The 115,343-nt window shown below is 41.2% G+C and carries 108 protein-coding genes (2 of these 108 only partly in view); 41 read left to right on the forward strand and 67 right to left on the reverse strand.

Features of this window, described 5'->3' with window-relative positions:
• From MHB38_RS16800 to MHB38_RS16855, 12 genes are all read right to left on the reverse strand, one after another.
• Positions 1–93 carry the beginning of a DUF6470 family protein gene (locus tag MHB38_RS16800; RefSeq protein WP_035701576.1) on the reverse strand. Its footprint begins 486 nt before the window's first position, so 93 of the gene's 579 nt are visible here — the first part of the coding sequence; the start codon lies at positions 91–93; its stop codon lies off the left edge, out of view.
• A 46-nt stretch (positions 94–139) separates the two neighbouring features.
• The gene (flgL, locus tag MHB38_RS16805; RefSeq protein ID WP_017368141.1) at positions 140–1,051 is read right to left on the reverse strand and encodes a flagellar hook-associated protein FlgL; all 912 of its coding nucleotides are present in this window, start codon (positions 1,049–1,051) and stop codon (positions 140–142) included.
• 8 nt (positions 1,052–1,059) lie between these two features.
• The gene (gene flgK, locus MHB38_RS16810) at positions 1,060–2,580 is read right to left on the reverse strand and encodes a flagellar hook-associated protein FlgK (protein ID WP_341004025.1); all 1,521 of its coding nucleotides are present in this window, start codon (positions 2,578–2,580) and stop codon (positions 1,060–1,062) included.
• Positions 2,581–2,595: 15 nt separating this feature from the next.
• On the reverse strand, positions 2,596–3,078 hold the full coding sequence (locus tag MHB38_RS16815; RefSeq protein WP_007499977.1) for a flagellar protein FlgN: 483 nt from the start codon (positions 3,076–3,078) through the stop codon (positions 2,596–2,598).
• 18 nt (positions 3,079–3,096) lie between these two features.
• Positions 3,097–3,360 (reverse strand): flagellar biosynthesis anti-sigma factor FlgM, encoded by a 264-nt coding sequence (flgM, locus tag MHB38_RS16820; protein WP_003213252.1) that lies wholly within the window; start codon positions 3,358–3,360, stop codon positions 3,097–3,099.
• Between the two features lie 79 nt (positions 3,361–3,439).
• Positions 3,440–3,859 (reverse strand): TIGR03826 family flagellar region protein, encoded by a 420-nt coding sequence (locus MHB38_RS16825; protein WP_017357864.1) that lies wholly within the window; start codon positions 3,857–3,859, stop codon positions 3,440–3,442.
• A 56-nt stretch (positions 3,860–3,915) separates the two neighbouring features.
• Entirely contained in the window at positions 3,916–4,638 is a 723-nt protein-coding gene (locus MHB38_RS16830) for a ComF family protein (RefSeq protein ID WP_390308590.1), read from the reverse strand.
• Complete coding sequence (locus MHB38_RS16835) at positions 4,599–4,892, reverse strand: late competence development ComFB family protein (RefSeq protein WP_035701582.1); 294 nt, start codon at positions 4,890–4,892, stop codon at positions 4,599–4,601. Before MHB38_RS16835 ends, MHB38_RS16830 begins: the two co-directional genes overlap by 40 nt.
• Before the next feature lie 64 nt (positions 4,893–4,956).
• Positions 4,957–6,336, reverse strand: coding sequence for a DEAD/DEAH box helicase (locus MHB38_RS16840; protein ID WP_142759403.1), 1,380 nt, complete (start codon positions 6,334–6,336; stop codon positions 4,957–4,959).
• A 119-nt stretch (positions 6,337–6,455) separates the two neighbouring features.
• On the reverse strand, positions 6,456–7,298 hold the full coding sequence (locus tag MHB38_RS16845) for a DegV family protein (RefSeq protein WP_024719242.1): 843 nt from the start codon (positions 7,296–7,298) through the stop codon (positions 6,456–6,458).
• A 211-nt stretch (positions 7,299–7,509) separates the two neighbouring features.
• Positions 7,510–8,199: a two-component system response regulator DegU gene (gene degU / locus MHB38_RS16850; RefSeq protein ID WP_008348273.1), complete on the reverse strand. Its 690-nt coding sequence runs from the start codon at positions 8,197–8,199 to the stop codon at positions 7,510–7,512.
• Positions 8,200–8,263: 64 nt separating this feature from the next.
• Positions 8,264–9,439, reverse strand: coding sequence for a sensor histidine kinase (locus MHB38_RS16855; protein WP_035389673.1), 1,176 nt, complete (start codon positions 9,437–9,439; stop codon positions 8,264–8,266).
• 221 nt (positions 9,440–9,660) lie between these two features.
• Between MHB38_RS16855 and MHB38_RS16860 the strand changes: the two genes are divergently transcribed.
• Both MHB38_RS16860 and MHB38_RS16865 read left to right on the forward strand, forming a co-directional pair.
• Complete coding sequence (locus MHB38_RS16860) at positions 9,661–10,329, forward strand: YigZ family protein (protein WP_017357860.1); 669 nt, start codon at positions 9,661–9,663, stop codon at positions 10,327–10,329.
• The gene (locus MHB38_RS16865) at positions 10,314–11,405 is read left to right on the forward strand and encodes an LCP family protein (protein ID WP_025208065.1); all 1,092 of its coding nucleotides are present in this window, start codon (positions 10,314–10,316) and stop codon (positions 11,403–11,405) included. Before MHB38_RS16860 ends, MHB38_RS16865 begins: the two co-directional genes overlap by 16 nt.
• Before the next feature lie 36 nt (positions 11,406–11,441).
• Here the strand turns inward: MHB38_RS16865 and MHB38_RS16870 are convergent, their stop codons facing one another.
• From MHB38_RS16870 to MHB38_RS16940, 15 genes are all read right to left on the reverse strand, one after another.
• On the reverse strand, positions 11,442–12,509 hold the full coding sequence (locus MHB38_RS16870) for a glycosyltransferase family 4 protein (RefSeq protein WP_007499956.1): 1,068 nt from the start codon (positions 12,507–12,509) through the stop codon (positions 11,442–11,444).
• Between the two features lie 134 nt (positions 12,510–12,643).
• A complete protein-coding gene (tuaH, locus tag MHB38_RS16875; protein ID WP_017368143.1) occupies positions 12,644–13,891 on the reverse strand; it encodes a teichuronic acid biosynthesis protein TuaH in 1,248 nt (415 codons plus the stop codon).
• Positions 13,860–14,615 carry a teichuronic acid biosynthesis protein TuaG gene (gene tuaG, locus MHB38_RS16880; RefSeq protein WP_135226382.1) on the reverse strand — a complete coding sequence of 252 codons (756 nt, stop codon included), beginning with the start codon at positions 14,613–14,615 and terminating at the stop codon, positions 13,860–13,862. The genes tuaH and tuaG overlap by 32 nt, the downstream gene beginning before the upstream one ends.
• Before the next feature lie 24 nt (positions 14,616–14,639).
• On the reverse strand, positions 14,640–15,317 hold the full coding sequence (gene tuaF, locus MHB38_RS16885; protein WP_052320994.1) for a teichuronic acid biosynthesis protein TuaF: 678 nt from the start codon (positions 15,315–15,317) through the stop codon (positions 14,640–14,642).
• Between the two features lie 61 nt (positions 15,318–15,378).
• Positions 15,379–16,845, reverse strand: coding sequence for a teichuronic acid biosynthesis protein TuaE (tuaE, locus tag MHB38_RS16890; RefSeq protein WP_052320993.1), 1,467 nt, complete (start codon positions 16,843–16,845; stop codon positions 15,379–15,381).
• A gap of 39 nt (positions 16,846–16,884) precedes the next feature.
• Positions 16,885–17,814, reverse strand: coding sequence for an NAD-dependent epimerase/dehydratase family protein (locus MHB38_RS16895; RefSeq protein WP_052320992.1), 930 nt, complete (start codon positions 17,812–17,814; stop codon positions 16,885–16,887).
• A gap of 14 nt (positions 17,815–17,828) precedes the next feature.
• A complete protein-coding gene (gene tuaD / locus MHB38_RS16900; RefSeq protein ID WP_046344599.1) occupies positions 17,829–19,166 on the reverse strand; it encodes a UDP-glucose 6-dehydrogenase TuaD in 1,338 nt (445 codons plus the stop codon).
• Positions 19,167–19,241: 75 nt separating this feature from the next.
• Positions 19,242–20,426 (reverse strand): teichuronic acid biosynthesis protein TuaC, encoded by a 1,185-nt coding sequence (gene tuaC, locus MHB38_RS16905; protein WP_052320991.1) that lies wholly within the window; start codon positions 20,424–20,426, stop codon positions 19,242–19,244.
• The gene (gene tuaB, locus MHB38_RS16910; protein WP_167764437.1) at positions 20,423–21,874 is read right to left on the reverse strand and encodes a teichuronic acid biosynthesis protein TuaB; all 1,452 of its coding nucleotides are present in this window, start codon (positions 21,872–21,874) and stop codon (positions 20,423–20,425) included. Before tuaB ends, tuaC begins: the two co-directional genes overlap by 4 nt.
• Positions 21,875–21,892: 18 nt before the next feature.
• Positions 21,893–22,552, reverse strand: coding sequence for a sugar transferase (locus MHB38_RS16915; protein ID WP_008348294.1), 660 nt, complete (start codon positions 22,550–22,552; stop codon positions 21,893–21,895).
• A gap of 198 nt (positions 22,553–22,750) precedes the next feature.
• Entirely contained in the window at positions 22,751–23,323 is a 573-nt protein-coding gene (locus tag MHB38_RS16920; RefSeq protein WP_017357854.1) for a hypothetical protein, read from the reverse strand.
• A 144-nt stretch (positions 23,324–23,467) separates the two neighbouring features.
• Positions 23,468–24,958 carry an N-acetylmuramoyl-L-alanine amidase gene (locus MHB38_RS16925; protein WP_202734187.1) on the reverse strand — a complete coding sequence of 497 codons (1,491 nt, stop codon included), beginning with the start codon at positions 24,956–24,958 and terminating at the stop codon, positions 23,468–23,470.
• A gap of 132 nt (positions 24,959–25,090) precedes the next feature.
• A complete protein-coding gene (locus MHB38_RS16930; RefSeq protein ID WP_008348299.1) occupies positions 25,091–26,581 on the reverse strand; it encodes an N-acetylmuramoyl-L-alanine amidase in 1,491 nt (496 codons plus the stop codon).
• Between the two features lie 22 nt (positions 26,582–26,603).
• Positions 26,604–28,712 carry a SpoIID/LytB domain-containing protein gene (locus MHB38_RS16935; protein ID WP_008348301.1) on the reverse strand — a complete coding sequence of 703 codons (2,109 nt, stop codon included), beginning with the start codon at positions 28,710–28,712 and terminating at the stop codon, positions 26,604–26,606.
• A 25-nt stretch (positions 28,713–28,737) separates the two neighbouring features.
• Positions 28,738–29,061 carry a hypothetical protein gene (locus MHB38_RS16940; protein WP_035701604.1) on the reverse strand — a complete coding sequence of 108 codons (324 nt, stop codon included), beginning with the start codon at positions 29,059–29,061 and terminating at the stop codon, positions 28,738–28,740.
• A gap of 182 nt (positions 29,062–29,243) precedes the next feature.
• Here MHB38_RS16940 and tagU point away from each other — a divergent pair, with 182 nt between their 5' ends.
• Entirely contained in the window at positions 29,244–30,164 is a 921-nt protein-coding gene (gene tagU, locus MHB38_RS16945) for a polyisoprenyl-teichoic acid--peptidoglycan teichoic acid transferase TagU (protein ID WP_008348305.1), read from the forward strand.
• Positions 30,165–30,197: 33 nt separating this feature from the next.
• Here the strand turns inward: tagU and wecB are convergent, their stop codons facing one another.
• Entirely contained in the window at positions 30,198–31,337 is a 1,140-nt protein-coding gene (gene wecB / locus MHB38_RS16950; RefSeq protein ID WP_017368152.1) for a non-hydrolyzing UDP-N-acetylglucosamine 2-epimerase, read from the reverse strand.
• 263 nt (positions 31,338–31,600) lie between these two features.
• On the opposite strand from wecB, the gene galU reads away from it, so the two are divergent.
• Positions 31,601–32,482: a UTP--glucose-1-phosphate uridylyltransferase GalU gene (galU, locus tag MHB38_RS16955; RefSeq protein ID WP_008343198.1), complete on the forward strand. Its 882-nt coding sequence runs from the start codon at positions 31,601–31,603 to the stop codon at positions 32,480–32,482.
• Between the two features lie 26 nt (positions 32,483–32,508).
• On the opposite strand, the gene tagH is transcribed toward galU, so the two are convergent.
• Both tagH and MHB38_RS16965 read right to left on the reverse strand, forming a co-directional pair.
• Positions 32,509–34,113, reverse strand: coding sequence for a teichoic acids export ABC transporter ATP-binding subunit TagH (gene tagH, locus MHB38_RS16960; RefSeq protein WP_202734186.1), 1,605 nt, complete (start codon positions 34,111–34,113; stop codon positions 32,509–32,511).
• Between the two features lie 19 nt (positions 34,114–34,132).
• Entirely contained in the window at positions 34,133–34,960 is an 828-nt protein-coding gene (locus MHB38_RS16965) for an ABC transporter permease (protein WP_017368154.1), read from the reverse strand.
• Positions 34,961–35,251: 291 nt separating this feature from the next.
• Here MHB38_RS16965 and MHB38_RS16970 point away from each other — a divergent pair, with 291 nt between their 5' ends.
• Positions 35,252–37,789 (forward strand): glycosyltransferase, encoded by a 2,538-nt coding sequence (locus MHB38_RS16970; protein ID WP_017368155.1) that lies wholly within the window; start codon positions 35,252–35,254, stop codon positions 37,787–37,789.
• Positions 37,790–37,898: 109 nt separating this feature from the next.
• Here the strand turns inward: MHB38_RS16970 and MHB38_RS16975 are convergent, their stop codons facing one another.
• From MHB38_RS16975 to tagD, 3 genes are all read right to left on the reverse strand, one after another.
• The gene (locus MHB38_RS16975; protein ID WP_135226385.1) at positions 37,899–40,175 is read right to left on the reverse strand and encodes a CDP-glycerol glycerophosphotransferase family protein; all 2,277 of its coding nucleotides are present in this window, start codon (positions 40,173–40,175) and stop codon (positions 37,899–37,901) included.
• Positions 40,176–40,222: 47 nt separating this feature from the next.
• Positions 40,223–41,689 carry an alpha-glucosyltransferase N-terminal domain-containing protein gene (locus tag MHB38_RS16980; RefSeq protein WP_017368157.1) on the reverse strand — a complete coding sequence of 489 codons (1,467 nt, stop codon included), beginning with the start codon at positions 41,687–41,689 and terminating at the stop codon, positions 40,223–40,225.
• A 97-nt stretch (positions 41,690–41,786) separates the two neighbouring features.
• Complete coding sequence (tagD, locus tag MHB38_RS16985; RefSeq protein WP_008343212.1) at positions 41,787–42,176, reverse strand: glycerol-3-phosphate cytidylyltransferase; 390 nt, start codon at positions 42,174–42,176, stop codon at positions 41,787–41,789.
• A gap of 368 nt (positions 42,177–42,544) precedes the next feature.
• On the opposite strand from tagD, the gene MHB38_RS16990 reads away from it, so the two are divergent.
• A complete protein-coding gene (locus tag MHB38_RS16990) occupies positions 42,545–43,315 on the forward strand; it encodes a WecB/TagA/CpsF family glycosyltransferase (protein ID WP_007499915.1) in 771 nt (256 codons plus the stop codon).
• Between the two features lie 11 nt (positions 43,316–43,326).
• Complete coding sequence (locus MHB38_RS16995; protein WP_017368158.1) at positions 43,327–44,514, forward strand: CDP-glycerol glycerophosphotransferase family protein; 1,188 nt, start codon at positions 43,327–43,329, stop codon at positions 44,512–44,514.
• A 17-nt stretch (positions 44,515–44,531) separates the two neighbouring features.
• Here MHB38_RS16995 and MHB38_RS17000 read toward each other — a convergent pair whose 3' ends face one another.
• From MHB38_RS17000 to MHB38_RS17055, 12 genes are all read right to left on the reverse strand, one after another.
• Complete coding sequence (locus MHB38_RS17000) at positions 44,532–47,162, reverse strand: N-acetylglucosaminidase (RefSeq protein ID WP_017368159.1); 2,631 nt, start codon at positions 47,160–47,162, stop codon at positions 44,532–44,534.
• Positions 47,163–47,294: 132 nt separating this feature from the next.
• Entirely contained in the window at positions 47,295–48,245 is a 951-nt protein-coding gene (gene manA / locus MHB38_RS17005; RefSeq protein ID WP_007499909.1) for a mannose-6-phosphate isomerase, class I, read from the reverse strand.
• A 147-nt stretch (positions 48,246–48,392) separates the two neighbouring features.
• Positions 48,393–49,214 (reverse strand): carbohydrate ABC transporter permease, encoded by an 822-nt coding sequence (locus MHB38_RS17010; RefSeq protein WP_007499907.1) that lies wholly within the window; start codon positions 49,212–49,214, stop codon positions 48,393–48,395.
• On the reverse strand, positions 49,211–50,182 hold the full coding sequence (locus MHB38_RS17015; RefSeq protein WP_341004044.1) for a carbohydrate ABC transporter permease: 972 nt from the start codon (positions 50,180–50,182) through the stop codon (positions 49,211–49,213). Before MHB38_RS17015 ends, MHB38_RS17010 begins: the two co-directional genes overlap by 4 nt.
• Before the next feature lie 58 nt (positions 50,183–50,240).
• Positions 50,241–51,509 carry an ABC transporter substrate-binding protein gene (locus MHB38_RS17020; RefSeq protein WP_035389707.1) on the reverse strand — a complete coding sequence of 423 codons (1,269 nt, stop codon included), beginning with the start codon at positions 51,507–51,509 and terminating at the stop codon, positions 50,241–50,243.
• A gap of 99 nt (positions 51,510–51,608) precedes the next feature.
• Positions 51,609–53,030 carry a response regulator transcription factor gene (locus tag MHB38_RS17025; protein WP_165379168.1) on the reverse strand — a complete coding sequence of 474 codons (1,422 nt, stop codon included), beginning with the start codon at positions 53,028–53,030 and terminating at the stop codon, positions 51,609–51,611.
• Entirely contained in the window at positions 53,024–54,466 is a 1,443-nt protein-coding gene (locus tag MHB38_RS17030; protein WP_116306331.1) for a sensor histidine kinase, read from the reverse strand. The genes MHB38_RS17025 and MHB38_RS17030 overlap by 7 nt, the downstream gene beginning before the upstream one ends.
• Entirely contained in the window at positions 54,463–55,464 is a 1,002-nt protein-coding gene (locus tag MHB38_RS17035; RefSeq protein WP_135226388.1) for a sugar-binding protein, read from the reverse strand. The genes MHB38_RS17030 and MHB38_RS17035 overlap by 4 nt, the downstream gene beginning before the upstream one ends.
• A 70-nt stretch (positions 55,465–55,534) precedes the next feature.
• Positions 55,535–55,990, reverse strand: a complete 456-nt coding sequence (locus MHB38_RS17040) for a GNAT family N-acetyltransferase (protein ID WP_025208094.1) — start codon at positions 55,988–55,990, stop codon at positions 55,535–55,537.
• A 109-nt stretch (positions 55,991–56,099) separates the two neighbouring features.
• Entirely contained in the window at positions 56,100–56,708 is a 609-nt protein-coding gene (locus MHB38_RS17045; RefSeq protein WP_025208095.1) for a bifunctional 4-hydroxy-2-oxoglutarate aldolase/2-dehydro-3-deoxy-phosphogluconate aldolase, read from the reverse strand.
• Positions 56,680–57,696 (reverse strand): sugar kinase, encoded by a 1,017-nt coding sequence (locus MHB38_RS17050; RefSeq protein ID WP_080995750.1) that lies wholly within the window; start codon positions 57,694–57,696, stop codon positions 56,680–56,682. The genes MHB38_RS17045 and MHB38_RS17050 overlap by 29 nt, the downstream gene beginning before the upstream one ends.
• 86 nt (positions 57,697–57,782) lie before the next feature.
• Positions 57,783–58,793: a LacI family DNA-binding transcriptional regulator gene (locus MHB38_RS17055; RefSeq protein ID WP_039963657.1), complete on the reverse strand. Its 1,011-nt coding sequence runs from the start codon at positions 58,791–58,793 to the stop codon at positions 57,783–57,785.
• Positions 58,794–59,050: 257 nt separating this feature from the next.
• Between MHB38_RS17055 and kduI the strand changes: the two genes are divergently transcribed.
• From kduI to MHB38_RS17080, 5 genes are all read left to right on the forward strand, one after another.
• A complete protein-coding gene (gene kduI / locus MHB38_RS17060) occupies positions 59,051–59,878 on the forward strand; it encodes a 5-dehydro-4-deoxy-D-glucuronate isomerase (RefSeq protein WP_008343239.1) in 828 nt (275 codons plus the stop codon).
• Positions 59,879–59,882: 4 nt separating this feature from the next.
• Positions 59,883–60,656 carry a 2-dehydro-3-deoxy-D-gluconate 5-dehydrogenase KduD gene (kduD, locus tag MHB38_RS17065; RefSeq protein WP_341004049.1) on the forward strand — a complete coding sequence of 258 codons (774 nt, stop codon included), beginning with the start codon at positions 59,883–59,885 and terminating at the stop codon, positions 60,654–60,656.
• A gap of 104 nt (positions 60,657–60,760) precedes the next feature.
• The gene (locus MHB38_RS17070; RefSeq protein ID WP_007499884.1) at positions 60,761–62,227 is read left to right on the forward strand and encodes a spore germination protein; all 1,467 of its coding nucleotides are present in this window, start codon (positions 60,761–60,763) and stop codon (positions 62,225–62,227) included.
• A 3-nt stretch (positions 62,228–62,230) separates the two neighbouring features.
• Positions 62,231–63,331 (forward strand): GerAB/ArcD/ProY family transporter, encoded by a 1,101-nt coding sequence (locus MHB38_RS17075; RefSeq protein ID WP_108611039.1) that lies wholly within the window; start codon positions 62,231–62,233, stop codon positions 63,329–63,331.
• Complete coding sequence (locus tag MHB38_RS17080) at positions 63,328–64,473, forward strand: Ger(x)C family spore germination protein (RefSeq protein ID WP_341004052.1); 1,146 nt, start codon at positions 63,328–63,330, stop codon at positions 64,471–64,473. The genes MHB38_RS17075 and MHB38_RS17080 overlap by 4 nt, the downstream gene beginning before the upstream one ends.
• Positions 64,474–64,662: 189 nt before the next feature.
• Here MHB38_RS17080 and MHB38_RS17085 read toward each other — a convergent pair whose 3' ends face one another.
• Together MHB38_RS17085 and MHB38_RS17090 are read right to left on the reverse strand one after the other, a co-directional pair.
• Complete coding sequence (locus MHB38_RS17085; protein ID WP_202734180.1) at positions 64,663–66,060, reverse strand: bifunctional glycosyltransferase family 2 protein/class I SAM-dependent methyltransferase; 1,398 nt, start codon at positions 66,058–66,060, stop codon at positions 64,663–64,665.
• 136 nt (positions 66,061–66,196) lie between these two features.
• Positions 66,197–67,561, reverse strand: coding sequence for a sugar porter family MFS transporter (locus tag MHB38_RS17090; RefSeq protein ID WP_123766731.1), 1,365 nt, complete (start codon positions 67,559–67,561; stop codon positions 66,197–66,199).
• Between the two features lie 270 nt (positions 67,562–67,831).
• On the opposite strand from MHB38_RS17090, the gene MHB38_RS17095 reads away from it, so the two are divergent.
• Together MHB38_RS17095 and MHB38_RS17100 are read left to right on the forward strand one after the other, a co-directional pair.
• Positions 67,832–68,797: an LCP family protein gene (locus MHB38_RS17095; RefSeq protein ID WP_017360001.1), complete on the forward strand. Its 966-nt coding sequence runs from the start codon at positions 67,832–67,834 to the stop codon at positions 68,795–68,797.
• Positions 68,798–69,145: 348 nt separating this feature from the next.
• The gene (locus MHB38_RS17100) at positions 69,146–70,027 is read left to right on the forward strand and encodes a Cof-type HAD-IIB family hydrolase (RefSeq protein WP_025208100.1); all 882 of its coding nucleotides are present in this window, start codon (positions 69,146–69,148) and stop codon (positions 70,025–70,027) included.
• A 56-nt stretch (positions 70,028–70,083) separates the two neighbouring features.
• Here the strand turns inward: MHB38_RS17100 and MHB38_RS17105 are convergent, their stop codons facing one another.
• The 5 genes from MHB38_RS17105 to pgsB form a co-directional block, all read right to left on the reverse strand.
• A complete protein-coding gene (locus MHB38_RS17105; RefSeq protein WP_017360003.1) occupies positions 70,084–71,307 on the reverse strand; it encodes a C40 family peptidase in 1,224 nt (407 codons plus the stop codon).
• A 106-nt stretch (positions 71,308–71,413) separates the two neighbouring features.
• Complete coding sequence (locus tag MHB38_RS17110) at positions 71,414–71,584, reverse strand: hypothetical protein (protein WP_008343253.1); 171 nt, start codon at positions 71,582–71,584, stop codon at positions 71,414–71,416.
• Positions 71,581–72,747, reverse strand: coding sequence for a CapA family protein (locus tag MHB38_RS17115; protein ID WP_024718710.1), 1,167 nt, complete (start codon positions 72,745–72,747; stop codon positions 71,581–71,583). Before MHB38_RS17115 ends, MHB38_RS17110 begins: the two co-directional genes overlap by 4 nt.
• An 18-nt stretch (positions 72,748–72,765) precedes the next feature.
• The gene (pgsC, locus tag MHB38_RS17120) at positions 72,766–73,215 is read right to left on the reverse strand and encodes a poly-gamma-glutamate biosynthesis protein PgsC (protein WP_007497520.1); all 450 of its coding nucleotides are present in this window, start codon (positions 73,213–73,215) and stop codon (positions 72,766–72,768) included.
• A 15-nt stretch (positions 73,216–73,230) separates the two neighbouring features.
• A complete protein-coding gene (gene pgsB / locus MHB38_RS17125; RefSeq protein ID WP_007497522.1) occupies positions 73,231–74,412 on the reverse strand; it encodes a poly-gamma-glutamate synthase PgsB in 1,182 nt (393 codons plus the stop codon).
• 747 nt (positions 74,413–75,159) lie between these two features.
• Between pgsB and MHB38_RS17130 the strand changes: the two genes are divergently transcribed.
• The 9 genes from MHB38_RS17130 (at position 75,160) to rbsB (ending at position 84,611) form a co-directional block, all read left to right on the forward strand.
• Positions 75,160–76,641: a spore germination protein gene (locus tag MHB38_RS17130; RefSeq protein WP_017368177.1), complete on the forward strand. Its 1,482-nt coding sequence runs from the start codon at positions 75,160–75,162 to the stop codon at positions 76,639–76,641.
• Positions 76,631–77,728 carry a GerAB/ArcD/ProY family transporter gene (locus MHB38_RS17135; protein WP_341004057.1) on the forward strand — a complete coding sequence of 366 codons (1,098 nt, stop codon included), beginning with the start codon at positions 76,631–76,633 and terminating at the stop codon, positions 77,726–77,728. The genes MHB38_RS17130 and MHB38_RS17135 overlap by 11 nt, the downstream gene beginning before the upstream one ends.
• The gene (locus tag MHB38_RS17140; protein ID WP_341004059.1) at positions 77,718–78,860 is read left to right on the forward strand and encodes a Ger(x)C family spore germination protein; all 1,143 of its coding nucleotides are present in this window, start codon (positions 77,718–77,720) and stop codon (positions 78,858–78,860) included. The genes MHB38_RS17135 and MHB38_RS17140 overlap by 11 nt, the downstream gene beginning before the upstream one ends.
• 117 nt (positions 78,861–78,977) lie before the next feature.
• Complete coding sequence (locus MHB38_RS17145; RefSeq protein WP_052320908.1) at positions 78,978–79,964, forward strand: LacI family DNA-binding transcriptional regulator; 987 nt, start codon at positions 78,978–78,980, stop codon at positions 79,962–79,964.
• Positions 79,961–80,839 carry a ribokinase gene (gene rbsK / locus MHB38_RS17150; protein WP_052320907.1) on the forward strand — a complete coding sequence of 293 codons (879 nt, stop codon included), beginning with the start codon at positions 79,961–79,963 and terminating at the stop codon, positions 80,837–80,839. Before MHB38_RS17145 ends, rbsK begins: the two co-directional genes overlap by 4 nt.
• Positions 80,836–81,228 (forward strand): D-ribose pyranase, encoded by a 393-nt coding sequence (gene rbsD, locus MHB38_RS17155; RefSeq protein WP_052320906.1) that lies wholly within the window; start codon positions 80,836–80,838, stop codon positions 81,226–81,228. The genes rbsK and rbsD overlap by 4 nt, the downstream gene beginning before the upstream one ends.
• Positions 81,229–81,243: 15 nt before the next feature.
• Entirely contained in the window at positions 81,244–82,725 is a 1,482-nt protein-coding gene (locus MHB38_RS17160) for a sugar ABC transporter ATP-binding protein (RefSeq protein WP_052320905.1), read from the forward strand.
• Between the two features lies 1 nt (position 82,726).
• Entirely contained in the window at positions 82,727–83,680 is a 954-nt protein-coding gene (gene rbsC, locus MHB38_RS17165) for a ribose ABC transporter permease RbsC (protein ID WP_007497532.1), read from the forward strand.
• Between the two features lie 13 nt (positions 83,681–83,693).
• The gene (gene rbsB / locus MHB38_RS17170) at positions 83,694–84,611 is read left to right on the forward strand and encodes a ribose ABC transporter substrate-binding protein RbsB (protein WP_046526705.1); all 918 of its coding nucleotides are present in this window, start codon (positions 83,694–83,696) and stop codon (positions 84,609–84,611) included.
• A 233-nt stretch (positions 84,612–84,844) separates the two neighbouring features.
• Here the strand turns inward: rbsB and MHB38_RS17175 are convergent, their stop codons facing one another.
• Together MHB38_RS17175 and alsR are read right to left on the reverse strand one after the other, a co-directional pair.
• Positions 84,845–85,462 carry a flavin reductase family protein gene (locus tag MHB38_RS17175; protein ID WP_186317854.1) on the reverse strand — a complete coding sequence of 206 codons (618 nt, stop codon included), beginning with the start codon at positions 85,460–85,462 and terminating at the stop codon, positions 84,845–84,847.
• Between the two features lie 59 nt (positions 85,463–85,521).
• On the reverse strand, positions 85,522–86,409 hold the full coding sequence (gene alsR / locus MHB38_RS17180) for an acetoin biosynthesis transcriptional regulator AlsR (protein ID WP_039962952.1): 888 nt from the start codon (positions 86,407–86,409) through the stop codon (positions 85,522–85,524).
• Positions 86,410–86,559: 150 nt separating this feature from the next.
• On the opposite strand from alsR, the gene alsS reads away from it, so the two are divergent.
• From alsS to MHB38_RS17205, 5 genes are all read left to right on the forward strand, one after another.
• Positions 86,560–88,260: an acetolactate synthase AlsS gene (alsS, locus tag MHB38_RS17185; protein WP_052321103.1), complete on the forward strand. Its 1,701-nt coding sequence runs from the start codon at positions 86,560–86,562 to the stop codon at positions 88,258–88,260.
• A gap of 35 nt (positions 88,261–88,295) precedes the next feature.
• Complete coding sequence (budA, locus tag MHB38_RS17190; RefSeq protein ID WP_445661578.1) at positions 88,296–89,066, forward strand: acetolactate decarboxylase; 771 nt, start codon at positions 88,296–88,298, stop codon at positions 89,064–89,066.
• A gap of 153 nt (positions 89,067–89,219) precedes the next feature.
• Positions 89,220–89,696, forward strand: a complete 477-nt coding sequence (locus tag MHB38_RS17195; RefSeq protein WP_017360010.1) for an Lrp/AsnC family transcriptional regulator — start codon at positions 89,220–89,222, stop codon at positions 89,694–89,696.
• A 37-nt stretch (positions 89,697–89,733) separates the two neighbouring features.
• Complete coding sequence (locus MHB38_RS17200) at positions 89,734–90,294, forward strand: chromate transporter (protein ID WP_039963093.1); 561 nt, start codon at positions 89,734–89,736, stop codon at positions 90,292–90,294.
• Positions 90,294–90,827, forward strand: a complete 534-nt coding sequence (locus MHB38_RS17205; RefSeq protein ID WP_007497548.1) for a chromate transporter — start codon at positions 90,294–90,296, stop codon at positions 90,825–90,827. The genes MHB38_RS17200 and MHB38_RS17205 overlap by 1 nt, the downstream gene beginning before the upstream one ends.
• A gap of 40 nt (positions 90,828–90,867) precedes the next feature.
• On the opposite strand, the gene MHB38_RS17210 is transcribed toward MHB38_RS17205, so the two are convergent.
• Both MHB38_RS17210 and MHB38_RS17215 read right to left on the reverse strand, forming a co-directional pair.
• Positions 90,868–92,187, reverse strand: a complete 1,320-nt coding sequence (locus tag MHB38_RS17210; RefSeq protein WP_052321101.1) for a UDP-glucose dehydrogenase family protein — start codon at positions 92,185–92,187, stop codon at positions 90,868–90,870.
• Positions 92,188–92,301: 114 nt separating this feature from the next.
• Entirely contained in the window at positions 92,302–92,445 is a 144-nt protein-coding gene (locus tag MHB38_RS17215; RefSeq protein WP_003214884.1) for a hypothetical protein, read from the reverse strand.
• Positions 92,446–92,631: 186 nt separating this feature from the next.
• Between MHB38_RS17215 and MHB38_RS17220 the strand changes: the two genes are divergently transcribed.
• Together MHB38_RS17220 and MHB38_RS17225 are read left to right on the forward strand one after the other, a co-directional pair.
• Positions 92,632–94,239, forward strand: coding sequence for an SWIM zinc finger family protein (locus MHB38_RS17220; RefSeq protein WP_008343292.1), 1,608 nt, complete (start codon positions 92,632–92,634; stop codon positions 94,237–94,239).
• On the forward strand, positions 94,226–97,003 hold the full coding sequence (locus MHB38_RS17225; RefSeq protein ID WP_052321100.1) for a DEAD/DEAH box helicase: 2,778 nt from the start codon (positions 94,226–94,228) through the stop codon (positions 97,001–97,003). Before MHB38_RS17220 ends, MHB38_RS17225 begins: the two co-directional genes overlap by 14 nt.
• A 73-nt stretch (positions 97,004–97,076) precedes the next feature.
• On the opposite strand, the gene MHB38_RS17230 is transcribed toward MHB38_RS17225, so the two are convergent.
• The 3 genes from MHB38_RS17230 to MHB38_RS17240 form a co-directional block, all read right to left on the reverse strand.
• Complete coding sequence (locus tag MHB38_RS17230) at positions 97,077–97,865, reverse strand: STAS domain-containing protein (RefSeq protein ID WP_017360015.1); 789 nt, start codon at positions 97,863–97,865, stop codon at positions 97,077–97,079.
• A 153-nt stretch (positions 97,866–98,018) separates the two neighbouring features.
• The gene (locus tag MHB38_RS17235) at positions 98,019–98,879 is read right to left on the reverse strand and encodes a Cof-type HAD-IIB family hydrolase (protein ID WP_241215622.1); all 861 of its coding nucleotides are present in this window, start codon (positions 98,877–98,879) and stop codon (positions 98,019–98,021) included.
• 391 nt (positions 98,880–99,270) lie between these two features.
• Positions 99,271–99,627, reverse strand: a complete 357-nt coding sequence (locus MHB38_RS17240) for a hypothetical protein (RefSeq protein ID WP_008343305.1) — start codon at positions 99,625–99,627, stop codon at positions 99,271–99,273.
• Positions 99,628–99,744: 117 nt separating this feature from the next.
• Here MHB38_RS17240 and MHB38_RS17245 point away from each other — a divergent pair, with 117 nt between their 5' ends.
• Positions 99,745–100,155: a YwpF-like family protein gene (locus tag MHB38_RS17245; protein WP_003215215.1), complete on the forward strand. Its 411-nt coding sequence runs from the start codon at positions 99,745–99,747 to the stop codon at positions 100,153–100,155.
• A gap of 27 nt (positions 100,156–100,182) precedes the next feature.
• Here MHB38_RS17245 and mscL read toward each other — a convergent pair whose 3' ends face one another.
• Complete coding sequence (mscL, locus tag MHB38_RS17250) at positions 100,183–100,578, reverse strand: large conductance mechanosensitive channel protein MscL (RefSeq protein ID WP_007497563.1); 396 nt, start codon at positions 100,576–100,578, stop codon at positions 100,183–100,185.
• 126 nt (positions 100,579–100,704) lie between these two features.
• Positions 100,705–101,139, reverse strand: a complete 435-nt coding sequence (fabZ, locus tag MHB38_RS17255) for a 3-hydroxyacyl-ACP dehydratase FabZ (protein WP_024718731.1) — start codon at positions 101,137–101,139, stop codon at positions 100,705–100,707.
• A gap of 219 nt (positions 101,140–101,358) precedes the next feature.
• Here fabZ and MHB38_RS17260 point away from each other — a divergent pair, with 219 nt between their 5' ends.
• Positions 101,359–102,414: a tetratricopeptide repeat protein gene (locus tag MHB38_RS17260; protein WP_165379176.1), complete on the forward strand. Its 1,056-nt coding sequence runs from the start codon at positions 101,359–101,361 to the stop codon at positions 102,412–102,414.
• Between the two features lie 14 nt (positions 102,415–102,428).
• On the opposite strand, the gene MHB38_RS17265 is transcribed toward MHB38_RS17260, so the two are convergent.
• The 4 genes from MHB38_RS17265 to spoIIID form a co-directional block, all read right to left on the reverse strand.
• A complete protein-coding gene (locus MHB38_RS17265; RefSeq protein ID WP_007497568.1) occupies positions 102,429–103,247 on the reverse strand; it encodes a flagellar hook-basal body protein in 819 nt (272 codons plus the stop codon).
• 30 nt (positions 103,248–103,277) lie between these two features.
• Positions 103,278–104,117 (reverse strand): flagellar hook-basal body protein, encoded by an 840-nt coding sequence (locus tag MHB38_RS17270; RefSeq protein ID WP_017360018.1) that lies wholly within the window; start codon positions 104,115–104,117, stop codon positions 103,278–103,280.
• 134 nt (positions 104,118–104,251) lie between these two features.
• Positions 104,252–105,253, reverse strand: coding sequence for a cell shape-determining protein Mbl (mbl, locus tag MHB38_RS17275; RefSeq protein WP_007497573.1), 1,002 nt, complete (start codon positions 105,251–105,253; stop codon positions 104,252–104,254).
• A gap of 185 nt (positions 105,254–105,438) precedes the next feature.
• Complete coding sequence (gene spoIIID / locus MHB38_RS17280) at positions 105,439–105,717, reverse strand: sporulation transcriptional regulator SpoIIID (RefSeq protein ID WP_008343327.1); 279 nt, start codon at positions 105,715–105,717, stop codon at positions 105,439–105,441.
• Between the two features lie 347 nt (positions 105,718–106,064).
• Between spoIIID and MHB38_RS17285 the strand changes: the two genes are divergently transcribed.
• From MHB38_RS17285 to MHB38_RS17295, 3 genes are all read left to right on the forward strand, one after another.
• The gene (locus tag MHB38_RS17285; protein WP_008343328.1) at positions 106,065–106,478 is read left to right on the forward strand and encodes a MarR family winged helix-turn-helix transcriptional regulator; all 414 of its coding nucleotides are present in this window, start codon (positions 106,065–106,067) and stop codon (positions 106,476–106,478) included.
• 15 nt (positions 106,479–106,493) lie between these two features.
• Entirely contained in the window at positions 106,494–107,681 is a 1,188-nt protein-coding gene (locus MHB38_RS17290) for an MFS transporter (protein WP_024718734.1), read from the forward strand.
• A gap of 109 nt (positions 107,682–107,790) precedes the next feature.
• Positions 107,791–108,390 (forward strand): undecaprenyl-diphosphatase, encoded by a 600-nt coding sequence (locus MHB38_RS17295; RefSeq protein ID WP_008343330.1) that lies wholly within the window; start codon positions 107,791–107,793, stop codon positions 108,388–108,390.
• A 33-nt stretch (positions 108,391–108,423) separates the two neighbouring features.
• On the opposite strand, the gene MHB38_RS17300 is transcribed toward MHB38_RS17295, so the two are convergent.
• Positions 108,424–109,815 carry an MFS transporter gene (locus MHB38_RS17300; RefSeq protein ID WP_116306362.1) on the reverse strand — a complete coding sequence of 464 codons (1,392 nt, stop codon included), beginning with the start codon at positions 109,813–109,815 and terminating at the stop codon, positions 108,424–108,426.
• A gap of 179 nt (positions 109,816–109,994) precedes the next feature.
• On the opposite strand from MHB38_RS17300, the gene MHB38_RS17305 reads away from it, so the two are divergent.
• From MHB38_RS17305 to MHB38_RS17325, 5 genes are all read left to right on the forward strand, one after another.
• Positions 109,995–110,882, forward strand: a complete 888-nt coding sequence (locus MHB38_RS17305) for a transporter substrate-binding domain-containing protein (RefSeq protein WP_341004065.1) — start codon at positions 109,995–109,997, stop codon at positions 110,880–110,882.
• Between the two features lie 41 nt (positions 110,883–110,923).
• Complete coding sequence (locus tag MHB38_RS17310) at positions 110,924–111,601, forward strand: amino acid ABC transporter permease (RefSeq protein ID WP_080995764.1); 678 nt, start codon at positions 110,924–110,926, stop codon at positions 111,599–111,601.
• Positions 111,602–111,611: 10 nt separating this feature from the next.
• Positions 111,612–112,352 (forward strand): amino acid ABC transporter ATP-binding protein, encoded by a 741-nt coding sequence (locus tag MHB38_RS17315; protein ID WP_008343342.1) that lies wholly within the window; start codon positions 111,612–111,614, stop codon positions 112,350–112,352.
• Positions 112,353–112,545: 193 nt separating this feature from the next.
• The gene (locus tag MHB38_RS17320) at positions 112,546–113,754 is read left to right on the forward strand and encodes an ammonium transporter (protein ID WP_017368194.1); all 1,209 of its coding nucleotides are present in this window, start codon (positions 112,546–112,548) and stop codon (positions 113,752–113,754) included.
• An 18-nt stretch (positions 113,755–113,772) separates the two neighbouring features.
• Positions 113,773–114,120, forward strand: a complete 348-nt coding sequence (locus MHB38_RS17325; RefSeq protein ID WP_007497589.1) for a P-II family nitrogen regulator — start codon at positions 113,773–113,775, stop codon at positions 114,118–114,120.
• Between the two features lie 85 nt (positions 114,121–114,205).
• Here the strand turns inward: MHB38_RS17325 and MHB38_RS17330 are convergent, their stop codons facing one another.
• A complete protein-coding gene (locus MHB38_RS17330; protein ID WP_008343344.1) occupies positions 114,206–115,102 on the reverse strand; it encodes a M23 family metallopeptidase in 897 nt (298 codons plus the stop codon).
• A gap of 127 nt (positions 115,103–115,229) precedes the next feature.
• On the opposite strand from MHB38_RS17330, the gene MHB38_RS17335 reads away from it, so the two are divergent.
• Positions 115,230–115,343 carry the 5' end (the start) of a GNAT family N-acetyltransferase gene (locus MHB38_RS17335; protein WP_017360024.1) on the forward strand. Its footprint extends 384 nt past the window's final position, so 114 of the gene's 498 nt are visible here — the first part of the coding sequence; it begins with the start codon at positions 115,230–115,232; its stop codon lies beyond the right edge, outside the window.

Here is a 115,343-nt window from a genome sequence, read left to right on the forward strand (position 1 = left end):
AGCTCTTGGCTGCTCTACTTCTTGCCTGGAAGGGGTTGTCGACATTTGCAGCTTTGCATAAGTTTGCTCCATTAACAATCTAGGGATTTGCATAGGTTCACCTCCATGATGCAAAAAAGCACCCAACGGATGCTTTTTCTTATCTTAAGAAATCGACAAGGGATGGCTGAATCACTTTAGCTGTCGTCGCTAAAGCAGCTCTATTTACAGTCTCTTGTTGAAGAAGATCAAGAATGGCTTTCTCACTTTCTACATCTTCGGCATCTGATTTAGCCTTTTTCAGCACTTCAAATTGCGAAGTCAAACGGCTCCCGACTAAGTCGATACGATTGGATCTAGCCCCAAGATCTGAACGCTCAGCACTCATCACTTCTTTAAACTGATCGATATTTCCTAATGCATCATCAGAATTTGTAAACGTTCCATTTTTTAATGAGTTTTCTAAATCAGTCAGCATTTCAATGACATTTTGACCACTGGCAGATTGCCCACCAAAAGCTGAAAGAGGATTTGAATTCACATTTAATGTGATTCCATCAGAAATGTTCGATTGAACCACGTTTGCATCTGTATAGTTTTCAAAGTTAAATGTAAACGTACCATCTGCATTCTCTACAACTGGTTTAACATTTGTATTCGTCCCATTAAAAACAAACTTACCTAACATCTGCGTGTTCATTGCATCAATGATTTGATTCTTCATCTGACCAATTTCCACTCCGATAGCAGCTAAATCTTCTGGCTGTTTTGTTCCATTGGCCGCATCGAGTACTTTATCTCGTATATTTGACATGATATCAATTATTTCAGTGACACTTGTTTCAGATGTATCAATCCAGTTTCGTGCCTCATTTAAATTAGTTTGGTATTGCTCATTTCGAAACATGGCTGTACTATACTGAAGACTTTTCACTGCTGCCACAGGATCATCAGACGTTTTTGTGAAACGTTTTCCAGACTGTGCCTGCTCATTAATTTTAGAGAGTTTTTCATAACTTTTACTAATATTCCGAAGTGAATTTTGAGAAATCATACCTTGCGTGACTCGCATCAGTTACCCTACCTTCCTACGACACCCATGCCGTTTATTATTTTATCTAATACTTCGTCTTGTAACGTCATAATTCTTGCAGCTGCATTATACGCATGCTGAAATTGGATCATGTTCGTCATTTCTTCATCAATAGATACAGAACTAGTTGACATCCTGCGTTCATTGGCTGAATTCACAAGAGCTGCTGAACTGCTTTCAAGGGTCATGTTCTTTTTAGCTTGTATCCCCATTTCGGCAATGACATTCTGATAGTAATCCTGAATCGTTGTGGTAGTTCCGCCGATTGGCAGCTTTAAGTTTTGAATATTAGCTAATTTCGTAGCATTCGAACCATCACCTTGCGTTTGATTAAGAGATGCAGCAATGTTATCTGTCGATGCTAAAATCACGTCACTCACTTTGATACGTGCTGCCAAGCCTTTATTCAAATCATTGTTATTCTCAATATCGAAAAAGTCTTGTCCACTTGTGCCATTTAACGTGTACCCTTGCTTATGGACATCGTTAAAAGTATCCATAAATACTTTTGCTACTTCATCCAGCTCAGCAAGCATATCTGGGTACATGCCTTTTTCAGCTCCATTAGACATGTAGCCATACGCCTCAACAAGTGCTTTTACTTTACCATTCACTTGTAATTGATCAGCTGCGATGGTTGTCGTTCCAAATTGGAGTGAGTTAACAAGTCCTGTCGTATTATCATAGGAAAGTTGTAATTCAGATCTTTCATTGGTAATGCCATTTAAAATTGTACCAGCAGATTGTCCATTAGCACCGATAATGTCGATGTTAACGGTTCCTTCAGCAATTTCCAGAGCATTTCCTCCAGAAGGGTTGTAGCTCACTTTAATATCAACAAGTGAGGAAAGCTGATCTATAAGAGCGTCTCGCGTATCATAAAGATCATTGGGAAGATAACCATTTGGCTCAACTGTTGCAATCTGTTTATTCACTTCATCAATTTGAGTTAATAGGGTGTTCACATTTTTTGCCGTTGAATCGAGTTCAGTTTTTAAATTCTTTTGTATCGTTGTTAAAGAAGAATTTAGCAGGCGGAATTGATCTACTAAAGCCTGAGCACTTGTCTTAACAACTGTACGGGCTGAAGCAGTATCAGCATTTTTCGATTCTGATAAGACTTGTAATGATTTCCAGAGATTATCAAAGGCTCTATTCAAGCCTTCATCTGTTAAATCATTCATCACTCCTTCCATTTGTGAAAGAGCATCAGACTTCGTCGCATAATAAGACAAGTTATTGTTATGATCTCTATACTGAAGATCTAAAAAGCTGTCTCGAATTCTTTCAACAGTTCCAACTTGGACACCTGTCCCCATTTGGCCATATGTCTTGCCATCATAAACAGAAATCACTGGGTAAGGATTCTCTGCTTTAAAGGTAACTCTCTGTCTTGAATAGCCATCAGTATTTGCATTGGATACGTTGTTTGATGTGACATAAAGCCCTGCACGCTGGGCTGTGATTCCTCTTTTTGCCGTTTCTAGTCCCATGAATGTAGAACCCATAGATATCCTCCTTGTTTACGCCTTTGAATCAAACAAAGCCCTATGCTGTTTAGGCTTTGAACTCTCAAGACCATTTTGTCCGTAATTCATATTTTCTTTGTTAGGATTCACAAGATCGAATGTCAGTGAAATAAATTGAAGTGACTGCTGAATAAGCTGTTTGTTCAGTTCGTTTACATCTTTCAGTTCCACCATGATGTCATTCAGCTTCTCATATAACGAAATAAGCTCTTCTTGATCCGTTCCTGTAGCTTTTTCGATACATGCGGTGATTGTCGGCGATTGATCACTTTGTAAAAATTGAACTGCTGCTTCAATCCGCTTTTCTTCTAATTGTGAAATGGCCTGAATATATTTTTGCTCAAGGTTCAGAACCTCTGAAAGAGCATCGATCTCGTTATTTTTCAGCATTTCTGTTTTATTCTTAGACAGCTTTAGAAGCTGTTCATGTAATCCGTAGAGACGGTGCAGTTCTTCAATCATTATTTTTACTGACATTCACGCTACTCCCTTTTGTTATTGTTGTTTATAAAAATTCAGCATTTTATCTGCAATGCCTTTTGTATCTACTTGATATGTTCCGGCTTCAATGCTTTTTTTAATTTGGTCTATTTTATCTTGACGTTCTTTCATGATATTCGGCACCTTTTGCATTTCGATTGCCTTTTTAGAAATTTCGACTTTGTCAGTTGATTTTGCTTGATTCGATTGCAACGTTTGTTTCTCATATGTTTTCTTGTAAGGATTTACTGGTTGTGTTCCATATCGATTAATTTTCACGGGATTCCTCTCGCTTTCCGTTACAGTCTGTCTTGATTCTATCCATTTTATCGACCAAACTGCAACTTAGTTTAGGGAATCAGTCGTTTTTAGGATTAATGGCATAATAGGTGTCTTTTTTCCTAGATTCAATCTCCCTTTTACGCTCTTCTTCTTGGTCCATTTGGCTGATTTGCGTCTTTATATCCTTTTCACAATGGCTACACAGCTTGTTTTTCCTGATCGGTTGGCCGCATCTTTCACAAGGATAATTGATATTCGGGAATTGACTAATTTGAAGTCTTTTCAAACGGATAAATTTCAGGATTAATTCTTCATCAACTTCTGTTGCGTCTACTATTTCAGCAATGGTTGATTGTCTATTACTTTGCTTACGCAAGAATTTATAAACGATATCAAAAGAACGTTCTTCTTCTTCAAAGCATTTGTTACAAACCGTTTGGATGGTGGTTTTTAAAAATAACTGATTACATTGTGGACAGTTTGCCAATTGATTCATAACCAAAACCCCTTACGTTATTTTCTTTTCTTAATATCGGTTGATTGTCATGATTTTTAACTACGAATCAACGTAAAAGAGGAAACACTTTTGGCGCCTGCTTCTTTTAAAATTTTTGCTGCATGATAGACTGTCGCCCCAGTTGTATAAATGTCATCGATTAATACGACATCCTTTAGAACGATCGGGTTTGACTGCCTTAATTGGAACAAATTCTGTTGATGTAAACGTTCATTTTTTCTTTTCTTAGACTGCTTACTTTGATGTACTTTTATAAGTGGCTCCAATATAGGTCCGCCAATCATGGAAGCAAGCATCATTGACTGATTGAATCCTCTTTCCTTTAATCTCTCTTTACTCAAAGGAATTGGGACAAGGACCGGTTCTTTGATTGAAAAAGAACGTTTAAACGCTGACTGTACATCTTTTTTAAATAGATCAGCTAAAGCCGTATCACCTCGAAATTTAAATCGAGCTAGAATATCTTTCATAAAGTCGTTGTAAGCATAAACAGATCGATTCATCACAAGAATCTCAGCAAAATCACGTCGTTTATTCCACCTTGAACAATCCTGACACAATTGATCATTTGATTGGGCTCTTCCGCATTTAGGACAAGTAGGACCTTGAATCTTCATCAGGTGGTTCTTACATGCTACACATAAACGATCTTCATTTAATAGTAGGAATGATTTCCATGTAAAAGCAGCCACAAAATGGCTCTCACAAATTGGACAAATCAACGATTTTCTTTGTTCAACGGCAAATGATTTTCGCACCTTGGATATGTAGTGACCGTTGAAGCAGCTTCTGTCAGAATGACGAGCATCGCCGTATTTTTCTGTTTATCCACCATCTCGGATTTACTGTAGGATATTTTATCGATATCTGTTATATATTGCGGTTTCACTTGATTTAGAGAAATGGCTAATACATCTTCTATACATTTTTCACAATGACAAATCATGTTTAATTGGTTGAGATATTGATAGAGAATTTCTTTAAGTAGTATTTCTTTTGCGTTGAGTAGCATATTTTGTCTCTCCTGCCATTTGTGTTTTGTGAATATAATGTACCATGATTTAGTTGAACCCACACTATTTTTCAGAAAACTCTTTTTCAGCTGAATTATTCATTTTTACGATATGTTTCTTTGCTTGTTTCATACTTCTCGTTAAACCAAAATGAAAAAAGTACACGTCTCCGTTAAAAAAATCTGGATGTCTCCCTGTTCTACCAGAAATTTGGACAAGTGCACTTTCTGTAAAAATAGGAGATTCCGCACCTAATACGCCCACTTGAACATCTTGAATGGTAACGCCTCTTTCTAGAATAGTTGTTGTAACCAATACATCGTACCTATGATCTCTGAAATGCTGGACTTTTTGCTTCCTTTCTTGATCATCCGCAGAAACACCCTGTACATTTACATCCTGAACTTGAAGAATATGAGTTACCTTCTTCATAGTAGAAATAGAAGGAACAAAGAGTAACACTCTTTTTTTCTTTGTGATATGTTCATGCAGCCAGTTCATTGTAGATGCTGGAAGCCGATTTCTTTTTAATCTCTTTTTCCAATCTCCAACCCATTGAAATGTTGGGACAGGCAACGGTTTTTGGTGGAAGCGCAGAGGAATTTTGATCGCTTCTAATTGTCTACGAGCAACATCCTTTTGCATTTTTTTAGATGGTGTGGCACTTAAGTAAATTCTAACTCCTGTTTTTTTCATTGATTTTAAAACAGCAAACTGAAGCCGTTCATCCATTGAATAAGGAAAAGCATCGACTTCGTCTACAACGAGGACATCAAAAGCGTTTTTATATCTCATTAGCTGATGGGTTGTAGCGATCATAAGCGGTGCCATTTGAAATCTTTGAGAACTCCCGCCATAAAGTGCAGCTATATTCAGTCCTTGAAATGCCTTTCTCATTCGAGGTTCAAGCTCAAGTACAACATCGGTTCTAGGCGTCGCAATACAAACACTCATTCCGTTATTTAACGCATATTTTATTCCGTGAAAAAGCACCTCCGTTTTCCCCGCACCACAAACAGCCCAAACGAGCAGATCAAATTTGTTTTGGATTGCTTCTACTAGCCTATCGGACGCTCTCTTTTGCCCTTTAGAAAGCTCTCCCTGCCATGTTAATTCAACTTGTCTTGTTTCTTTCTTTTGTGGACCCGTCCATTCGTAGAGAAAGCCACATTCACTTACTTTTCCCAGCATGATGCAGGATCTACAGTATACACATTCTTTTTTACATGTTTCACACGGAGAGAGGGCAAAGTAGCGCTTGTTTGATACACCGCACCGGCAGCAGATCAAACCACTCGCCACCCTATCGACAGCAGGTGTTCTATGGATAAATCCTTGATTCTCCAGCCACTCCAATTCGGACTGTGTACATTGACATTCAACAGGAAGAAGGTGCCTTGATTGTAGCTTGTGACTGAGTTCCATTGCTTTTTCCAGATTCAATTTCACGCACTACCTTTCCATTCATGTTGACCCATTATGTACAAAGAGAAGGCCTTTCGTCTAATTGTAAAAATAGAAAAACAAATCCCCTTTTCCATGAGAAAAGGGGATTTTGATATCTATCTGATGATCCAGCCAAGTGCTAAAGAGCCTTCGCCTAGATGAGTGCCAATCACGGCACCAAAGTAGCTTTTATAAAATTCAACATGAGGATACTTTTCTAATAAGTGCGCAATTAATTCATCTGCTTCTTCTTCTCTATTACCATGTATCAGAGTTGCTCTCATTGGAACACCACGTGATGCATCTTCATCAAATAATTCAAAAATACGTGAAATGGCTTTTTTGCGTGTACGAATCTTCTCAAAAGGGACAATTAGCTTGTTGTCAAAATGCAAGATAGGCTTTACCTTTAAGAGGCTTCCAATAAAAGCCTGAGCACCATTTAATCTGCCGCCACGTTGTAAATGAGTTAAATCGTCTACCATAAAATAAGCTCTTTGATTTTCTTTCAGATAATTGAGATGGGAAATCACTTCTTCTGGAGAAGCACCACCTTGGATTTTTTCAGCAGCTTCTAACACATAAAAACCTTGCGCCATACAGCTAGTCTCTGTATCAAACGGATAAATGTCGATTCCGTCAACTAGTTCATTCGCTGAGGCCGCACTATTGTATGTTCCACTAATTCCGCTTGACAGATGTATACTAATCACAGCATCATATGTTTCACTAAGTTTTTCATATAATTCTATAAGTTCACCGAAAGCAGGCTGAGAGGTTGTTGGAAGATCTTTATGTTTCTTGACTTCTTCATAATATGTCTTCCAATCCATTTCTACTTCTTCACGGTATGATTCAGTACCAAAGATGACATTCAGAGGGATCATATGAATATGATGTTTATCACGTAGTTCTTGTGGTATATAAGCAGTACTGTCTGTTACAACGGCTATTTTCATTCTTAAATACCTTCCTTATCCGTTAAGTTGCTTTTTAAAAAAGAATGATCATTGTTTTTCACTAGATTTATAATACTAATCAAAAAAGCTTGCCTAATCAATAGGCAAGCCCGCTATATCCGAAAAAGACTCCTTACCTGCCTATCATTGCTCTCTAACTTGAATGTGAGAGAACTAAAAACAGGCGAAAAAGGAGTACTTGTCCGGAACATTATCTCATTTCTACCCAGCCGTTTTTAATTGCTACAACAACAGCTTGAGTACGGTCATTTACATTCATTTTTTGCAAAATGTTACTCACGTGGTTTTTGACTGTTTTCTCACTAATAAAGAGCGACTCACCAATACCTCTATTGCTCTTTCCGTCAGCTAACATTTGAAGAACTTCACATTCACGTCTTGTTAAGATATGAAGTGGTCTGCGAATTTCAGGATATACCTCGTGCTGTGGATGTGCTGAAACGCCGCTTGTTGCTAAGCGTCGGAATTCATTTACTAAGTTATGAGTGACTTTCGGATGTAAATAAGAGCCTCCGTCAGCTACTACTTTTACTGCTTCAATGAGGGTATCTGCATCCATTTCTTTTAACAAGTAGCCTCTTGCTCCTGTTTTTAATGCATGTGTCACATAGTTTTCATCGTCATGAATAGATAGGATAATGACTTTTGATTCGGGATAAAGCTCTACTAGCTGTTTTGTAGCCTCCACACCATTTACATTCGGCATATTAATGTCCATAATGACAACATCCGGATGATAGTGTTCTACGATACGTGCAGCTTCGTCACCGTCGTCTCCTTCTGCAACTACTTCAAAAGTAGGTTCAAAATCTAAAATCCGTTTGACACCTTCACGGAATAATTGGTGGTCATCGATAATTACAATATTTACTTTAGTCACAAGCTACGCCTCCCCATGTTTATTGTTCTACACCTGAACTTTATGGTCAATATGTCTTTTGTCTCTATTTTACAATTTTATTTTGTAATGTTAACGGTACTCTAATCATGACGAATGTCCCTAGACCTATTTTTGAGTCTATGGTCATTTTACCTTCTAGTAAGTCTACGCGCTCTTTCATACCTAGTAACCCAAAGGATTTGTTTTTATTTGTTTTAACATCCTTCATATCAAAGCCTTTTCCATCGTCTTTGATAATTAAGGTTACAAAGTCTTTCGTCACTTCAACCTTCACAGAGATTTCTTCAGCTTCAGAATGCTTTAAAGAGTTTGTGACAGCTTCTTGAGCTAGTCTAAATAGTGCCACTTCAAATTGAGAAGCAATTCTTTCGCTTTCTGTATCACCTATGCACTGGAACGTAATTTTGGTTTTTCCATCATATTCTTCAATTGTGTTTAAGTATTTTCGAAGTGTCGGAATGAGACCCAAATCATCTAAAGCCATCGGTCTTAAATCATAAATGATTCTTCTCACTTCGTACAGTGCATTTCGCACATTCTGCCTTAGACTTCTAATTTCTTTAAAGCCTTCTTCTGTTCCACGGTCTCTAAAAATCCGTTCAATTAGCTCTGAACGCATCATCACGTTTGCCAGCATCTGAGCAGGTCCATCATGGATTTCTCGTGATACCCTTTTGCGCTCTTCTTCTTGGGCTTCAATAATTCTTAGTCCAAAATCTTGTTTTGCCTGAGCATCTTCAAGTAAAACACCGACCTGACGTAAATCTTGGTTCAAGTAGTTGAGGACGACCGTGATCTGGCTCACAAGCGTTTCTGAACGTTCAATGACGTCTTGTAAGCTTAACAATCGTCTTTCGAGATCATCTCTTCTTTCCCTCAGCTGTTTTTCGCGCTGCTGGATCATGGTCAATTCTACTTGCAGGTTATGTGCTTTTTCATAGGCTTCTCGTATTTCTTCTTCGCTGAATTTGTTGAAGTTTCTGCTGACCTCAGATAATCGATTTCTAGCATGTCTCGTATGTACTTCTAGTTTATCCCCAAAATCAATTACTTCGTTGACTTGCTGTTTAATTTGCTTAAGCTCTTCTACCAGGCTTTCATATTGTTGACGGGACTGTTCGCCGATTCTAAATACTTCGTCCTTACTGCCATCAACTGTACTTAGCATTTTCATGATGATTGAATCCAATAACTTCGGATCCATTTTAGGTGTTGTCATGGCTTTTCCCTCCCGTAACAGTGATGTCATCTTTTTTTATTATAAATGTCATTGATCTGCATTTTATGTCGAATTATAATGAAAGAATGCGTATAAATCATGAAATTTTTATGACGACCCTTTTTCCGCTCCTATCATCATAACAAAATACGCTGTAAAATTCTAAAACCAATGCAAATTTTCTCTAGCCTTACAATTTGCTTGTCAGGAGGGTATGTCTTTTGCTGAACCGCTATCTCACAGTCAAAAGCCGTGGCGAGCATGAGATCGTCATTGAAAAATCACGTTTTATTTGTCATATACAACGTGCTGTCTCAGAAGAAGAAGCACAAGCCTTTATACAATCCATAAAAAAACAACATTGGAACGCCACTCATAATTGTTCCGCCTATTTGATCGGTGAACATGATCTGATTCAAAAAGCAAATGATGATGGTGAACCAAGCGGTACGGCAGGGGTACCAATGCTTGAAGTGCTAAAAAAACGCAAGCTGAAAGATACAGTTGTTGTCGTCACTCGTTATTTCGGCGGTATTAAGCTAGGTGCCGGTGGATTAATTCGCGCGTACGGAAAATCTGTGTCTGAAGCAATTAATCATGTTGGTATGGTAGAACGCTGTTTAATGCGTACGATGCACACAACAATAGATTATACATGGCTTGGAAAGGTAGAGAATGAGCTTAGAGCCTCATCTTTTCAGCTAAAAGACATCCATTATGCAGAAGATGTGATTTTTGAAACGTATGTAGAAGAAACACAAACAGAGCAGTTCATTGAATGGATGACTGAGTTGACTAATGGAAAGAGTGTTACTAAAGAAGGCGAATTGATTTATTTAGAAAAGGACGTTGGTCCGATAAAGGAGACAGATGAATGGCACAACGAGTAAAAGTGCGTGTACGAAAGAAAAAGAGTAAGAAGAAAAAGATTTTCAAACGGATTCTGGTCTTATTTTTGCTTCTCTTCATCTGCATGGGCGGATTTGCAGTTTATAAGATTGTGAATACACTCCAAGCTGCTGACAAAACTTATGATGAATTAGAGCGCGGGGAGAAATCGAAACTCCGTGATGCTGTCATTGATATAAAGAAAAAACCTTTCTCTGTCCTATTTGTTGGCATAGAGGATTACGCCACAAATGGTGATCACGGCCGTTCAGATTCACTCATCGTCGCAACGATTAATCCTCAGGATAAAACGATGAAAATGGTCAGTATCCCCCGTGACACACGAGTACAGCTTGCTAGTGACACTACGGGAAATAAAGTAAAGATCAATGCGGCATTTGCTAAAGGCGGTAAAGACGAAACGATTGAAACTGTCGAACAATTCTTGCATATCCCAATTGACAAATATGCAACAGTGGACTTTGACGGTTTTAAGGATGTCATTGATGAAGTTGGGGGAATCGATATAGACGTTCCATTTGACTTCAATGAAAAAAGTGACGTCAAAAAATCGAAAAAGATTTACTTTAAAAAAGGGAATATGCATTTAAACGGGGAAGAGGCACTTGCTTACGCGCGAATGAGAAAACAAGATCCACGTGGTGATTTCGGGCGTAACGATCGTCAGAAACAAATCTTACGTGCCATGATTGATCAAATGGCGAAACCTCATAACATTGCAAACGTGGATAATATCGCAAAAGAAGTAAGTGATCATATAACAACCAACTTCCGCATCACAGAAGGACTTGCTCTACAGCAAATTTACAGTGGTTTCAAAGGAGACGATACTGAAACATTATCTATTAAAGGATCAGACCTTTATCTAGGACCAAATCGAACATACTTCTTTGAGCCAGATCAAACCAACTTGGCTGAGGTGCAAAATGAGTTAAGGACACATTTAAAGCTTCCTGCTGAGTCATCATCTGAAACAGATTCACAAACAAATCCAGCCTCTGGTGAAACAGGAACAACTGATACCACGACTCCTTCGAGCAATACAACAGGACAATAATAAAAACAGCCCGCCTTCCGAGGAACGGGCTGTTTTTTATTGTCTTTTGACCATACGTTTGTAGAATTTCGTAAATGGTTTAAACTCTTCGTTCACCAAACCAGTGACTTCAGCGATAACTTGCATAAACATGACCAGTAAAAAGATGATGATCAATGACAGCCAAATGGTGGCACTTGTCAGCAAAATCGCGCTTAAGCTGAAGACTAAACCAATCATGTAAATCACAATCACTGCCATTCGATGTGATAAGCCAAAGGCCATCAGTCGATGATGGATGTGTGATTTGTCAGGTGCTGAGATAGGCTGTTTATTCAATATTCGTCTTATGATCGCAAAGGTCGTATCAAAAATAGGCACACCTAAAATAATTACAGGGACAACAACACTAAACAAAGTAACACTTTTGTACAATCCTAAAAGTGACAGGACCGAGATCATATAGCCTAAAAATAACGACCCTGTATCACCCATAAATATTTTTGCTGGATGGAAGTTATAAAAAAGAAAACCGATGGTACTGCCAATGACGACAAGAGATAACGAAAGAATCAGGATCTTGTCCGCAGAAAATGCCATGACGGCAATCGTGGTTAAACCGATAACCGAAATTCCGGCAGCCAGTCCATCTAATCCGTCAATTAAATTGATCGCATTTGTAATCCCAACAATCCATAGTACAGTCAGGGGATATGCCATCCATCCTAACTCCAGTCGATCTGTTAAGAAAGGAACAGAGAAAAAGTCCATTTTTAAGCCCGTGCTCACGATTAAGCAAGCAACGAGAACTTGCACAAGAAATTTAAATTTTGCACTTAAATTATATTTATCATCAAATATACCTAAAATGACGATGAGTACAGCGCCAACTGATATAGCTGTAATTTTATTATGTAGAAACAGCCCGCCTGCTAGTGCTCCAGCCGCTACCCCAATAAAAATCGCCAAACCGCCCATTCGAGGCATTACTCTATCATGAACTTTTCGTTTATTCGGCTGGTCCACTGCACCAATCTTAATTGCAAACTTTTTGACGATTGGTGTCACAATTAAAACTGTAGCCAGAGAGACAAAAAACGCTAATAAGGCGCGTTCGTAATCCATAGGTCAGTCTCCTTCTAAATTGAAATCTGTATTTTGTATATTGGCCGCTCTTTCCATTATACAATTGAATATAGGATGATCACAAGCTCCCCCTAAGAAGAAGAAACAAATAAAAACGCACAATCCTGAATGAATTATGCGTTTTCTTTAATATTCGTTAATTCCACCATGTTTGTGAACAGTGCGTGCCAATCTTTTTTCTTTGCTCGGCTTTGTCTTAGATGTCTGCATGTCATGTCATCTTTTTTACTGATCACTTTCTGACAGGCTTCGACGAAGAGAGCTGGATCTTCGCCCTCTACATATTCATACACATCATTCTCTTTTAGCCTTTCCGTTGATGGAAGATTTAAACCAACAACAGGGATTCCGGCAGCTAAAAATTCATACAGCTTGAGCGGAAAAACCGCTTGATTGTAAGGAGACTGTTTGTATGGCATCATCCCTACATCAATTAATTTCATATAAGCAGGCACTTCTTCTGGTGCGACTGCTCCTGTCCATATGACATTGGGCAGTTTGAGTGCATGCTGAAAAGATGGATCTCCATTCGTTCCATCCGGACCGACAAATAAAAATGTCCAATCTGGCTGCATTCGAGCAGCTTGAGCGATCATGTCAAAATCGAGCTTCGGCTTGATCCCACCTATAAAGCCAAGAACCGTTCCCTCTCTTCCCTCTAGCACGTCTTCCCTGCTAGGGAGGTTGCTTTTTGCAAACACATCATACTCGACGCCATTTTCTACTGTAAAGACATCTTTCGGTTCACCCATGAGCCTTTTTTTGATTTGATCATGTAAGTATTGTGAAGAGCATGTAATGCTGTGTGCATATTTAATAATGCGGTTTTCAGCTTTTACAATGACTCGCTGTCTCATATAAGAGAGAATGTTGTTTTTTCCGCTGATGGGCTCTCCCCACAGGTCACTGCAATCATACACAATATGTTTCCATTCAAATAAAGAAGATAAGAGCGGAAATCCCGGAAACGTATACCATAAACAGACGGCTATGCCCTGCTTTTCTTCTTGACGCAAATGCTCAAGAAGAGGAGATAATTTATGAAAATAAAACATATCTTGATAACGGCCAAAGCGAAAAAACTTGCTCTTGAGCACATCAGGAATGGTCATTTGCTTCATTCGATCCGTTATAGGCTGAAAGGGAGTTGAATGACGAGTGGAAGATGGGCATACCCAGATGACCTCTTTCGTTTCTGGATCAGATGCAAGAAATTCCGCCAGTCGATGCCGTCTGTACCTTAAGCCATCGTGGCCCCATTCTCCCGTTGCGACAATCACATGTATGATCGAGTCTGCTTTCACCTTTATCACCTTTTTTCCCTTCTGTTTATAAACGCTTTTTGACAGCATTTGTGGCATAGTGCATAAAACACCAAGATGCTTTCACAAAATGAAGCTGCTCAATTTCTCTATAGACAAACCATGTTTTTTTCGCTGCTTTCCACTTGTTACTAGAAATCGAGTTTCCCACGATGCGATATTCACTGAGCGGCTCACTCATTCCATAGGCAGTAAATCCTTTTTTTAAAATAGAGAGCCATGTGGCTAAGTCCTGCCTTGTTCGAATGTTTGGCATTTCCACGTGTCCTACTTGTTGAAGATCGAGCATCACCGTCAAACAGCCGATAATCGTATTTTTTAAAGCTTCATTGTAGTTCAACTGAGCCGGCGCTGTGACGGTTTTTTGTAACGGCTCTCCATTTTCTGAAATGATGTCATATGCCGTGAAAGTAAAGGCATGATCATTTTCTAACATAAACTTGACCTGCTTTTCGAGCTTTGTCTGTTTCCAAATATCATCGCTATCTAAAAAAGCGATAAAGCGGCCTTTCGCCTGTTTGATGGCTGTGTTTCTAGCAATAGCGGCTCCCCCGTTTTCCTCTAAATAAATGACGTTGATTCTGTCGTCCGTCTGACTTAATTCCCCTAACAACTTCCTTGTGCCATCTGTTGAGCAATCATCTGCAATGATCAGCTCCCAGTTGGAATAGGTTTGGGCAAGGACGGAATGAACTGTATCCGTTAAATAACGTTCCGCATTATACGCCGGTGTAATAATTGATACTAACGGTTGATTGTTCACCTAAGACTCATCTCCAGTTCATCATTAAGATTCTTTGAACACTTCAGGTAACACCACAAACATAAGCGAGATGCTAAGGCCAATGACAAGTCCAAGCAGTGCTCGTTTTTTCGCTGACATCCCTTTGTTCCCTTCATCAAGTACTTGGGCAGGATCGACAATCTTTGCCTGCTTCATCCCGAGCTTTGTCGATTCCAATTCATATAAAAATCGTTCTTTATCGACTTTGGAGTCATTGCTGACAGATTCATCTTCAAGAGCGGATAGTCTTCTTTCAATGACTTGCTGTCTTTTCGTAAATAAGGCTTTGTCCTGCTTTAAAAATGTATCTGACACTTGTTTCACTACCGCCAAAGCTCGAGCTTGATCAGCATCTGTAAACGACAACTGCAATTGTGTATCGGACTGGTTAGTGAGAATCAAACGATTTTTCACATCCTGCCTTTCTTCTTCCTTTACATCCCGGAGCGCTTGATTCAGAAATGCATCGCTTTTTAATAGAGATGTCACTTCTGACAGATTGTTATACACACCGTCGTCATATTTCCCAAGCGTCAAGGTCACAGCAGCTGTGTAACTTGACTGTTCTACTGTCCCCTTGGCAAAAAAGAAACCAAAAGCAGCCAATACAACGGGCAGCAGCACAAGCCAGACGATATATTTTTTCATTCGCTTCCCTATTCTTAACATAAAACCAGACATGCTCATTCTCCCAACATTGACGTATTTGCTTTTTCACTAGTGTAGCCATACAAACTCAGCATCACACGTTTGCCCACGGCTTGAAACGCTGTTTATTTTTCATGATATTGACCGCTGCGATCACTAGACCTAGAAACACCCAGTGGAAATATAAATTTGAGACCGAACTCGGACTGATACTTGAGACGAGAAAGCTCAGCATGGCAGCAAATAGACCTTCAATGATCATCTTGGCTGATCTCGTGTCAGCCAATTGGTATTGTTTGTACAGTGAGAACATGAGATAGGCATACACTGAGATATAACCTAGCATGACGGCAAACCCAAAATTCGTCATCACCTCTAGCAGCCAATTGTGAACTTCAACGACCTGATCTGTATCAAAGATAGAAAAGTGAGCTAAGTAATAAGACACATTGCCCGCTCCAACCCCGAAGCCATATGAATTCGTAAAGAAATGCCAAGCGTTTTTGATTAAATTCGCCCGGGCAATGTTGGACGGAAGTGGTTCGCTAAAAGAATGAGCGACCTGAGAAGCGAGAAACAAGTCATAAAAGACAGAATAGATTTTGGCTGAAAAAATGGCGATACAGATGATAACAAGCCCGCCTGCTGCCATGATGGACCATTTTTTTAAAAAGCGAGGCATCAGCAGCCATACATAGATTGCCGCTCCGGCTAATATGCCAAGCAAGCTGGCGCGCGATTCTGTTAACAAAATAAGATACAGCGCTAAGATGGCTCCTAGTAATCCGAACGCTTTGATATAACCATTTTTCATTTGGCGCATGCACGCCACATATAAGAAAAAGCTAATAGATAAAAACGTCGCAAAGTCATTTTGGTTAAAGAAGACAGCCGTAGGATAGTGCTGTTTATACGCTGGTCCAAGATACAATGAGGTATTCGGTAAATGATTTAAGGTCAAGTGATTATAGAACCCGATTCCCATCACAAATACAGTCATGACTAACCAAATACTATAAAAAGTCACGATCTGATCCATTCGCTGAATGTACATGACCACAAGAAAGACAAAACCCATTCCCATCGCAAGAAGAGACATATATTTCAGGCCGTCTGTGACCGAATGAGCCCAAAGCAGTGAGATGAGCCCGTAAAGAAACCATGCAGCGAAAAAACCAAGAATGCCTTTAACACGAATTTGCTGCCACTGGGATATGTACGTTCCTTTGTCTCTCATCCGCCATATGAATAAAGCAAAGACAGCCAAGAGCATGATGCGGTAGAGAAAGAGACTAAAGAACCCGGCACTAATAGAGAAGAAAGCGTTATTGAGAAATGTTAGTGCAATTAAAAGGTAAATGGCTGACATGAATATGTGCTCACCATTCATGTAGAGCTTCATATATATAGCAGCCACCATGAGCACCACAATCAAAACCGGAATGACCACCATCTTCTTTAACCCGATAGGCTGTGCGGATGCCATTTGTACAAGCCCTATACCTGCTATTAATAAAATACATCCGATTATCATTTGCCATGCTGTTTGTTTCACACTCATACCTATTTTCCTCCTAAGCAACCCATCCGATTTGAGGGATTAAGCCTTTACTTCCTGTTCATAGTAGGAAATGGTACGAGCCAAACCTTCTTGTAAAGTCACAACAGGCTCCCATGCTAAGACTTGTTTCGTTTCCTCATTTTCCAATGTACTATGCACAATATCTCCTGCACGCTGAGGCTTATAAATCGGTTCAAGATCTGATCTTGTGACTCGCTTCATCGTTTGAAACAGCTCATTCACCGTGATGGAATGACCACATGAAATATTTAAACAAACGTTTGATTGAGCGGTTAAAGCTGCAACATTCGCTGCGGCTAGATCGCCTACATAGATGAAATCTCTTGTTTGTTCCCCGTTTCCGAAGATGAAAGGTGCCTCATGCTTTGCAAACTTATCAGAAAAAATTGAGACAACACCGCCTTCACCACGTGCGTCTTGGCGCGGACCATATACATTGCTGTACCGCATAATACAATAGTCCACATCATAGAGTGATTTTGCCATGTGTAAGTATCGTTCAACTGTCAGTTTCGACAAGCCATAAGGTGAACCAGGCTGCAGTGGATGAGCTGTGTCGACCGGCAGATAGACTGGGTCTCCATAAACTGCTGCCGATGAGGCAAACACCACTTTCTCTACCCCGGCTTCAGCCGCTGCTTTGATCACATGCAGCGAGCCTTTAATATTGACCTCTTCGTCGTAGACGAAATGTTGAACCGAAACGGCTACACTCACTTGCGCTGCAAGATGAATGATATAATCTGGTGAAATGTGTTTGATCAAATCGACCGTTTCTGATTTTGTGACATCTGCTTCAATGCATTGTACGGATAGATGAGCGATATTTTCCTTCGATCCAGTTGAAAAGTTATCAAGAACGATAGGCTCATATCCTTTCTCTAATAAAGCCTCTACCGTATGAGATCCTATAAATCCACTTCCCCCAGTGACCAATACTTTCTTCATCCAAGTTCCCCCTATTATTGTGCCTTCGATACCAATTCTGTTTCCCATACGCCTGGGCGGCCGATGGACTGGTAAATAAATCCTCTCTCTTTCATTTCTGCTGGATCAAACAAATTCCTTCCATCAATTAAAATGGGAGAACGAAGCAGCTGCTTGATCTGATCTTTATCCATCTTCTGTACGTCATCCCATTCCGTTAAGATGAGACAAGCATCTGTATCTTTCACTGTTTCATAGAGATCATTGCTGAAGACCGCCTGCGGGCCAAGCTCTCTTTCTGCTTCTATATAAGCAATTGGATCATAGGCTTTGACAAAAGCTCCGAGCTCTCTCAGCATTGGGATAATATCTAGTGCTGGTGCTGAACGCATATCGTTTGTATTTGGTTTAAATGCGAGCCCTAAAACGGAAATCGTTTTTCCTTTAATATCACCGAACACACTCATCAGTTTGCTGACAAGATGGGCTCTTTGGTGGTTGTTTGTTTCAATGACAGATTCGATCAGCTTGAACCGGTAGCCAGCTGTTTCGGCAATTTTGAGAAGAGCCATCGTATCTTTTGGGAAACAAGAACCACCAAATCCAATGCCTGCTTTTAAAAATTTATGCCCGATCCGGCTGTCTAACCCAACGCCTTCGCTGACTTTTTCCACATCAGCACCAACTCTCTCGCAAATGTTCGCAATGTCATTGATGAATGAGATTTTTGTGGCGAGCATGGCATTTGCCGCATACTTAATCATTTCTGCACTTTCTAGATTGGTCTCAACCACTTCTGTTTGAAACGGATCATGCAATTTTTTAATGATCGTGGATGCATGTGCACTTGTAGAGCCAATCACCGCTCTCTCCATATTCATCGTATCTTGAATAGCTGAACCTTCCCGCAGAAACTCTGGATTGGAGACGACGTCAAATGGATATTTACTGCGTGAAGCCTTTTGAACAATGGCTTGAACAAGACGTCCTGTTCCAACTGGCACTGTGCTCTTATTCACGATGATTTTGTAGCCATTCAGGTGTTCCCCAACCGTTTGAGCCACAGCTTTCACGAATGTTAAATCCGCTTCCCCCTGAGGTGTCATTGGTGTTCCTACCGCAATATAAATAATCTCTGATTCTCGAATTGCAGCCGGAATATTGGTTGTAAAACACAATCTTCCCTCTTCTGTATTCTTCTCAATCAATTCCTTTAAGCCCGGTTCATAAATTGGAACGAGACCGCTTTTTAAGCTGTTGATTTTTGATTCGTCGATGTCACAACATATGACGCGATTTCCGATATCAGCAAAACAAGTACCCGATACTAACCCGACATATCCTGTTCCAATCACAGCAATTTTCTTCAACATGTTTCATCCTCTCAGTAAAAGCATATTGGTCGTTCCAAACTGTTTATCTATCAGTCTTTGCACATTTCATCCTGTTTAAACGGTGGATGTTGATTGATTCAGCACCTTTTCATATTGCTGAATCAGGAGCGTAGCATTATGTGATGATGAATAATCTGTATGGACGATGTGGTGAAGATCGTTCTTCACTTGCTCGTTCCATCTGTTTTCATAAAGATAAGCGTGAATCGCTTCTTTTAGCTGACTCGTTGAACGCGGTTCAATGAGCAGATGTTGATAGGTAGAAAATAGTGATGGGAGACCACCAACCCGTGTTGCGATGACAGGCAGTTTTAAAGCGAGCGCCTCAAGGACGACAGTCGGCATTCCTTCACTGTAGGATGGAAGGGCAAACAGGTCAGCTGCCATTAAATAATGTTTGACTTGTTCATTCGGCACCTGCCCCGGGAGTATAATGGATTCTCCCGCCCGTTCGGCCAGCTCCTTTGCGAGGGGTCCTTTTCCGACAAAGACGGCTTTCACACCCTCCATCCCGCTGACAGCTTCCGCTAATTCAAGCAAACCTTTCTCTTTGACTAAACGGCCAACAAAAACGATGAGCTTGTCGTGAAGCGGTAAACCTACCTGCTTTCTGATGGCTGTTTGATCCCCTGGTGTTCTAGAAAATGACTTGAGCGGAATTCCAAGCGGGAGACATTGTGCATCCACCTCTGTCATGTCATGTGTTTTCTTTGCCAGCTCCTCACTCACTGTGAGAACAGCAGACGCCTGTTTTACTGCTGCTTCAAAGGCTGCAAACGCCCCTTTGCTATAGTTTGGATAGACGTTCACATCACTGCCGTGTAAGGTCAGAAGATAAGGGATGCTCGCTTCCTTTTGAATCACAGCTGCTGCGCCGCCAGACGGCATGGCAAAGTGCGCATGGATGAAATCCGGTGACAGATCATAACGCTCCATTGTGCGTAGGACAGAAGCTGCGATTCGTTTACTCGGCTGAGCCCATTTTAGCTGTCCAGGCAGTGCTGTATAAGGCGGTCTGTAAACCGGTACTCCGCACCTCACTTCCTGCTGGGGAAGATCTTTTCTCTGACGATAGGAAGCTTTAAGCATCCGTAAGATGGGCGGATTGACAGGGGTGGGACAAATCACGCTCACTTCTACGCCTTGTTTGACCAGCTCCTGCACTTGTGTTTCATGGAAGACGCCTTCACTTGGATGTTTTTCACTAGGATATACACTTGTCAGCCATAGCACCTTCATGACGAACGACCTCTTCTCCATAATTTCCCTGTCACCTGCGGATACATTTTGACAAGCAGCAAGCTATATAAAGCCGCACTTAAACAAATCGTCAGTAGTAATTGAAGCAGTATATCCGCTGATGTCAGCTTCATCCCTTGATGAACAGCTACTGCGCAGCCGGCCATTAACAGCGTCATGACAGCAGGCTTTACGAGTGATTTTATATACATCTTCATATCTAGCTGAATGACGTAAGCCATCAGCCACCTGCCGACAATGAAGTTCAGCAGGCTGACCCCTGAGTAGACCCAAGCTACAGTCAATAGACTGCCAGTATGGACTCCTGCATATAAGGCGCATCCATATACGATGAGCATGCCTGTATCCCAATAAAAAGCTAAGTCCGCTCTCCCTTTTGCAAGAAGGATGGAACCATTTGGATTCATCAGCACACGGAGTAGACCGACAATGCACAAAATATTCAAAACCGGGACCGCCACTAGCCATTTCTCTCCAAACACTACTTCTATAAAGCTATCTGATACGGCAGCAAGACCGATGAGTAGTGGAAAACTAATGAGTGCGAGCATATTCGTCATACTGAGGAAGCCCTCACGCAGCCTAGAGTGATCACGCTGACTTTTTGCGAAAACTGGGAAAGCCACTCTCGTCACAATCGGGTTAATTTTCAGCACCGGGATTGTGACGATTTGATAAGCCAGGCTGTAAATCCCTAATGCCTCTGCTCCAAGAAACCGTCCAATTAAAATCATGTCGATATTTGAGCCTGCCCGATTGACGAGCCTTGACGCAAGCTGGAAAGCCCCGAAGGAGAAAAACTCTTTCACTTCCCCTAATGCGAAAACGGGTGCTGGGCGCCACTTCTTCCAATAAGCAGCTGCATACATAAGACCTTTTCCTGATTGAAGCAGCACTTGAGAGACCACATAGGCCACAATTGGATTGATAAAAAAGGCTAGGATAAGTAGAACAATCAGCGAAATGATCGTCGCTATCGTCTCAATCGTACTTAAGGTTTTAAAGGCTAAATCTTTCTGCATCATATATTGGTATTGCTGACCAATTGGTGCAATGAGAAACATGATTGATAATAACTTGAGCAAGCCTTCCAGCTCAGGTCTGGCATAAAAGGTGGCAATCAAGGGACTTGCGAGGATCAATACACAAAACAAGAGAATTCCCGTCAGCAAGTTAATCCAATATAATGTAGATAATTGACGTTTCGTCGTTTGTTCCTTTTGAATGATCGCAGCACCGATGCCTAGATCAAGTAAAATCTGTGTAAATATTGCGACAGTTGTGATCATGCCAACGAGTCCAAATTCTTTCAGTGACATTACGTTCCCTAAAAAGGCGAACTGTGTAATTTGGATGATGGTAATGATCAATGCGGACAAGCTTGTCCATTTTGCTCCGCCCAGCAGGCGATTTTTCATACTTGCCATTTCTCTTCCCTACTTTACTTATCTGGCTCCGTCACCAGTCACGATGACTTTTAACGTTTTTACCATAATCTTCGTGTCGAGAGAAAATGTCAAGTTTTGAATATACTGTAAGTCATGTGATAATTTCTCACTTGGACTCATTTCATATCCCCCATTTACTTGAGCAAGACCAGTCAGCCCTGGCTTCACTGTCAGTCTTTTTGTAAAGCCTGGAATCGTCCGATTAAATTCGGCAGTAAACATTGGTCTTTCAGGACGTGGACCTACAATACTCATTTCTCCTTTTAACACGTTGATAAATTGCGGCAGTTCATCAATTCTTGTTTTTCTGATGAATGCCCCCACTTTGGTGATACGAGGGTCATTTTTTTGCGCCCATTTCGCTCCTCCGCTTTCTGCGTTGGTTCTCATCGATCTGAGCTTCCATAATTTAAAGTAGACACCGTCTTTTCCGACCCTTTCCTGCATATAAAAGGCTGGCCCTGGTGTTTCTAGCTTAATTAAAAGGGCAAACAGTAAAATGATTGGCGTACTCAACATCAATCCGATGAACGAGAACACGACATCTATGAAACGTTTTGCAAATAAATATCGAACCATATGTTCTGTTAAAGCAAAAGAGTGGTTTCGTCTCACTTCATATTCTCTGTAAAGGTTCATCGCTTTCTCTGCGCTCACTGACCTGCACCTCACCATTCAAAGTAGTTGTTGTGTAAAGAGATGTTCTATGAAAGTCAGTTTAGCAGAGCAACATTAAGCAAATGTAAATGGGCTGTTAAGTCTTGTAAAAGTGTGTTAAGAATGTGCCCTTATATCAAGTTATGCCCTTTTAAACGTAAAAAAGACCCGCAATTCTGCGGGTCTACGTGTCTTTTTTTATTTTGCCTTTACGGATTCGATCGTCTTCAGTCTAAGCGTTCCGTTTGCATCTTTTGTATAAGTTACTTTCACTTTTGATTCTTCTTTTAGGCTGTTCACTTGTTTAGAAAATGTATTTCCGAATTGAATGGCTACTTCTTTTCCATCAATGTTGACAGCAATTGTATGTCCATCAGCCAAACCGACATATGTGCCTTCTTTGGTGACTTCATTTTTCTTCGTTGTAGATTCTTTTTTTGTTTTAGATTCAGCTTTTGACTGATCATTTGTCGTTTCTTCTTTTGTGATTTCCTTACTTGAGCTTTCTTTTGCATCTTCATCAGATTGACCTGCTTGGTCTTCTGTTTGAGCAGCTGTTTCTTTGCTTTCATCATCTGCTTTTTCACTTGCAGACTTGTCTTCCGTCTTTTCGTCTGTTGCATTTTCTTTCTTTTGATCTGCTGCTTCAGTTGTTTCTTTTTTGCTGTTATCCGTATTGTTGTTATCGTTTGACTGATTTGATGTGCCGCATGCTGTGAGCATTACACCTAGAAGTAAGGCTAAAAACGGCATTGTGATTAATTTTTTCAAGATCGTCACCTCTTCATGATTTGTCGATTTGCTGTCATTGGAAGGCAAATACGTGAAAAATCCACCCTCTATGTTTCGATTATAACAAAAATAACCTGAAATGAAATGTATTTTTAACTTGACATATCATTCATCCGATCTATTTTATTCAAAATATTGAGATACACCTGCTGCGATTCCTGAAGCCAGCCTCTCCTTAGCAGTCGTTGATTTTAATATACTGGCATCAATCGGACTGGTTACGAACCCTGTTTCGAGCAAGATGCTGGGCATTTTTGAATACTTGATCACGTAGAACCCTGCTGTTTTCACACCACGATCCCTTGTGCCAAGGGCTTTCACCATCTGGGGCTGTACCTTTTGTGCCAGCTTTAAACTATTGGCCGAAGCATACGTCGCATCATAATACGTTTCTGTTCCATTTGCACCGCTATGATTATTTGCATTGGCATGGATGCTGATGAACACATCCGCACCAGCCTGTGATCCTTTGCTTACACGTGTTTGCAAGGAATCGAATGTATCAGATGTTCTAGACATGACCGTCAGCGCACCCGCTTGTTTGAGCCTCGCTTGTAGTTTTAACGCGACATCTAGATTGACATTTTTTTCAAGCAGTCCATTTCCTACCGCTCCAGCATCCTGCGCACCATGACCTGGATCAATAAAGATGGTTTCACCTAACACATGATTTTTCAGCTGTGTGATCACACTGGTTCGTATGGTTGATGTTCCGCCTAACACTGTAAATGTTGAAATCTTTTTAGTCCCAATGACACGACGAATCGCATCTGGCACTGATTGAGCGTCTGTAAGAAGAAGGGTTTGCCCTTGCTTGGCTGCCGTACTTGCCGCAGCTGCCGCATCGGCATATGCATAGCCGTTACTCATATACGTTTGGGTTGTCTTCATCGGGTATGTTTTCGCAATTCGGACTGCCACTTCATACCGATTGGCTCCGCTGATTCTCACGGGTGATGGTAGCTTTTGATAGGCTGCTTGATTGACACTTGTTTCCCCGCCAATCACAATCGTCCGTTTCACCGCTTTGCTTTTTAATAGATTGGCTGTTTCCTGCCGCAGCCCTTTTGCATCGGTTAATAAAATAGGAAAGCCCTGTTTTGCAGCATACGGAGCAATCGCCACAGCATCTGCATAAGCAGAACCATTCACAATCACAGCTGTATCAGCACTCTTCATTTGCTTAGCAACATTTGCCGCCAATTCATATGGATTCTTCCCTTGTATTCGCGATACGGATAGATTCATTGCTTTTAGCTGCGCTACGACTTTTTGAGAAATGCTTGCGGTTCCGCCAAGAATGATGACACGCTTCGTTTTCAACTGCTGAAGACCTGACTTAGTTGCACCTGAAAGACTGCTAGTATTCGTTAACAGCACTGGGGCTCCTTGCTGAAAGGCATACGGCACAGCACTTAGCGCATCAGCATAAGCTTCACCGCCTACTAAAACAACTGTAGGAGCTGCCGACCAGCCTCGTTTTGCAGCGTTAACTGCCACCTCATATCGATTACTTCCCTCAATCTTCGATACATTGTGCTGCGCAAATGCTGATGGTGCATATAAACATAGTGAAATCACAATCAAAACAAAACATTTGATATAAGAACGCATGAAGTCAACCTCCTTGGTTTTGAACCCTTCACCCCGGAAACACTTCATGTACTTTTGAAAAAAGGCTGCCGAGAGTCGTTTCTCGAGCAGCCTAAGAGGTGTATCTTAGGCACCCCTCATCTGTATGTTTTCTTATCTAAAATAGCCTGAAACACCGCTTGAAATACCTGACGCTAATCGATCTTTATAAGTAGCAGATTTCAAAATATTTGAATCAACTGGACTGGAAACAAAACCAGTTTCTAAGAGAACACTTGGCATCTTAGAATATTTAATCACATAGAAACCAGCTGTCTTCACGCCACGGTCTCTTGTTCCTAATGCACTGACCATTTTAGGCTGAATATTTTGCGCGAGCTTCAAGCTGTTTGTTGCCGCATATGTTTTGTCATAATACGTTTCAGTTCCATTTGCACTGCTGTTATCATTTGAGTTCGCATGGACACTGATGAAGATATCTGCATTTGCTGACGCACCTTTGCTCACCCGTGTTTGAAGACTGTCGAATGTGTCTGATGTTCTTGACATCGTCACAAGTGCACCTGCGTTGTTTAACTTTGTATTTAGACGTTTGGCTACATCTAAGTTTAAGTTCTTCTCATATAATCCGTAGCCTACCGCTCCTGAATCATGAGCGCCATGACCTGGGTCAATGAATACTTTTTTGCCAACGACAGGATTTTTCAATTGATTCACGACAGTTGGTGTCACTGTATTTGTACTGCCAACGACAGTAAATTTGGTGATTTTTTTGCTGCTAATCGTCGCTCTTGTTACCTTTGGCAGCGTCTTTTCATTCGTTAGGAGCAATGCTTTGTTTTGCTTTGCTGCAATTCCTGCCGCAGAAGATGAAGTGGCATAGCCAAACCCTCTTCCTACATAGGTATTATTTGTGCTCATATTGTATTTTTTCACAATATTCGCAGCCACGTCATAACGAGTAGAGCCTTTGATTCGCGTTGGAGATTTTAATTGATTATAAGCTGCTTTTGTGACGTAATTCTCTCCGCCTACGACAATGGTTTGTTTCACATTGCTTGCTTTTGCAACAGAAGCGATTTCAGAACGAAGGCCCTTTTTATCTGTATATAGAATTGGGAACCCTTTTTGTGCCGCTACAGGTGCAATGGCAATTCCATGTGCATAGAATGACCCTTCAACCACAACGACGCCAGCTGGCGTTTTCATTTTTTTCGCGATATTTGCCGATAGCTCATATCGGTTTTTTCCTGAAATACGTTGTGTAGAGATGCCCATTTTCTTTACTTGATTGACCACGTTGTTTGACACACTTGATGTGCTGCCTAAAACAATAACTGTCTTCGTTTTTAAAGCCGTTAAGGCTTTTTTTGTATCTCCAGAAAGGCTTGTACTATTTGTGTAAAGAACTGGTCCATTTTTTTGATGTGCCAGTGGAATTCCTGCTGTTGCATCTGCATATGCAGTTTTCCCCACTAAAACAACTGTACTTGCTGTTCCCCATCCTTTTTTCGCTACGTTTGCTGCTACAGCATACCGGCTCCCACCATCAATTCGGGAGACCGAGTTATCTGCTGAAGCTGTTGGAACAATAACGAAAATGGCGATGAGGCTGAGGATGGCTGTTTTGATCATTGAGCGCATCTTCTAAGTCCTCCTTTTATTCTTAATAGTTTGTTAGTTTTGTACCTGGATAGTAGAACGAAAGTATGGAAGAATACGAGTTTCCAGATTCAGCTCTAGCTTTGGCGCCGTATTGACTCATACCAATGCCGTGACCATAGCCTTTTCCTGAAATCGTGAAATCATTTGTATTATTCTTTACTGACGCAAACGTACTTTTCACCTTTGTTGCGCCCATGACTGTTCTAAACTCTGTCATTTTCATACTTGCCGTTGTACTTTTGTTCACTGTATACGTACCTGTTTTGTTTTTCAGATGGTAATTCAGCTTGATTGAAACGGTCTTCGCACGCTGACCTTTTGTTTTTCCTGAGAATGTCAGGCTTGAAATAGATGCAATTCTCATGTCAGATGCAGCTGTTTCTTTATTTTTCAACAGCCATGATTTTAGACCAGCAAGGTCGGCAGCATTGGCTTCTTTTGCCTTAGACCACTCAGAAGCTGCTGTACTTGCAGTCAACGTAGTGCCTAATTGCTTTTTAGACAACTTCAGTGTCCACGCATTGACAGGATCTTTTGTGTCTTTTTTGGCGACTAAGTATGGCAGTGCATTCCCCCATACTTCTTCACTCGCCTCAGTGTATCCGCCATTACTAGAATAATAGGTGGCTGAAATAAGTTGATTGTTGTATTTCAGAACCTTGCCTTTTGTGGCATCCACAGCTTTTGTCGAATTTGTGTACCAGTTATATCCTCCATATACTTGGAAGGCTGTTGTATCAGGTACGACTTTTCCAATACTTTTCACTGAATACGTTCTAGCGGCAACAGCTTGTGCTTTTAATGCCTCAACATGCCAGCTCGCAGGCATTTCGTTTGGCACAACACCTTTTAGATAGTCTTCAAATGGAATATTTTCATTAGTCGGCCTGATATATCCTGATTCAATGGCAAAGTTGACGTTACCTAAGTAAGGCTTCCCTGCGATTTGAAGGACATTTTTGGTTGAATATTTCTCAGGAACAACTCTTAATGTGTTATACGTCTTAATGCCTTTTAATGAAATTTTTCCGTTAGAAATATTCAATTGGTAGTTTTGATTTTTTTTCAGATAGACTTGTTTGGCTAAAGAATTTTTTAAACTATCTGTAATCGCACTTGTGCTACCAGCAAGATGGTAAGCATATGTACCTTTTTCTTTCAGCAATGCTTTTAATGACGCTGTGACAGAATCCGGCTTCACATACACAACGGTACTGTTAGATTTTGCAGCCAATTGCGACAAAGGCATTGCATAAATATAGCTAGAGGCTTTTGCCAAGTACACTTTATCTGCATTAATGTTTAATTTTTTAATGATATTCACAGATAATTCGTAGCGATTGGCACCGCTGATTCGTGTCACCTGTGAGGTTTTCTTGATTTGATTTTCTACTTTTTGTCCCGTACTTTTTGTACTGCCGATGATAATGACTTTACTTGGCATTTTATAAGACGGAATGGAATCTTTTTTTGTTAATAGGATTGGGTATCCTTTTCTCGATGCATAGGATGCAATTGCAATCCCATTCATGAATGAGTTCCCGCCGACAACAATTGCTTGCTTATAGTTACCCATTTCTTTGGCGATTTTTTGGGAAATTTCAAATTTGTCTTTCCCACTAATGCGTCTCACTTTTCCATACTTTTTGATTGATTTCTCAGCAGCTGTTGAAATACTTTTCGTATTCCCGACAATTAAGATGTTATCAGGATTCATCTTTTTCAACTGATTTTCGGTTGTCTTCGTTAGCTTTTCAATGTTCGTGTACAAAATTGGGGCGCCTAATTTGTATGCTAACGGCGATACAGAAATGGCATGATCAAAAGCATCTCGGCTCACAATCACAACGGTTGAAGGATTTTTCCATCCTGCAGAAGCAATACTATTGGCTACTTCGTAACGATTTTTGCCGTCGTATCTTTTCGTCACAGCGACATTTGATCCTGATAGTTTGTATTCCCCCGTTGTTGAGAAATCCATGCTGTTTTTGTTTCCGATATAGTTAGACAGTTTTACTGAAATTGTCGAGCTGGCCATGGCAGACTGAAAAGGTGCAATTAGTAGTGTCAGTGTCATGAGAACGATAAGTGTAATGCCTGTTTTCTTCAATTTTGTTCATCCCGCCCATCTTTTTTTACTTCTGTTTTTCAATCTTCTGAATTTCTTTTTGACCACTGTCATTGATAAAGTAAGAGATTTCTACTTTGTCACCTGGTTTAAATTCATTTAATACATCTTTAAAATTATCCGTAAATTCATAGCTTAAAGTCGTATTCACTTTTTTCACTTCGACTGTATGTGCATCAGCCATTCCAATAAATTCAGCTTTTTCTTCCAGCACCTGAGGAGTTGAACTGCTTGTCTTGTTTTCTCCTGAGGATTGCTCAGCCGTTCCACATGCTGTGAGCACGATACCTAGTAGTAGTATTAAGAACGGTAAAACGACGATTTTCTTCATTTTTTTCACCTCATGTCTTTGTATCGTCTTATAACTTAATATTTTAAGGTAAATTTAAGGTTTTTTGAAACCTTTTTTTTGTTACAACGTCTATATCTAGGTTCAGAGTAAAAAAATAACTTGTTTATCAAGATTCGTAAACCTATAATCATGGAAGAATGATAGAAAAGGTGAGGGACATTATGAGAGCTGAGAGAAAAAGAAAGAAAAAGAAGGTTCTTTGGATTGTTTTATCGATTATTGGCTTATTCGTATTAGCCACTGGCGGATACGCGTATCATCTTTGGAATACAGCCGCATCCACTGTCGCAGGCATTCAAGAGAACTTAAAGAAGTCAGATAAGCGTGACAAAGATGTCGATTTAAGTAAAAAAGACCCGATCTCCATTTTAGTCATGGGTGTCGATGAAAGAAAGAATGACCGAGGCCGTGCAGATACATTAATATACATGACAGTGAATCCGAAAACGAAAACAACTGAAATGGTGAGTATCCCCCGTGATACGTATACAAAAATTGTCGGAAAAGGCACAATGGATAAAATCAACCACTCTTATGCTTTCGGTGGTACACAAATGGCTGCAGATACAGTAGAGGAACTGCTTGATGTACCTGTGGATTACTTTGTGAAAGTGAATATGGAAAGTTTTAAAGACATTGTCGATACACTTGGCGGCATTACGGTGAACAGCACGTTTGCTTTCAGCTATGATGGCCATTCATTTGGTACAGGAGAAATTAACCTGAACGGCGATCAAGCCCTTGCCTATACAAGAATGAGAAAGCAAGATCCTAAAGGTGATTTCGGCCGTCAGCAAAGACAGCGTCAAGTCATTGAAGGCATCATTGCAAAAGGCGCTAACATTTCATCTATTACGAAATTCGGCGATATGTTTAAAGTCGTTGAAAACAACATGAAAACGAATATGTCCTTTGACGACATGTGGACGATGATGAATGATTATCGTGATGCAAGACAAAATGTGAAACAGCACGAGCTGAAAGGTACAGGCGCACGAATCAATAATATTTATTACTATCAGCTTGATGACAGCAGTTTAGCGAAAGTGAAGAAGGAATTGAAGGATAGTTTGGAGCAGTAAAAAAGAAGACTACAGGAATGTAGTCTTCTTTTTTTATGATTGGAATGGGGCTGGTTTTTCATCACTTAAACCATAACGATGGAGAAGCTCTTCGACAATTCGTTTTGACGCTTGTCCATCACCATATGGATTAGACGCCTTTGACATGTTGTCGTACTCTTTCTGATCGACTAGAAGCTGTTTTGCCATGTTGTAAATGGTCTCTTCATCTGTACCTGCGAGCTTCAGCGTACCAGCTTTCACACCTTCAGGGCGTTCTGTTGTATCGCGCAGCACTAGTACTGGCTTCCCTAGAGAAGGCGCCTCCTCTTGTACACCGCCAGAATCCGTTAGAATAAAGTGCGAGGCAGCAGCGAAGTTATGGAAATCAACTACTTCGAGCGGCTCAATTAAGTGCACACGATCAAGATCACTGAATTCTGTCTGAGCCGCATCACGAACAGCAGGATTTAAATGGACAGGGTATACGACTTGAACACCTTCAAATTCTTCGACAACACGGCGAATCGCTCTAAACATGTTCTTCATCGGCTGACCAAGATTTTCTCTGCGATGAGCCGTTAATAAGATCATTTTATCTGAACCGATCTTCTCTAAAATTGGATGTTGATATTGTTCTGTGACTGTTGTTTGCAGGGCATCAATGGCCGTATTCCCTGTCACACAGATGGTCTCTTCTTTTTTATTTTCTACTAAAAGATTCTGCTTCGCCTCAGCCGTAGGGGCAAAATGAATGTCAGCAATAGTGCCTGTCATTTGGCGGTTCAATTCCTCAGGGAACGGTGAGTATTTATTGTGAGTTCTTAAACCCGCTTCGACGTGGCCGACAGAAATTTGGTGGTAGAATGCGGCCAAGCTTCCTGCAAAGGTTGTAGTGGTGTCTCCATGAACAAGGACAATATCAGGTTTTTCCTCTTGGAATAATTGATCTAGTTTTAATAGTGCATTTGATGTGATTTCAGATAATGTCTGGCGTTCTTTCATAATATTTAAATCATGATCTGGTTGAATGTTAAAGGCTTTCAACACTTGATCAAGCATTTGCCGATGCTGTGCAGTCACAGTGACTGAGGATTTGATTTGCGGATGTTTTTTTAGCTCAAGGACAAGGGGTGCCATTTTAATCGCTTCAGGCCTCGTCCCGAATACAGTCATTACATGTAATGTTTTCAATAGTCGATGCCTCTTTCCTTCTCAATTATTGTATGTTGTTCATTATACAAAAGAATAAGAACGAATCCTAATCATTCTATTCTTAATCTTTACAGCACCTTTACTCTTTTCAACATGAATATTTACAGAAGTTCTTTACAATTGGTTTTAAATCTTTCTCGTAAATCATTTGTCATTTCTATCATTTGTAAGTTACACTTTATGAAAGATGAAAAATGAAGATCACATCATTTTTTCTATATGTAAGGAAGGTGCAAAGTTCATTGAAAAAAGTACGTAAAGCCATAATACCAGCTGCAGGTCTCGGAACACGTTTCCTCCCTGCCACAAAGGCTATGCCTAAAGAAATGCTGCCAATCGTTGATAAACCAACCATTCAATATATTATTGAAGAAGCTGTAGAATCAGGAATTGAAGACATTATTATTGTCACTGGAAAAGGGAAAAGAGCCATTGAGGATCATTTTGATTTTGCGCCAGAGCTTGAGCGTAACCTTGAAGAAAAAGGGAAAAGTGAACTTTTAGAAAAAGTGAGAAAGTCCTCTAATATTGCTGATATTCATTACATCCGCCAAAAGGAACCTAAAGGACTCGGACATGCCGTTTGGTGCGCACGCAACTTTATCGGTGATGAACCTTTTGCTGTTTTATTAGGTGATGATATTGTCCAAGCCGAAACACCTGGACTTCGCCAGCTGATGGATGAATATGAAAAAACCCTTTCGTCCGTGATCGGCGTTCAGCAGGTAGCGGACAGCGATACGCATCGCTACGGGATCATTGACCCTCTTACCCAAGAAGGGCGCCGCTACCAAGTGAAAAACTTTGTTGAAAAGCCGCCGCAAGGAACCGCACCATCCAATTTAGCCATTTTAGGGCGCTACATTTTCACGCCGGAGATCTTTATGTACCTTGATCAACAAGAAATTGGTGCAGGCGGAGAAATTCAGCTGACAGATGCCATCCAAAAGCTCAATGACATCCAGCGTGTATTTGCCTATGACTTTGAAGGAAAACGATATGATGTCGGAGAGAAGCAAGGTTTCATTGAAACGACGCTAGAGTTTGCCCTTCAAGATGAAGAGCTCAAGAAAAAACTCATTCCATTTATGAAACAACTTCTTGAAAAAGAAGAAGTGAATTAAAAAAAGCTGCCGGCATCGGCAGCTTTTTATTTGCTCGCTGAAACAGTCAGCGTATGCTGTTCATTATCGATAACTAATAGATGATTTTCGCCTTTTACTGCGAATTTCGTTTGTTTTTCATTCATCCAGACATTCTGTTCTGTCAGCCCAAGTGTTGAAGGAGAGATGGGCATGATCTCGTGGAACACCATTGTATTTGCCTGGCCATTTTCAATCACATAATCGGTTTTCTCAGTGGTCAGCCGCTCAATGGTATCGCCTTGTTCACTTTTGACCGAGCTAAGTGTCTGCATTCTTTGCTTCAGCACAGACTCTTCTTTTCCAAGGAAAGAAAGTAAGTACTCATACGAACCCGCAGATGCGGGCGATACGTAGGAATTGAACTGTGCTGGTCCTATGGATAACGGCTTCAATTCATCTGCGTTTTGTAGCGCATCAGGTTTCACATAATACGTCTCTGATGCTGTTTTGATTTGAACGACTTGTTTATTTTTAGCCACAGCCTTCACTTCTTGTCCAAACGATAATGTGACGTCTGCCTTTTTTTTCATGGCCCTGTCTGTATAAACCGTCATTGGATCTGCCTTAACTATAGCCTGTTGATCAATCTTTTTCATATCATCAGGGGCACCTTTCGTCTCATGGTTTGTTGACTGGGGCGTCTCTGTTTTACCTGAAGGAATTGCACCAAATGTCGCCAGTGTACGCAGCGGACGATCCGAAAACATAGAAAGGGCAAGTAAGATGGTTAAAACAGCTATTATGGTGACTTGAAACGCCGGTCCGAAAAAGGAACGTCGTTTTCCAGTGTCATTATACCTCGTGACTTTCTCTGTCGTTTGTACGCCTTTTCGACCTTCCTTGTGCTTCAATTGGTATTCCTTTTTCTCTTTCTTAGAAAGCTTGTTAAACCAATCAACAAACTCCTTATACTCTTTCACAACCTTTTTCGTATCATCAAACATACGAAGTTCACCATAATGCATCCAAGCAACCCGATCACAGATTTTTTGGATTTGACTAATGGAGTGACTGACGAAAAAGATCGTCTTTCCTTGTTCTTTGAATTCGGTGATGCGATCCACACATTTTTGATAGAAGGTTTGGTCTCCTACAGACAGTGCCTCATCAATAATGAGGATATCTGGATCTATATGTGCTGAAATAGCAAAACCAAGACGGGATTTCATTCCGCTTGAATAGCTCTTTACAGGCTGGTCTATAAAGTCTCCAATATCCGCAAACTCTACGATTTTTTCATAAAGATCGTCAATTTCCTTATTTGTCAGACCCATCATTAAGCATTTTAAACGAATGTTGTCTTTACCGCTTAACTGATTGTTCAGCCCTGCCGCAATGGCAATTAACGATGGCTGGCCGTCCATATCAATCTCACCACTTGTCGGTGGAATGATTTTCGCTAGAAGGTTCGACATCGTGGATTTCCCAGAACCGTTGATCCCTACAAAACCAATCGTCTCTCCTTCATAGACATCAAAAGACACATCACGAACGGCAAAGAAACCTTTTTCATTTTTATTAGGTAAAAACAGCCCTTTAATCTTGTCCGACTGTTTTTTATATAGGACGTATTGCTTGGATACGTTTCGAAACGAAACCTTTAGTTTCATCGTATAATCTCCTTACTTTTTAAAGAAAATCGACAAATTTATCCCTAAATTTCATATGCAGTAATGAACCGACTGTTAAAAGAAGAAGCGTAATCAGCCAGAAATAAAGCGTATATTTCACATCATGGAAGAACCATTCTCCCTTTAACAAGCTATTTCTGAAACCATCAATAATGTAGAAAAGAGGATTTAATCTTAAAATATCTCCTATCCATGCTTTGTCTCCAGTGAGCTTTTCTGAGATATTCCAAAAAATCGGCAGCAAAAAGAAAAGTAAACGTGTCACTGATTGTAAAAGAAATTGATAGTCCCTTACGAGTACACTAATTGTTGAATTAAACAAACTAAACGAAAACATAAACGCGATCATACATATAAGGTAGTAAATATATTGTAGCCAATGCGCGTCAGGATATATGCCATAAGAAATCAGCACAATAAGATAGACACCCATCATGACAAAATAGCTGAACAAGTTGGACATAATGACCACAGACGGCAGCGCACTAATCGGAAAATTCATTTTCGATACCATATTAATGCGTTTAAACACACTGTTTGATCCATCAAGAATGGTTGGACTAATGAAGAACCAAGGGATTAAACCGGCAAGCATCCAGATGATAAATGGAACCTCCATGTCTCCAATGGCAATTGGCTGTCCTCCGCGAATACCCATACCAAAAACAAACCAATAAGCTAGCATCTGCATTAATGGATTTAAAAACTGCCACAAAACACCTAAATAATTCATCTGATATTTTGATTTTGTTTCATAAACAGCAAGTCGTATAATCAGCGGAAGTGAGCTGATTTGCTCTCTTAATATTGTAAACAATGCGTTCATTCTAATCTTCCTTAGATATTAGTTTTGGGATTACCTCTTTAAAAAAATCACCGCTCATAATTGTAACAGATGTTGAGAAATATTTCACTTTTCAAATCGAATGAGTATATTAACTAGTAGGGAAATTCGATCAAAACAAACGCTGGTATATTCAGCTATTCTAGGTTACTAATTACCTTATTATATCATTGCTTTATAATTGCCATTAGAATATAATTATCAGGATAATTGCATTTCCGAAATAAATATCATTTTCCTATTATATATATTACATGAAGGGGCTTAACATTAATGAGAATCAAGCAATTCAAAAAAATTGTTACAAGAAAGATTAAATTTATTTTAAATCCACTAATTGAATTTTCCAGAGATTCACGACTTCGTATCAGAAGTAAATATACCTCCTATTTAGAGAAAAATCCGGTTAGAAGTAATTATATTCTATATGAAGCTTATCATGGAAAAAGTATTTCTGGAAATTGTTATGCAATTTTTCTAGGATTGATGAAAGATAGTACTTTTAAAGATTTACATCACGTTTGGGTCATTAATGATTTTAATGATCCAATGATTACAGAATTAAAGCAGAAAACTTCTAATATTTCCTTTGTTAAAGTTGATAGTGACGAATATCTAAAATATTTAGCAACTTCTAAATATTTAGTTAATGATACGTCATTTCCTTTTTATTTTATTAAAAGAGAAGAGCAAGTTTATATCAATACTTGGCATGGAACTCCTTTAAAAACTTTAGGGAAAGATATTAATAAAAGATCAATGTCTGGTCATAAAAATATACAAAGAAATTTGCTTCATTGTGATTACCTTATTAGCCCGAATACTTTTACGTATGAAAAGTTACTAAAATCAAATGATGTTTTTGGGATATTTGCCGGGAAAATTGCAAATATCGGTTATCCTAGAGTAGATTTAACATTAAACACTAGCAGTGAAAGTGTGAAAGAAAGATTAGACCTACCTTTTAATAAAAAAATTGTACTTTATGCTCCAACATGGAGAGGAACAATAGGTGCCGAAGAGGATACTTGCTATACATTGCATAGTGAAGTTGTGAAAATTCAGCAGGCGCTTGGTGATAATTATTTAGTACTTTTAAAATCTCATTACTTTTCTTATAAATTTTTTAAACAGAGTGGTCTTGAACATCTTTGTGTTCCAAACTGGATTGATACAAATGAACTTTTATCAGCTATAGACATTTTGATTACAGATTATTCAAGTATCTTTTTCGATTTCCTACCTTTAAAAAGACCTGTCTTTTTCTATATGCCTGACTTACATGAATATGAAGCAGAGAGAGGTTTTTATTTAGATATAACAAAACTTCCAGGACCTATCTGTGAAAGTATAGTTGATTTAATTGACAGCTTAGGTCAACTAAACAGTTTAAATAACTTCAATAAACAGTTTGAAAGTCAATACAAAGAGTTTTTAGATGAATATTGCTCTTATGATGACGGAAATGCTACTGATCGACTCATTGACATAATATTTAAAGGGAAAAATCAAGATGAATTAATCAAGGTTGAAAGCAATAAACAAAAATTACTTTTTTATTGTGGGGGCTTCTACAATAATGGTATAACCGTTTCAGCGACTAATTTATTTGATCAGATTGATTACAACAAATATGAAGTTGTCGTCATTGATAACTCAAATTATCATAAGGATAAATGGATGAACATACAGAAGCTTCATCCTAATGTTCATATTATTTATAGACCAGGTTTTGTTAATAGAACATTAGTAGAAACATATAAACAGAATCTAATTTTCCGCCGTGGTATATACAATAACAAAATGTTAAAATACACTCCAGTAAACTCATATAAAAGAGAATTAAAGAGAATTATTGGTAATACGAAATTTGATGTAGGAATAGATTTTGGAGGATATAACAAGTTCTGGACTCTTCTTTTCGCATTCGGAGATTTTAAAGTCAAAAGTATTTTCCTTCATGCTGACATGATGAAAGAATATAACAAGAAAGTGAACCACAAATATAAACATCGTGGTAACCTAAAAGTCATTTTCTCACTTTACAAGTTCTTCGATAGAATTGTTTCAGTTGCCGAATCGACTAACATAGAAAATCACTTGAATTTAAGCCCTTTTGTTCCTAATGCTTTAGAGAAAATGGTTTTTGTTAATAATGTAATCTCGCCTAACAAAGTACTTCAAATGAAAGAAAATAAAGAGATTATAGAATTTAATAATGAGAGATATTTAATTACTCACCAAAATGATAAAAACGAATCCATCGGTCTTAATTTATCTGGGATACCACTTCCTAATAAGGATTATATCAACTTTATAACTATTGGAAGATTATCCCCTGAAAAAGGACAAAAGAAATTAATTTCTGCTTTTTCACAATTACACAAACAATACCCAAAAGCTGTATTGTATATTGTGGGTGAAGGGCCTTTAAAAAGAGAGTTAAAGGATCACACAAAAAAATTACATCTAGAACATTGCGTGTTTTTTGTTGGACAACTCGAAAATCCATTTTCTTTACTAGATGAATGTGATTGTTTTGTCTTATCTTCAGAGTATGAAGGGCAAGGCTTGGTTCTAATGGAAGCAATGATTCTGAAAAAACCAATTATAGCTACCGATGTAACTGGAGTACATTCCGTCTTAGAGGGTGGATACGGATTATTAGTTGATAATAATGAAACTGCGCTATTTAATGGTATGTCTGATTTTATCCAGAATAGTATGGAACAAAAATCCTTTGATTATGAAAAGTATAATAGCGAGGCGCTAGACCTCTTCTACAAAAATGTCTGTACTAAAACTAATTAACCACTTATATACAGAATAAAATTATATGTATTTAAAAACACCTTTGGATAATGGTCAAGTATTGAACTTGATACCTTCCAAAGGTGTTTTTCCATCTATAAGAAAACAATTAAAAGCGGTGCGAATTAAAAACTACTTCAACCACCCGCTTCGATGACTCCCCGCTCTCTAAGTAACAGAATTTTTCATAAAACGGTGCAAATGATTCTGGTAGTGTAAATGTCGGTTGTTCTGTTTCTCTTACCCATTCAATCACGCGTGATGTTTCTTTTACAAGTGGTCCTGGTGCTTCTTGTTCAAAGTCAAAATAGAAGCCTCTCAGTTTGTCACGATATGTTTCGATGTCTGGTACATAGAACAGCATCGGACGTTTAAGGTTTGCATAATCAAAGAACACGGAAGAGTAATCTGTAATGAGTAGGTCGGAAATCATATAAAGGTCTCGAATGTCTTCGTAATGAGAGAAATCATAGGCAAAGCCTTCATATGGTCCGAGATCAAAGTTTTCCGCTACTAAATAGTGCATACGAAGGATGATGATATATTCTTCTCCGATAGATGCTCGTAGCTCATGCAGATCAAGATCTAAATCAAATTTGTACTGCCCTTTTTTATAAAATTGATCGTCTCTCCATGTCGGTGCATATAAAATCAATTTTTTATCAAGTGGCAGGTTCATTTTTTGTTTCAGTGCTCTCATCGTTTCTTCATTGTTTTGATTGTGAAGGAAGTCATTTCTCGGATATCCTGACTCAATCATGGTCTTTTGAAATTGGAACGCACGTGTAAAGATTTCAGTCGAGTAGGCATTAGGAGAGATGAGATAATCCCAATTCGATGCTTCTTTCGTGAAATTCTTTTTGTACTTCTTCGTGTTTGTTCCAGGCATATGCACTTCGTCCATGTCCATCGCCAGTCGTTTTAATGGCGTGCCGTGCCATGTTTGTAAGTATTGGGTGTGTTCTGGTTTTGGAACCCATAGCGGCAAACGACTGTTTACGACCCAATACTCAGCTCTTGCCATTGCAAAAATCCATTTCAATGACAGACGATTGATATAGTAGATGCCTTTTTCTTTAAATGGTGCTTCATGACCTTTTTTAACACTCCAGATCAGCGTATATTCAGGGTGATTTTCTTTCATATATTCATAAATAGCACGCGGGTTACAGCTGAATTGTTTCCCATTAAAGCTCTCAAAAATAACGGTTTTCTTTTTGACGGACAGTTTACTCGCCAGTGTAAAGGTCGTTTGGAAAGTACTTGTCACAAGGCGATTGCGAACTTTTTTAATCTTACCCACTTGCTTCTTGAATTTCTTCCACTTGCTTTTTACGTAGTACTTAGCACGTGTCTTCATGGTGTAATCATTTATTCGGATGCCTAAAGTTTGTCTTTTTTTCTTTCTGTACACTTCATATCGAATTGGTACATCGTTTCTTTTATGAATTTGAACAAGTCCTTTGAGTTTGTTTGAACGATCTCCAAGCACTAAAGAAGTTGTTGTTAACGTTTCTTCCACTCCGTTAACATCGCAAATAAACTCAAAATAGAAGCGATAGACAAACCGTTTGTTTAAGGAATAAGTTAACTCCTCTAAAGGAACTTCTGCTGAAAATTGATACAGTTGTGGTGTTTGATGGTCGTCACGATATTGAATGACTTCATCTTTTTTATGTGTCATCTTGACAGGAAAACGATGCTCAACTGGTTCCTCACCATTTTTCTTCAATAGAAGCTTTACTTCTTTGATCTGATAAGGATGCTCTGCACTTAGAACGCCTGCATACCCAGATAAAGATAGCGTGCATTCTTTGTTGAGCTCGATATGATGGAATTTCACAACTTTGAGCTCCCGTTTGATTTTCAATGAAGCATTGCCTTTGTCTGTACGATATGGAATAACATACAACAGCGCTTCTTTATTTTCTAAAAATGTCAGCTCTGGCGTTTCAATTTCCATTTTCAAACGACGTTTATAATATGGTGTTTTTTCTTCTATTTCGGAAGTCGCGCTGGTATCCGCTTCTTTTACGTCTTCATCCTCTTCTTCCGAATCAGAATCATAGGCTGAGTCTTCAAGCTCGTCTTCGTCCTCTTCTTTGTTTGCGCTCAGATAGTCCGTGACATACAAGTTGTATGTCTGGCCTTGCTCTAACGCAAGCGGAAGCGATGCTTCACTCAGTACCAATTTGAATAGATTCTCTTCTTGATGAACAAGCGGGAGGAATAGTTCTTGTTTTGAGACCCTTTCCCTCATAAACAGATAAAACTCTCTATCTGCTAATGGCATGTCATCGTAGATGCGAACGAGCATTTCCAATTTTTCATGATGATTTTTTAAACCTTCAACGACACTCTTCTTATGGATTCCCTCTTCAATCATTAATCGTTAATCTCCTCTGTTCAAAAATCTTACCGTTATTTGTATCATTATTTTACTTTCCAAGAATAGTTCCCCTGTTTCGTTTGATACGACCAACCATCAATTGAAGATGGTTTATTGGTAAGGAGCTCTCCCTCTACTTCTAGACGTTGTAAAACTTCTTGAAGTTCTTCTGTTTTAAAGCGGATGTAAAAATCCACAAATTTTGTTTGGTTGGTTTCGATGTTTTTCTTTGTTTGAAAATGACCAATTGGGAAACTGACTTGATCATTCTCATCAATTGTTTGAGAAATGATTTCAGCTCCATTCACTCGATCATATCCTGCAAAATCAATTTCCACATGATCCGCTTGGCTCATTTCGTCTGTCATCTTAAGCTGAAGATGAAGAACATGGTGTTCAGAGCTAAGATCATGCAGCACCCATTTCGTGCGATCCACGATCTTTCTCAGCTCATCTTTACGTATACGGTTTTCCAGCATCTGATGAAGTACTGTTTTCCAAGCTGACATTTCATCAGAAGGCACATGGTAGAAATAAGTTTGTTCTCCTAAAACCTTCTCAACATCTTCTTTATGCTTAGTATCGCCAAAGAAGACGGCATCCACTTGCTGTTTTCTTATTTGTTTAAATAATTCTCCATATTGAGAATTGATATGGTGCGGATTTTCCTCATAATGGGCTTCATGCACAAAAGCAGCATAATAAGTTGATTCCGGTTGATCTATTTTAAACAAATGGCGGTCCTGGTCCCGGTCCTCTGTGACCATCAGTTTTAACCGGTCATTTTGTAATTGAATGCTGGATAGCCATTGTTGTTTTATATCCGTCTTCTTTGTAAATGTTTGAATTCCTGTTTTTTTATACCAATTAATGTGACGGACTGGATTCTTTTTTGCATCACCAGCATAGATGATCTCCATAAAAATGCTGCCATCGTCATTGATCAATTCCTCCAAGTATAGTGCACCTGTATGGGGAACAAAACTTTGTACTCTGCATAAAACGCCATGAAAATTATATTCTTCCCTTTTCACCAATTGCTTCTCTTCATTATATTGTTCAATATAACAAATGGGAGAAGAAGACCGTTCATATCTCGTCACCTGAATCGTGGATTCATCTGCTGGAGTCACTGCTTCATTGATCGAATGCGATGATTCACCGACAATAAATTCCGAGTAACGTCTCTTACTACCGCTTTCCGGTAGGATATAGTGTTCATACACATTCAAGATGTCAACCTCAGAAGAAAAGATCTCTTCCATGCGGTGAATACGTTCTTTCACATTTGCATCGTAATTTAAAGTTAAAATTGCAGTACGCTTATGCTGATCAGCCAAGGGCTTAATTCTTGTCTTTAAAGATTTCGTTAAGCTCTCATCCTGTTTTGGCACATCACCCATAATAAAGTAGTAATCCATATCAGGCATGTCCACTGATGCCATTGTTTCATGTTGTTCAGATTGATCCAATGTATCTTCAACTTTTTTCTTCATCCAATTTTGAAACAAAGGAAGCTCTCCTTAAAAATAATGATGACTTGCTCATTGTATTTTACATGAAAAAGTACTTCTCACCAAAAGATAAGAAGTACTTTTTTTCGATCTATTAAAGTCCCGCAATTTCTTCCTTAATTTGTGTTGTCGAGATGCCTTCTGTTCTCTTCAAGTATACGACTTCGCAATGTTCTTTTAAGAAATCGAATTTACCTTCCCAGTCATCTCCCATGACAAACACATCGATATCGTGCTCTTGCACGTCACGGACTTTTTGATCCCAGCTGTTTTCTGGAATGACTTCGTCTACATAACGAATGGTTTCAAGAATCAGCTTTCTATGCTCGTAGCTATGATAAGCTTTTTTTGATTTTTGTAAATTAAACTCGTCTGTAGAGATGGCCACCACTAAGTAATCTCCGAGCTGCTTTGCACGCTCTAGCAGCTTAATGTGCCCCCAGTGTAATAAATCAAATGTACCGTAAGTAATAACTTTCTTCATTGCAAACATGAACTCCTTTCTTTCATCCTTATTCGTCTGCTTCAAGCAGTAATGTTATCCGTAATCCTATTATCATCGATCATTTTTTCGCTCTTCGGAACTTCATTATATCACAACGCCTATGAAAGGTTAAGAAAATGTAAAGACAAACTATTTCCAATTTATTGGGTGCAGGAGGAGAAGACCGAGAAATCAATATTTCACAAAGGATCGTCCATATGAATTAATGAAAATGTCACGAAATTTAAAGGATTGTAAAGTTATTGTTAATATTTCATGGAGCAACTGTGATAAAATGATGAGTAGGCGAAGAATGAATTTACAATGAACGTTTCATAGATAACAAAATGAAAAAGGAGGTCTGAACAATGCAAACAGAAGTGGTCTCTAACCTTTCTTATGTAAATGGTGACTTAGATGAATTTATTAGCTATATCAACCAGCATCATATTTCCCAGAGAAGAGGCGCCATGATTGCGACAGTGAATCCAGAGATCGGCTATGCTGTCATGAAGGATGATGCATATCATCAAGTGGTTTCTTCCGCGGATTATGTACTGCCGGATGGTGTAGGTGTTGTGTTGATGTCACGCATGACGCAAAGTCCATTGAAATCAAGAATTGCAGGTTTTGATGTGTTCATGTCTATGCTTGATCTCGCAAACAAGCAATCTAAAAGTATCTTTTTATATGGGGCGAAAGAAGAAGTGCTCGAGGCTGTCAAACAGCGAATTGATACAGAATATCCAAATGTGGTGATTGCAGGCAGCTGTGATGGTTATCAAGCGGATAAACGATTTGTGGCAAAACAAATTGCTCGTTCAAAAGCAGATATGGTGTTTGTTGCTTTAGGTTATCCAAACCAAGAGAACTTTATTTATGAATACCGTCATTTGTTCCCGCAAGCTGTTTGCATCGGTTTAGGTGGAAGCTTTGATGTATTTAGCGGTACGGTGAAGCGTGCACCACGCTGGATGATTAAAACAAATACGGAATGGCTGTACAGACTCATTGTCAATCCGTGGAGATGGAAACGAATGCTGAATATCCCAAAGTACGCTTTTGCCGTATTAAAAGAAAACAAAGGGAAAAAGCGCTACTATCCTGAGCAAGTAAAAGATCAGACGAAGCAGCTGTGAGAGACTGATACATGATGAATATACGCTCAATGATCATCTCATGCTATGCAGCTTTTGTTTCTTTTGCTGGATGGCTCATGAGCGGCGTGAAACCTCGTGACAATCAGGTGACGCTGCTTGTTTCATTCCAAGAGAATGCAGCTGCTCTCATTGATACTTATCAACAACAGGCGAATATGACAATGAAGCTCACTGTCCTCTATACGAAGCATGCTTCCGTGATAGAAAAGGACGTGCCTCATGTGTCATTTCGCTATTTTCATGAAAAAAATCCCTTCCATCTCATTCAATGTATCTATACGATGCTAAAAAGCAAAGTTGTCGTCACAGATAATTATTTTCTGATGACAAGTGTGCTAAGAAATAGACCTTCTACCACTTGTATTCAAGTGTGGCACGCCAATGGTGCTTTGAAAAAGTTCGGTCTTGAAGACGCTTCAAATCATCACCGTAGTTCTCGTGATCTGCAGCGTTTCAAGCGGGTCTATGCGTCTTTCGATTATATCGTTACAGGCTCAGATCACATGCGCGAGATTTTCAAAACTTCATTTGGCGTCAAGGACGATCGTTTTCTGCCAACAGGTGTACCATTCACAGATGCGTACTATGATGAGCGCCCTATTTCCTTTCAGACGGATATTTTTCCAAAAGGCAAAAAAGTGCTGCTGTATGCGCCGACCTACCGGGACTTTGCAATGGACGGTCTTGTCTTACCTTTTTCTAAAGAACAATTGCATAGAGAGCTGAATGGTGACTATATCCTGCTCGTCAAACTTCATCCTGCAGTGAAACATTTAGCCAAAGCAGAAACAGATGGTGAGTGGATATTTGATGTGTCCGATCAGCCGCTCTTTCCATTGCTCTCTGTATGCGATGTCCTGATTACAGATTATTCGTCCATTGTGTTTGAATATGCGCTGCTCCGAAAGCCTGTTTTGTTCTTCACTTACGATCTAGAGACTTATCGCATGAAACGCGGTTTAGTCGAACGTTATGAAGACATTATTCCAGGAAAGGCTTGCGTCACACAAGATATGCTCTTAAAGGAGCTTAAGGGGCTAAACGAATCAGCCAATCAAGACTTATTGAAAACCTTTGCTGAGGAATGGAACCAATATTCAAAAGGGAAATCAAGTCAGCAGCTTCTTTCCTTTATTGAACATCAGCTCTTACACAAAAAACGTCCGGCTTCTCATTAAGAAGCACGGACGTTTTTTTATTTGTTATACACGGGGATATCATAATACAGCGTATAGTTATCAAGTAAGTTATACAAACTATACATACGAGTGACCTGTTTAGAAGCCCAGCCAATATCTGTTGCATATTGGTGAGTCGCTGTCGCAGACCACCGCATTTTGTAAATGGTATCTTGTTTGTATGTGGCGTTATTGATATAGCTGTTGCCAATGAATTTTGCCCCGCCAATAATGGCTGCCTCTGGTGTGAACCATTGCTGTTCATACGCATACTTTGCACCGAGGTAATTCGGGTTACTGTCATATGCACCAATGCCATACATGTTATACACGATTCTATCATTAAACTTCGTACCGTTCGCTAAAATGGAACTGCCGTTGCCTGTTTCAAGCAATGCATGTGAAATGAGATAGATTTCGTTAATATGATACGTTTTCGCTGCTGTGATAAAGGCTTGTCCTTTTCCGGCAAGAATGCCTTTCCCTGCTAAAATCTTCGTATTCACTTCAGTCGGGTTGAGATTTGCAGCTTCAGAGAGTTTGAGAAATTGAAAATAAGATTGAGTGCCCTCCGCGATATTCGCTGGGTCTACATATTTTAATACTTCTGCTGAACTCGCATTTCTCCAGCCGAGGCTGATCTTGATCCAGTTGCCATCTTTTCCAAGCTGCTTCACTTTTGTTCCTTTGTTCAGCTGTGCGACGATGTTGCTAGCCGAACTTGAATCAGGTGTAGAACGTACATTTAGCCCGTCTGTATTCACTGTGGATGTCGCTGGGTCTACATATGTCGCATAGACATATGCTGCACCATCTGTCTGCGGCGATACCTTCATTTGTTTGTTTACCATCTCATTGACAGTGAGGTTATAATTCGTCTGCATCACCATTGGACCGTTTTTGATTTTTGTCGCTGTGGCTGTCCAGCCGTATTGGCTTTTCACAAAAGCAATGGCCGCATTCGCATTTGGTAACCCTGTAAACTGCTGTGTGATGTTGATTTTATATGCCGGTTTTGTCGTTGTTGTATAAGCAGCTGGTTCATTTCGTTTTTTGAAGAATGTCATGCCTTGATCTCTTAAGGCAGCAGTCGAAATAACCCCTGTTTTGATCTGATATTGACCATAATCAGTTGCTCCCGTTTTTTGAGCGGCTGCTTTCATTTTTTGTTTGGTTAAATAACTTAAGGCTTGATTCAGTTTTGTCTGATTCACAGTCGCCTCTGTCGTAATACGGTATTGCTTAACAGCTTCTGTTAATGTTTTTGTACTACTGGCAACTCCATTTTTTTTCATGATCTCTTGCGCCTGCTTTACTTTGCTTTGATCATATACAGGAGTTGTCATCAGGCTGTATGCTTTACTGACGGCTTGCCCCTTGCCTGTTGTGATGCTGCTTGTCACCTTTTGTGCTTTTAAGTATGCAGCACCTTTATTTACTTTTGTCTGATCCGTTGCTTGATTCACAACAAGTCGATACGTGCTGTCAGATGCTTTGCCTGTTTTTTTCGTTGTGGCGGATACTTTTTTCTTTTGGAAAAATGCCGTTGCTTTTTTCGCTTGATCATCGCCCAAAAGATTCCCAGTCACTACTTGATATGGCTGTGTAGAGGAGATCTTTTTAGACGTATAGCGCCATTTCTTTTTCTTGAAAAAGGCAACTGTTTTTGCGTAAGTTGTGTCATTTAATTGATTGAGCTTTACGATATAATTTTTCGTTTTTCCTACTCGCTGCACAGTACCTGACGCACCAGCTTGTTTCTTGATCTGAGCCGCCGCTGAGGCTGCTTGCTTACTGTCTTTGAAATAGCCTGATTCCATGCTATATACATTTTTAACAGCTCCAGCCTTCTGAATCTTTCCGCTGATTTTCGCTTCTTTTTGCAGCTGGGTCAGAAGGGTTTGCGCTTTAGACTGATTCGTTTGTGTAGCAGATGTGACGATGTAATACGGTTTGCCTGCTGCTACCGTTTGGAGTACTGCTTTTAAACCTGATTCCTTTTGAAAACCTTGCAGGATGGTATTTGCCTTACTCTGTCCGACAATACTGCCTGAGATCAGCTGATACACGGTGCCAGCTTTGTTTTCGGTTTGATATGTACTCGTGACTCCGGCCTGTTTTTGTAGTTCGGTTTGAATATTTTTGACTTTCGTTTCAGAATCAATGGCTCCTGAAATGACCTGATAAGATGGTCTGCTTTGATTGATAGCTTCATAAGTGCTATTGAGTCCTGATGTTTTCGTCAGCTCGAGCGTCAGTTTTTTCGCCTGACTTTCATCGTTGATTGGATCAGATACGATTTTCTGTAAAGGAAGGCGGTCACCTACTGGAGACACCGTACCGCTCATGCCTAACTCTTTTTTTAATGCAGCGGCACTTGCATTAGCTGCTACTTGTGAGTCATATCCTGAGGCAGTCAGTTGATAAGTCGATGTATTTCCTGAAGTTTGATAAGTGGCTGTCCATTTCTTATCCTTTTTCAACGTGTCAACCGCTTTTTTCACTTCTGCTTCTGTTGTAAATACTTTTGAGGTGCTAATCGTATAAATGGATTGATCGACATAGGAGGCTGCTTGCACTTCTTTGCCTGTGTGTAATGTCATACCAAAGGCAGCTGCGAGTAACATAATCTTGATGGTTTTTTTCACGTTCCCTGTCCCTCTCTTAACTTTGCATAATAGTCTACTAATCTCTTTATCGACAAAAACAAGTCTCTTTCAAGTCTTTTATGCAATAGAAAAATAGAGGACTCTCGAAGTCCTCTTTTATCCTCTTTTTCTTTATATATGTGACACAATCAGTTCACAAGATCCTTCAATTGTGAAGTTCCCTGTTTCAGCAGGCAGGATAAAATGGGCTCCTTTTGGCAGCGGATATGTATGCCCATTATGCTCTAAGGACCCTTCCCCATTAATAACGCTGCACAGCAAAAACGGATAATCTTGCGATAGCTCTACTTTTTGATCAATTTCCCATTTATACACAGAGAAATATTCTGCTTCTACGAATGTTCTAATGGTCACCCCTGGACGAGTTTCTACTGATTCATCTGCATAACCGTCTACATGAGGAACCGTTGTGACATCAATGGCCTGCGTGAAGTGAAGTTCACGTTCATGGCCATTTTGGTCTTTTCGTTCATAATCATACACCCGATAGGTCGTATCTGAACTTTGCTGCGTTTCGAGAACCAGTGTGCCTTCACATAGTGCATGAATGGTACCGCTTGGCACATAATAAAAATCGCCCGGCTTAATTTTCACTCGCCGCAAAAGGCCTTCCCAATCTCCGCTGTTCATCATGGTCACAAGCTCAGTTCTCGTCCGTGCATTATGACCATAGATCATTTCTGCGCCTTCTTTGCAGTCAATGATATACCAGCACTCTGTTTTCCCAAGCTCGCCATTTTCATGTCTTTCCGCATAATCATCATCTGGATGAACTTGAACGGATAAGTCTTGGTTTGCATCTAAAATTTTTGTTAAGAGCGGAAAGCGATCGCCTTCTATTCCCCCAAACAATTCTCTGTGATTGTCCCATAGTTCGATCAACGTTTTCCCTTTATATGGACCGTCTTGCACGACACTTGGTCCGTTTGGATGAGCAGAAATTGCCCAGCATTCTCCCGTTTGATCAGAAGGAATATCATAGCCAAATTGATCCCTTAAGGCTGTACCTCCCCATATTCTCTCCTTCAATTCAGGCAGTAAAAAAATTGGTGACTGCTTCATTCAGGATGACTCCTCCCTTTGCTACCCTTTGATAATCCTTGCCTAGCATGATGAAAACTAGCAAGTCTCAACTTTTATTATGACGCTATCTAAAGAGAAGTCAATCCTTTCAGTACACCAAATGAAAACGATAACAAGAAAATCAATTTACCCTTTGACAGAGCCTGCAAGAAGCCCTTTCACAAAGTATTTTCCAAGTAGAATATAGACCAAAAGTGTTGGCAGCGCAGCCAAGATGGCACCTGCCATTTGAACATTCCATTGCACAATTTGACTGCCTGATAAATTTTGCAGTGCAACCATGACCGGCTGATTCTCTGCTGTGGTCATAGTGACCGCAAATAGAAACTCATTCCACACATTTGTGAACTGCCAAATGGCAACCACGACAAACCCTGTGATGGAAAGCGGAAGAATCATATGTCTGAAGATCCCGATAAATCCGGCCCCATCCATCTTCGCTGATTCAATCATTTCATCAGGAATGCTTACATAAAAATTGCGGAACATGAGTGTTGTGATTGGCAGGCCATATACGACATGAACAAGCACAAGTCCCGGAATGGAGTTATACAAGCCGATTTCACGTAAAAATTGAATAAGTGGAATGAGGATACTTTGATATGGAATAAACATACCAAACAACATGAAGGTAAACACCACTTCTGATCCTTTAAAGCGCCATTTAGACAGCACATAGCCATTCATCGCACCTAATACAGCTGACAATAAGGTAGCAGGAATGACTAGATAAAGAGAATTCATTAAATTGGGTGATAACTTTTCAAAAGCGATTTTGTAGCTTGAGAAATCTAGTGTAGATGGGAGCGACCACATTCGCTCAAGGGTCACTTCACCTAATGGCTTTAAGCTTGTGACGAGCATGACATAAACAGGCATGAGAAAAAACAAACTGCACAGTATTAATAAAGCATAAAGAACTGGACGGACAAACCCTCTTGCGATCATGATGAAGCCCCCTTCCGACTAGACAGGAGATACGGCACGATAAAGACCGCAACAGAAATCAGCATAACGATCGCAATGGCGGCACCACCTGCATAATGGTTTCCTCTAAAGGTCATTTCAAACATATAAACACCTGGCACATCGGTGACAAAGTTTGCACCTGGTCCTGTCATCGAGTAAATCAAATCGAAGATCTTTAAAGAAATATGTGCCATGATAATGACGACACTCGCTGTGATTGGTTTTAACAGCGGGAAAATGATTTTCCAGTAGATTTGCCACTCGGTTGCGCCATCCATTCTAGCAGCCTCTCTCACTTCCTCTGGAATACCTCTAAGACCAGCCAAATACATCGCAAGTGAGAACCCTGTCATCTGCCACACAGCAGCGATGACAACTGCAATCATTGCTGCCGGTACACCAAACTCAATTTTCCCCCAGACAAATCCAGCTAAAATGTTCGTATCCGTGTACCACTTGGGCTGGATGCCGAGTGTTTTTAAAAACAGATTCACCCCAGTTGATGGATTTAGGATCCATTGCCACACAACACCTGTGACCACAAAGGAAAGGGCCATCGGAAAGAAGAAGAGATTCCGAAAAAGTGATTCCCCCTTGATCTTCTGGTCTAGTAAAATGGCCAGTACAAGCCCAGAAGCAATGACTGCTCCAATAAAGAATAATGTAAAAAAGACCGTGTTTCGAAGATCTGACTGAAAGCGAAAATCTTGAAACAGCATGACATAATTTTTCATACCTGCGAAAGAAAAATCAGGAACAAGCGAGGTCCAGTTCGATAATGAAACATATCCTGTCCAGCCAATAAATCCATAAACAAAAATGAATAATAAAACAGCTGACGGTGCTAAAAATAGCAGGGCAAGCAGCTGGTCTCCATTCCATTTTTTCCGAACACGTTTCACTTTTGCTGCTGGTGTATTTGTGATCGGCGATGTGTCCATGCGCATGAAGCTACACTCCTTTTTTTAAAAAAGAGGCGGTGCCTAACGGCCGCCTCTTTCATCTTTATTTCATTGAATCTTTTAAAGAAGAAACGAACTGACTGCTGTCTTTTTGTGTCACGAAAATATTGACGGCTTGGTTCGCCTTCGTGACAAAACCTTCTTCAGCAGCTGAGCCATGCGCAAGAGACGGTGCCAGCTTTGACTCTTTAAACGCCTTCATTGCTGATTTTCCGTATTCATCATATTTTGATACATCTGCATCCACACGTGCCGGTATGGACCCTTTCAGCGGATTAAACGCATCCTGTCCTTCCACAGATCCTAAGACAGATAAGAATTTTTTCACGTTTTCTGGTTGTTTGACACCCTTCGGCAGTCCGAATGTATCCGTGATGACCATAAAGCTGCCCTCCGTACCAGGAGTTGCCACGTATCCAAAGTCTTTATTCACCTTCAAATCTAAATCATTCACAAAATATCCTTTTGCCCAATCGCCCATGACATTCATTGCAGCTTCCCCTTTTGCCACGAGTTGTGAGGCATCCTGCCAGTTACGCGAGCTATGATCGTCGTTGACGTATTCGAGCATACGTCCAAAGATGTCTGCCGCTTCCTTCACTTTTGCATCATCCATTTTTAAGTCGCCCGCCCAAAGTTTTTGATAGTCATCTGCACCTAGTACACCTAGAAGAACGCTTTCAAACAAATGAGTCGCTGCCCAAGGTTCTTTATCCCCCAGCGCAAGTGGTGTAATCCCTTTTTTCTTTAAGGCATCGGCTGTTTTGAAAAATTCATCAAACGTCGTTGGCGGCTCTAAGCCCTGATCTTCAAATACTTTTTTGTTATACCAAAGCACATTGCCTCTATGAATATTCACTGGAACGGAATAGATTTTCCCGTCTTTGCTCACAAGGTCAATCAGTGATTCTGGAAATTTATCCTTCCAGCCTTCTTTCTCATAAAGGTCATCCAGCGGCTCCATTTTACCTGCGGCTACCCAGCTCTCATTCAGCTCTGCTCCCCCGTGTACTTGGAAAGTAGCTGGCGGATCATCTCCTTGCATCCGGCTTGTTAGAACAGCCTTTGCATTCGTACCAGCGCCACCAGCGACAGCTGCATTTTCAATTGGAATGTCTTTATTTTTCTCTTCAAACAATTGAATGAGTGCCTTCAGCCCGTCTTCCTCACCTGCACCAGTCCACCAAGAGAAAATTTCTAGTTTCTCCGCTCCGCCCTCTTTTTTTGCATCTGAGTTCGTCGATGAACTGCAAGCAGAGACGACCAGCATACAGAGTGCCAATAAAGTAAAGCCTAATTTAAACTTCATCATGGATCCCCCATCCCTATTTTGTAAGCGTTATCAAAATAAGTATACTGGCAGATCCTTTCCTTTTTTCAGGCAAACTTCTTCACTTTTTTATGAAATTCTTCATTTTTTTACGACCTGTTTTCGATATTCCTTCGGTGAACAGCCAACCATTTTTTTAAACACACGACTGACGTAATTCGGATCAGTATATCCTGCTTGATAGGTGATTTCTTTTAAACTAAGCGAACTCTCTTTCAGTAGCTTCTTCACTTTATCCATTCTACAGGTCGTCACATATTCTTTAAACGTCAGACCTGTCTCATCCTTAAAGCGTTTGGTGAAATACGTCGGGCTTAAATCAACATAGGCGGCCGTTTGCTCCAGCGTAATATGTTCGCAAAAATGTGTTTGAATGTATCGTTTCGCCCGTTCCATATCATTCACCGTCTGGGTTCTTGCTTCATACAGATCAAATAAATGTTCACAGCATTGGCGGCATTCTGTTTCTGTTGTGATAGCTAGAATCGGCACATCTGCACGAAGTCGTGATTTGAGTAAAATGAGCAGCTCTTTCACATGAGAAATGGTTGCCCCTTCTAATTGGAAGGCATCATAGTAAGCAAGAGCATCATCTCTTCTCCCTTCTTCTAGTGCCAGCATCATGTCATCGGCAAGCTCAGGCAAGTTGATCAATACGTAAGATTGTCTATCTGTATAGTAAAAGCCATAACGAACCGCACCGTCATCTTTTTTTCGCTGATAATAGGAAAGCTTCGCTTCTGCCGCACTTTTCTGAAGTTGAAGTGGATTTGAGACAGGATGACCCATGCCAACAATGACAGGGGAATGCTGCGCGCTTGTCATGGCAGCGCGAATGGCTTGCAGTACATTCGCCTTTAGATGACCAGGTGATTGACGGCAGTAAATCAAGCATGTGAACAGCTCACCGCTCACTTTGATAGGCACTGCTTGAAAAAGAGCAGACTCCTGCAAATGATTCAGGAGTTGATCCCCGCCTGTCCGCTGAACAGCGATCACTAGACCTGCTTGAAAATCCTGAAACAGCCGCTCAAACGCTGTGGAGGAATAAGATTGACCGTTCACCACATGAGCTTCCAGCCATTTTGACTGCTGATTGACTTTCTCCGCCTGCCGCAGGGAGACCTCCTGCTGAATTTCTGCCGCAACAGAACGAATCGCTGTAATGGTTTCGTCTTTATCAGCTGGTTTGACAAGGTATTGTTTGACCCCTTCCTGCATGGCTTGCTTGGCATAATCAAACGTATCGTAGGCTGTCAGCATAATAAATTTAGTATGAGGACAGCTTACTTTGATCTGTTTGATCGCTGTGAGTCCATCCATGCCTGGCATCTGAATATCCATGAGCACAAGGTCAATTGACTTAGACTGCGCCAATTCCACCGCCTTTTTTCCATTCGCAGCTTCCCCTGCAATATGACAGTCTGGCAGCCATTCGGTCATGAACTTACGCATCGCCATTCGTTCAATTTTTTCATCATCCACAATCAGCACGTTCAGCATGCTCGTTCCTCCTTGATTGGTATTGTCAATTGAATGGTGGTCCCTTCGTTTGGCTTTGAATCAATTTGAAGGGCATCCTGCACTCCGTAAAACAAACGCAGCCTCGACATCACATTTCGAAGACCAATTCCTGTCGAGTGACCTTTACTATGTGTGTCTTGATGATCTTCTTCCTCTTGCGATAGCAATCTCTTTTTCTCTTGATCACTGATGCCAAGTCCATTATCCCGAATCCGAATCATGACAAAGCCATCATCTCGATCAATAGAGAGCTCTACAAGCCCCTCCTCCTCTTTTGGTTCTACCCCATGAATAAAGGCATTTTCGACAAGCGGCTGCAATGTGAGGCTCGGAATGTGAACAGATAGACACGACTCATCTATGGTCGTTTTGCATGTAATACGATCGGAAAATCTTGTTTCTTGTATATGAAAATATTCTTTTACCACTTTCACTTCTTGTTCTAACGTAACAGATGCGCTGAGAGGAGATAGAGAATACCGCATCAGCGTAGAAACGGATTGTATCAATCTCGATGTCGCATCAGCTGATTCTAAGTACGCCATACGTGAAACGATGTTTAATGTATTAAATAAAAAATGTGGATTCATTTGATTTTGCAGTGTTTTCAGCTTCATGTCTTTAATTTTCTGATCTAAAGCGGCCTTTTGCTTCATCTCTTCAATCATTACCTTCATCTCTCGCCGCATTCGCTCAAAGGCATGATTTAACACAGAGATTTCGTCCTTTGATGACACATGCAAATTCGGACCATCAAAATTTCCTTCTGATACTTCTTTGGCACTTCGTGATAGATGAACGATCGGTCTTGAAATTCCGCCCGCAATGATATAGGCCATCCATAAAGCGATACCTATCGATAATGTAAACAGACATAGAGTAAAAAGCGCATACGTTTGATGTCTTTTTTGAAGGGATTGGTAGAGTACTTGATACTCGGATAATTCATCATCCAAAAGAGTCATTGTCTGCTCTTGGATATAAGAGGACACGGTTCTTACTTCTTTCACACTTGCAGCATATTCTTTGATTTTCCCTTCTTTGACATGATTCATTGTCGCATCACTTTCGTTTATGAGCGTCCGCATCATATATCGATATTTTTCAATGGAGGGGATGGCGGCATGAAGCCCTGCATCTTTGAGTAATGTTTGATCATATGATGTCATTTTCTGTTTTGATTCAGCATACCCCTTGGCAAACGCCTGATCCTTTTCGATGGCAAAGGCGTTGACCTTTTCATACATCGTTTTTGCTTCTGTCGAAATATCATTCAGCAGGAGAAAGGAACGAAAGCTCTTGCTATATTCTGATGTGATTTTTGAACTGCTCCAATACACAAAAAAAGCGGCCACATTACCAAGGAGCACAAGAATTAAAAATGCCAATAATAATTTACTTCGTATTTTTCTCATGGCTGAACCCCCTGTGGTCTTTCCATTTGATGAAGGGGCAGGTCTCCTCGCCGAATCACACTCGTCCCTGTGTACTGAAGCGGTTCTTGTTTATCCCCTTGTTGCAAACGAACAAGAGATTCAACCGCTTGATAGCCCATTTCATAAGGGTGCTGTACAACCACTGCATCAATTTTCCCATCATCCAGCGCTTGAATCGTATCAGGCAGAGTATCAAATGCGAGCACATAAACATCTTTAGACGAATGATATTGCTCTGTTGCTTGAATAATGCCGACACCATCTAATGCACTTGTTCCATAAAATGCGGTGAGCTGCGTATGATCATTTAACAATTTATACGCAGCACCGGAAGCACCTGATTTCGTAATCGCCGACTCTTCTATTCCAGCAATATGAATGCGTTTCTCACCAGAAACGGCATCTCGAAACCCCTTCACGCGAAGCTTCTGGTGAATCGCATCAAGCCGTCCCGTCACAATGCCCACATACTGCTCGCCTTTTGTATCAGCGATGAGTGCCTGTCCGGCGATAAAACCGGAATAATAGTTATCTGTTCCGACATACACTTGACGCTTGCTCCCCTCTGCATCGGTATCGACTGTGACGACATCTATACCTTTCTCTCTTGCTTTTTGAAAGAGCGGTTTGTATCTCTTTGCATCAAGCCCTTGCGTCATAATGCCATCCACATGACCAGCAATTGCCATATCAATGGTTTTCAGGTGATCATCCAAATCAGCCTGCTTTGGACCTAGGTATTCAAGATACACCCGATGAACTTCCGCCGCATCAGCAGCTCCCTTTTGCACCAATTGCCAATATTCATTATCAAGTTCCTCTGGTACAAGAACAAAGTGATATTGATAAGTTGATACCGCCTCATCGGAAGCGCTTTCAATTTTAACTAAATCTTGACCTAATATAGATAAAAAAAGAACAGATACGACACAAAATGTGAGAAATGCGCCCATTCCGAACAACTTCGACCATTTCATTCACATTCTCCTCCTTCCATTGTTGCCGCATAAAAAAAGAGCTGCTTATAAAAGCATACTCTCTCGACCTCTATAATTCCTTTGTCATAAATAAACTGTTCGGATCTTCTTGGTATGAACCAAAAGGCGGACAATATTGAAATCCAAAACTTTCATATAATTTTCTTGCCGGTTCAAAGAAAGCAATCGCACCTGTTTCAAGGCTGACTCTTTTATACCCCCGCCGCTTCGCCTCTTGGAGAAGGTGGGTCAACAGATGCTTCGCCACCCCTTTTCGCATATGGGCTGCTGCCGTCCTCATCGATTTGAGTTCACCATGTTCACTTGATAGCTCCTTGATGGCTCCGCAGCCAAGAAGCACCTCGCCATCCCTTGCACTCCATACTGTGACATCTTGTTTTTTCAGATCGTCTAACGGAAGGGCATGAATGCTTTCTGGCGGTGAATGTTTTTTCATCTCTTCTAAATGAGCTTGAATCAATTGTTCAATTTGACCATCTTTTAGTTCATCTTGTTGAATGTACATATCGACCTCTCCTTTATGCTCATTTTACGTGAAAAGAAGTGCCTTCCCATCTTTTATGTCAGATAAACGAACAAACAACCGGCAGTCATCCGCCGGTTGTTTATGTGAACTACATGATGGTGGAAGAAAGAACAGCTTGTAATTCTTCTGCTGTACTGCTTTCAAGCTGGCTGCCGACACCTACTGCCACGGCTCCTGCTTCAAGCCACTTTGGCACATCGACTGGATGAATGCCTCCTGTTGGGATGAACTCAATCTCTGGAAACGGACCTTGCAAATTTTTCATATAGGACAAACCGAAGGAGCCGCTCGGAAAAAGCTTTAACACGCTGTATCCATTTGCTTTTGCCTGCATAATTTCACTCGGGGTCAAAACACCTGGAACGTAAAGTGTATCGTGAAAAGATAGGTGCTCTCCGATGACAGGAAGATATCCCGGGCTGACGATAAATTGAGAGCCGGCTTCAATGGCTGATTGTGCCTGCTCAAGCGTTGTAATCGTTCCGGCTCCGACAATCAAGTCGTGGTCATGCTGGTAAGATGCAATGATCCGCTCTGCATTAGGCGTGGTATATGTCACTTCGATGGCCCGCACCCCTTTTTTCTTTAAACGACCAATCATCTCTATCCCGTCTGCTTCACTAGCTGCTCTGACCACCGCAATGAGTTTACAAGCTGCGAGCTTCTCTTTAACGCTCATACTTGCTGACTTTCCCATACCTCTCATCTCCCTTCATATCGTGTCGCCTTTGATATCGTTTGGCTTCTTTTATAAATGCCTGAAGCTCTTTTCGAGTCGGCAGTCCCTCGTGATCTCCTGGGGACATGACTGCAAGTGCTCCAATGGCATTGCCTCTTGTCACCGATTTTTCATATGATAATCCGTCCAGTAGACCGCTCATCACTCCCACTGCAAATCCATCACCAGCTCCGACTGTATCCACGACATGAGACACATGGAAACCATCCACTACACCTTGGCCGGATGCACTTTTGAAATAGGCTCCTTCCGCTCCCAGTTTAATGACCACAAGCTTGACACCTTTTTGTAAATAAACATCCGCAATCGCTTCCGGCTCATGACATCCTGTGAGTCTTTGACCTTCTGCAAGCCCAGGGAAAAACCAATCTACTTGAGCAGCCATCTGATTCACCGTATGAATCATGTCTTCTTCCTCTTCCCATAGTTGAAGTCTCAGGTTCGGGTCAAAGGAAATGGTTTTTCCTGCTTCTTTCATTTCTTTAAGGGCATGAAAAGAAAACGCTCTCATTTCACTAGACACAGCAGGCGGGATTCCGGTCATATGAAGATGTCCTGCCTGCTGAAAATAAGTGGACGGGAAATCGCTTGCGTTCAATGTGCTCGCAGCAGAGCCTTTTCGGTAGTACGTCACATCAGGGTCTCCATCGATGACTTTTGATTTAAGCAATATCCCTGTTTTGGCTCCATCATTTGAACGGAGTACTGCCTCAGTATCGACCCCTTCTTTTTGAAGCTCTTCTAAAATAAATGTACCAAGTGAGTCCGCCCCGACCTTGCTCATCCAGCCTACGCTAAAGCCTAATCTTGCCAAACCGACCGCAACATTACTCTCTGCACCAGCAAGTGCTTTTTGAAACGTATGCACTTGGTGAAGCTCGCCAATTTCTTTTGCATAAAACATCGCCATTGATTCCCCAAATGTGATCACATCCAATGCTTTCACTCATTTCTCCCCTTTCTTGGTACCGGTTTCAAAACAGTTGAAAAAGAGAGAGCATGCACGTATGTATACTCTTCTCTGCCTAACGTTTATAAAGATTTTCTCACAATGATTTCTCCATCAAGTTGAATGGTCTGGGGTGCACTCTTATCCCCTTCAAGACGCGTCTTGATTTTTTGCATCGCCGCTTTCCCCATCTCATGAGATGGCTGCGCCACCGTAGTGATGCCTGGCCCGATCAGCTTATACCATTCTGTATCATCAAATCCGGCAATGCCTATCTCCTCAGGAATCTTCACCCCAAGATCGACGAGTTCACTGATGAGCTTCAGCATGAGTAATCCATTGCCTGCTAAAATCGCTTTTTTCTGATGGTTTGATTGTAAAAAACGACAAATCTCATCTCGCATTTGTTCCTTTTGCTTCAAATTGATTTCTGCAATCATAGGTTTCTTATGTTGACTCATCGCCGTCTGTTCATAGGCTTCTTTTCGTTCTTCACGAGGACTAATCCCATCGACCGGCTCAGTAAAGAAAGCGATGTGTTCGTAGCCTTTTTCAACCATTTGATGAAGTAGACGAGCCGTGATGTCACGGTTATTCGTTGTGACGGTATCGACCTTGAGTTCAGGTAACTTACGGTCAACAAGAACAATCGGTACACCGTTTTGCTTAAAGTCTTGCAAAATGTCATTGTTTTGACCGGTCGTATTAATGATCAGTCCTTCAATATAATGCGCATGCAGCTTCAGTAGCATTTCTCGTTCTTTTTCTGGACGATTATCTGTGTTGCACACCATGATGCTGTATCCATATTCATCACAAATCTCTTCCACACCACGAAGTGTCGCAACAGAGAATGGGTTCGTAATATCAGCCACAATAAAACCAATGACCTTGCTCTTTCTTACTTTCAATCCTTGGGCAAGCTGACTCGGACGATAATGGAGCTCCTCAATGGCTTTTTTAATCTTTTTTACCTTTTCAGGAGAAATTTCATTTGTTCTGCCATTGATGTATCTGGATACCGTTGATTTTGAGACACCTGCATATGCTGCAACTTCGTTAATGGTGACTTTCGTTTGCTTTTTCTCTTTCATACAAAAAACTCCCAAGATCGATCTTCTCATTTGTTTCGAAACCGATTTCAAATAAACTTAAAAAAAGCATACCACAAGTTAAGCTGTATCAGAAGATTTTTTTCATAAAAATGAAGAAAAAAAGCTTTTATACAAATAAAGAAAGCGATTTCAAATTAACGGTTGACGCCGCTCTCTTTTTCCTCTAGAATTTTCCTTGAAACCGATACCAATTAAAACAATTATATGTTTCAGATGGAAAGGGAGGCTTATCTCAAATGGAAAATCGTTATGCTGTACATCCTGAGCAGGTCAAGCGTTTTACAACAGAGGAACTTCGTCGTCATTTTCATATTCCGATACTTTTTGTCAGTGGTGAATTGAAGCTGTATTATTCGCATGAGGACCGTGTGGTGATTGGCGGTGTTATGCCGACATCAGAACCGATCAAGCTAGATGCCGGCGACTTTTTACGTACAGAATATTTCCTTGAAAGACGGGAAATTGGCATTGTAAATGTCGGCGGCCAAGGTACGGTCACGGTCGATGGTGAGTCATTTGTGCTGGAGCATAAAGATTTCTTATATATTGGACTTGGACACGAACATGTACAGTTTGCTAGTTCATCAGGTGAGCAGGCCAAATTTTATCTTGTGTCAGCCACCGCTCATAGAGCGTATCCGACACAAAAGGCTGCGATCGCGGAATTAACACCGAATCATTTAGGGGAAGCATCCGCCTCGAACGTACGGAATCTGTATCAGGTCATTCATGCAGACGGCATCCAAAGCTGCCAGCTTATGATGGGCATCACTCAGCTTGAAACCAATAACACATGGAACACGATGCCTGCTCATATACATGACCGGCGGATGGAAGTGTACTTATATCTTGATATAGAGGAAGACGCACGTGTCTTTCATTTTATGGGGGAGCCATCTGAAACGAGACATCTCGTTGTGGCAAATGAAGAAGCCGTCATCTCACCTGCCTGGTCCATTCATTCAGGCTCAGGTACAGCAAATTATTCATTTATTTGGGCAATGGCGGGAGAAAACTATACGTTTAAAGATATGGACTTTGTCCCGATGGACCAGCTGAGGTAATGAGATGACGACGACATCATATGTAGCGTCCCTCTTTTCCCTCGAAGGCAAAACAGCTCTTGTCACAGGTCCTGGAACTGGTATTGGGCAAGGGATTGCCGTAGCGCTTGCCCGTTCAGGTGCAGATATCATCGGCACCTACCACCATACGCCGCTTGATGAAACAAAAGAACTTGTCGAACAGACCGGCAGATCATTTCATGCGATTCAAGTAGACTTTTCAGATCCTCAGTCCGCAAAGCGGGATGTTGATGCCCTTTTAAAGCAGCATTCAATTGATATTTTGATTAATAATGCTGGGACCATTAAAAGAGAAGAGGCCACTCAATATTCAGAGGAAAACTGGCATACTGTGATGGATGTGAATATCAACAGTCTCTTTTTCCTCACGCAAAAGGTCGGACAGCAGATGCTGAAAAAAGGGCGAGGGAAAATTGTCAATATCGCTTCCCTTCTATCATTTCAAGGTGGTGTCTTTGTTCCCGCTTATACAGCAAGTAAGCATGCTGTCGCAGGTTTGACGAAAGCTTTTGCAAATGAATGGGCAAGTCAGCATATTCAGGTGAACGCGATCGCGCCTGGTTATATTGCAACCAATAACACGCAAGCCATTCGTGACGACGCGAACCGGAATGAAGAGATTCTGAAACGAATCCCCGCTGGACGCTGGGGAAGGCCTGAAGATCTAGCAGGTGCCGCCGTCTTTCTCAGCTCCCCTGCATCTGATTATATGAACGGGCATATTTTAGCCGTAGATGGCGGCTGGCTGGCGAGATAAACATGTGAAGAGAATTCCTATTTTAGGGGATTCTCTTTTTTCTATTTGCATAATTCTTCTCCTTCCGAGTCACTCTATAAAAAAAGACATGAGGGTGAGGTATTATGAAAAGTCGTATTGAACAAGATATAGAGTCCGTCATTCAGCGTGTCAAAAGCTTTGCCGGCAAAAGTGATGATATCGTGTTCCACTCTTTTTCATTTGGTCCTTCCGCTGTCTCTGCATGTCTCGTGTACGTTGAAGGACTCACAGAATTTGAGATGCTTTCCAAACAAATCATTTCACCTATGCAAAAGGAACTGACCATCACCGAGGTCGACCACACCACACTTTCTTCCCTTTCTAAAACGTTCTTTGGCATTCAAAATGATGTGCTGGAAGATATGAACCTTGCCATCGAGCAGTTATACAGCGGCAGGGCTATTTTATTTGTGGATAGAGCCACTCAAGCGCTTGCGCTCCATACGAATCTTTTTCAATTTAGAGAAGTAGAGGAGCCGCAATCAGAAGTCCTTGTAAGAGGACCCCGGATTGGATTTATTGAAAATCTTGAAAAAAACACGGCATTGCTTCGTGAAAGAGCAAATGATCCGAACCTTGTCATTCAAAAGGTAAACATAGGAACTCGCAACAAGAAATCTGCTGCTCTTGTGTATGTTCGTGATATCGCAGACCCCAAACTAGTAGATGATGTATTCTCTCGTATGAAGCAAATCAAAATGGATGATATTCCTGAGTCCGGCTATATTGAACAGTTGATTGAAGACAGTCATGTCTCTATTTTTCCACAGATTCAAAATACAGAACGTCCTGATCGGGTGATTGCCTCTGTGCTCGAAGGAAAGGTGTCTATTTTGCTCGATGGGACGCCGTTTGCCCTCATTATGCCGATGACTCTCACTGCCTTGATGCAATCACCGGAGGATTATTATCAAAGATGGACAAGTGCGACTCTTTTACGTTTGCTCCGTTATATTGCCGTGCTTTTGACGATCTTTTTACCGGGACTCTATATCGCCCTTGTTTCCTATCATCCTGGTTTATTACCAACACGAATGGCACTTACCATCGCAGGCAGCCGGCAAAATGTGCCCTTTCCTCCAGTAGTGGAAGCCATTTTGATGTCGTTTACGATTGAACTGCTGCGGGAAGCTGGACTTCGTCTTCCTAGGGCGATTGGGCAGACGATTGGACTGATTGGCGGCGTCATTATTGGACAGGCGGCTGTCCAAGCCAATATCGTCAGTGCCTTAATGGTCATTATTGTGTCTCTGACGGCACTAGCCGATTTCACTGCTCCATCATATGATTTCAGCTTTCCCTTACGCATCCTGCGGTTTATGGCGATCTTCAGTTCAGCCATGTTTGGATTATACGGCCTCATCATGTGTTATTTATTTGTACTTTGTCACTTGATGCAGCTAAAGACCTTTGGTTTTGACTATTTCACACCTGTTTTGTCTTCACCGTTTTCAGATTTAAAAGATACGTACGTTCGTTTACCAATAGGGCTATTTAAATCGAGACCGAAAACAGCCAAGACAAAAAATCTCAAAAGACAAGGAGATTAAACGATGTACAGAGCTGAGAAGCTATCATTGTTACAAGTCACCATTCTGTGCAGTTCTACAATGATAGGCGCTGGAATTTTAACCATTCCACGCAGTTCTGCCAATTCAGGATTCCCTGATGGCTGGATCATTGTATTGATACAGGGAGTCATCTTTGCTTTCGTTGCTTTTTTGCTAGGTTGGATTGCGGAGAAGAATGCACCGGATACCATTTTTGAATCGAATACAAAAGGAGCCGGTGCCTTCTTTGGCACGATCTTTAATTTGATGCTGGTCGGTTATTTGCTAGCCATTGTTGGTTTTGAGGCGCGTGTACTGGGGGAAGTGGTTCAATTTTTCCTGCTGCAATCGACCCCGATGACCGTGATTGTGATGATTTTTTTACTGGTGGCCACCTATCATTTGAAAAGCGGAATTTTTCCGGTAGTGAAAATGGTGACATATATTTATCCGATGACCATGATCATTTACATTGGGCTCATGCTGTTTAGTTTGAAAATATTTGATTTTGATTACTTACGCCCGGTAATGGCTCACGGGTTTAAAGATTTTAGTAATTTGTTCTCTCAAACATTTATTCAATTTACAGGCTTTGAAGTCATTTTGTTTGTCGTACCGCTTATCTATAAAGACAAATGGTCAAAAGCGAAATGGGCCGCAGCGATCGGTGTAGGGATCACCACACTTATTTACTCCCTCACGCTCTTTATTGTGATTGGTTCCATGACGGTTGGAGAAACGAAATCACTCACCTGGCCCACTGTCTCACTCATTCAAGCGCTAGAACTAGAAGGGGTCTTCATTGAACGCTTTGATATTTTCTTACTGACGATCTGGACGTGCCAGCAGTTTATTTGTATGCTTGGCTTTTTCCAATTTGCGATTAAAGGATGTCAAACGGTGTTTAAGACAACCAATTTAACGAGACTGCTATGGTTGCTGTTTTTGCTGACCTCAGCTCTCTCTCTTTTTCCGAGAAATATCAATGAAGTCTTTTACTACTCGACTTTACTCGGCTATGCATTATTCGCTGTTTTGGCGATTCCTTTTATAACAGCTATTCTGCTCATGATACGTAAAAAATGGGGAGGTCGATCTGCATGAAAGGGAGGCGTTTATGGCTCATCTTTTTGTCTTGCTGTCTTTTGCTTTTATCGACAGGTTGCTGGGACTTAAAAGATATTGAGAAATTATCGTTTGTGCGCGGTGTTGGCATTGACGAGGAAGATGATAACGGAGTCAAACTCACCTATCAAAACCTTGTCCCTAAAATGGGCGGAACACAAGAAGCAGACTCCCCTGGCTATGTGAATGTCGTCTCAAAGGGGAAAAATGTACTGGAAGCAGTCAGCAATGTCGCTTTGAAGGACCCGCCGATTTACAGTGATCACCTCAAAATCTTTTTGTTTGGCAAAGATCAAGCCGAGCATCATGATATTCAAGGGACACTCAACCACTTTATACGAGATGATGAGGTTCGAAGAAGCAGTTACCTCCTAGTGTCACGGCACGAAGCATCAAAAGTCATCAACCAAAAATTAAAATCACAGCAAAAGGTTCCAGTTGAGCATATTTTTGAAACATCAAAAAACCGGAGCTTTAACGGGAAGATTTTACTGCCAACACGTATTGGCCGAGCGTCGGATTACTTTCAGATGGGTACAAGCTTTCTTGTCCAAAGTGTGGATGTCGTAAACGGAGAACTCACCTATGATGGTGCAGGCATTATCCATGGAAAAACACGAAAGCTGATAGGATTCATTCCAGCAAAAGATGTCCAATCTTTAAACTGGGTCATGAATCGCATCTCAGGCGGAGTCGTACCCGCCACCTACAAAGGCTTTCCGATTACGTATGAAATCAAGAAAGCAAAGTCCAAGATTGAACCCTATCTGAAGAACGGAAAGATCTCCTTTAAAATTAGTGTACAAACAAACGGGAAACTATCAGAAGATCAATATCCCCCTGAAAACTCATACGATGAGCAATACATCCAACGATTTGAGCGCATTTTTGAACGCAAAATCAAAGAGCGCATTCAAAAAGCTGTCCACCACATGCAAAAAGAAGTTGGTGTTGACCCGATCCTTTTAAATCGGCAGGTGCGCATCAAGTATCCAGACTTTTGGGATCAGCACCGCAATGAATGGGATACACTATTTCAAGAAGTAGACATTGCATATGACGTCAAAGTGAGCATTTTGAACTTTGGTGCAGAAGGCGCAACGAAAAACTTTAAATGGTAGCACAAAAGGCGGTCATCCGCCTTAGATGGTTGACAAAGGGCTAAAGTGAACTTTGTTTTAGCCCTTTGTCTTCTTTTCAGCGTGATAGAAAGAAGGACGAGTACCGGAGCAGAGCGAATGAAGGATTCGCGAGCACCGGCGCAGAGGACTGACAAAAAATGCGAGGGTTTGCCTACACGCTGAGGCGGATTACCCGGAGGGGGAACCGCCTTTTTTACGTGCAACGATCAAAAGCTGATAGAGCGTCACTTGATCAGATAATGCTTTTGTTTGAAAGCCAAGTGACTCTCCTACTCTCGCCACTTCGTCAAAAAACAATTGAACGTTTTGATCAATTGGCACATTGATCGGCTGTTCAATCACGCGATGAAACAAATGGTCTGGAAAGAGCGCCCGCATTGTGTTTGGTGTGAAAAATCTCATATGTGTTCGATCTAAAATCCCCACATCTTGATACGTAAAATCACCTGCCATTAAAGGCAGCAGTACTTCCGCATGCATCATGTTAGGTAAGCAGCAAATGATCACGCCTCCTGGTTTTAAAGACGCATGCGCTTGAGCAATCATCTGCCATGGGTCTGACACATGCTCTAACACATCAGAAAAGATCACAGCATCAAAAAAAACTTCTTTCTCTGACCAAGGATACGCCTCCGCTTTTGTCTCAATCACTTCTTTGTAATACGCCTTTGCCATCTCTGCTTTTAATGCATCCGCCTCTACTCCGTACATGTCAACGGACTGCCGGTTGATCAGTTCAAGTCCTGTCGCCCCAGCACCGCAGCCAACATCCAGCACACATCCGGCATCCTCAGGGAGCAGTGCTGCAAAATATGGATGGGGCGTTATCAGATTTAAATCAATGCCCCATTTATCTAAAAAACGAAGCCTGTTCTCCGCAAACAACGTAGAGATGTTCGTTTCTTCATTGGCATTGAAGGTAGCATGACCGTGATGATGTACAAATGAATCATGGACGATTTGCAGCTGGTATCCCTTTAGCAAAGAACGCAGACAAAGGTCATCATCCTCAAATGATCCATATACAAACCGCTCATCAAATAACCCTACATCCTCGATCAGCTCTCTTTTGACCAGCAAACAAAAACCAACAAGTCTATGCACATATGTTCTTTGACCTTTTCTCGAAGCCGTATATGCCTTTGCAAAGGCAGGAAGCTCCTTCACATCTGTGTAAGATGGCTGAACGAGCTGAGGACCACTTACATAATTGGAGACAGGCCCTACCATGCCAATACGCTCTGATGCAAAAAGGGCTTCTCTTAAAGGCAAAAGCCAGTTTTCGGTCACAATCGTGTCGTTATTTAAAAAAAGAATACTATCTCCTGTTGCCTTTTTCGCCCCTTGGTTACAGCCCTTGGCAAAGCCTTGATTCTTCTCGTTGTCAATCAACACGACATCTTCCAGTTGTCTCACATATTCCTTTGTTCCGTCTGATGAAGCATTATCCACGATAATGAGTTCATATTCATCACGCCGAGTATGCTTCTTGATACTGTCGATACATTTTTTCGTTAGGTGCAGTTCATTGTACGTCAGCATCACAATGCTCGTTTTTCCTTTCATCTCATTTCCACCTTTCGCCCGCCTGTTCCATATGTATGTCATAGGCAGCACGTTCAGAAGATGAGTGATTGTCCTTTCTTGATTAAACGTTTGTTTAACAAAGGAAGACCAGCTGCATGAGGCAGCTGGTCTTTTTTCATACCGTTTCCCCTTCGTCATTCACGACGGCACGGTTTCTCTTTTTTAAATCTTCTTCAATCTCTTCAAGACTTTTCCCTTTCGTTTCTGCGACTAAATATTTCACAAATAAGAAGGCACCTATGCCGATGGCTGCATAAATAAGGAAAAGGTTACTGATGCCAATTGCACTTAACAAGGTTGGGAATGTGAGCGAGATGATCAAATTCCCTGTATGCAGTAGGAAGGTCGATACCCCCGTACCAATTCCCCGGACATGTACAGGGAACAGCTCCGGCAGCATCACCCATACGACCGGGCCCCAGCTGACAGCAAAAATGACGATGAAAAGTCCTAAACATATAATCGTTGTCCACCCTGCAGCTGTTGATCCCTCGAAAAAACGATTGACCACTGCTAGAACAATCAAACTAAGAACCATCCCTACATTTCCAAATAGGAGTAACGCTTTCCGCCCGACACGATCAATGATTTTAATCGCAACAAACGTCATGACAACATTGACTGCACCGATTCCTACAGTTCCTAAAATGGCTGCTGAATCGCCAAAGCCGACACTTGTGAATGTTTTTGGTGCATAATAAATGATCGTATTTGTCCCAATAAACTGCTGTAAAAAGGCTAAGCCGACACCAGCAATTAAAGCGGGGCGCACCCATGGCTCGAGTAATTCCTTAAGACCGCCTTTTTCTTCACTTTCTGCCTTTTGAATATCCGCAATTTCGTCTTCAACTTCTTGCTTGCTTTGTCTAAGTTTTGACAATATTTCTTTCGCCCGGTCCGCCTGTCCTTGGACAAACAGCCAGCGAGGACTTTCTGGCATAAACAAAATACCACATAACAAGAGAACAGAAGGAACAACGGCAATTCCAAGCATCAGACGCCATGCCTCTGCATCTGCTAAAACGTAGTTCACAATATAGGCAAGAAGAATACCAAATGTGATCATGAGTTGGTTTAATGAGGAAAGTGCCCCTCTTGATTCCTTTGGCGCAAGTTCAGATAAATATAATGGAACAATCGTCGTCGAGCATCCGACAGCAAGTCCTAGCACGATTCGGAATAAGACCATGACCTCCGTATTCGGTGCAAGGGCTGTTCCAAATCCGCCGATAATAAATAAAATGGCTGCGGCAATAATCGCTTTTTTCCGTCCGAATTGATCTGTCAGTTTTCCAGAAAGAGAAGACCCGAGCATCGCCCCAATTAAAATCGAGCTGACCACAAGTCCCTCTGTAAATGCATTTAAACCTAAATCCTCTTTCATAAATAAGATAGCGCCAGAAATGACACCTGTATCGTAACCATATAAGGCGCCGCCAAGTGCGCCGAAGAAATAAAGCCACCCATTCCGATTTTTCATGATCATAACCCCTCTTTTATCTATGTAATGACTGGATGTTTCTCTATGAAAAATCATTTTCCTCACTTCCTGTCATTTCAAACATTTCGATGTTTTATGACAAATATATTTCATTTGCGTATCATTGAAACTTTTTTAGATAAGGAAACGTCAATTAAGCGTTAGTGAAAAAAATGTCGCACTATATCCCGTTTTAAGGTATATTTGTTTTAGTTTGTAAGCAGGAAGAAGGACATCTTTACTATAAAATCATAGCGAGGGTTTAAATATATGGATCAAACAAGAAGTAAACGCAAAGGCAAAAAGCGTTTAAAACCATGGGTGAAAGTCACTCTTTTTATTTTTGGTATTCTTTTACTGACAACCGCTTCTGTCACCGGCTATGCCTACTATAAAGTGACATCGGCTGCGAAAAAAGCACAAGTCTCTCTAGACCGCGGTGCACAATCTGTCAAACGGATTGAAGCATTTGATCCTGGGAAAGACAGCTTTTCTGTCTTGCTGCTTGGCATTGACAGCAGACCAGGCGAAACCGTCAAACAAGCACGAAGCGATGCAATGGTATTAGCGACAGTAAATCGTACGAATAAAACCGTGAAATTATTAAGTATTCCAAGGGACTCATATGTTAATATTCCAGGTCATGGTTATGACAAAATTACACATGCACACGCATTTGGTGATGCAGACCTCACGGTGAGTACAGTTGAGAATTTACTAGATATCCCTGTCGACTTTGTGATTGAAAGTAATTTCAAAGCATTTAAGGAAATTGTGAATGAATTGAATGGTGTTTCCGTTAACATTAAAGATGAATATGTTGTGAAACAGATTCTTAAAGATACAAAGGGCAAAGTTCAGCTGCAAACGGGTACTCACACACTAGATGGTAATCAAGCTCTCGCTTATGTGAGAACAAGAAAAGCAGACAGTGATCTCATGCGCGGACAGCGTCAAATGGAAGTTTTAAAAGCCATTTTCGATAAATCAAAATCAGTAACGTCTATTCCGTCTTATGACAATATCATAGATACTCTAGGTGATAACGTCTCAACTAACCTGTCAATGAAAGAACTAGTCGGTCTTTTCCCACTACTCACTTCATTGAAATCTGTTGATACGATTCAACTAAAAGGATCTGATTACCAGCCAAATGGCGTTTATTATTACCAATTGGATCAAAACCAACTGAACGAAGTCAAAACGGAATTGAAGAAACAGCTTGAATTATCATAAACACAGAAAGCGCCCTTTTGGGCGCTTTTTATGTGTTGAAAAAGGTGTTTGCCCTTTTTCTTCTTTTAAGCGTGATAGAAAACCTTTGCAGTCTAGGAAGGACGAGCACCGGAGCAGAGTGAATTTGACATTCGTGAGCACCGGAGCGCAGGACTGACAAAGAATGCGAGGGTTTGTCTACACGCTAAAAGCGTCCTTTTGGGCGCTTTTTCTTATATCCTTGATCAATTGACCATTTTTGTTTAGCCTTAAAGAGAGGAATCCACGATCCGACTCTTTCATGAGAATGAAGGAAATCGTACATACTTTGAAGAGGCTATTGCATGAATGAAGGAGGATATAACAGCAATGAAAAAGATGATTGCGATTGATTTAGACGGTACACTCTTAAATACGAAAAGTGAAATATCCGCTCAAAACCGGCAAGCATTGATTCGTGCGAAGGAAGCTGGATATATTGTGACCATTTGTACAGGGCGCGCGACTTTTGATGTAAAAGAGCTTCTTGGGGATTTGGACATTCCCATTATTGCGGCAAATGGAGGAACTGTCCATACAGAAGGGTACAAGCTCTTCAGCAGAATCACCCTTGATCAAGAAGCTGGAAGACGTGCTGCAAAGGAATTAGTGGAACGGAACATTTATTTCGAGGTCTATACAGACGATGCCCTCCTTTCCCCATTTGATGGAAAAGAAAAGCTCAAAGCTGAATTTGATATGATCAAAAGCGCCAATCCTCATGAGGATGTAGCTGATTTATGGGAAGGGGCGATGACTCAATTTAAACAGTTTGGTATCAAACCTGTCGATGACATCCGTCAAATTTTTGAGTCGAATGAACCAACCTATAAATTACTATGCTTCTCCTTTGATATGAATAAGCTGCAAGAAGCACGAGATCTTCTTTCTAAGATGCCTGAGCTCTCATTGACCTCATCTGGAGAACATATCATTGAGGTATTGCCAAAAGAGTCAGGCAAAGGACATGCCCTCAAGAAACTTGCAGCCCATTATGGCGTTGACCGATCCAATATTTATGCGATCGGTGACAGCCCTAATGATCTATCCATGTTCGATGAAGCAGGACACAGAATAGCGATGGGGAATGCGGTGGATGTCATTAAAGAAAAAAGCACCTATATCACAAAAGGCAACCATGAAGATGGCGTCGCCTATTTTATTGATCTGCTTTTGCAGAATCAATTTCAAGAAAAAAAGACGCTTGTCTGATCAGCGCCTAGTGAGAAGTCGAGAAGTCCGATCTGAGCATCGATCGGGCTTTTTCTTTATTTTTTAATTCTAACAGCCGTCTCATATTTATCCTTCCAATACGTACTTGTTTTCATATTGGTAATGACAACGCCATTTGAAACCGTCACATGAATGACTTGATTTGAACCAGCATAAATGGCTGGCATCAACGAAGTCCCTTTAAAAAAGACAAGATCTCCTGGCTTTAGTTCCGATCGTTTCACAGGTGTACCTGCTTTAACTTGTCCCGGCGCATAGCGAGGCATCTCCATTCCAAGCACTTCTTGATAGATATACTGCGTGAATCCTGCTGTATCAAAGCCTTGCTTTGGGCTCGCACCACCTTTTACATAGGGTACTTCTCCAATATACGTAGCGGCTTTTGATACGACTGGGTCTTCTTTCGCTAGTTTCAGCTCAGTTAATCGTTTCGCACCTGTCCATTTCTCACGCCAATACGATTCAGACAAATAAGAAATCGTCACACTTTCCGAACGGCTCGCATGAATAAAGCGGTCTCCTCCGATGTACATGCCTACATGTGAAATTCCTTTTTTATACGTGTTGCTAAAAAAAACAAAATCTCCAGGGCGAATATCGTCTCGTGCCACTTTCTCTCCAACCATCCATTGCTGCTCAGCACTTCTTGGCAAATAAATCCCAAGTGATTTTTCAAATAAATATTGTAAAAAACCTGAACAATCGAATCCTACTTTTGGATCTGATGCCCCGAATACATAAGGGATTCCTAAATATTTCATCGCATCTTTCACCAGTTGATCATCCGACATCTCTTGGGAGACAGGCAGCCGTTTAACCGCATAGAACCGATCGGTCCAATATTTACTTTTGCTGACATCTGTTTTCACCACCCCTTGACTGAGTGTGATGTGGATCACCTGATCATTTCCAGCGTACAAAGCAACATGTGTTGGGATGTCTTTTGTTTCTTCAAGACTGCGAAAATAGACAAGGTCTCCGGGCTTCGCTTTTTCCCATGATACGCTTTCACCGATTTGGTATTGATCAATCACCTTTCGCGGCAAATCAAATGCACCTGTTGTTTTGTATACATATTGTATAAAGCCAGACGCATCAAAGCCCGTTTTCGGATTGATTCCTCCTTTATGATAAGGCGTACCTATCAGCGTTTCCGCTTGTTTTAAAGGAGATGTTGTTTGAGCAGACACCTCTGTTTGAGACATAAACATGAGTCCTACAATGGCACATCCTCCAAGCAGTATTCCTTTCCATTTCATCCTCTCTTCCTCCTTTCTTTTATAGTTTCGACATGACCCCTTTCATTTTACACCTTTTTCCGTCAAAAAAGAGCACGCCTCGCGTGCTCTTTTCATCATCATTTCTTTATTTACTCGCTTCCGCTTTTGACTGCTTTTGCTGTTCAATTTTCTGCATTTCAACCGAGATCTTTTGTTTCTCATGATCTGTGAGGCTGTCACTAAATTTAAAAGCAGACATAAAGACAAAGACTAAAATTAACGCAACAAACGGCCAGCTTGCTTTAAGGAATTTCATTTTTTATCCTTCCCCTCGTTTTCTTTTAATGTTTGAACTTTATCAGAATGATCGACTTCAAAGAAAATATGTCCGTCTTTTTCTTTCCAATCCGCATTCGTGCCATTTGTCAGCATACGGATAATCGATTTTGATTCAAGAGATCCTGCTTTGACTGGAGCAGGTGTCGCTTCTTTGATGTACATTGGAACCACTTCAAATGTCGCTTTTCCATCTTCATTCAGATGATACTGAACAATGGCAGAATCACGTGTTCTTGACCAGCCTTGGTCAAAAATAAAGTTCCCCAAGCTATAGAAAATCGCTGTTCCGTTATAGACTTCCATCGGCTCAAGAACGTGCGGGTGTGCACCGATAATGATATCAGCACCAGCCTTTGACATCGCTCTTGCCAGCTCTCTTTGTCTGTCGTTTACTTCATTGTTATATTCCTGTCCCCAGTGCGCATGAACAACAACGATATCTGCCTTTTCAGCAGCTTGTGAAATCATCGGAATAAAGATAGATGGATCAGCTGGCAGAATACCTGCCTTGCGATTTGTTGCTTTAAAATCTTTTCCATATACATCTGTAAAACCAAGGGTAGCGATTTTAACGCCATTCACTTCTTTGTATGAAATGTTCTGCTTCGCATCTTTGACGTTGCGCCCTGCCCCTGTATAATCCATGTCAGCTTTTTCAAAGGCATCAATCGTGTTATTTAAGCCTTTTTCACCGTAGTCTGCTGCATGGTTATTCGCAAAGTTTAGTACAGAGAAATTCAAATCCTTTAACGCTTGTACAGAATCTTCATCTGTTTTCAAATGAATATTCTTTTGTGCTGCCTGTTCCTTATCTGAAGCCACTGGATGCTCAAAATTCCCAGTTACATAATCTGATACATCAAAATACGGCTTCGCATAGCGGAACAGGTGCTGCTTTCCATAGCGGTCTGTTACTTTCTCTACATTTCTTCCAAACATAATATCTCCGACAAACGAAGCGGTCAGGATGTTTTCTGGATTCTTTTCTACAGTTGGTACTTGTGCTTTCCCGATAAATGTAAATAGAAATGTACAAGCAATGACAATCGGTAAAGCAATCAGTACGTGTTTATTCGTCTTTTTCTTTTGGTTCTTTGTGATTTTCAGCAGCTTTTCCTGAAAGCTCAATTTTTTATTCATCATTGGACACACCTTATCTTAAAATAGATAGTAAACATACATGATGGCAAATGTTGCACCACTTAGAAGTAATGTGCTTCCAAGGGTAATCGTAAGACCTTGCTTTTGAATCGTATTCGCAATCAATCCAGGCACGATGATTCCGATTCCGCGGAATTCTGCTATTTCAAACGGAACCACTGGATAGAAGAAATCAAATATGAGCTTTAGGGCAATTCCTGTAATCAGCATCGCCGCAAACTTTCTGCGTCCGTACAAAATCATAAATTTCGATAGACCAAAACGAACGATCACATATGTCAACAAGCTGACAGATAAAACAACTAAAATGAAGACTGGCTGGTTAAAGACGAGCGCCAGATAACCTGGAACAACCAACCCAGCTGGTACGATTCCTGTTTTTTCTGCAAAAATTAAACTGAGTAGAACACCTAAAATTAACGAGATATAAAGATCTGATCCGAACATTTTCTATATTTCCTCCTAGCTGACAAGCTGCTTAATTTTGTATTCTTGAATTTTTTCGATTAAAGGTTCAGCGGCGCCGTGAATATTGCCGACTCCATAAACCACTCGATTATGAAGCTTTTTCTCAAGCATGTTCATAATTTGTTCTGTAGATTGATATTCAAGGTTGTGTAAGTGGTCAGCCGGAATTTTCCCATCCTCAAATGCCTTCACAATTGGATCTGTCGTTTCACCAATTAAGACAAGATCACTTGCTTCAATATAAGGAAGTACATCCTCCGCAAACTGGATCGTTCTATCTACGCGATCCGCACGACAGTTCATGATAATAATCGGTTCATCTGTTGGATACCCAATTTCCTTCACACGCTTCCAAATGTTCAATGTAGATGCTGCGTCATTAGCCGCAAATCCATTTACAAAATGTCCAGGTGTTTTTGCATCCATTAATGGAAGAATTCTCATCGCTCCTGGATCAGGCGGCGCATTTAACATTCCTCTGAATGCCGTATCTTCATCAATTCCCAATGCTTGTGCAACACCAAGTGCAAGTGAAGCATTATCCGGGAACACCATATACTCAAATTTCCGTAAATACTCATCGGTAATCTTGGAATTATCTGCAACAATCACTTCAGTATTGCGTTTTTTCGCAATCTCTTTAAAGAAATCTGTATATTCACTATCCGTAATAACCAAGTGCCCATTGTAAGGAATTGTCGCTGTAAAGGCTTCAGCTATTTCATCAAGAGTTGGCCCCATCACATCCATATGATCTTCAAGAACGTTTACGATCACGCCAATATTCGCTTGAAGCAGCTCTTCCTGAAAGATAATTTGGTAATCTGGATTCACCGCCATACATTCACTGACGATGGCATTTGCTCCTCTTTCAACGGTTTCTCTCATAACTTCTTTCTGCTCTCCGATATTTGGTCCTTGCGGTTTCCTTTTAATCGGTTTCTCTTCTGGCGTATCCCAATAAATCATTCTTGCATCCGTTCCTGTTGTTTTGCCGACAGTTTTATAACCTGCCTCCATTAAGATACCGGTTGTCAATCTTGTAACGGTAGACTTTCCGCGTATACCATTAATATTGACGCGTACCGGCAGGGCATCGATATTTTTCTGATGACGCTTCTTTTCAATAAAGCCAATCCCTAACATGATGACACAGGCTATAACGATTAACCACATCGCTTATCTACATCTCCTTTTTTTATGAGTGTGATATGTAAATTCAATCAACAGTATATAGGTTCAGCATAAAATCACAATCGGTATTATGTAACATAATCTTTCACTTCCTCGTATGCCAAATTCCTCTAATCAGAAGGCGTATTTGCCTACCTCACGCTCAAATGAAAAGGCCAAAAGACGGACAAAATGACGGCTGAATTTCTGCTTCAAACAAGAGAAAGCGTTACCATCAAACAGTGAAAAATCTTTTGTCCTTTTCTCCCTAAATTTTTCGACAATTATTAAGATGTATTTTGAATCAATGTTTTAAAGTCCTTTCATCTCTACGAAATCAGTCATATCAGTGCTTTAAATGAATAGTGCGTGTTTTAGAATATTTTATATTTTTAAATGAACAGGTTAGAAAGTCATCCTCATTGGTCAGAACGCTATGTGTTGACCTATGACAAAGGTCACCTGTCAAAAAATCAAGTCATCTGCTTATTTTCAGGTCACAAAAAATTGGGATAAGATGTCAAAGATTAATCATTTTGTTATAGCCTCTCTTTACGATATTCACTCCTTATGACCTAAACAATGAAACATTATTCATTTCTTTTTATCAAGATTCATCATTTCTTAACATTTTTAATGTGATTTTAGTTGAAAGTTGTCGGTGCATGTCATGCTTTCCCCAAAGATGACGCATAAAATCATCTTCTCGGCTTACACTATGGTTAAAAAATCTGTGAGAGGAGGCTAAAGATGCCAAATACGAATGAGCAAACACGCTTACACTTTTTATCAGGCGGTTTTGAGGAAAAGATTCGGATTCTGAAAAAAGCATTTCAACAAAGCGCTGATTTTGAATACCGGGAATTGATGGTGAATGAAACGAAATCAGTGCTGTTTTTTATTAAAACAAGAGTGGATGAAAGTAAATTAAACAACTTCATTATTGGCAACTTGCTTGGCCCTCCTGGAAAACAGGACTATGCAAAATCTCTTAGTTCACTCGAAACAGGTGACTTGACGCTGATTGTCGACAGCATTATTGCCGGAAGTATTGCCTTCCTTGATGAAAAATCCGCACAGATCAAAATATTTGCTGTTGGGCAGCCGCCGCTGCGTTCCATTTCTGAACCTTCTTCTGAAAGTATTATTGCAGGCGCACATGATGGGTTTGTTGAGAGTTTAGATACCAATTTATATTTGCTGCGTTCACACTTAAATGATCGAAAACTTGCAATCCAGTATCATAAGGTCGGTACAAAATCTGAAACAAAGGTTGCAACGGTTTATATTTCTGATATTGCCAATCAAGAAAAGATAGATGAGGTTAACAAACGAATTTCTTCTATTAAAGTAGACACGCTGCTTAGCCCCGGTTCTATTGTAGAGGCGATTGAGGATGATTCGTATTCCATCTTCCCGCAGCTTATTGACACAGAACGACCTGACAAAGTGAGATCCGCCATTCTTGAAGGAAGAATTGTCGTCTTAATGGACGGCAGCCCAATGGCTATCATTTTGCCTATTACGTTCTTTAGCTTCTTTCAATCACCAGATGACTACAATAGCCGCTGGATTCCGGCTACATTTATTCGTATTCTTCGTTATATTGCCTGTATCATCGCTGTGATTTTGCCTTCTTTTTATATTGCAGTCATCGGCTTTCATTATGAGGTAGTCCCGGATGAATTAGCGATTACGATGAAAAATTCCATTATCGGCATTCCTTTTCCGCCGTTAATTGAAGCAATGCTGATGGAGATTACGATTGAGCTCATACGAGAAGCAGGGGTGCGACTGCCAAAGCCAATTGGTCAGACGATTGGGATTGTAGGCGGTTTGGTGATTGGAGACGCTGTGGTAAAAGCTGGACTCATTTCGAATGTCCTTGTCATTGTTGTTGCCGTGACAGCTGTTGCATCCTTTGTCCTCCCATCCTTTGAAATGACGTCCACCATTCGTATGCTTCGTTTCCCTCTCATGTTTATGGCATCGATGTTTGGGTTTATTGGCATTTCATTCGGCCTGTCGATCGTATTGATGAATTTATGCCGCCTCGAATCACTAGGTGTCCCGTACTTATCACCAGTGGCTCCATTTAACTGGCAGGACTTAAAAGATACTGTGATTCGATTACCGATGTGGATGTACAAAAAGCGCCCTGTTTACTTAAATCCAAAAAAGAAAGAGCAAATTGAAAATTTGAGAGGATGGAAAAATAAAGATGAAAAATAAAATATCTCCACCTCAAGCTGTCTTTTTTATCATTCAATCTCAAATTGGTGTCGGTATTCTAGCCCTGCCTCATTTGCTGATGAAAGACATGGGACACGATGGGTGGATGGCGATTATCTTAGCCTGTTTTTTCATTCAAATCATTAACACCATTTTTATTTACATCATTCAGAAGTATCCTGATATATCATTTTTCCAAGCCTTAATTGAAGTGTTCGGAAAATGGATCGGCCGGACTTTGGTGGCACTATATACGTTATACTTCGCCTCCGTCTGCATTGTTGTTTTATCCATTTTCACAAGAATTCTTGGCATTTGGGTACTGCCGCTCACACCAAATTGGGTCATTAATCTATTACTGATGATCTCCATCATTTACATTGCAAAGGAGCAAATTACGGCCATTGTCAGGTTTAACTTCGTTTTGACGCCCTTTTTGCTCATGCTCTCTCTCTTAATGCTCTATTCATTAAAAGGAACCAATATCGACTACCTCATGCCTTTTTTCCAAGTGGATCTTTCTCAAGTTTCACTTGGATTAAAAGACGTCGTTCTATCTATGAATGGGTTCGAGATGATCCTCATTATCTCTCCATTGATGAAAGGAACCATTAAGGAACGATATAAAGTCATGACCATTGCCAATATATGCACGACGCTTTACTACCTATTTATTACATTGATTTGTTTTATGTTCTTCAGTCCGATTGAGCTCAATATCATTCCCAACCCAGTTCTTTATCTACTAAAAACCATTTCGTTCGGTGTGATTGAACGGACCGATTTAATTTTCCTTAGTTTCTGGGTATTTGTCATTTTAGCTACACTCAGTAATTACCTTTACTTTTGTGCGAATGGCGTGGCAAGTATTCTTAAGAAAAAAGAACACAAAAAATATGTCTTATTTTTTGCCATTTTGATTTATGCGGCTAGCTGTTATCTTGCAACCGATAATTTTAGGATTCAGCGTTTTAATGATTTTACCACCATCGCTCAATATTCATTTATTTACACACTCCCCATCTTTATGGCCATTATCATCTTTATCAAACATCGCAAAGGGAAGGTGAAATCACATGCGTCATAAGTACATACTGACGTTGCTCATGTGTGTTTCTCTTATATTCATGCCTGGCTGCTGGGATCAAAATTTATTAAAGAACATCTCTCTTGTGTTAACCTCCGCTGTTGATCAAGGAGAGAATGAAAATGCAAGATACTCGATTACTTATCGAAAGGTGCAGCAGTCTCAAAGTATGGAACAAGGAAATACAGGTAGCTTTTTAACCACTCTTCTTACAACTGAAGCCCCTACTTTAAGAAAAGCAAGAACCAACTTCAGCCGGATAGTGGATCAAAAAATAGACATGTCGAAAATGCGGGTGATGCTGATCGGTGATGAATTTGCCCAAAATCGTCTTCTGCCCTACTTAGATATGTTTTATCGTGATCCAAAAAGTCCCCTCCTCGCAAATCTTGCCGTTGTTCAAGGGGGAACCTGTGAAGAAGTGATTAACTCGCTGCTGAAGGAAAAACTCATCGTGAGTGACTATTTAAATAACTTGATCACAACCGCATCACGCTCCTCCCAAGTAGCACCTAAAAACATTCAAAGTATTCGATCTAAAATGCTTCAAACTGGAGAGGACTTCACACTACCGTTAATCTATTTTGATCAATCGAAGAAATTAATTAGTGTAAAAGGGGTTGCTCTATTTGATAATGAGAAGAAGAAAGGCGAGTTGTACGGTCAAGACGCGATCTTGCTCACCGTCATGGACGGAAAAATGGGCAAGTATGCCAACTTCACAAAAAAAGTGAGAAGCGACATGAATTCAAAAGAAAACAATTACATCACCATCCAAGTCACTGATGTGAAGAGAGACATCGAGATTCTGAATCCTGATCATCGAAACTTAACATACTCACTCAAATTTGAATTTAATACTTCTGTCCTTGAGTACCCAAAAGATAATCTAGATACAGACAAAAAAATTGAAATGCTCAATAAAAGACTTTCAACCATCTTGACAAAAGAAGCAGAAAAAATTGTTGCTACATTACAAGAAGCAAATTCTGACGTCTTAAGCCTCGGCAGAAAATACCGGGTCAGACATTATGATGAGTATATGAAAATGAATTGGGTCACCGATTATCCAAAAGTGAAAATCATTCCAAAAATCAAAGTAAACATTACCCAAACAGGCATTATTAGTTAAGAAAAGGAAGAAGTCATCTTTCTTTTCTTTTTTTATTTTTTTAAGATTGTCTTTTCAATGCTTTCGTGATAATCTATCTGTGTAAACGGTTACACATCAAAGAAGGGAGGCACTCCATTGGCTACAATTAAAGATGTTGCAAAAGCTGCTCAAGTGTCTGTTGCAACTGTTTCACGCGTGCTCAATGATACTGGATACGTCCATATTGATACGAAAACCCGTGTGACACAAGCGATGCAGGAGCTGAACTACTTCCCCAATGAAGTGGCACGATCCCTTTTTAAAAGAGAATCAAGATTAGTTGGTCTCATCTTACCTGATATCACAAACCCCTTCTTCCCTCAGCTGGCTAGAGGCGTTGAGGATGAGATTCATGCACACGGCTTTCGGTTATTATTCGGAAACAGTGATGAAGATCGGGAGAAGGAAATGGCCTATTTACAAACCTTTAAGCAAAACCAGGTGGTCGGTGTCATCGCTGTCACAAACGAACCTGAATCGGATTTGTACAATGATGATGAACTGCCTGTTGTCTTCTTAGATCGCACCGTTCCAAATGCGCCTTCTGTGTTTGCAGATGCTACGGCAGGCGGGAAAATGGCTGCAATGGAATTAATCAAACGCGGCAGTCAGCAGATCACATTGCTAAAAGGGCCCGCTCATCTTCAAACGGCGCGGCAAAGATTCAAAGGCGCACTTGATGTTCTGACTGAAGAAGGTGCTAACTTTCATGTGATGTCTAACGCTTCTTTTTCTTTTCAGGAAGCCCGAAAAAGCGCCAAGGCTCTTTTCAAGCTGTACCCTGAAACAGATGGCATCATTGCCAGCAATGACATCGTCGCAGCAGCCGTCGTACACGAAGCGCTTCGAATTGGAAAAGCCATTCCAAAAGACGTCCAAATCATTGGATTTGATGATATTCCGCAAAGCGAACTGCTCTTCCCTTCTTTATCAACGATTCGGCAGCCTGCCTATGATATGGGGAAAGAAGCCGCAAAGCTGATCATTAAAGCCATTCAAAAACAGCCAATAGATCAAGCAGTTATTCAAATGCCCGTCTCTTTTATTGAACGAGAGACCACAAGAAAGGTGGATTCACAATGAGTCAAATAGTTGTCGTAGGAAGTTGTTCCATGGATCTAGTTGTCACATCGAATAAGCGTCCAAATGCAGGAGAAACCGTCCTAGGCGAATCATTTAAAACGGTTCCTGGAGGAAAAGGAGCCAATCAAGCAGTGGCCAGCGCAAGGCTCGGTGCGGATGTATATATGATTGGCCGGGTTGGGGATGACGCGTATGGTCAGGACATTATGCGCAATTTGCAAACACAAGGTGTTCGCACCACTTATATGAAACCGGTTACCGAAATGGAAAGCGGAACAGCTCATATCATTTTAGCTGAAGGAGATAACAGCATTGTTGTCGTCAAAGGAGCAAACAATGAGGTAACACCTCACTATGTAAAAGATGCTCTTTCTTCTATTGAAGATATCGGAATCGTCCTTATCCAGCAGGAAATTCCTGAAGAAACAGTCGAAGCCGTCTGCGCCATTTGCAGCGAAAAAGGGATTCCAGTCATCTTAAATCCCGCACCAGCTCGCAAAGTCTCTCAGCAAATATTAGATCAAGCTGCCTATATTACGCCAAACGAACACGAAGCAGCTCTTATGTTTGATGGACTCACCATAGCAGAAGCTTTGCGACAATATCCAAACAAATTGCTCATTACAGAAGGAAAAAGTGGTGTTCGTTACTTTGACGGATCAAAAGAAGTGTTGGTACCGGGCTATCCTGTGAGAGCCGTCGACACTACAGGGGCTGGTGATACTTTTAACGGCGCTCTAGCTGTAGCACTAACAGAAGGAAAATCACTTTACGATGCACTTGCCTTTGCCAATTTGGCAGCGTCTATCTCAGTCACAAAATTTGGCGCCCAAGGCGGCATGCCAGCAAGAGAAGAATTGGAGAATAAGAAATGAAGAAAAATGGTATTTTAAATAGTCATATCGCCAAGGTGCTTGCTGACCTCGGTCATACAGATACAATTGTCATCGCAGACTGCGGCCTGCCCATTCCAGAAGGCCCGGTCAAGATCGACCTTGCATTATCCATCGGCACACCATCCTTTCAGGAGGTTACTTCCCTTCTTCTTGAGGAAATGGCCGTTGAACACATCACGATCGCCAGTGAAATCAAAGAAGCCAATAAGAGAGATCATTTATTTCTAAAGAAAGCGTTCTCACATCCGTTAGATGAAGTCGATCACGAGACATTTAAAGACATGACCAAACAGGCAAAAGCAGTGATTCGAACGGGTGAAGCCACCCCATACGCAAACTGCATTCTTCATGCCGGTGTCATCTTTTAAAAGGAGGAGCCACTTATGAACATTGAAATGCATAACATCCATAAGGCCTTTGGAAAAAACACCGTTCTCGCCGGGGTCTCCTTTGACCTCGTCACAGGTGAAGTCCATGCACTAATGGGTGAAAACGGGGCAGGAAAATCAACGTTAATGAATCTGCTGACAGGACTCTATTCCCTGGATCAAGGAACGATTCAAATCGACGAAAAAGAAACCGCTTTCAAAAATCCGAAAGAAGCCGAGCAGAACGGGATTGCCTTCATTCATCAGGAGCTGAATATATGGCCTGATATGACGGTACTCGAGAATTTATTTATCGGGAAAGAAATCTATACAAAACTTGGTCTTCTAGACACCAAGAAAATGAAAACCCTCGCCCAAGCGCAGCTCGACCGATTGTCTGTCAACCTATCTCTCGATCAAGAGGCAGGAAGCTGTTCTGTCGGCCAAAAGCAGATGATTGAGATTGCGAAAGCGTTAATGACCGATGCAAAGGTCATTATTATGGATGAACCAACAGCTGCTCTCACAGACCGTGAGATTGAAAAGCTATTTCAGGTCATTGAATCACTCAAAAAAGAAGGCGTTTCCATCGTCTACATTTCTCACCGTATGGAAGAAATCTTCGCCATCTGTGACCGAATAACCATCATGCGTGACGGGAAAACGGTCGATACGAAAGCGATACCGGACACGAATTTCCATGAAGTCGTCAAAAAAATGGTCGGCCGCGAATTAACTGATCGTTACCCTGAACGCACACCTTCTACTGGTGATACCGTCCTAGAAGTGAAGCAAGCAACGAGGAAAGGCCGCTTTCAAGATGTCAGTTTTTCCGTCAAAGCTGGAGAAATTGTCGGTGTTGCAGGCTTAATGGGTGCTGGCCGGACGGAAATGATGCGGTCGCTCTTTGGACTCGATCCCCTGGATCAAGGAGAAATTTGGGTTCATGGGAAAAAGGCTGTCATTAAAAAACCAAGTGATGCAGTCAAACTTGGCATCGGTTTTATCACGGAGGATCGTAAAGATGAAGGACTGATGCTGGATGCATCCATTCGGGAAAACATCGGCTTGCCTAACTTAGACAGCTTCTCTCCAAAGGGGCTGATCGATAAGAAAAACGAGCAGGACTTTGTTGACCTTCTCATCAAACGACTCACGATCAAAACCGCTTCATCTGAAATTTCTGCACGCAGCCTGTCCGGTGGAAATCAGCAAAAGGTCGTCATCGCCAAATGGATCGGCATTCAGCCGAAGGTACTCATTTTAGATGAACCGACAAGAGGCGTCGACGTCGGGGCGAAACGAGAAATTTATCAGCTCATGAACGAGCTGACGGATCGAGGCGTTGCGATTTTGATGGTCTCCTCTGAACTCCCAGAAGTTCTTGGGATGAGCGATCGAGTGCTTGTTATCCATGAAGGAACTATCAGCGGAGAATTAAGTAAAACAGAAGCTACACAAGAACGAATTATGACACTAGCTACAGGAGGGAAGTAACATGAAACCACTTACTTCAAATGGACGATTTGACAACATCATGCAAAAGCTTGGGCCATTCTTAGGACTCATCATCCTTGTTGCCATTGTTTCTATTTTAAATCCGGCCTTTTTAGAACCATTAAACATTTTAAACTTACTCAGACAAATCTCCATTAACGCCCTCATTGCCTTTGGCATGACGTTTGTTATTTTAACCGGAGGAATTGATTTGTCTGTCGGTGCCATTCTAGCGCTGTCTAGTGCTCTGACTGCCGGCTTTATTGTATCTGGTTTGGACCCGATTCTTGCCATCATCGTTGGATGTATCATCGGTGCCATCCTTGGAATGATCAACGGTCTTTTAATCACAAAAGGAAAAATGGCTCCTTTTATCGCAACACTTGCGACGATGACGATTTTCAGAGGATTGACGCTTGTTTATACAGACGGAAACCCAATTACAGGGCTTGGCTCTAACTATGCATTTCAGCTATTTGGCCGTGGATATTTCTTAGGCATTCCTGTTCCAGCGATCACCATGCTTCTCACCTTTATCGTTCTTTGGGTCTTGCTTCATAAAACACCTTTTGGCAGAAGAACGTATGCCATTGGCGGAAATGAAAAAGCAGCCCTCATCTCAGGTATTAAAGTACCACGCGTCAAAATCATGATTTACTCATTAGCCGGCTTTATGTCTGCTTTAGCCGGTGCGATCTTAACATCTCGTCTCAACTCAGCCCAACCAACAGCTGGTACGTCGTATGAACTTGATGCAATTGCTGCCGTTGTACTTGGCGGGACAAGCCTATCCGGCGGAAGAGGGCGAATTGTCGGTACACTCATTGGGGTACTCATTATCGGGGTCTTGAACAATGGTATGAACTTACTTGGTGTTTCATCATTCTATCAGTCTGTTGTGAAAGGGATTGTCATCTTGATTGCAGTCCTACTCGACAGAAAGAAATCTGCTTAAGGAGGCAGCTGCTATGAAAAAATATGTAATCCTGATCGTGACTCTCTCATTATTCATGCTTTCTGCCTGCTCGCTTGAACCGCCAGAGTGGGCCAAATCAACAAAGGATGGCAAGAAAAAAGACATTAAAATCGGACTGTCGATCTCGACTTTAAATAACCCATTCTTCGTTTCTCTTAAAAACGGTGTGACAAAAGAAGCGAAAAAGCTTGGCATTGAAGTTGTCATTGCCGATGCACAAAATGATTCAGCCAAACAAACGAGTGATGTAGAAGATTTAATTCAACAAGGGGTTGATGCATTACTCATTAACCCAGCCGATTCCTCTGCCATATCAACGGCTGTCGAATCTGCGAATGCTTCAGACATACCGGTCATCACATTAGACCGCTCGGCAGAAAGCGGAAAGGTTGAAGCGCTCGTTGCTTCCGATAACATCAAAGGCGGCGAAATGGCCGCTAACTTTATTATCGACAAAGTCGGTAAAGGAGCAAAAGTGGCTGAACTAGAAGGTGTACCAGGTGCTTCTGCGACACGTGAACGAGGAAAAGGTTTCCACCAAATCGCAGACAAACAGTTAGATGTCACAGCAAAACAAGCCGCTGACTTCGACCGGACAAAAGGGCTCAACGTGATGGAAAACCTTCTTCAAGGAAACCCTGACATCAAAGCCGTTTTTGCCCACAATGATGAAATGGCACTTGGCGCACTAGAGGCCATCCAAAGCTCTGGAAAAGACATTCTTGTCGTCGGTTTCGACGGTAACGAAGATGCACTCAACTCGATCAAAGCAGGAAAACTATCTGCAACAGTCGCGCAGCAGCCAGAGCTGATCGGTCAACTGGCAGTCGGCGCTGCGGACGATGTATTAAAAGGCAAAAAGGTAGAAAAAAATATCGCCGCTCCATTGAAACTAGAACAAAAGAAATAAACACTAAACCCCCGATAGCCTCGGGGGTTTTAGATTGTAGACAAAGGCTGAAATGAACTTTATTTTAGCACTTTGTCTTCTTTTCAGCGTGATAGAAAACCTTTGCAGTCTAGGAAGGACGAGCACCGGAGCAGAGCGAATTGACATTCGTGAGCACCGAAGCGCAGGACTGACAAAGAATGCGAGGGTTTGTCTACACGCTGGACCCCCGATAGCCTCGGGGGATTTAGGTGTTATTCCGGTCTCTTCAGTACAAATGGCGTACCTAAATGGGCATAATCATTACCTGCTAGGCGCGCAACTGGCTTTAATTCATTCGTAAAAATATATCCTTTTTCCGCATCATAGACGGATTCATCTAAATGCGCACACACCACCCGGCCAATGATATGATCGACTGTGATCTCCCCTTCATCATTTTGAAAGGTCAGATGTCTTTCCAGCTGACATTCAAAGCGAATGCGTGCTTCCTTGATTCCTGGCACTGACACCACGCTGCTCTTCACTTGATGAAGACCGGTACGAGTCAGCTCACTCTCTTCCTCTGGCAATGTAGCAGCTGTTTCATTAATATCTTCAATCATCGCTTCATCACTCACATGGACAACAAATTCTTCCCTGTCGATGATATGTTTTGCTGTATCTTTCATCTCTCCTTGACGACGTCCAATAGAAACAGCGATCAGCGGAGGATGGCCGCTGATGACATTAAAGAAACTAAATGGTGCAGCATTGACGACTTCTTCTTTAGAAAGGCTTGTAATAAATGCAATGGGTCTTGGAACGACGGAACCAGATAATACTTTATATGCTTCTTTTCGTGACAACTGATCCATTTGTAATGTAATCACTTCAGACATGCCTCCTCTTGTATGTAACGACATCATACCATACCCCGTTCTCTCTTCCCTTATTCCGGCTCAGCACGATGGAGAATATGATGGACAAGATGAAACAATGCCGGATTATGATTTTCTCGTCTATAAGAAATGGTCCATTCCGCGAGTAGCTGCTCACCTTCAATTGACCGATACACCACATCTAAATTAAATAAACGCCTGGCCGATGTTGGAATGATAGCAATTCCGATTCCCGCTGTGACAAGACCAATGACCATTTGATATTCTGCTGCTTCCTGCACGATATTAGGTGAAAATCCATACTTTTCACAAAGTAGGACAAAATGCTGATAAAGGGACGGCCATGATTCCTTTGATAAAGAAATAATCGGCTCATCGCGAATATCTTCAATCGTGACCGCTTCTTTTTCCGCCAGCGGATGGTTTTTCGGAATCGCAAAAATACATTCACTTTGCTTCATTAAACGACTGACCAATTCTTCTTGCGGTGATGTAGGATGCAAAAAACCAATATCAATCTCACCATTCAAAAGCGCCTCAAGCTGCTGCGGGACGGAGAGCTGTTGCAGCTCAATACTGACAGAAGGGTACCGCTCTCTGAATTCACGGACAACTGGCGGCAGTATATCATATGTCGCTGTACCAACGAAACCGATGATAATCTTCCCAAGCTCCCCTCTTGCCGTATGCCGGGCATGATCAACGGCTTTATCAAGCTGATGCAGCACCCCCCGGACCTCATGTAAAAAAACCTTTCCAGCAGCTGTTAACTCCACCACCCGTTTAGACCGGTGAAACAAAGGAAATCCCAATTCTTCCTCAAACTGCTTAATTTGCTGACTAAGTGGAGGCTGTGTCATGTTCAATCGTGCGGCCGCTCTGCCGAAATGCAGCTCCTCCGCGACTGTGACAAAATACTGCAAATGTCTCAGTTCCATCCTTTCACTCCTCAAACACTTATTCGTGAAACATATTAAAACTACGTTAAACATATATTGGAAAATTTATTTTGTGAAATGTATAGTAAATCATATCATGAAAATATATTTTCATAAAAAATTTTACTTGCCGAAAGGAGTGCGGGGTAAATGAATTCTCAAACACAACCCCTAACAAAACGAGGAGCAGAGTTAATTGTCGATACGCTCATTGCCCAAGGTGTGACCCATGTTTTTGCGATTCCAGGTGCAAAAATTGATGCAGTATTTGATGTATTAAAAGACAGAGGTCCAGAGCTTGTGCTATGCAGACACGAACAAAATGCGGCATTCATGGCAGCAGCTGTCGGTCGTTTAACTGGCAAACCAGGCGTTTGTCTCGTTACATCAGGTCCTGGCGCATCCAATTTAGCAACAGGTCTATTAACAGCCAATACAGAAGGTGACCCTGTTGTTGCAATCGCTGGAAACGTCATCCGTGCGGATCGGCTCAAACGAACACATCAATCACTCGACAATGCGGCATTATTCAAACCAGTGACAAAATATAGCGTTGAAGTACAAGACGTAAACAATATACCAGAAGCATTAACAAATGCTTTTCGCGCGGCACAAAGAGGTCAAGCTGGGGCAGCATTTATCAGCTTTCCACAAGATGTCGTGACCGAACACACCACACAAACACCAGTGTCTGCTCACCCTTCTCCAGAACTAGGTCCTGCACCGGATGCTCTCATCAGTTCGGCCATCGCCAAAATTCAAAATGCGCACTTACCTGTTGCAATTGTGGGAATGAAAGCTAGCCGTCCAGCTGCGGCAAATGCGACAAGAACATTATTAAAAACACTTGGTATCCCATTTGTCGAAACGTACCAAGGAGCCGGTGTTCTCTCAAGAGAGCTTGAGCCTCAATATGTGGGCAGAATCGGTTTATTCCGTAATCAGCCAGGCGACCTTCTCATTGAGAAAGCGGATGTGATTTTAACTATTGGCTTTGATCCAATCGAATACGATCCGAAGCATTGGAATTTGAAACCGCAGCAGCGTCACATCATCCATGTAGATGACATGCAGGCAGATATTGACCATTTCTATGAACCGACGCTTGAGCTTGTGGGCAATATATCTGAAACGGTGCAACATCTAGCCCTCGACAGCGTTCCACTTTCATTATGCAAAAAGAACGTAGATCTCGTCACAGAATTACAAGAGCTGTTAAGTGATATCGAAAAAACACCAGAAAGAGAAAGTCATTTATCACACCCGCTGGATGTCATTCATACGTTGAGACGTATCATCCCAGATGACACGAAAGTGACATGTGATATCGGATCGCACGCCATTTGGATGTCTCGCCACTTCCGTGTTTATGAACCGAACACGTTCCTAGTGAGTAACGGAATGCAAACACTTGGCGTGGCATTACCATGGGCGATTGCAGCCTCTATATTAAATCCAGCTGAAAAGATCATTTCAGTCTCAGGTGATGGCGGTTTTCTCTTCTCCGCCATGGAATTAGAAACAGCCGTGCGCATGAAAACAAATCTCGTTCATCTCGTTTGGAACGACAGCACATACGATATGGTGGCATTCCAGCAGGAAATGAAGTATGACCGTACGTCTTGTGTTGAGTTCGGTCAGATCGACTTAGTGAAATATGCAGAAAGCTTTGGAGCAACTGGATTACGTGTCAACTCACCTGAAGAGCTTTCAACTGTCCTTCAAAAGGGTATAAACATAGAAGGACCCGTTATTATTGATATTCCGATAGACTATCAAGACAACCCAGACCTCGCCAGTCAAAAATGGCCAGAAGTCTTTCGTGAAAAACACACAACGAACGTCAGATAAGACTTCGATACATTACGTTAAAGGAGTGAGCGGATATGGGTATGATGCACCCAATGAATCAACAAAACAACATAATACCGCAGGACAAAAAGCAAGAGGTTTATCAAGTATCAACCATGACCTCCTTGCTAGAAGCCGTATACGATGGAGATTTCTCCCTATCACATATTCCAGAGCACGGTGATTTTGGCATTGGCACATTCAATCAATTAGATGGGGAACTGATCGGCTTTGACGGCGCTTTTTATCGACTGCGCTCTGATGGAACAGCCACACCAGTAACCGATCAAGATTATTCACCATTCTGTTCTCTAGCATTCTTTGAAACGGACATCGTTCATCGAATTGATGCACCGATAACGTCCAAAGAGCTAGAGGAAGAAATCGACCGAATCTTACTGAGCAAGAATGTCTTTTATGCGATCCGCATCGATGGGTCATTCAAAAAGGTTCAAACCCGTACGGTTGAAAAACAGGAAAAACCTTACGTTCCGATGGTAGAGGCAGTCAAGTCACAGCCTATTTTCGATTTTGAAAATATTCGCGGGACGATCGCAGGCTTCCGTACACCACAGTACGCACATGGCATTGCGGTAAGCGGATATCATCTCCACTTTATTGATGATGATCGAAGCGTAGGCGGGCATGTATTTGATTACACTGTGGATCAAGTGACCATCCGAATTTCTCAAAAACGTCACATGAATTTACACCTGCCAAATACGCAGGAGTTCTTCCAAGCAGACATTGATCGTGCTGACCTTGCACAGCAAATTGCCAGTGCGGAAAGCAGCCCAGAAAAATAAAATGAACACACCCCGGTGATACCGGGGTGTTTTTTTATGCAAAAAGATATATTATCTTCTTTTATTATTTCATTTCGTTACTCAATTAAAAATCAAACATTCTATTCGTAATAAAATATGATAGAATATCAACAGAAGAAAGGTGGTTATACGGTGGCACATGAATATCGCATTCCAAACTTAACATTAGATGAAAGGGATAAACAAATTCTTTCCTTATTACACGAGGACGGGCGTATGTCCTATACAGATTTAGGGAAACAAGTCGGCCTTTCCCGTGTTGCTGTACAAGCCCGTATTCAGCAGCTCATTGAAGCAGGTGTCATTGAACGATTCACCGCTGTCATTAATCCAGCAAAGATCGGCATTCATGTCTCTGTCTTTTTTAACGTAGAGGTTGAGCCGAAATGTTTAGAAACAGTCGCCCTTCAGCTTGAACAGGAAACAGCCGTCACAAGCCTTTATCATATGACAGGACCAAGCAAGCTGCATATGCATGGCATTTTTCAAAATGAACAGGAAATGGAGACGTTCCTGACAAAGAAGCTGTACCCGCTTGAAGGCGTCGTCAGTGTTGACTGTCAAATGCTCATTAAACGATACAAAAGCCGAATGGGCATGAAATTGTAGATAGGAGTTGAACCACTTGCAATCATATCTTGAACTCATGATCGCCATGGTACGAACCGGTATTCTGGGATTTGGCGGAGGACCTTCTGTCATCCCGCTCATTCGCCATGAAGCGGTCGTCAAATACAAATGGATCAATGATGACGAATTTGGAGAAACACTCGCCATCGCCAACGCATTACCCGGACCGATTGCTACGAAAATGTCGGCATACCTCGGCTATCGATTAAAAGGTGTATCTGGCGCCATTGTTGCAACAGCTGCACATATTTTACCGACATGTCTCGCTATGGTGGCACTTGTTACACTTGTCAGCGTCTTAAGCTCTTCAGTCATCATTCAAAATATGATCGGTGCTGTGACACCAGTAATTGCCGTTCTGTTAGGAATGATGGCATATGAATTTGGACAAAAAGCGTTGAAGGGCTTCGGCATGATCTTCGGAATCGCCCTATTCCTTTTGGCATTTGTCGGTCTTCAAGTACTCTCGATTCATCCAGGAATCATTGTCATCATCTTTTTATGTTATGGTGCCTTTCATTTTAAACTGAAAGATCGCTGGACTCGAACAAATAAAGAGAAAGGAGTGTCTTCGTGATGCTGATTCTCTTTTTATTCTGGGCATTCTTCTTATCCAATCTGTTAGGATATGGCGGAGGACCTGCCTCCATTCCACTCAATTATGAAGAAATCGTCAATCATTTTCATTGGATGACAAACGAAGGGTTCTCCAATATGCTCGCATTAGCCAACGCACTTCCAGGTCCAATCGCTACGAAAATTGCGGCTTATGTAGGCTATGATGTCATGGGATGGCCAGGCTTTATCGTTGCACTGCTTGCGACGGTCCTGCCGTCTGCGATCGGATTGATTTTACTGCTAAAACTCATTGACCGTTTTCGCCAATCTTCTGTCGTCAAAGGCATGACCCTATCTGTACAGCCTGTCATTGCGATGATGATGCTTTTATTAACATGGGAAATTGGCGGAGATGCCGTGAAAGCCATTGGCTGGACGCAATCACTCGCCATTGCCGCCATTTCATTTTTCTTTATGACCAAATTCAAATTGCACCCTGCCTTTCTAATTGTGGCTGCATTTTTATATGGCGGATTCATTCTTCCGCATTAACGCAAAAACCGATAACACGTGAAGTTATCGGTTTTTCTCATTACATATAAATAGGAGAGACAGACCTGCGCCCAATAGAATGATACTCGACACCAGCTACTTCTGCCGCTTCAAGCGTATGACAATTCCGGCCATCAAAAATGATCGGCTGCCTCATGAAATCTTTATAAGCTGAAAGTGGAAAGGACTGAATATCCGCCCACTCAGTTAATATACAGACAGCATCAGCATCCTTGATCGCCTCTTCAATCGTTTGAGCAAAAAGGACTTGATCAGGCAGTTCTTGAGCTGCATTGCGAGCGGCAGCAGGATCATAGGCTACGATCTCCGCTCCTAATTGATGGAGCTGATGAGCGATTGGGATTGACGGCGCCTCTCTCATATCATCTGTATTCGGCTTAAAGGAAAGGCCAAGAAGAGCCATTCTCTTCCCTTCCAAGTTTTCTCCCATCCGCTCCTTCACACTTCGAATAAAACTTGCTCGCTGCTCATTGTTGACTTTGATGACAGCCTTCAATAGCTCAAAATCATGGGACACATGCCCTGCAATTTGGAGAAGAGCATTAGTATCCTTCGGAAAACAGGAACCTCCGTAACCAATGCCTGCCCTAAGAAACGAAGCACCAATCCGCTGATCGAGTCCCATCCCTTCTGCAACTCTCTCAACATCAGCTCCTGTTTTTCCACAAATCGAAGCAATTTCATTCATGAAGCTGATTTTTGTGGCAAGAAATGCATTTGATGCGTATTTGATCATCTCTGCGCTTTTCCGATCTGTTTTCACGAATGGAATGTGGAAATCCGCATACATAGACTCTAGCTGATCTAATCCGTTCTTTGTTTCGGCTCCAATCACCAGCCGATCCGCTCGCAGCGTATCTGAGATGGCAGACCCTTCTCGTAAAAATTCTGGATTCGATGCGATAGATAATGGCTCCTTACGACCTAACACGTGATGAATCAAATGATCAATTTGATCGCCCGTTCCGACAGGTACTGTACTTTTCACGACAAGCACTGCGCCTTGCTTTGCTTGTAAGCCCATCTCCTTTGCCGCTTGAAAGACATACTGCAAATCAGCTTGACCGTCTGCCTGCTGCGGGGTACCGACAGCAATCATTAACACGTCAGCCTGCGAATAGGCTGACACTCCATTGATGTGAAAACGAATGCGTCCTTGCTCCATATTCCGTTTGAGCAGTTCTTTTAATCCCGGCTCGTACATCGGAGGATTCCCTTGCTTCAGCTGCATGACCTTCCGCCGGTCAATATCCATACATGTCACATCATGTCCCGCCTCTGCTAAACACACCCCTGTGACAAGCCCTACATATCCACAGCCTGCAATCGCAACCTTCATGACACATCAGCTCCCCATACTCCTTATGCTTGTAATGTCATCGTATGCCGGGGATTTTCGTTCCATTCATAAAAGCATACAAAAACCCCCTGCTGAGAGAGCAGGGGGCTACTTTTATGAAACAAGGCCATTTCGAATATGAGCAATCAGATTTTCAAGCATTTCTTTTGTTGTGACATCATTGGAATTTTCACCAATATCATGAGCGTACATCAAAATCTTTAAAAACTCTTCTTGATTTAAACCCTTATTATCCATGTCTGTATCCTTTCGATTCCACTAATTTCATTATTATATGCTGTATGGTTGGTTTATGCAATACTCTAATACATCATTCGACAGCTTTTGAAATTTATGACCATTTTCATGAAAAACTTTTTTATAAATCACCATTGAGCTATAATAAAAGAATTGGAATCTTTTACTTGGTTAGGAGCGGATCAAATGCTTCAGCACAACATCAACGAAGAAGAAATCAAACAAACAGCCGAACAGATCAAAGAACTTCTTCCTGCAACAGATGAAAACAAGCAACTCATCAAAAAAGCATTGATTACTTATAGACAGGACAGCGTATATCGGCTCAAGCAAGAGTCTGATACCGAATGGTCAGCTTATGTACATGATGTCGTGGCAGCAAGAGTCCACCTTCATGTGCTGTTTCCAGTGAGAAGCAGCTGTTCATGTCCAGCTGATGGACTATGTAAACACATCCTCGCTGTTTTCTTTTCGCTATACGCTCAAGTAGAGAGTGTGACAGGCTTTACAGAAAATTGGTCAGAGAAGGATGAATTACAGCGCAGCAAAGAACTCATTCGCCAGCACTTCCAAGTGAAGCGTCCAGATGAACAATCACTTCAGAGCTGGCTGAATTTTTTCCAGGAGGAATTTCACCTCTGGCTGAAACGGACACCGAAACACCAGCAAACACCACAGCATTTGTATTACGGCTATTTATCGATCCTGAAAAAACACGCACCCACTTCACCTGAATTCAAGAGTTTGTATGCGATTCATACGTCCATCGATGTGTGGTTAAGGCTCCATGAGCTAATCGACCTCGGCCGCCTTGATGCCGAAAAAGACTTTTATTCAATGAATCCATATGTAGAACAGCTCATGAACACCATTTTTGATTCAGTGGATCATTTGAGGACATACGCCCTTTCCTTTTCCCTCGATCCGTTTCTTGAAAACACACCAACTGCCGTTCGGACACTTCTTCAAATCAGCGGACCTTTCCAGCATGAACGAGTTGCGGTCTTTATGGAAATGTGGGGAACTATATTAAATAGAGGGAAATGGGTCAAAAAAGAAACAGAATTACTCAAGAGCGCCCAACAGCAGGAGCAAACGGTTGAGCGCACCATTGGGCTGATGCATATGGATTATTTGCTAAAAGAAGACGAAAGACTCTTCCAGCAATTAAAATTGCTCAATGCAGATATGCTGCCGAATGTGCTCAATTGGCTAAAGGATCTCACAAACCGCAAGGACTGGAAGCGTCTCAAACTTTGGTATCAAGAGATCACATATGTATTAGAAGAATATTGCCAGCTTGACCTATCTTATAGAGAACTGCGTGGAGCCGTCAGCGATTTCTTCTTTTATTTAGACGCGTACTTTAAACAGACGAAAGATCATTTCTTGTATGAACGCTATCTCCAAATCTGTATGCCTTATGCATTTACTGAATATAGTCAGCTCTTATATGCACAAGAACGCTATGCAGAATGGATTGAAATACACAGCCTCGTTGGTTTCTCTATCAGTGAGTTGGAGAAAGAATTAATAAAACAGATTGCAAAGGAAGAGCCTGAAGCACTCATTCCTTCATACCACCGGGAAATCTCACTGCTTCTCGATCAAAAGAATCGAAGTGCTTACCGGGAATCTGTGAAAATGCTCAAGAAACTGCGTACGCTTTATCATAAAACGAAGAAAAACGCGGTGTGGGAAAGATATGTACAGCAGCTGCAAGATTCAACAAAGCGGCTGCGTGCGTTCCAAGAGGAAATGAAGAAAGGAAAATTAATTGATGACACGCCATAAACAAATTGTCATTCATGCAGAACAAACCGAAGATTTCTCTTTCACCATTTCAGCGCAAGCAGAGGACGGACAGCCTGTACCGCTAAATGAAATGAAGAGGCAGCTTTTCCAATGGCACGAATCATCTTTTTACGGAACATTCTTAGAAGATGTGAGCTTTATTGGCACACCTGCCTTCCTGTTAAGTCCTTGGATGACCGTTGAATTGCTAGGGAAAAATTCATTCAATACTTTCAGCCATGTGACGTTAACGGATGAAACAGAGCCGCTTATGAAAACAGCCTCAACCATTTACGAATTCATCGAGGATGAAGATTTTGTCCCAGATTTCGAGGCATGGACAAAAGGAATGCTTCGCTTTAAAGACAAAGAAGGTCTGTTAGATGGCTACACAGCTGATTGGTTCTCCTTTGCCGTACAGGATTACATTCAATATGATGATGCCTTGCAGCACAAATGGAACCGAATGACTGCACAATCGCCTGCTCTTTCCTCCTTCCAAGGTCATTTTTTAGATGAACAGGATTTTTTGGAAACGATCGGCTGGATTGATGATGAGACGCCTTTCACTGTCGGCTTGCGTTTAAATGAGCCTGATTTCGACGGAGATGATTGGAAAATTGAACTGTTTTTGCGTGATAAGAAAAACAGTGATCTGCATTTCTTTGAAGGCATCCGTTCTTTAAAAAAATCATGGCGTCCGTTTCAAGAAAAAATCACCAGAGAGCTGGAGCGGTTCGGTCAGATTGTCCCTTGGCTCTCATTTACATCTGGTACCACCCTCATGTCAGAAGAAGAAGCGTGGCTCTTCCTGTCTGAAGCGAGTGAAACACTTGTGAACATGGGGATTGAGATCCTGCTCCCATCATGGTGGCAAATCGTCAAAGAAAGCACCATGATGCTAAAAGCACGGATTTCCTCCACACCACGAGGCGAATCGCACGTTGGAATGGATGCCCTTATGGACTTTAATTGGCGCTTTGCCACAAACGGGATTGAGCTGACAGAAGATGAATTCAACGAGCTTGTTCAAAGTAAACGTCGTCTTGTCAATATTCGTGGACAATGGATTAAAATCGATCCGACCTTTATCCAGCAAATGAAGAAATGGATGGAGCGCGCTGAGAACGAAGGACTTCATATGTCGGATATTTTGTCACGTGAACTCGCAGACCAAGAGGCCTCTTCTGAGTCGATTCCTGAGCTGCTAGACAGTTCAGCCTTTGCCCATATTCAATTTGAACTTTCGTCTCAATTACGAGGGCTTGTGCATCAGTTAAATGATACACAAGAACTGCCATCCTACGAGATGAGTGAGTCCTTTAAGGGCAAACTGCGGCCGTATCAGCAGCACGGTGTCAACTGGCTTCTGTTCTTAAGGTCTCATGGATTCGGGGCTTGTTTAGCAGATGATATGGGGCTTGGAAAAACGATTCAAATGATCGCTTATTTCACCTATTTGAAGGAGCATCAACAAGACACCGCTCCATCTCTCATCATTGCACCGACTTCCGTATTAGGGAACTGGCAAAGAGAGCTTGAAACATTCGCACCACATTTGAATGTCGCTCTGCATTATGGACCATCACGTCCACAAGGTGAGAACTTTACAAAAGCGTACGAATCAACAGATATCGTCCTCACTTCGTATGGTCTCTCACATTCTGACCGTGATGAATTAACAGCAGCCAAATGGAATACCATTTGCTTAGACGAAGCCCAGAACATTAAAAATGCCCATACGAAACAATCGAGAGCCATTAGGCAATTAAAAGGACAGCACCACATTGCCCTCAGCGGGACACCGATGGAGAACCGGTTGACAGAGCTTTGGTCTATTTTCGACTTCGTGAACAAAGGATATCTCGGCAGCCTGACCAGTTTTCATAAAAAGTTCGTCCTTCCGATTGAAAAAGACCGTGAAGAAAAAAGAATCCAACAGCTACAGCAGCTGATCAAGCCATTCTTATTAAGACGAACAAAACAAGATGAAGAAGTCGCACTCAATCTGCCAGAGAAACTAGAAGAAAAAGAATTCATCCCGTTATCTGCAGAGCAGGCATCTTTATATGAACAGCTGGTCAAAGATACATTCGAACATATGGCCTCATTAACAGGGATGCAGCGGAAAGCCATCATTTTAAGTATGCTTGGCAGACTCAAACAAATTTGCGATCACCCTGCCCTTTATTTAAAAGAGAGCGGAACAGATGTGAAATTGTTGAAACGTTCATTAAAAATGGATAAATTAGCAGAGCTGTTAAAAGCCATACACGAACAAGGAGAAAGCTGTCTCATTTTTACGCAGTATATTGAAATGGGCAACATGATCAAACAGCTCGCCGAAAAGATGTTTGGAGAACCAGTTCAATTTTTAAATGGGAGCTTATCAAAACATGATCGGGACAAAATGGTGGAACGCTTCCAGAAAAAAGAGTTCAACATCTTAATTCTTTCTTTAAAAGCAGGAGGAACCGGACTAAACTTAACCGCCGCCAATCATGTCATTCACTACGATAGATGGTGGAATCCTGCTGTAGAAAACCAAGCAACAGACCGTGCTTACCGCATCGGGCAAAAGCGGTTTGTTCACGTCCATAAGATGATCACAACCGGCACGATAGAGGAAAAAATTGATCAAATGCTCGAAACAAAACAAACGTTAAATGATCAAATTATCCAAAGTGAAAGCTGGATTACAGAGCTGTCAACGAACGAACTAGAAGATTTATTCACGTTAAGTGCAGCCGCTCAATCATCGTAATGACAGCAAAAAGAGGACTTTTCTCAGGGCGTGATGAAAAGTCCTCTTTTTTTAATCTCATCTAAAGGAATGCTTAAATTTGCAGCTTTTTCAATGCAGATTTCACATTCATATACGTATTCAACTCGCGGAAGTCCTCTCTCATTTCTCCCATTTTCATCGCAAGATTTGGTTTAATACCTGTCACGATCAGTTCTGTGCCAGTCATTAAAATCAAATCGTTCAGCTTAAAGATCGCATCCGCCACAAATGAATCCACCTCTAATAAACCAGACAGATCCACAATAAAGTAATCGTCTTTGGATTGAGAGATATAAGTGGAGACTGTTGAGATGATTTTATCAAATCTTGGCGCTGTTAACGTACCTATGATCGGCAGGACAGAAATACCATCCTTCACCGGAACAATCGGGACAGAAATATTCAATACTTCATCAATGGATTGCTCAAGAAGCTCTTGCTGTTCCTTCTCTTTCGTAACATCCTTTTGCAGACCAACGAAATAAAGGCGTTTCCCTTCATTTTCATCAATCCATAGAGGCGCCACACTTAACTCGTTCCAAAACATTTGTCCGGATTTTTTATAGTTTTTCAACTGTACAGTGACAGCCTCTTTGTTTTCAATGGCTGCCCTAATTTGTTTGAGAGCAATCTGTTCAGTTTCATCTCCTTGAAGGAAACGACAGTTCTTTCCTAATACTTCGGTTTCTTGATAGCCTGTCATATCTAAAAAGCCCTTGTTCACATATATTAAAGGATTATCAGGTAAAGACGGGTCCGTCACCGTCAGGCCAACCTGAGTATAGTCTAAGGCTTCCTTGATTAAATGCAGATTGTCGGACTTATAAGATTCCAGCGCCATTCGTTTACTCTCCTTAACTTCCTTACAAGCGGGTTATATTCATAATTAAATTATATGATGTTCCATAGCAGGTGTAAATAGAAGTAGTTCTGAATTCCTCTTTTGTAGAATGCGCTTCATCCTATGTCATTTATACAAATACATACGATTCAATTATTTCAAAAGATGTTGAATCATATGTGCCACACCATGTTCATCATTTGTTAACGTGACGTGATCAGCTAATTCTTTTATATCCTTTCTCGCATTCCCCATTGCAATTCCAACCCCAGCTGCCCGAATCATCGATTCATCATTTAAACTGTCTCCTACAGCCGCTGTTTGGCTTAATGGAATACCGAGCTTTTCTGCCAGCCTGGTTAACGCCTGCCCTTTCGACGCTTCCTTTGCACCAATTTCAAAGTTATGATCAGCCGAACTAACCAATGTTAATTCAGAATCATGTCCAAACGCATCCCATCCGGCTTTCAATCTGTCTTGAAAAAATGAGAAACCTAAGATGTTATAAAATGAAAGCTTCTGATCCTCACGAAACAATTCTTGATATGTATCAATATAAGCAAAACCTGACTGGCTGTATTGAACTTCAGCCGCTTGCTCAAGAACACGCTGATCCGTTTCTGGATTTGCACTCTTTAAGCGGTCCATTTCTATCGCCAGAAGCTCTCTGCCGCGGTTTGGTGTGTAAATGGCTTCATTCGTAAACACTTCATAATAATAATCACGCTCCTCAAGCCATGATAAGATGTGTTTTGCTTTTTCTTCTTCTAGAACAGCCGAATGATATACCTGACCTTTGGGATCATGAATCACAGCTCCATTTGCACTGATGACCCACGTATTCATCCCAAGCTGATCAAAAATAGATTTCACATCAAAATACGCTCTTCCTGTTGAAACGACAACCTCAATCCCGCTCGCTGCTGCTTCCTTTAACGCCTGCTCGTTTTCCTGACTCACTTTGTGCTCACTGTTCAATAAAGTTCCGTCTAAATCCGTTGCGATTAATTGAATGTTTGTCATCGGTCTCTCCTTTTTTGCCTTCATTTTCAGTTGACCTTCCGTTTATCAAATCCATCATCATTATGAAATGAGTATCCACTATTTGCAAGGGATGATCGGCTTATCAATGAATATAAGAGTACCCGGTCACGCTACATGACCGGATACGCATAAGGGGATTCACAGGGGACACATGACTGATACAAATAAACCTTGGTTCTACTATTACGCAGTGAATATGTGTACAAGGCAAAGTCTATCAGCTATAGCTAGAGGGGGGCCGCGAGATGCTAGACCTTTGCCTTTTGCCTCCTTTCCTTTCAGCTAACCCTAGTCTACTGAGAAATAGCACAAGAGACAAAAAACGAAAATGACAAAATCGTTCTTCAAATTCTTTATTTTCTCAATCATTTTTACTTTTTACCGCTTGCGTATAAAACATCATCTTATTTTGTTTGACGAAATACTTATTTTTCATAAATTGATAAAAAACATCTGAATGAATCCAATTACTAGAAGGCATGTGAATATAGTCAGACCCGTCCCACGCAAACCAATAAAAACAAAGCCTTCCATCATGAATTGACAACTGAAATTCAAAACAGTCCATTTGATCGTCTGTCACGTATTGAAAAGTGAGGGACTCCCCTTCTTCCATATACACATCACAAAATGAGAGAATATCTCCCCATGTATAGACCCTCACATTGCTTTCCTTTTCCTCACCAATATGTATGTTTCGAAGTTGATAGGACTCCATAAAACATCTCCTTTCACTTATATGCAGCTAGTTCTGAGTAGGCAGCGGTTTCATTTATACAGATGTTGTATGCTATAATGATACTTACGAATAATGAACGCTTGTGAGGTGATAAATATGAAAACCTTTAGGCTGATTGATTTAAAAATCGAACTTGATCCAAAGCAAGATAAAATGTCCAGCATTCCCCTTCGTGACGGCTTAATCATTAATAAAGAAGATGGCGAAAATCACTGGATGATCGAGGCACTGATTCCAAAGAAGCATAGACAAGTGTTTGAGGTGCTCTTCCAGCAGCATACAGAAGTAAAGATTCTCGTGACGATTACAAAAGAAAACAACCGCCCTGTTCATCTATCGGTCCAAGTCAAAAACATCGTTGCCTTAGAAGAAAACATATCTGTATTACTCGACGGTAAAATGATCACAAATCGTTACAGAACAGAAACCGAAGAAGTATTAAAAGACCTCGTCAAAGAGGGGCTATCAGGAGAAAAACTGCTGGATGCTTTTAAACAGAACACATAAAAAAGAGCGGGATGAGCCGCTCTTTTTCTATTGCACATCTTTCGATTGGCTTTGATTTTTCAAAAGATCTCTAATTTCGGTTAACAACACTTCCGTTTGATCTGGCGTTTCAACCACTTCTTCTTCCTCTACCTTTTTCCGTTTTAATTTATTTAAATAACGAATAAAGATAAAAATGGAAAAGGAGATAATCAAGAAATCGACCACTGTTTGAATGAAACTTCCATACAAAATTTGAGCAGAACCGATTTTAATAGACAATCCACTAAAATCATGCCCCCCGACAATAATACCAACAAGCGGCATAATTAAATCATTCACAAGAGAAGTGACAATTTTGCCAAATGCTCCCCCGATGATGACACCGACAGCCAGGTCAATCACATTCCCCTTGACGGCAAACTCTCTAAATTCTTTCAGCATTGTTTATCACCTTCATCTTTTTTTGTCTAATATGACGTTTTTTTGTCAAAAAAGCAAGTCCTCATCCGATCTGGATGAATGTTTCCATATAAAAAACGGTTCATACAAGATGAACCGTCAGACACATTACGATACTTTCGGACCGATAGAAAATGTCAGTTCTGCTTCACATGCCACTTCGCCATCTACTGTTGCAACTGCTTTTCCTTTGGCAACTGGACCGCGAAGACGTGTGATTTCAACCTCTAAACGTAGCTGATCGCCTGGCTTGACCTGTCTTTTGAATCGGCAGCTGTCAATCCCTGCAAACAAACCAATTTTCCCTTTGTTCTCTTCTTTACCTAACATGATGACCCCAAAAACTTGAGCAAGCGCTTCTACAATAAGCACACCCGGCATGACGGGGTATCCTGGGAAATGGCCATTAAAAAATTCTTCATTTACTGTCACATTTTTGATTCCAACCGCTCTTTTCTCACCATCAACTTCTAAAATACGGTCAACCAATAAAAATGGATAACGGTGTGGAATAATGTCTTGAATTTGCTGAGCATCAAGCATATCTTGATCTCTCCTTCTTTTCTATATCGCTGATCTTCATTTGATTCCTATTGAAGTATATTATGAATGCAATCATTTTTCAACGTCCAGCCAACATTTATGGTAAAAAATAGAATCTATCATTACCTATTGTCATGAAATATAATCCACTCTACACTCATCGTTTTTTCACAAATATGGTAATATATATTACATCATTGATTGAATAAGAGGGTAAAAATGAATTTTATAAGCGATAAATCCATTAAAAAACTTCTCCATTCGTGGTATACAATGCTAAAACATCGACATTTTTCGAAGGCTGAAGAGATCAAAACGTCCTTAACCAAATATAAACGTAGATTATCAAAGAAACAGGAGCTTCATTTACATTATCAGCTTATACTTTTTCGGCACCAGCTCTGGATGAATCAAACAGAAGACTTAGAAAAACTGAAGCATGAACTCATGCTCCACAAAGATCAAATGAATGATCAACTGCAATATTATTTTTACTTTTTTCTCGGTTTATACGAATCTTTAAAGAGCGATCAAAATGATGCCATTCATTATCTTGAAAAAGCAGAAGAAAAACTGCCCCTGCTAGACGATGAGCTAGAGGAAGCGGAGTTTCATTTCCGTACAAGTGGTGTTTATTATAACAACCGCTATTCACTGTTATCCATTCGACATGTTGAAAAAGCCATGGATATCTTTGCAAAGCACGGGGATATCCACAGCATTTATCGGTGCAAAATTGTGCTCGCACTTAACTTTAGTGATCAAAAAAAATATGAAGAAGCAGAATCTATTTTTATTGAAATTATCGAATACGTGAAAATGATTGATGACCAAGAACTGCTTGGTATCGTGTATTATGACGCTGGTTTTATCAAGTCGAGACAGAATCGTCATAAGGAAGCACTAGAATACTTTAAAAAAGCGCTTCGGCTCCCAGCATACCGGAAATCTGCCCACTCCTATGTATCGTGTCTCTATGAAACTGTGCGTTCCTGCTTTAAAGAGAATTTAACTGATGAAGGAATGAAGTATATTCAAAAAGGACTAAAAGAAGCCGTTGATGCCCAATTTGATCTATTAAGAATCAAGTTCCAAATTTTATTCCTTCTCTACAGCCAAACGCCCAAGGCAGATGAACAGATTGCTACACTCGTCACATGTCTTGAACGAAAAGAAGCCTGGATTGATCTTGAAGATCTGCTTGCAGATGTCTCAGATTTTTATAAAAAAAAGGGCGACTTTGAGCGAGCCGCCTTTTTTATCATGAGAGGCTGACATCCGCCTGCTCATTATCGAATGGTATTAATGAGTCCTAGCATCTGATCGCCCATCGTAATGGTTCTTGAGTTCATCTGATACGAACGCTGTGTTGTCATGAGGTCTGTTAATTCTTTAGACATGTCCACATTCGACGTTTCAAGTGCACCTTGCTGAAGTTGAATGGCCTGACGGTTTGCCCCATTCAGTGCCGTTAAAGCGCCTTGATAGTTGCCGTCGACTGAGAACAAATTTTCTCCTTCAGAGATGAGTGCTGAAGAATTATTCACTTGAACAACCCCAAGGTTCACCTGCTGATTCGGTTGATTGCCTCGAGAGATAGCTGTAAGCCGGCCATTTTTATCGATAGAAATATCACGGAAATTCGCATTTAAGACAATCTCATTCCCGTTTTCGTCAAGAATCGGATGGCCTTCGCTTGTCACCAGCTGGACTTGATTCCGATTATTTCCTGGCTGTAAATAAAGAGAGCCATCTCTTGTATACCGGATGTTACCGCCAGCATTGACCTGCAAATACTGAGATGGCGCACCAAATGCAACATCAAGGTCACGGCCTGTTTCTTTAATAGACCCTTGCAATGAGTTAATGGATGCATTGACCATCGTTCCAGTTCCAAGCCTTAAACCAGCAGGTGTCAGACGACTGTTTGCCACCTGCTCATTTTTTTCATCTACCTGATTAAACTGTTGTCTGACCAGCTCTGAAAAACGGGTGTTTTTCGCGCGATACCCTGTTGTTTCACTGTTTGCGATGTTATTACTAATGATATCAAGCTGCTTTTGCACCTCGTTCATCGACACAGCTGCATTGATCATCGTTCTAAGCATGAGAATCCTCCTCTCTCTTTCATTTCTTCATTAATACACTCTTCCGATTTCATTCACTGCTTTTTCTAAACTTTTATCATATGCCTGAACCACTTTTTGGTTTGTTTCAAACGCGCGGTAGGCTGTTGTCATTTCTGTATATGATTTCGTCACATCAACGTTCGACAGCTCTGATACACCTTGGCTTAATGTATAGGACATTTGACCGTTATTGACCGCACTTGGAAGAGGCTGGTTATCAGCTGTACGGTATAAATCATTTCCTTCACGCGCAAGGTTTCTTGTATCCATTGCAACACGTACATCAATTTGTCCAAGGTTTTGTCCGTTTTCACTCACGGTTCCATCTGCGTTCACTTTGAAATTCTCACTTTGAACGGTAATCGGCTGGCCCGTCACGGAGAGAAGGGCACGTCCATTGATCGTCAGCTGATTTTGATCATTCAATGTAATGGAACTGCTTTTCGTATAACGAACGCCTTCTGGTGTATTCACAGCATAAAAAAGCGCTGACTTTTGATTTGTCTCTGGGTTGATGGGTACATTATTTTCTACTAATGCGATATCCGTTGTTTGATCCGTTGTTTTTAATGTTCCTTGTGTAAATTGGGGAATCAATTCCTGCATGTATGTTCCCGTATTAATTCCGCCGATCGCCGTTTGCTGCGGGATACTAAAGCCTTTGCCTGAAGATGTTTGGAAACGTCCTGATTCCATTCGGCTTAGCAACATTTCTGGAAATGCGCGCATGGCCCCTTCATCTGCTTTATAGCCTGGAGTATTCGCATTTGCGATATTATTTGAAAGCATTTCTGTCCGCCGCTCTTGAGCGATCATGGCAGATGTTGCGGTGTATAGTCCTTTTAACACGTGCTCACCTCATTCAAATTCTTTCACATGACCTAAAATCATCAGTACACAATCTTCTATGAAATATATCGGCATATTGGCAGGCTTCTTTAATAAAAATCCCCCATTCTTTCTAAAAAGAATGAGGGAAATCATTAGCTGAGTTTACGCTTTGGCAGCTTGTCCATATTATCAAGCATCACGCCAGTACCAACTGCTACACAATCCATTGGATTTTCTGCAACGAAAACTGGTACTTTCAGCTCTTCTGCAAGCAATTGATCAAGCCCGTTTAGAAGCGCTCCGCCACCAGTAATGATGACGCCGCGGTCAATGATATCAGCTGATAATTCAGGTGGTGTTCTTTCAAGAACTTGTTTCGCAGCCTGAACAATGGCAGATACAGATTCACGTAATGCTTCTTCTACTTCTTTGCTTGTGACGGTAATCGTTCTTGGTAATCCTGTCACCATGTCTCGTCCACGAATCGAAATCTCTTCGTGACGTGCGTCTGGGAATACCGTTGCAACTTGGATCTTAATGTCCTCTGCAGTTCGCTCACCGATCAACAGCTTGTACTCTTTTTTAATGTAGTTTAGAATTTCCAGGTCAAATTTGTCTCCAGCCATTTTAATAGAAGAGGCGGTTACAATGTCACCCATCGAGATGACAGCGATATCTGTCGTTCCGCCTCCAATATCTACGACCATGTTTCCACTTGGCTGAAAAATATCCATACCAGCACCAATTGCTGCTACTTTTGGCTCTTCTTCAAGAAATACATGCTTCCCGCCGCTTTTTTCAGCAGCTTCTTTGATTGCCTTCTGCTCAACAGATGTAATGTTTGTCGGGCAGCAGATGAGCATACGCGGCTTAGAGAACAGCCCTTTCACATTCAATTTGTTAATAAAATGCTTGAGCATCGCTTCAGTTACTTCAAAATCAGCAATTACGCCATCTTTTAATGGACGAATCGCAACAATATTCCCAGGCGTACGTCCAACCATACGTCTCGCTTCTTCTCCAACAGCTAATACTTTCCCGCTGTTTTTATCAAGAGCGACAACAGATGGTTCATTTAACACAATTCCTTTTCCTTTGACATGAATCAGTACATTTGCAGTACCAAGATCAATTCCAATATCCCTAGCAAACATCTATATATATCCTCCTTGAAAATCTGTTTCCATAGCAAATACCACATTCTGCCCTAATTATATATTCTATCATAATTTGCAGAAAAAAAGATATTTCTTTACAAAAGTCTTTACAAAATTTGTGGTTAGAAACTACCGATAAGAGGAAGATATATATATCATGTTTATGAACAAAGAACTAAAGCTTACTGTTTTACAGGCTCACCTTCTAAAATTTCTTCTTTTTTATACTTTAACTTTGTGGCTTCTCCCCCTCGCAGGTGACGGATTGATTTATGATAATCCAGTATCTCCTTCACTTCGTTAGCCAGATCTGGATTAATTTCTGGCAGTCTTTCTGTTAGATCCTTGTGTACAGTACTTTTAGAGACTCCAAATTCTTTCGCAATTACACGAACGGTTTTCTTTGTCTCCACGATATACTTTCCTATCTTGATTGTTCGCTCTTTGATGTAATCGTGCACACCACTCGACCTCCCTAAAATGGATGTGAGAAGTGTGAAATGAGATCCGTATCAATATTATCCATTTTCAGCGGCGCTTGTTCGTCTTAATTTCTCATCCATTAGGTAGCAAATGCCAAACACGATCCCTCACCTCAAACACTCTCTTTGTCAGGTTTGTAACAGTGTATTAGCATTGCATAGGGAATATGCTAAAAATGAAGATGGGACAAGGGATTTATCAGAAAAGACAAAACAAAAAATCATTTCGAGTGGCGAAAATTTTCACTTTACAAGCATCGGTGTAACACGTAAAATAGGAAAGGTGATTTTATTTACCTAGATAAATAATGAATAAAGGTGAGCCTATGGATACGTTAAACAGAGAGTGTTTACATCAAATACATCAAAGCGCGCGGCTGCTGTCTAAAAAAGCGAACGAAGCGCTTGCTGCTTATGACTTGTACATGTCCCAGTGGACTGTACTTTTTTGTTTGGATACATTCGGCCCTAAAACGCAAAAAGACATTTGGACCTATTTGAACGTCGAAGCACCGACGATTACAAGAACCGTGACACGTCTAGAAGCAAACGGCTGGGTGAAACGAGTCCAAGGAAAAGACAAACGTGAGAATCTCATCGTCATGACAGACGATGCAAAAGCAAAGTTTCAAAAAATCAAACAGACGATGGAACAATTTGAAGAAGAATGTCTTTCAGATTTCACCTACGAAGAAAAACAACTCCTCCATACACTTTTACACAAATTATCAACTGAATAGGAAGTGACATACACCATGAACGAACGCATTTGGACAAAAGACTTTATCATGATTGTCCTGGTGAATTTATTTACATTCACCTCTTTTTATGCCCTTTTGACACTACTCCCCATTTACACAATGGATGAATTAAATGGAACAGAATCACAGGGTGGCCTCCTTGTGACGGTCTTCTTATTATCAGCAATTGTGACAAGGCCATTTTCAGGGGCCATTATTGAGAAATTCGGCAAGAAACGCATGGCGATTTTTTCTTCAACGGCTTTTGCCCTGCTCACTTATTTATACATTCCAATTGATCAATTCCAAACACTTCTCATGCTGCGTTTCGTGCAAGGAATCTTCTTCAGCATTTTGACAACCGTAGCAAGTGCCATTGCTGCTGATATGATTCCGAAACATAAACGAGGAGAGGGTCTTGGATACTTTGTGATGTCGATGAACCTTGCCGTGGTCATCGGTCCGTTTATCGCACTGAATCAAGTCGGAAAAGTAGGATTCCATTCTTTATTTCTGCTCTTTTCCATCATCGTCTCCATCGGCGCAGCTTTCACGATGCTGATTAGACAGCCAGAGCCTGAAAACGGCGGAAGTGTCATCTTTCGATTCACTTTTTCTCACCTGTTTGAAAAAGGTGCTTTAAAAACGGCAGCAGTTGGAATCATTATCTCCTTCTGTTACTCGCCGATCATTTCATTTATTTCAGTCTATGCCAATTCACTTCACCTGATGGGTGCAAGCAGTTATTTCTTCATCGTTTTTGCAGCTGCAATGCTTGGATCACGTCCATTTACAGGAAGACTGTTTGACCGAGTCGGGCCTCATATTGTGATCTATCCATCGATTGCTCTCTTTGCGATTGGTTTATGGATGCTGACCGCTACCCAAACAGCCACCATGCTTCTTTTATCCGGCGCTGTCATCGGCCTTGGCTACGGCTCTTTGGTGCCATGTCTACAAACACTTGCGATACAGCACTCACCAGCACACCGTACAGGCTACGCCACAGCAACTTTCTTTACCTTGTATGATACGGGGATTGCCGCTGGATCCTTTGTCTTCGGACTGCTTGTCAGCTTCACAGATTTTTCAAATGTATATCTCATTGCTGGCGTTGTCGTGTTACTCAGCATGGGCGTTTTTTATTGGAGCGAACGAAAACCGCAAGAAGCAAAAGCACAAAAGGTTTCCCTATCAGAATAGGATACTGTTTTAAACTTCACTGAAAACATGCTAAAATATAGGATATTTCAAATGAACAGATAGGTCTTTTGAAAAATAGTTGGCGTTAAGCGAAAGTATAGGTGATGTTTTGAATTACGAATTGTTTAAAGTCATACACGGGATGGCTCATCATTCTGAGTTTTTAGATCAGGCCATGATTTTCATTACGAAAAAGGCCATTCTCGTATATGCCCTCGTCTTATTGATTTGTTGGTTTTTAGGTAATCACAAATTTAAGAAGCATGTCTTCTTTTCTGGTGTAACAGGCATCGTGGCACTCATCGTCAATTTTGCCATTACGCTGTTTTATTATGAAGAGCGGCCGTTTGTGGCGCACAAAGTCGACACACTCATCCCGCACTCAGCAGACGCTTCCTTCCCAAGTGACCATACAACAGGTGCACTGGCTCTTTCACTAGCCATTCGATCCCGTAATAAAAAACTCGGCAATATTTTGCTTGTTTTTGGATTACTGACAGGGTTCTCCCGCATCTGGGTCGGTCATCATTATCCATTTGATGTATTAGGCAGCTTGATCGTATCGATTGTGGTTGTCTTTATCATGAATAAATTATGGAAGTTCTTTGACTCTCCAATTGACCGTATCGTGACATTTTACGAGAACATTGTGGGCAAAATTTTCAGAAGGAAGCAAAAGGACCAAGGGTCAGACCTGTCCAACTCTTAAGCGGCTTGCGATAAAGTATGGAAGACCTCTCTTCTACTTTATCCCAGCCGCTTTTTTCATTGTTTGTTTTCCTCTGACCATACTCGAAAAATAAAGGCTGACGCTAATGCCGACAAGAGAAATCATGATCAATGTCCAGCCTAATTGGTCAAAATGAGAACCTGCAATTTCCTCACCAAACAGCATGCCAAGCACGGCAGATGACAGAATGGAACCAAGGTACCTGCATGTTTGAAAAAGCCCAGAGGTCGTGCCAATCATTTGTTGAGGGCTCGCTTTTAACATCGCAGCTTGAAGCGCAACATTTCCAATCCCGTAACTGAGTCCAAGCAAAGCAAGAACCAGTCCTTTCCCCCAGAATGGCGCAGGAATAAAAAAGAAAGTCATGGCGGAAGCGCCGGCCAGCATGAGCACAGCACTTGCCAAAACAGGATGCCGTTCATCGCCGCGATCTACCCACTTGCCAGTCAGCGGCGATACCATAATGCTCACTCCAGACATGCAAAGCATAAAGAGACCCGTCATCTCCACACGCCAGCCCAATTCATCCTGAAAATAACTTGGCAAGCCAAAAAAGAGACAATAGAAGAAAATATTTAAAATGATAAATTGCACATACACAAGTGAAAGCCGTTTCTCCTGCCTGAACATCCGAATTTGGATAAATGGCTCATCCACCTGATGCTCCCACCATATAAAAGCACCCGCACACACAAGACAGAGAATGCCCTGTACATACTGAATACCATCAGATAGTGATAATAAAAAAGAAAGCAAAAGGACAATACAAACTGTAAATAGCAACATCCCTGGCAAATCAAGCTTTCGGACAGTGTCTCCTATACGCAATTTTTTCTTCTTCTCCTTAGGAAATAAGGAAAAGCCTAGAAAAAAACTGATCAATATGAATGGCAGATTTACTAAAAAGATCGCCGGCCAGCTGCCGATCGTCATCAAAAACCCGCCAAGTGTCGGCCCGAGTGCTGTCATCGCTGAAGCAAAGATGGACAATACCGCTAAAGCAGAAGCTTGTCGTTCCTTCACATGATCCCGAATCAGTCCAACACCTGAAGGATAGATCGCACTGCTTCCAATCGCCTGAAGAAGCCGGATCACAATCAGCACCGCAAAAGTCGGGGCAAACGGCGCACAAATGGCTGAGACTGCCACTAGAACTAGTCCAAATAAAAATAAGGTTCTCCGGCTCATCACATGATCTCCAATTCGTCCACTCACCGGCTGCGTGACCGCGCTGGCCAAATAAAAGGTTGAAATGAGCCAAGATACCGTCGTAAACGACAAACCGAACTCATGCTGAATTTGATGCAAGGCTAAAGAAATCATTGAGGAATTCAATGGATTTAACATCGTGCCAAAAGCAATCGCCGTTAAAAAGACTTTTCGGTTGTTTTTCCATTTGATCATACACCCGCCCCCTTCTTTTGACATACACGTTCTTTTTTGTCTATCTCCTCGTTATTATGAGATTCATTTCCCTTTTTTACCCTAATCAATTCAAGTTCTCTCTCCGAAAAGCAAGACATACATTTTAAAAAGGGCAAGTGTTGGAAAAGCGCATATAAAATTGAGAATATGAGGAACAAATGGTAAGATGCTACACATATTTAAAAGCCTACTTTCTCCTTATACGGAGAACGGCTGAAAAGGAGGAGAAGCTTATTATTAAAAAAAGACGGTTTTGGGTCCCAGCCCTTTTCTCGGTTGCAGTATTACTTCTGTCTTCGTGTGGTTCAAATGAAACAAATGGGAACGGAGATAAACGTAATTCTACAGCGAAAGGGTCGCCGATTTTGGAAGATGGGAAATTTATTTTTGCAGCATCAGGTGAATTCCACCCATTCAGTTACATGGATGGAAAACAGATGTCCGGCTTTGATATTGATGTCGGCAATGCGATTAGCGACAAGATGGGCCTCGAGCCTGTACAGAAAAAATATAAATTCGCAGGCATCGTCGAAGGCGTCAAAGCAGGCAAATTTGATGCGGCCGTTGCAAGTCATACCATCAACGAGGAACGAAAAAAACACGTCCTTTTTTCTCAACCGTATTACTACTCCGGTCCGCAAATCTTCACAAGACCCGGCGCAGACATTCACAGTGCAGATGACTTAAAAAACAAAGAAATCGCTGTCTCTAAAGGTTCGTCCTATGCGGATATTGCCAAAGAACATAGCGGGCAGGAACCAAAATATTACGACAGTGATGTTGTCGCTTTAGAAGCACTAGCCAACGGCAAACACGATGCGGTCGTCACTGATTTTGCCACAGGTGCAGAAGCCATGAAGAAAAAACTTAAAATTGAAGCACAAGAAAGACTCGGGCAAAGTGAGCAAGCAATCGCTGTCTCTAAAGACAATAAAAAGCTCATGAAAGAGATCAATGATGCGATTGATGCACTCAAAAAAGACGGAACATTAAGACAAATTAGCGAAAAGTATTTTGACGAAGATATTACCGTCAAACAGGATTAAAACCACGATTGTGCGCCTTTCTCTAGGCGCACTTTCTTCAAATGGAGATGATTGTTTTGCCTACCTTATCACACTTTTTTCAAACGCTGATTGATTCTAGAGGCGTTTTCTTAGAAGGAATGCTGCTCACCTTACAACTCACTGTCATCAGCATTTTCATCGGCATGTTCATCGGGCTTTTCTTTGCCTTACTAAAAATATCCAGCGTGGCCGTTTTCGGTTATATCGCAAATGCCTATATCTTCCTTGTACGCGGAACACCACTCATTGTGCAGATTTTTATCCTGTATTTTGGGCTTACAGAATTAAATATACCCGACTTTTGGGCAGCCTCTATTGCGCTTGCCTTCCATAACGGTGCCTATATAGCAGAAATATTTAGAGGTGCGATTCAATCAATCGATCAAGGTCAAAAAGAAGCAGGACGTTCTCTTGGCATGGGGCGATTTCTAACCATGAGACGTATCATTCTCCCGCAAGCGATGCGGCGTGCCCTTCCCCCGCTCGGCAATCAGTTTATTATCGGCTTAAAAGATTCATCACTTGCCGCCTTCATCAGCGTCAATGAACTCTTTAACATAGCCACCACTCAAGGTTCCAACAGTTTTGACAACATGACGTACTTACTTGTCGTGGCTGTCTATTACTTAGTTCTTGTCCTGCTGTTAACATTCGCTGTGCAAACCGTTGAGAAGAAACTTTCAGTCAGTGATCATTAGGAGGAGAAGCATGACAGAATCAAAAGAAATCATTCGTGTTGAAAAACTGAATAAATACTTTGGAGAGCTGCATGTCTTAAAAGATATCGATCTCACTGTATATGAAAATGATGTCGTCGTCTTAATTGGTGCAAGCGGCTCTGGGAAAAGCACCTTGCTCCGTTGTATGAATTTTTTAGAAATAAAAAATGACGGTCAGATCATCATTGATGGCAGTCCCGTTCATCCAAAACGAGATCAATTAAACGAAATGAGGCAGAAAATAGGCATGGTGTTTCAGCATTTTAATCTCTTTCCGCACAAAACCGTGCTTGAAAACATCATCGAAGCACCGGTCATGGTGAAAAAAACAAAGAAAGCACAAGCGATAACTGAAGCCAATGTCTTATTAGAGAAAGTCGGACTAGCGGATAAAGCAAAAGTGTACCCTTCAAAGCTATCAGGCGGTCAAAAACAGCGCGTTGCCATCGCACGAGCTCTCGCCATGAAGCCCGATGTCATGTTATTTGACGAGCCTACTTCTGCGCTGGACCCAGAGCTTGTAGGCGAAGTGCTGCAAACCATGAAAAGTCTTGCCAAAGAAGGCATGACAATGGTCATCGTCACTCATGAAATGGGCTTCGCAAAAGAAGTAGCTGACCGAGTTGTTTATATGCATGAAGGACGAATCGTCGAACAAGGTACCCCATCAGAATTATTTGATTCTCCTCAAGAGGAGCGAACCAAATTGTTTCTCAGTTCGATTTTATAGGTCAAACGCCCTTTATTTTTCGTGATTCATGCACGTTTATTCTCATTTTTTACGAACTTTTCATCCATTTATATTGATAATGACCAAAAAACCATGTTAGATAAACTTACATGAATATGTTATATATGACTTTTCTCTCTATAATGAAGAATTAAGAAATCTATTAATTCTGAATGATTCGGGGGAATGCAGCATGCAAATGGGTGATACAGTATTTATGTTCTTCTGCGCACTACTCGTGTGGTTAATGACACCGGGTTTAGCCTTATTCTACGGAGGACTTGTGAGAAGTAAAAACGTGTTAAGTACGACAATGCACAGCTTAACCTCACTAGCCATTGTCTCTATCGTCTGGATCGTGTTTGGCTATTCACTGGCCTTTGCGCCAGGCAATGCATGGATCGGAGGCTTTGACTGGGTTGGACTAAAAGGCGTTGGCTTTGAACCTGGTTCATATAGTGATACAATTCCACATTCATTGTTCATGATGTTCCAAATGACCTTTGCCGTCCTCACAACAGCCATTATCTCTGGTGCCTTCGCTGAACGTATTCGTTACTCAGCGGTAGTCGTGTTTACACTCCTTTGGGTCACATTTGTATACGCTCCAGTCGCACACTGGGTATGGGGCGGCGGCTGGATTGGAGAAATGGGAGCACTTGACTTCGCCGGTGGAAACGTCGTCCACATATCATCCGGTGTGGCTGGTCTAGTCGTAGCCATTGTTCTCGGGAAGCGAAAAGAAGCGGCAAGTTCTTCTCCGCATAACTTGATCTACACACTTCTTGGTGGAGCTGTGATTTGGTTTGGCTGGTTTGGGTTTAACGTAGGAAGTGCCCTCACATTAGATAGTGTCGCCATGTATGCCTTTATTAACACCAATACAGCTGCTGCTGCAGGAATCATCGGCTGGCTGTTAGTCGAATGGATGATCAACAAAAAACCAACGATGCTAGGTGCAATCTCTGGAGCCATTGCAGGCCTAGTAGCGATTACACCTGCCGCAGGCTTTGTCACACCATTCGCTTCGATCATCATCGGAATCATCGGCGGGATCGTTTGTTTCTGGGGCGTCTATTCACTCAAAGCCAGGTTCGGCTATGACGATGCACTGGATGCATTCGGTCTCCACGGAATCGGCGGTACTTGGGGAGGCATTGCTACAGGCCTTTTCGCCACTACATCTGTCAATGATGGCGGAGCCAACGGCTTATTTTATGGCGATCCAAGCTTACTTTGGAAACAAGTTGTCGCCATCGTGGCCACATACGTCTTTGTTGCAGTTGTCACATATGTGATCATCAAAGTCGTCAACATCTTCTTCAAGATTCGCGCAACTGAAGAAGAAGAATCAGTCGGTCTTGATTTAACGATGCACGGCGAAAAAGCATATCAAGATTAAAGAAAAAGGGGTGTCTCTATGAGCAAAATGTATAAAGTGGAGATTGTCACACGTCCAGCTAATTTTGAAACATTAAAGGTGGAGCTTGGAAAGATTGGTGTCACCTCGATTACCTTTTCCAATGTGCACGGCTGCGGATTACAAAAGGGACATACGGAACTATACCGTGGCGTCAAAAAGGAAAGCAATGTGTACGAACGTTTAAAGATCGAAATCGTCTTAAGCAAAGTACCTGTTGAACAGGTCGTGGAAACGGCTCAAAAGGTACTTCGTACAGGAGAACCAGGGGATGGGAAGATTTTTATATATGAGATAGAAAATACAATCAACATTCGGACAGGTGAAGAAGGACCTGCCGCCTTATAGCATCCCCTCCGCCATATGGCGGAGGTTTTTTAAAGACAGAAAAAAACCTCTGTGCATTTATCTACACAGAGGATCTGACATGACATTAAGATTGTTTTGTTTCTTCTGACTGACTGCGGTCTTTAGAGGAATCTGAAGACTTTTCTTGATCAGAGGATTTCCCCTTTTCATCAGACTTATCTTCAGATTTTTCTTCAGTCGGCTCTTTTGCCTTATCGTCAGCAGCAGGTTCCTTCATTTTGTCATCAGCTTTTGGCTGAGCAGGTTCTTTTGCTTCTTCCGTCACTTCTTGCGCTGCTTTTTCAATGGAAGAAACAGGCTTATCAATGAAGCTAAGTGGATTAAGCGCTAAACCTTCCATACGAATTTCAAAGTGAACATGGTTGCCGCTTTCAGCACCATATAGATTCTTACCAGAAGCACCGATGACATCATTCTGTTTCACTTCATCGCCTTCTTTTACACTCACTTGAGACAACGATTGATAAACAGTAGACAATCCATCTTCATGTTCAATTTCAACAACGTGACCGAGAACTGGATCTTTTTTCGCCTGAACGACTGTTCCACTAAGAGCAGCTGTGACATCAAACACTTTGCCATCTTTATCTGCAAGATCAATACCTTTGCTTAAGGTATAGGTGTTATTATAGTTTACAAGTGCTGCTTCTTTTTCTTTTTGATCAGCATCTGCTTCATAGAACTTTTTCACGACAGAAACATTCTCAGAATTCTGGACCGGCATAGCAACATTTTCAATTGGCTTTCCAACTTCAACGGCATCATCACGCTGTTCTTGTCCTGTTTGATTTCCATCAGATAGTTGGTCTTTCACATCTTTCGATACAGCTTGATACCAAAGAACGGCTGTTAACACGACCGCTGCGCTGACCAAGTAAATAGCAGGGAATACCCAGCGCTTACGGAAAAATTGCTGAACTTTTGTGATTTTGGAAGTACGTTTCTTTTCTTCCTCTCTCATTTTTCATCACCTCAGCAACATTCTGAACACTTTTCAAAAAATATATACACACGAAATTATTTTTCTTTTTATTTTGCGCAATCGCATCAATAATATGTATGATGAATGAAAAAAGATGGGGGTACATATGGTGAAAACTTTCAACCGCATGGCAACAGAAGATGACCTCAAAGAGATCGTCGATATCTACAATTCAACGATTGCTTCAAGAGAAGTAACGGCCGATACAGAACCTGTTACA

Source organism: Bacillus sp. FSL K6-3176, from assembly GCF_038003325.1.
In the GTDB taxonomy this organism is placed as follows: Bacteria; Bacillota; Bacilli; order Bacillales; family Bacillaceae; genus Bacillus; species Bacillus altitudinis.

What these genes read in the sequence shown, in the direction of transcription:
- flgL (WP_017368141.1), bottom strand. Translation starts at nt 1,051, where the DNA reads ATGCGAGTCACGCAAGGTATGATTTCTCAAAATTCACTTCGGAATATT.
- flgK (WP_341004025.1), bottom strand. Translation starts at nt 2,580, where the DNA reads ATGGGTTCTACATTCATGGGACTAGAAACGGCAAAAAGAGGAATCACA.
- MHB38_RS16815 (WP_007499977.1), bottom strand. Translation starts at nt 3,078, where the DNA reads ATGTCAGTAAAAATAATGATTGAAGAACTGCACCGTCTCTACGGATTA.
- MHB38_RS16825 (WP_017357864.1), bottom strand. Translation starts at nt 3,859, where the DNA reads ATGAATCAATTGGCAAACTGTCCACAATGTAATCAGTTATTTTTAAAA.
- MHB38_RS16835 (WP_035701582.1), bottom strand. Translation starts at nt 4,892, where the DNA reads ATGCTACTCAACGCAAAAGAAATACTACTTAAAGAAATTCTCTATCAA.
- MHB38_RS16845 (WP_024719242.1), bottom strand. Translation starts at nt 7,298, where the DNA reads ATGAAAATAGCCGTTGTAACAGACAGTACTGCTTATATACCACAAGAA.
- MHB38_RS16855 (WP_035389673.1), bottom strand. Translation starts at nt 9,439, where the DNA reads ATGACAACACCTAAAATGGATCCGAAGTTATTGGATTCAATCATCATG.
- MHB38_RS16865 (WP_025208065.1), top strand. Translation starts at nt 10,314, where the DNA reads ATGGCACAACGAGTAAAAGTGCGTGTACGAAAGAAAAAGAGTAAGAAG.
- MHB38_RS16870 (WP_007499956.1), bottom strand. Translation starts at nt 12,509, where the DNA reads ATGGATTACGAACGCGCCTTATTAGCGTTTTTTGTCTCTCTGGCTACA.
- tuaH (WP_017368143.1), bottom strand. Translation starts at nt 13,891, where the DNA reads ATGCCACAAATGCTGTCAAAAAGCGTTTATAAACAGAAGGGAAAAAAG.
- tuaF (WP_052320994.1), bottom strand. Translation starts at nt 15,317, where the DNA reads ATGTCTGGTTTTATGTTAAGAATAGGGAAGCGAATGAAAAAATATATC.
- tuaE (WP_052320993.1), bottom strand. Translation starts at nt 16,845, where the DNA reads ATGAGTGTGAAACAAACAGCATGGCAAATGATAATCGGATGTATTTTA.
- MHB38_RS16895 (WP_052320992.1), bottom strand. Translation starts at nt 17,814, where the DNA reads ATGAAGAAAGTATTGGTCACTGGGGGAAGTGGATTTATAGGATCTCAT.
- tuaD (WP_046344599.1), bottom strand. Translation starts at nt 19,166, where the DNA reads ATGTTGAAGAAAATTGCTGTGATTGGAACAGGATATGTCGGGTTAGTA.
- tuaC (WP_052320991.1), bottom strand. Translation starts at nt 20,426, where the DNA reads ATGAAGGTGCTATGGCTGACAAGTGTATATCCTAGTGAAAAACATCCA.
- tuaB (WP_167764437.1), bottom strand. Translation starts at nt 21,874, where the DNA reads ATGGCAAGTATGAAAAATCGCCTGCTGGGCGGAGCAAAATGGACAAGC.
- MHB38_RS16925 (WP_202734187.1), bottom strand. Translation starts at nt 24,958, where the DNA reads ATGCGTTCTTATATCAAATGTTTTGTTTTGATTGTGATTTCACTATGT.
- MHB38_RS16930 (WP_008348299.1), bottom strand. Translation starts at nt 26,581, where the DNA reads ATGCGCTCAATGATCAAAACAGCCATCCTCAGCCTCATCGCCATTTTC.
- MHB38_RS16940 (WP_035701604.1), bottom strand. Translation starts at nt 29,061, where the DNA reads ATGAAGAAAATCGTCGTTTTACCGTTCTTAATACTACTACTAGGTATC.
- tagU (WP_008348305.1), top strand. Translation starts at nt 29,244, where the DNA reads ATGAGAGCTGAGAGAAAAAGAAAGAAAAAGAAGGTTCTTTGGATTGTT.
- tagH (WP_202734186.1), bottom strand. Translation starts at nt 34,113, where the DNA reads ATGAAACTAAAGGTTTCGTTTCGAAACGTATCCAAGCAATACGTCCTA.
- MHB38_RS16965 (WP_017368154.1), bottom strand. Translation starts at nt 34,960, where the DNA reads ATGAACGCATTGTTTACAATATTAAGAGAGCAAATCAGCTCACTTCCG.
- MHB38_RS16970 (WP_017368155.1), top strand. Translation starts at nt 35,252, where the DNA reads ATGAGAATCAAGCAATTCAAAAAAATTGTTACAAGAAAGATTAAATTT.
- MHB38_RS16975 (WP_135226385.1), bottom strand. Translation starts at nt 40,175, where the DNA reads ATGATTGAAGAGGGAATCCATAAGAAGAGTGTCGTTGAAGGTTTAAAA.
- tagD (WP_008343212.1), bottom strand. Translation starts at nt 42,176, where the DNA reads ATGAAGAAAGTTATTACTTACGGTACATTTGATTTATTACACTGGGGG.
- MHB38_RS16990 (WP_007499915.1), top strand. Translation starts at nt 42,545, where the DNA reads ATGCAAACAGAAGTGGTCTCTAACCTTTCTTATGTAAATGGTGACTTA.
- MHB38_RS16995 (WP_017368158.1), top strand. Translation starts at nt 43,327, where the DNA reads ATGATGAATATACGCTCAATGATCATCTCATGCTATGCAGCTTTTGTT.
- manA (WP_007499909.1), bottom strand. Translation starts at nt 48,245, where the DNA reads ATGAAGCAGTCACCAATTTTTTTACTGCCTGAATTGAAGGAGAGAATA.
- MHB38_RS17010 (WP_007499907.1), bottom strand. Translation starts at nt 49,214, where the DNA reads ATGATCGCAAGAGGGTTTGTCCGTCCAGTTCTTTATGCTTTATTAATA.
- MHB38_RS17015 (WP_341004044.1), bottom strand. Translation starts at nt 50,182, where the DNA reads ATGCGCATGGACACATCGCCGATCACAAATACACCAGCAGCAAAAGTG.
- MHB38_RS17020 (WP_035389707.1), bottom strand. Translation starts at nt 51,509, where the DNA reads ATGATGAAGTTTAAATTAGGCTTTACTTTATTGGCACTCTGTATGCTG.
- MHB38_RS17025 (WP_165379168.1), bottom strand. Translation starts at nt 53,030, where the DNA reads ATGCTGAACGTGCTGATTGTGGATGATGAAAAAATTGAACGAATGGCG.
- MHB38_RS17030 (WP_116306331.1), bottom strand. Translation starts at nt 54,466, where the DNA reads ATGAGAAAAATACGAAGTAAATTATTATTGGCATTTTTAATTCTTGTG.
- MHB38_RS17035 (WP_135226388.1), bottom strand. Translation starts at nt 55,464, where the DNA reads ATGAAATGGTCGAAGTTGTTCGGAATGGGCGCATTTCTCACATTTTGT.
- MHB38_RS17040 (WP_025208094.1), bottom strand. Translation starts at nt 55,990, where the DNA reads ATGTACATTCAACAAGATGAACTAAAAGATGGTCAAATTGAACAATTG.
- MHB38_RS17045 (WP_025208095.1), bottom strand. Translation starts at nt 56,708, where the DNA reads ATGGGAAAGTCAGCAAGTATGAGCGTTAAAGAGAAGCTCGCAGCTTGT.
- MHB38_RS17055 (WP_039963657.1), bottom strand. Translation starts at nt 58,793, where the DNA reads ATGAAAGAGAAAAAGCAAACGAAAGTCACCATTAACGAAGTTGCAGCA.
- kduI (WP_008343239.1), top strand. Translation starts at nt 59,051, where the DNA reads ATGGAAAATCGTTATGCTGTACATCCTGAGCAGGTCAAGCGTTTTACA.
- kduD (WP_341004049.1), top strand. Translation starts at nt 59,883, where the DNA reads ATGACGACGACATCATATGTAGCGTCCCTCTTTTCCCTCGAAGGCAAA.
- MHB38_RS17070 (WP_007499884.1), top strand. Translation starts at nt 60,761, where the DNA reads ATGAAAAGTCGTATTGAACAAGATATAGAGTCCGTCATTCAGCGTGTC.
- MHB38_RS17075 (WP_108611039.1), top strand. Translation starts at nt 62,231, where the DNA reads ATGTACAGAGCTGAGAAGCTATCATTGTTACAAGTCACCATTCTGTGC.
- MHB38_RS17080 (WP_341004052.1), top strand. Translation starts at nt 63,328, where the DNA reads ATGAAAGGGAGGCGTTTATGGCTCATCTTTTTGTCTTGCTGTCTTTTG.
- MHB38_RS17085 (WP_202734180.1), bottom strand. Translation starts at nt 66,060, where the DNA reads ATGAAAGGAAAAACGAGCATTGTGATGCTGACGTACAATGAACTGCAC.
- MHB38_RS17090 (WP_123766731.1), bottom strand. Translation starts at nt 67,561, where the DNA reads ATGAAAAATCGGAATGGGTGGCTTTATTTCTTCGGCGCACTTGGCGGC.
- MHB38_RS17095 (WP_017360001.1), top strand. Translation starts at nt 67,832, where the DNA reads ATGGATCAAACAAGAAGTAAACGCAAAGGCAAAAAGCGTTTAAAACCA.
- MHB38_RS17100 (WP_025208100.1), top strand. Translation starts at nt 69,146, where the DNA reads ATGAAAAAGATGATTGCGATTGATTTAGACGGTACACTCTTAAATACG.
- MHB38_RS17105 (WP_017360003.1), bottom strand. Translation starts at nt 71,307, where the DNA reads ATGAAATGGAAAGGAATACTGCTTGGAGGATGTGCCATTGTAGGACTC.
- MHB38_RS17110 (WP_008343253.1), bottom strand. Translation starts at nt 71,584, where the DNA reads ATGAAATTCCTTAAAGCAAGCTGGCCGTTTGTTGCGTTAATTTTAGTC.
- MHB38_RS17115 (WP_024718710.1), bottom strand. Translation starts at nt 72,747, where the DNA reads ATGAATAAAAAATTGAGCTTTCAGGAAAAGCTGCTGAAAATCACAAAG.
- pgsC (WP_007497520.1), bottom strand. Translation starts at nt 73,215, where the DNA reads ATGTTCGGATCAGATCTTTATATCTCGTTAATTTTAGGTGTTCTACTC.
- pgsB (WP_007497522.1), bottom strand. Translation starts at nt 74,412, where the DNA reads ATGTGGTTAATCGTTATAGCCTGTGTCATCATGTTAGGGATTGGCTTT.
- MHB38_RS17130 (WP_017368177.1), top strand. Translation starts at nt 75,160, where the DNA reads ATGCCAAATACGAATGAGCAAACACGCTTACACTTTTTATCAGGCGGT.
- MHB38_RS17135 (WP_341004057.1), top strand. Translation starts at nt 76,631, where the DNA reads ATGAAAAATAAAATATCTCCACCTCAAGCTGTCTTTTTTATCATTCAA.
- MHB38_RS17140 (WP_341004059.1), top strand. Translation starts at nt 77,718, where the DNA reads ATGCGTCATAAGTACATACTGACGTTGCTCATGTGTGTTTCTCTTATA.
- rbsK (WP_052320907.1), top strand. Translation starts at nt 79,961, where the DNA reads ATGAGTCAAATAGTTGTCGTAGGAAGTTGTTCCATGGATCTAGTTGTC.
- rbsD (WP_052320906.1), top strand. Translation starts at nt 80,836, where the DNA reads ATGAAGAAAAATGGTATTTTAAATAGTCATATCGCCAAGGTGCTTGCT.
- MHB38_RS17160 (WP_052320905.1), top strand. Translation starts at nt 81,244, where the DNA reads ATGAACATTGAAATGCATAACATCCATAAGGCCTTTGGAAAAAACACC.
- rbsC (WP_007497532.1), top strand. Translation starts at nt 82,727, where the DNA reads ATGAAACCACTTACTTCAAATGGACGATTTGACAACATCATGCAAAAG.
- rbsB (WP_046526705.1), top strand. Translation starts at nt 83,694, where the DNA reads ATGAAAAAATATGTAATCCTGATCGTGACTCTCTCATTATTCATGCTT.
- alsR (WP_039962952.1), bottom strand. Translation starts at nt 86,409, where the DNA reads ATGGAACTGAGACATTTGCAGTATTTTGTCACAGTCGCGGAGGAGCTG.
- alsS (WP_052321103.1), top strand. Translation starts at nt 86,560, where the DNA reads ATGAATTCTCAAACACAACCCCTAACAAAACGAGGAGCAGAGTTAATT.
- budA (WP_445661578.1), top strand. Translation starts at nt 88,296, where the DNA reads ATGGGTATGATGCACCCAATGAATCAACAAAACAACATAATACCGCAG.
- MHB38_RS17200 (WP_039963093.1), top strand. Translation starts at nt 89,734, where the DNA reads ATGATCGCCATGGTACGAACCGGTATTCTGGGATTTGGCGGAGGACCT.
- MHB38_RS17205 (WP_007497548.1), top strand. Translation starts at nt 90,294, where the DNA reads ATGCTGATTCTCTTTTTATTCTGGGCATTCTTCTTATCCAATCTGTTA.
- MHB38_RS17210 (WP_052321101.1), bottom strand. Translation starts at nt 92,187, where the DNA reads ATGAAGGTTGCGATTGCAGGCTGTGGATATGTAGGGCTTGTCACAGGG.
- MHB38_RS17215 (WP_003214884.1), bottom strand. Translation starts at nt 92,445, where the DNA reads ATGGATAATAAGGGTTTAAATCAAGAAGAGTTTTTAAAGATTTTGATG.
- MHB38_RS17220 (WP_008343292.1), top strand. Translation starts at nt 92,632, where the DNA reads ATGCTTCAGCACAACATCAACGAAGAAGAAATCAAACAAACAGCCGAA.
- MHB38_RS17225 (WP_052321100.1), top strand. Translation starts at nt 94,226, where the DNA reads ATGACACGCCATAAACAAATTGTCATTCATGCAGAACAAACCGAAGAT.
- MHB38_RS17230 (WP_017360015.1), bottom strand. Translation starts at nt 97,865, where the DNA reads ATGGCGCTGGAATCTTATAAGTCCGACAATCTGCATTTAATCAAGGAA.
- MHB38_RS17240 (WP_008343305.1), bottom strand. Translation starts at nt 99,627, where the DNA reads ATGGAGTCCTATCAACTTCGAAACATACATATTGGTGAGGAAAAGGAA.
- MHB38_RS17245 (WP_003215215.1), top strand. Translation starts at nt 99,745, where the DNA reads ATGAAAACCTTTAGGCTGATTGATTTAAAAATCGAACTTGATCCAAAG.
- mscL (WP_007497563.1), bottom strand. Translation starts at nt 100,578, where the DNA reads ATGCTGAAAGAATTTAGAGAGTTTGCCGTCAAGGGGAATGTGATTGAC.
- fabZ (WP_024718731.1), bottom strand. Translation starts at nt 101,139, where the DNA reads ATGCTTGATGCTCAGCAAATTCAAGACATTATTCCACACCGTTATCCA.
- MHB38_RS17260 (WP_165379176.1), top strand. Translation starts at nt 101,359, where the DNA reads ATGAATTTTATAAGCGATAAATCCATTAAAAAACTTCTCCATTCGTGG.
- MHB38_RS17265 (WP_007497568.1), bottom strand. Translation starts at nt 103,247, where the DNA reads ATGCTTAGAACGATGATCAATGCAGCTGTGTCGATGAACGAGGTGCAA.
- mbl (WP_007497573.1), bottom strand. Translation starts at nt 105,253, where the DNA reads ATGTTTGCTAGGGATATTGGAATTGATCTTGGTACTGCAAATGTACTG.
- MHB38_RS17285 (WP_008343328.1), top strand. Translation starts at nt 106,065, where the DNA reads ATGGATACGTTAAACAGAGAGTGTTTACATCAAATACATCAAAGCGCG.
- MHB38_RS17290 (WP_024718734.1), top strand. Translation starts at nt 106,494, where the DNA reads ATGAACGAACGCATTTGGACAAAAGACTTTATCATGATTGTCCTGGTG.
- MHB38_RS17300 (WP_116306362.1), bottom strand. Translation starts at nt 109,815, where the DNA reads ATGATCAAATGGAAAAACAACCGAAAAGTCTTTTTAACGGCGATTGCT.
- MHB38_RS17305 (WP_341004065.1), top strand. Translation starts at nt 109,995, where the DNA reads ATGGTAAGATGCTACACATATTTAAAAGCCTACTTTCTCCTTATACGG.
- MHB38_RS17310 (WP_080995764.1), top strand. Translation starts at nt 110,924, where the DNA reads ATGGAGATGATTGTTTTGCCTACCTTATCACACTTTTTTCAAACGCTG.
- MHB38_RS17315 (WP_008343342.1), top strand. Translation starts at nt 111,612, where the DNA reads ATGACAGAATCAAAAGAAATCATTCGTGTTGAAAAACTGAATAAATAC.
- MHB38_RS17320 (WP_017368194.1), top strand. Translation starts at nt 112,546, where the DNA reads ATGCAAATGGGTGATACAGTATTTATGTTCTTCTGCGCACTACTCGTG.
- MHB38_RS17325 (WP_007497589.1), top strand. Translation starts at nt 113,773, where the DNA reads ATGAGCAAAATGTATAAAGTGGAGATTGTCACACGTCCAGCTAATTTT.
- MHB38_RS17330 (WP_008343344.1), bottom strand. Translation starts at nt 115,102, where the DNA reads ATGAGAGAGGAAGAAAAGAAACGTACTTCCAAAATCACAAAAGTTCAG.